Consider the following 115343-nt stretch of genomic DNA (forward strand, 5'->3'; position numbering starts at 1 on the left):
CGCCGATCTGCAGGCGGCGCGCTGGATCATGCGCGAGCCGGGATCGGGCACCCGTTCCGCGCTCGAAGAAATGCTGGTGGAGCAGGGTGCCGACCTGGCCGCGCTGCAGGTCGCGTTGACGCTGCCGTCCAACGAAGCCGTGCGCGCGGCCGTCATGAGCGGAAGCGATGTGGCCGGATTATCCGAACTGGTCGCGGCCCCGTACATCGCGGCCGGGCTGCTGGCCAAGGTCCGCATGCATCTGCCGCCGCGCGACTTCTTCCTGCTGCGTCACCGCGAGCGTTACCGCAGCCGCGCATCCCAGGCGTTCGAGCAACTGGTGCGCTCCGTGCCCGCTGCCTGATCCTCGCAAGATCGGCAGGATCGGGCAATCCTTCGTCAGTATCCTGCTACCGCCGGGTGCGTCCGGGCTCCTATGATGGATTCATCGTTTACGAGGAGTCCAGCCATGAAAACTATCGACACGATCTATATCGACGGCCAGTTCGTCGCCCCGCACGGACGCGAGCCGCTCGTCCTGCTCGACCCGGCCACGGAGCGCGAAACGACCGCCGTGATCCTGGCCGACGAAGTCGACACGCAGCGCGCGGTCACCGCGGCGAAGGCGGCCTATCCGGCCGTGTCCCGCACGACGCGCGACGAGCGCATGGCGTGGCTGCAGCGCCTGCACGACGCCGTCGCCGCCGCCGAACAGGACATCATCGATGTCATGGTCGCGGAATACGGCGGCACGATGGCGATGGCGACGGGCACCGCGCGCCGCGCCGCCGCGTCGTTCGCGATCGCGCGTCGGCTGCTGGCCGAGTACCCGTTCGAGCGCGAAGTCGGCGGGGCGCGGGTGACGATGGTGCCGCACGGTGTCGTCGGCATGATCACGCCATGGAATGCGAGCATCGGCTTCATCGCGAGCAAATTGTCGATGGCGATCGCCGCGGGCAGCACGGCCGTCATCAAGCCCAGCGAACTGAGTGCCGCGCAGACGGCACTCATCACGCGGGTGATGCGCAGCGCGGGACTGCCGCCGGGCGTCTTCAATATCGTCACGGGCCGCGGCGAGGTGGTCGGTGCGGAGATCACGCGCCATCCCGACATCGCCAAGATCTCGTTCACCGGATCGACCGCCGTCGGCAAGGCGATCGCGCGCGGTGCCGTCGACACGATGAAGCGGGTGACGCTGGAACTCGGCGGCAAGTCGCCGACGGTGCTCCTCGACGATGCGGGCTTCACCAAGGCGATGCCGCTGGCGGCGATGGCCGCGGTGATGAACAGCGGCCAGGCGTGCATCGCCGGAACGCGTCTGCTGGTGCCTTTGAACCGCGTCGACGAAGCGCACGAGTTGGCGGTCCGCGCCTTCCGCGATCTCGTCGTCGGTCCGACGGTCGACCCGCGCGTGAACGTGGGGCCGATGGTCACGCGCAAGCAGTACGAGCGGGTGCAGGACTATATCCGCAAAGGGATCGAGGAAGGCGCTACGCTGCTGACGGGCGGTCTGGGCCGGCCGGCGGGGCTGGAGCGCGGCTACTTCGTGCGGCCGACCGTGTTCGGCGACGTCCGCAACGACATGACCATCGCACGCGACGAGATCTTCGGGCCGGTCCTGTCCATCATCCCGTATCGAGACGACGACGATGCCATCGCTATCGCCAACGACACGCCCTACGGCCTACACGCCTATGTGTTCGGCGCGGACCTGGCGCGCGCGAACCGCGTCGCAGCAAGCATCCAGGCCGGGCGCGTGTTCGTGAATGGCTTGTATGATGCACCGGAGGCGCCGTTCGGCGGCTTCAAGCAATCGGGCATTGGGCGCGAGTTCGGCGTCTTCGGCCTGGAAACCTATCTCGAACCCAAAGCGACCATGGGCCATGACAAAGGACTCTGAGTTGACTCTTCTCGGCCAGTTGCGCGGACTGGTCGAAAAAGCGATGCGCGGAGCCGGCGCGGGTGTCCTCGACCTGGCCACCGATCTGCCCTGGCTTTGGCTCGTGCGCCGGCCCGCGCCGACGCCGGCCGGGCGTGGGATCCTGTCGCCGTCCGTGTGCCTGCTCGTGCAGGGCGAGAAGGAGATGCTCGTCGGCCAGCGCGTGCTGCGCTACGGCCCCGGGTGCTATGTACAGGCGGGCGTGGCGATGCCGGTGTCCGGCCAGGTGACGCGTGCCAGCGCAGAGGCGCCGTATTACGGCATCCGCGTCGAGATCGATCCCAAGGAAGTCGCGGCCTTCGTGCTGGAGATGCGGCTGCAGCTGCCGATCGAGGAGGCGGACCCGCCCGCGATCACGGTCGAGCGCGCGGACGAGGCCATGCTGGACGTCTTCGTGCGCCTTCTGCGCCGGCTCGGCCGGCCGCGCGACTTGCCCGTGCTGGGCCGCCTGCTCAAGCAGGAACTGCTCTATCACCTCGTGACGGCGCCAGGCGGCGCGACGTTGAGCCACGGCGTGGTCGGCGGACAGCGTGAGCGCGCCGTCGGCGAGGCCACTCAGTGGATTCGCACGCATTACAACGAACCGCTGAGCATCGACGCGCTGGCGCGCACAGTGCACATGAGTCCATCCGTGCTGCACCGCCGCTTCAAGGCGGCGACCGTGATGAGCCCCCTGCAGTACCAGAAGCAGGTGCGCCTGCTCGAGGCGCGCAAGTCGCTGATGAGCGGCGACATCGAGGCGGCCAGCGTCGCGTATGAAGTCGGCTACGAAAGTCCGTCGCAATTCAGCCGGGAATATCGCCGGTTGTTCGGTGCGCCGCCATTGAAAGATGCGGAGCAGTTGCGGCGGCAACCGGCGGCTGGGCAGCCCTGATGAAGGTGAACGCGATGATCGAAGCAGACCTGGTCCTGGATGATGGGCGTACGCTGCACGTCTACGATCGAGGGCCGACCGATGCAGGACCCGCGGTCTTCTGGCTGCATGGCACGCCCAACGTCGGCGCGCCACCGGAACCGTTGTTTGCCGACGCCGCCCGGCTCGGCCTGCGTTGGATTGGCTACGATCGCCCCGGTTATGGGGGCTCGACATCCCGCGCGGGCCGCGACGTGGCCTCGGCTGCCGACGATATTGTCCGTATCGCCGACCGGTTCGGCATCGAGCGGTTTGCAGTGGTGGGACATTCCGGCGGCGGTCCGCACGCGCTGGCCTGCGCGGCGCTTCTGCCTGGACGTGTGCTGGCGGCTGTCAGCATCGCCGGTCTGGCACCGTATGGCGCCGAGAACCTCGACTGGTTTGCCGGCATGCGGCCGTCCGGCCAGGCGGGACTGCGTGCGGCGCTCGCGGGGCGGGCGGCCAAAGCCGCGCACGAGGCATCGCAGCCGGAGTTCGACCGTGCGCTGTTCACGGAGCGCGACTGGGCTGCCTTGTCGGGGCAGTGGGCCTGGTTCGACAGCGTCGTCGGCCCGGCGCTGGCCAATGGCCCCGGGGGATTGATCGACGACGACATCGCCTACGTGACGCCTTGGGGTTTCGATTGCGCACAGATATCCCGGCCGCTGCTCCTGTTACATGGCGATCAGGATCGCATGGTGCCCAAGGGGCATGGCGAATGGCTGGCGCGGCACTGTCCTGCGGCGGAGCTGTGGTTGCAACCAGGGGATGGGCATATCTCCGTGCTGAGTGCCGCGCCCTGTGCTTTGGAATGGCTGAGGAAACAGGCGTGAACTGGGGCTTGCGGAGCGTGGCGGCGATTGCTATACTGCGCGTCCGCTTCACGACACGTTGAAATCCAAGGAAATCGACGCGACGAAGCGAAAAAAAGAAGTTGACGATCATCGCGAAACACTGCATAATCTCGCTTCTCTGCTGCTGACGAACAAAACGATTCGCAGGCGCAGCAAGGCAGTACCGAACACGAAGTTCTTTAACAATCAACAGTCGATAAGTGTGGGCGTTTGATGAGGTGCCAGTATCGCTTCGGCGATACTGAATGCTTAAATTATCAAATGTTCACGCAAAAGAAATACGTTGCTCAGCAATGAGTGACGGTCAGTATTTTGAGTGAGCGACATGACACGAAAGTGTCAAAACAGAGATTAAACTGAAGAGTTTGATCCTGGCTCAGATTGAACGCTGGCGGCATGCTTTACACATGCAAGTCGAACGGCAGCGCGGGGCAACCTGGCGGCGAGTGGCGAACGGGTGAGTAATATATCGGAACGTACCCAAGAGTGGGGGATAACGTAGCGAAAGTTACGCTAATACCGCATACGATCTACGGATGAAAGTGGGGGATCTTCGGACCTCATGCTCCTGGAGCGGCCGATATCTGATTAGCTAGTTGGTGAGGTAAAGGCTCACCAAGGCGACGATCAGTAGCTGGTCTGAGAGGACGACCAGCCACACTGGGACTGAGACACGGCCCAGACTCCTACGGGAGGCAGCAGTGGGGAATTTTGGACAATGGGCGCAAGCCTGATCCAGCAATGCCGCGTGAGTGAAGAAGGCCTTCGGGTTGTAAAGCTCTTTTGTCAGGGAAGAAACGGGGTTGGCTAATATCCGACTCTAATGACGGTACCTGAAGAATAAGCACCGGCTAACTACGTGCCAGCAGCCGCGGTAATACGTAGGGTGCAAGCGTTAATCGGAATTACTGGGCGTAAAGCGTGCGCAGGCGGTTTTGTAAGTCTGACGTGAAATCCCCGGGCTTAACCTGGGAATTGCGTTGGAGACTGCAAGGCTGGAGTCTGGCAGAGGGGGGTAGAATTCCACGTGTAGCAGTGAAATGCGTAGAGATGTGGAGGAACACCGATGGCGAAGGCAGCCCCCTGGGTCAAGACTGACGCTCATGCACGAAAGCGTGGGGAGCAAACAGGATTAGATACCCTGGTAGTCCACGCCCTAAACGATGTCTACTAGTTGTCGGGTCTTAATTGACTTGGTAACGCAGCTAACGCGTGAAGTAGACCGCCTGGGGAGTACGGTCGCAAGATTAAAACTCAAAGGAATTGACGGGGACCCGCACAAGCGGTGGATGATGTGGATTAATTCGATGCAACGCGAAAAACCTTACCTACCCTTGACATGTCAGGAACCTCCGAGAGATTGGAGGGTGCCCGAAAGGGAGCCTGAACACAGGTGCTGCATGGCTGTCGTCAGCTCGTGTCGTGAGATGTTGGGTTAAGTCCCGCAACGAGCGCAACCCTTGTCATTAGTTGCTACGAAAGGGCACTCTAATGAGACTGCCGGTGACAAACCGGAGGAAGGTGGGGATGACGTCAAGTCCTCATGGCCCTTATGGGTAGGGCTTCACACGTCATACAATGGTACATACAGAGGGCCGCCAACCCGCGAGGGGGAGCTAATCCCAGAAAGTGTATCGTAGTCCGGATCGCAGTCTGCAACTCGACTGCGTGAAGTTGGAATCGCTAGTAATCGCGGATCAGCATGCCGCGGTGAATACGTTCCCGGGTCTTGTACACACCGCCCGTCACACCATGGGAGCGGGTTTTACCAGAAGTAGGTAGCTTAACCGCAAGGAGGGCGCTTACCACGGTAGGATTCGTGACTGGGGTGAAGTCGTAACAAGGTAGCCGTATCGGAAGGTGCGGCTGGATCACCTCCTTTCTAGAGTGGCACCGCGAGCGCAAGCTCGGTCATCAAGCGCCTACGCTTATCGGCTGTTATAAAGTTAAACGAGAACAGTTCGGGTCTGTAGCTCAGTCGGTTAGAGCACCGTGTTGATAACGCGGGGGTCGTTGGTTCGAATCCAACCAGACCCACCAGTTACCAAAATGGGGGATTAGCTCAGCTGGGAGAGCACCTGCTTTGCAAGCAGGGGGTCGTCGGTTCGATCCCGTCATCCTCCACCAACTCTCTGTTCACTGCATTTATCCAAGCTTGGCAACACTGAGTTTCGATAAGTGTAGTTCTCGTTCTTTAACAATCTGGAAGAAGTAAAGTTTTCTTTAAGCGTGTAGCTAACGAAAGTTAGATGCACACTTAGGGTAGTAATCTGTATGTATCAACAAACAAAGTAAGCTGAATCCTTGTCGATATGACGTTCCCTGACACTCATGCAGGGGCCAACGTTATAGGGACAAGCGAATAAGTGCACATGGTGGATGCCTTGGCGATTACAGGCGATGAAGGACGTAGTAGCTTGCGATAAGCTGCGGGGAGTGAGCAAACACACTTTGATCCGCAGATTTCCGAATGGGGAAACCCGGCCTTTTAGGTCATCGCATACTGAATACATAGGTATGCGAAGCGAACGCGGCGAACTGAAACATCTAAGTAGCTGCAGGAAAAGAAATCAACCGAGATTCCCAAAGTAGTGGCGAGCGAAATGGGATGAGCCTTGTACGTGATAGTCGATCGGATAGTGGAAGTCTTTGGAAACAGACGCCATAGCGGGTGATAGCCCCGTACACGAAATCCGAACGGTGGTACTAAGCGTACGACAAGTAGGGCGGGACACGAGAAATCCTGTCTGAAGATGGGGGGACCATCCTCCAAGGCTAAATACTCGTAATCGACCGATAGTGAACCAGTACCGTGAGGGAAAGGCGAAAAGAACCCCGGGAGGGGAGTGAAATAGATCCTGAAACCGTGTGCATACAAACAGTCGGAGCCTCTTCGTGGGGTGACGGCGTACCTTTTGTATAATGGGTCAGCGACTTACATTCAGTGGCGAGGTTAACCGAATAGGGGAGCCGTAGAGAAATCGAGTCCGAACAGGGCGACAGTCGCTGGGTGTAGACCCGAAACCAGGTGATCTACCCATGGCCAGGATGAAGGTGCGGTAACACGCCCTGGAGGTCCGAACCCACTAATGTTGAAAAATTAGGGGATGAGCTGTGGGTAGGGGTGAAAGGCTAAACAAACCTGGAAATAGCTGGTTCTCTCCGAAAACTATTTAGGTAGTGCCTCAAGTATCACCATCGGGGGTAGAGCACTGTTATGGCTAGGGGGTCATTGCGACTTACCAAACCATTGCAAACTCCGAATACCGATGAGTGCGAGCTTGGGAGACAGACGTCGGGTGCTAACGTCCGGCGTCAAGAGGGAAACAACCCAGACCGCCAGCTAAGGTCCCAAAGATTGGCTAAGTGGAAAACGAAGTGGGAAGGCTAAAACAGTCAGGATGTTGGCTTAGAAGCAGCCATCATTTAAAGAAAGCGTAATAGCTCACTGATCGAGTCGTCCTGCGCGGAAGATGTAACGGGGCTAAGCCAGTCACCGAAGCTGCGGATATGTTTCTTAGTATTTATACTTTGATCCATATGGTAGGAGAGCGTTCCGTAAGCCTGAGAAGGTGTCTTGTAAAGGATGCTGGAGGTATCGGAAGTGCGAATGCTGACATGAGTAGCGATAAAGAGGGTGAAAAGCCCTCTCGCCGAAAGCCCAAGGTTTCCTGTTCAACGTTCATCGGAGCAGGGTGAGTCGGCCCCTAAGGCGAGGCAGAGATGCGTAGCTGATGGGAAGCAGGTTAATATTCCTGCACCGTCGTATGATGCGATGGGGGGACGGATCGCGGAAGGTTGTCCAGCTGTTGGAATAGCTGGTTTTTGACTCATAGAAGGCGCTTAGGCAAATCCGGGCGCGTAATTCAAGGGGTCGAGACGGGTGTCCTTGCGACACGAAGCAATCGGAAGTGGTTCCAAGAAAAGCCTCTAAGCTTCAGTCATACGAGACCGTACCGCAAACCGACACAGGTGGGCGAGATGAGTATTCTAAGGCGCTTGAGAGAACTCGGGAGAAGGAACTCGGCAAATTGGTACCGTAACTTCGGGATAAGGTACGCCCCGGTAGCTTGAATGGTTTACTCCATGAGGGTGAAAGGGTTGCAATAAACTGGTGGCTGCGACTGTTTAATAAAAACACAGCACTCTGCAAACACGAAAGTGGACGTATAGGGTGTGACGCCTGCCCGGTGCTGGAAGATTAAATGATGGGGTGCAAGCTCTTGATTGAAGTCCCAGTAAACGGCGGCCGTAACTATAACGGTCCTAAGGTAGCGAAATTCCTTGTCGGGTAAGTTCCGACCTGCACGAATGGCGTAACGATGGCCACACTGTCTCCTCCCGAGACTCAGCGAAGTTGAAATGTTTGTGATGATGCAATCTACCCGCGGCTAGACGGAAAGACCCCATGAACCTTTACTGTAGCTTTGCATTGGACTTTGAACCAATCTGTGTAGGATAGGTGGGAGGCTTTGAAGCGGGGACGCCAGTTCTCGTGGAGCCAACCTTGAAATACCACCCTGGTTCGTTTGAGGTTCTAACCTTGGCCCGTGATCCGGGTCGGGGACAGTGCATGGTAGGCAGTTTGACTGGGGCGGTCTCCTCCTAAAGTGTAACGGAGGAGTTCGAAGGTACGCTAGGTACGGTCGGACATCGTGCTAATAGTGCAATGGCATAAGCGTGCTTAACTGCGAGACCGACAAGTCGAGCAGGTACGAAAGTAGGACATAGTGATCCGGTGGTTCTGTATGGAAGGGCCATCGCTCAACGGATAAAAGGTACTCTGGGGATAACAGGCTGATTCCTCCCAAGAGTTCATATCGACGGGGGAGTTTGGCACCTCGATGTCGGCTCATCACATCCTGGGGCTGTAGCCGGTCCCAAGGGTATGGCTGTTCGCCATTTAAAGTGGTACGTGAGCTGGGTTTAAAACGTCGTGAGACAGTTTGGTCCCTATCTGCCGTGGGCGTTGGAAATTTGAAGGGGGCTGCTCCTAGTACGAGAGGACCGGAGTGGACGAACCTCTGGTGTACCGGTTGTCACGCCAGTGGCATTGCCGGGTAGCTAAGTTCGGAAGAGATAACCGCTGAAAGCATCTAAGCGGGAAACTCGCCTTGAGATGAGATTTCCCGGAGCCTTGAGCTCCTTGAAGGGTCGTTCGAGACCAGGACGTTGATAGGTCGGGTGTGGAAGTGCAGTAATGCATTAAGCTAACCGATACTAATTGCCCGTACGGCTTGTCCCTATAACCTTGGCAGTCATTGCCAATGCAAGGGTTCGGCTGTTTGTTGACACAACAGATTAAAACCACTTCTTCCAGATTCAGAGTGACGCATGCATTCAAGCTGCGGCACTCGTACAAGTTATGCCTGATGACCATAGCAAGTCGGTACCACCCCTTCCCATCCCGAACAGGACCGTGAAACGACTTTGCGCCGATGATAGTGCTGCAACCAGTGTGAAAGTAGGTTATCGTCAGGCTAGTTATTCCGCAGAAGCCCGCTCAGTTCAGTCTGAGCGGGCTTTTTGCTTTTGGTAACACGAAGCCCGCCCGGCCGGATCGGCACCGCCCATCCTCGCCTGAGCGGGCTTTGTGCTTTTGTAGCTCAATAAAAATATTTCTGTAACGCCACGCGTATGTACGGTAGCATTCCGGTCTTTATGTTTACGCAAACCGTATGAGCGCCTCCAGACCTTTCCGGCTCGCGGCATTGATCGTGTCGTTTGCCTGCCTGACGGTGGCGATCACGGCGTTTCTGCAACTGAGCCTCGTTGATCACTTCGCCATCCGCCACGCGTCGGAAGAAGCCGCATTACGACTGGAACAGCTGTCCTGGCAGATGCGCGATTCCCTCGACCGGACACTGGACCAGACGGTCCACGACGTGTCTTTTTTGTCGACCTCGTCGGACGTCCGCGCCGCCCGCGACCCGGCAGCAGCCAGGCAAGTGCTCGAGAATTTCCAGCGTAATTTCCCCGACTATGCGTGGATCGGCATCGCGAAACCGGACGGCAGGGTGCTGGCGGCGACCGGCGGCTTGCTGGAGAACCGCGACGTCAAGGCGCGTCCCTGGTTCCACGCAGGGCAGCTGACGGTCACCGCGGAGGACTATCACCCGGCCGCCATGCTGGGCAGCCTGTTGCCACGCGCGACAGACCCGTGGCGTTTCGTCGACGTGGCGGGACCGATCCGCGAGGCCGACGGCACAATGCGCGGCGTTCTTGCCATTCACCTGAGCTGGCAGTGGGCGCGTACGCTGGCGGAGGACCTGCTGACGCCGGCGCTGCGGGCGTACGGGGCTGAAATCATCGTCGTCCGTAGCGATGGCGTCGTGCTGCTCGGGCCGGGAGACATCCTGGAAAAGCCCATCGCGACTGAGAGCCTGCGCCACGCCCTCCAAGGCGGGACGGGGACCGTCATGGAACGGTGGCCCGATGGCCGGACGTATATGACCGGTTACAGCCTGACAGGACGCGACCGTGACCGCGCCGGCCTGCGCTGGGCCGTGCTCGCGCGCCAGACGGAAGCCGCGGCGCTCGCGTCCGCACATGAATTCGAACATCGTGTGCAGTGGTTATGCCTCGGACTGGGCCTCGTCCTCGCAGCCGCGGCGGCCCTGCTGGCGCGGCGCATCGTCGCGCCGCTCAAGGTGCTCAGCAGCGCGATCGAAGAGCTCGCTCACGCGCCCGCGCAGGGAATGCCGGCGCGGATTCCGCATATAAACAGTTTTCATGAGGCGCAGGTGCTGTCGGACGCGATGCGCAATCTCGTCGCCAGCGAACGCGCGCACCGCGACGCCCTGGAGAGGATGAATGCGCAACTCGAGGTGACGGTAGCGGCGCGCACGGCCGAGCTGCAGGAATTGCTGATGCGCGACATGCTGACCGGCTTGCCGAACCGGCGCGCGCTGATGCAGGCGTTGCCGGAGGCGATGGCGCGGGCGGGGCGTGTGGGCCGCCCGTGTGCGGTGCTGTTCCTCGATATGGACGGCTTCAAACAGGTCAACGATACGCGCGGCCACGAAGAGGGCGACGAATTGCTGCGACAGTTCGGCATGCGTCTGCTGAACGGCATCCGCGAGACCGATATGGCCGCGCGGCTGGCCGGCGACGAGTTCGTGGTCGTGCTCGAGCTGTTGACCGATGCGCAGGACGCCGAGAACAAGGCGCATGTGCTGCTGGACCAGCTGTCCCGTCCCTATATGTTGGCCGGCGGCAGCGTGCAGGTGGGCGTGAGCATCGGCGTGGCCTTGCAGCTGCCGCAAGAGCCGCAAGAGCCGGCCCGCCTGCTGGCCCGCGCCGACCAGGCGATGTATGACGCCAAACGTCGTGGCAAGGGCCGCGTCGCGTTGACGGCAGCCGAGCCCGAGCGGGAAACGTCCTAGCCGCTCAGACGCCCCAGAGCACGTCGGTGTGCTGGTCGCGCGCGGCGCGCAGCATTTCCAGCAGCGGGAAGGCGCGGGTGGAGAACGTCACGGTCTCGATCGCCTCGTGTTCGGTATCCTCTTCGTCATGATGGGCCTTGACGTCCTGCTCCATCTCGTCCGTGGCCTGGTGCTTGCGGCTTTCCTCGATCTCGTTTTCCAGCAGCTTGACCGCCCGGGGCGCTTCTTCGGCGGTGATGACGCCCAGTTCACTGTCCTTGTGCAGCAGGTCGAGAATCCGCTTGGCGTGATCCTGGTACATCATGACGTTGGGGTAGGCTTTGGATTTAAAGGTAATTAACATAGCTGTCTCATTCTATTGTGAGTGACTAAACGATAACACGAGTGGGACTTTCAGGTCAGTGCGCTCTCTCTCACATGGGGCTGCGCCGGAGCGATCGGGCGAGCAGTAATACGCCCAGTCCCGCTGCCAGCACCGCGGCGGACGCGAACACCATCCAGGTCGCGCCGTCCGTGGTCAGGGCGACGAGCAGCCAGCCGAGTCCCGCCCAGCAGAGGCTGCTGGTCAGTTCCAGCATCGTGCTCAGGAAATTTCCTTTGGCACGTGTTTTAAAATCACTGCGGGGCGCGGCACGCCCCGTCCACAACACGATCAGGCCGGCGCTCAGTACGGCCGCGCTGATCGTGAACGCGAAGAGCAGGCCGGCCAGCGGTGCGCGCACGATCAGCCACAGCAGCGGCAGCGCGACGACCAGCAGCGCCGGCATCGTGGCGGCGGCCAGCTTGGCCAACTGCACGGTGCGCCGCGGCGCCGGTGCCGCCAGCAGCAGGTCGGGCGCGTCCTCGGCCGAGATCACGATCCAGGTCAGGCTGCCTGTCAGCGAACTGCACAGCAGCGTGAGGCCGGCGCCCAGCGCGGGACCGGTCGTGTCGCCGCGCAAGATCGGCAGCAGCATGGGCACGAGATAAATCAGCTGCAGCAGCACCTGTGCGATCAGGTGCGGGTCGCGCGCGATCAAGCGCCATTCCTTGATGACGATGGTGTCGAACAGGCTGCGGCGGAAACGGAAGCGCGGGGCGTCCGCCGGACGGGCGCGCACGCGGCCGATGCCGGCCGCCTGCTGCAGTCCGTGGACGAAGAAGCGATGCGTGCGGTTCACCGTCAGCGCGAACGCGAGCGCCGCCAGCAGCGCCGCGGCTAGCAGCGGCAGAGGCGCGCCAAGGATGGCCCGGCCGGGCAGCCACAGCGCACTCCCCGGGGCGAACAGGTGCCGGTTGGCGAATATGCCGAGGAGTTGCGGGCCGGCGCTGCCGTCGTGGCGCGTGAAGTTATACGCCTGCGACAACAGGAACACGAACGCCCCGGCGATGGCGGCCACGACCTGGGCCACGACGCGCGTGCGGCGGGCGCCGAGGATGCGCACGAGGGCCAGCGTCAGCAGCATGCCGGCGCAGGCCATGAGCATGGCGCAGGCGCAGATGATCACGTACAGGCCGAGCCAGCCCGGATGCCCCAGCACCAGGGCGATGTTGGCGAAGGGGCCGCCCAGGAACAGATACGGGGTCGCGGTGGCGGCGGCGATGCCGAGCAGGCGCACGGCGAAGACGCTGCGCGATGGAAGCGGAGAAGAGAGCAACAGGTCCAGGTCGCCGCGCTCGAACATCGCCATCACGCAGCCCGACAGCGCGCTCGACAGCATGAAGGTCGCGCACACGAGCAGCATGGCGGTGAGCGGAATGGCCAGGAATACCTCGTCCATGCCGTCGCGGTCCAGCGCACGCAGCATCGCGAACGCGACCAGGTGCAGCAGGGCCGACGCGACGATCCCGACGATCATGCCGACGTTTCCCCGGCCGCGCTTGCCGTTCTTGTTCAGCCCGGTGCCATACCAGGCCATGCGCAATTCGTAGCCCAGCAGCCAGAGGATGCTTCCCGGTGCGGCATTCATCCCGGCTGCCCTTCCGTCAGTTGCAGGAACACGTCTTCCAGGCTGCCGCCTTGCGTGCGTGCGCGCAGCTCGGCCAGCGTGCCCTCGGCGATGAGGCGGCCCTGGCGAATGATGCCGATGCGTTGCGCCAGGCGTTCCGCCACCTCGAGGATGTGCGTCGTCAGGATCACGGTGCCGCCTTGCTCGACGTGCGACACGAGCAGGTCCTTCACCTGACGTGCGGCGGCGGCGTCCAGGCCGGTCAGCGGTTCGTCCAGGATCAGCAGCTCCGGATCGTGGATCAGCGCGCCGGCCAGCGCCAGCTTCTGCTTCATCCCGCGCGAAAAACCCTCGGTCAGTTCGTGCGCGTGTTTCGTCAGGTCGAGCCAGTCGAGCAGGCGGCGCGCGCGCGGTTCGGCGTCTTGCGCACGGATGCCCCACAGGCCGGCGACGAATTCCAGGTATTCCGTCGGCTTGAGTTTCCCATACAGCAGCGGATCGTCCGGCAGGTAAGCCATGCCGCGCTTGGCGCCCGCCGGATCGCGCGCGAGGTCGATGCCGAGCACCTCGACGCTGCCTTCATCGGGCGCCAGCAGGCCCGTGACCATGCGCAGCGTCGTCGTCTTGCCGGCACCGTTGGGGCCCAGCAGCGCATACAGTTCGCCGCGCCGTACCGTCAGGTCGAGACCGTCGACGGCTGGGCGGCCGAAGGATTTGCGCAACGCGGACAGGCGCAGGGCGGGAGACGCTGTAGTCATGTCAGGGCAGTTTGAAGGACGTGAGGAATTGTTCGACCTGCTCGGCCGGCAGCGCTTGTGTCTTGCCGAGCACGATCACCTGATAGAAGCGCTTGCCGCGCGATTCGAAATGGCCGACAAGGCGCATCGGCACGCCCTGGCTGGTTCCGCTGGCATCGACGTCGCGCGTGGCGCGGTCGAGGTCCGCCGTCGCCTTCTCGCTGGTGACGGTGGCGCCGATGTTGCGCACCAGCGCGACCTGCATCGCTTCCAGCGCGGCCTGGGCGCGCGCCGCATCCGGCGCCTCGGCCGCGCCGACGGCGAACGTGGCGCCGTCGATCTCGGCCGCCGTCATCGTCATGGCGACCCGCATGCCGTCCAGGTCGATGTTGCGGGTGAAGGTGCTCGGCTTGGCCGGGAACATGACGCGGTACGGGGCGTCTGGACTGGCATAGTCGCGCCAATTGTATTTGGGAGAGCAGGCCGCCAGCAGGCACAGGGCGGCCATGCGCACTACGAAGAGTCGTCTTGTCATGACGACATGGTAACAGGGCTTGCCCTGTGGCGAAACTGGGTCGCCCGTGAGTTCGATGGATATTCTCCAGTGGGCTGCAGAGGAGAGAAGTTGTCTTCCAGGATCTATGTTCACGCAAACATATTTGTCCTGAATACCAAGTAACCCTTAAATCAGGATGGTTGGTGTGTACACACCACAAATTCTTCTCCTATCTACCTTGTCAGTTGTTTTTGGCTGGGGCTAAGCTGGTGTCGTATGATTATCATCATGCACTGCAGCAGACGCTGTGATCCGGTCCATCCGGCAAGCCTAATATCACTGAGGACAACATGAAACGCAGAATCGGACTCTTGCTGCCCCCCGGCTTCCAGGCTCTGGACTTGATGGCAACGACGGTTTATGAATTCGCCAACGCCCTGTCCGACGAACCTTGTTACGAAGTCACGATCCTGTCCGAGCACGGCGGCTCGATGACCAGCTCGTCGGGCATCAACGTGCTGACGGAGGCCGTCATGCGTTACGATTACGACACCCTGCTGGTGGCAGGGCAGATGGTGCCGCGCCGTCCGTCGTCGCCGGGCTTCATCGAGATCTTGCGCCAGGCCAGCGTGCACTCGCGCCGCGTGGGCAGCATCTGCACGGGGGCGTTCCTGCTGGCCGAAGCGGGCCTGTTGGATGGCAAGCGCGCCACCACGCACTGGGCGCTGGCGCGCGACCTGCAGCGCATGTATCCGAAAGTGCGCGTCGAGGAAGACCGCATCTTCATCAATGAGGGCAATATCTGGACGTCCGCCGGTATGACCGCGTGCGTCGATCTGTGCCTGGCCCTCGTCGAAAGCGACCATGGCATCGAGCTGTCGCGCAACATCGCCCGCAAGCTGGTGGTCTACCACCGCCGCAGCGGCGGCCAGTCGCAGTTCTCGGCCCTGCTGGAACTGGAGCCGAAATCCGACCGCATCCAGCAGGCATTGGCCTACGCCAAGACCCATTTGCGCAAGCCGCTGTCCGTGGACGAGTTGGCCGAAGCGGCCAACCTGAGCACGCGCCAGTTCAGCCGCACCTTCCGCATCGAGACGGGCCAGTCGCCCGCGCGCGCGATCGAGGTGCTGCGCGTGGAAGCGGCACGCGCCATGATCGAGGGCAGCAACCACTCGATCGACGTGGTGGCGCGCGAGACCGGCTTCTCCGATCCCGAGCGCATGCGCCGCGCCTTCCTGCGCGCCTTCGGCCAGCCGCCCCAGGCCATCAAGCGCGCGGCACGCGAGCAGGCATCGGCCGGGCTCGCCTGATTCCCCGTATCAGCGATCGCGTAAGCCGCGCCGGTACTGGATCGCCTCGGCCACGTGGGCGGGCTTCACCGTCTCGGATTCCGCCAGGTCGGCGACCGTGCGCGCCACCTTGAGCACGCGGTGGTAGGCGCGCGCCGACCAGTGCAGGTGCTGCATAGCGTCGCCCAGCAGCCGCTCGGCGGCGTCGTCGAGGCGGCAGTGGGTGTCGATCTCGCGCGTCGTCAGCTTTTGATTGGCCTTGCCCTGGCGCGCCAGCTGGCGCGCATGCGCGCACGCGACTCTTTCCGCGATGGCCGCGCTCGGCTCCCCGTCGGCCAGTTGGGCCATCGTGTCCGGCGCCATCGCCGTCATGGGCACCTGGATGTCGATGCGGTCGAGGAGGGGGCCGGAAATGCGGTCCTGGTAGCGCTGGACGGCGTCCGGCGTGCAGCGGCATTTATTTGATGGATGGCCCAGCCAGCCGCACGGGCACGGATTCATCGCCGCGATCAATTGAAAGTTCGCGGGGAAGTCGGCCTGGCGGGCAGCGCGCGAGATCGTGATGGCGCCCGTTTCCAGCGGTTCGCGCAGTACTTCCAGCACCTTGCGGTCGAATTCCGGGAGCTCGTCCAGGAACAGGACGCCGTGATGGGCCAGCGAAATTTCTCCGGGCCGCGGCACTTGTCCCCCGCCGACGAGGGCCACGCCGGAACTCGTGTGGTGCGGATTGCGGAACGGCCGCCGTCGCCAACGTTCGATGGCGAAGCTGCCGGCCAGCGACTGGAGCGCGGCCGTCTCCAGCGCTTCGTCCTCGCACATCGGCGGCAGCAGGCCGGGGAAGCGGGACGCCAGCATGCTCTTGCCGGCGCCCGGCGGTCCGATCAGCAGCACGGAGTGAAGGCCCGCGGCCGCCACCTCGAGCGCGCGCTTGACCTGCTGCTGGCCCTTGACGTCGGCGAAGTCCGGGTACACGGGCGCATCATCGGACGACGCGGGCCGGTAGCGCTGCAAGCGCGCGTCGTCGGCCTTGGCGGCGAAGTGCGCACACACCTCCAGCAACGAGCGGGCGGGATAGATGGCGGCGTCCGTCACGAGCGCCGCTTCGTCCGCGTTCGCCCAGGGCAGCACGAAGGCGCGCGCCGGCGCGTCGCCATCGGTGTGCCGGCGCAGCATCGCGAAACTCATCGCCAGCGCGCCACGCACGGGGCGCAGTTCTCCCGACAGCGACAGTTCGCCGGCGAATTCATAGCCGTCCAGCGCCGCGGCCGGGATCTGTTCGGACGCGGCCAGGATGCCCAGCGCGATGGGCAAGTCGAACCGGCCCGATTCCTTGGGCAGTTCGGCCGGCGCGAGGTTGATCGTGATGCGCCGGCTCGGGACCTCGAAGCCCGAGTTCTGCAGCGCGGCGCGTACGCGGTCCTTCGACTCGCGCACCTCGGCGTCGGCAAGACCCACGATATTCATGGCCGGCAGCCCGTTGGCCAGGTGGACTTCCACGCTGACGGCGGGCGCTTCCATGCCGGCGAGGGCGCGGCTCCTGAGGACGGCGAGGCTCAATCGGGTTCCTTCAGCGGTGGACGAGGCCTCATCTTAGGCAAGCGGAACGGATGCCTGTTGAGAGGGGACAGGCATGGACACCGAACTTTTTTCGCGTGCGCTCTGGTAATGTAGCGGGCCCGGCCGCCTGGCCGGCCTTGATCCTATCGACGCATGCCCAGACTGATTCTTGCCCTGCTTGCCCTCGCGCTCCTGTTCTGCCTGCTGTGCGGGCCTGTGACGTGGGTGGCGCTGCGCCTGTGGCGGCGCGGGGATCCGGGCGCGTTCCGGCCGCTGCGGGCCGTATGGATCGCGCAAGTGGCGCTGGCGTGTGCGTTGGTCTTTGCAGCGGACAGCGCCGGGTTGACCAATCCGGTGGGCTGGATGGTGGCGATCGTGCTCGCGGTCAGCCTGGGCGGCGCGGCCTTGTTCGCGGCGTGGCGGTTGATGGTGCGGTTCGCGAGGTGAGGGCGGCGCAAGGCCGCCCGTAGGGCTCAAGCCTTGGTATCGGCGGCCGCCAGCTTTGCTTCCAGTTCGGCCACGCGCAGTTCGAGCGCGTCGAGCTTGGCGCGCGTCTTCGCCAGCACCTGGGCCTGGATGTCGAACTCTTCGCGCGTCACGAGGTCGAGCTTCGAAAAACCCTGGGTCATCATCGCCTTGACGTTGCGTTCGATGTCCTTGGCGGGCGAGTTCTCGAAGACTTCGTTGAGCTTGCCCTGCAAATCATTAAAAAAATTGTTCATTTCACACTATTCCTTGAGTCGGCGCGCCGCACCAATGTGGTGCGCATGGTCCTGAATTGGTGCGTGCACCGTGACGGCGCACGCGTCCTGGTCTCGTTTGTTTTTTGAAACCAAAAAAGTGGGGGCATAAGGCGCGAAAAACAAGCGAGTACCGGGGCCGACAAGGGGTGGCACGCATCCTGCTAATCAACCATAAACCATAACGAGGTCGCGATCCCGGATTGTAAACCGCAACTCAAGAATATGTTCAACTACAAGGGAGTGTGTATGAAGCGTCGTAACAGCAATTGGCCCCACGTTGCAGTATTGGCCGTCAGCCTGTGGAGCCTTGGCATCGGGCTGGCCGGCGCCGAGGAGCAGAAGCCGGACAATGAGGTGAGCTTCAATGCGGCGCTGACGAGCGATTATCGCTACCGCGGCATTTCCCAATCGCGTCTGGACCCCGCGCTGCAGGGCGGCGCCGACTACACCCACAACCCGACCGGCCTGTACGCGGGCACCTGGCTGTCCACCATCAAGTGGACCAAGGATGCGGGCGGCAGCGGCGACGTCGAATGGGATTTCTACGGCGGCAAGCGCGGCAACATCACCAGCGACATCACCTATGACGTGGGCGGCCTGTACTACTTCTACCCGAGCAACGGCCTGCATCCGAATGCCAACACCTTCGAACTGTACGGGCAGCTCGGTTTCGGCCCGGCCTACGTCAAGTACTCGCATTCGCTGACGAACCTGTTCGGCACGGCCGACAGCAAGGGCAGCGGCTACCTGGACATCGGCGCCAACGTCGACGTCGGCAGCGGCTTCACGCTGAACCTGCATGCCGGCCGCCAGAACGTGCGTCATAACGGTTCGCTTTCCTACATTGACTACAAGCTCGGCGTGACCAAGGACCTGGGCGTCTGCTCGGTGGCCCTGGCGTGGATCAAGGCCGACACCAGTGCCTACCGGAGCCCGTCCGCGGAAAACCTGGGCAAGTCCGCGGCCCTGCTCACTGTTTCAAAAACTTTCTGAAGAGGCAATCGTATGAAAATGATTACCGCCATCATCAAACCCTTCAAGCTCGACGAGGTGCGTGAAGCCCTCTCGGAAATCAACGTCCAGGGTATCACCGTGACCGAAGTGAAGGGTTTCGGCCGCCAGAAGGGCCATACCGAGCTCTACCGCGGCGCGGAATACGTCGTCGATTTCCTGCCGAAGACCAAGATCGAGGCAGCGGTCGACGACGCCATCGTCGACCAGGTGATCGATACGATCCAGAGCGCCGCGCGCACCGGCAAGATCGGTGACGGCAAAATTTTCGTCTCCAACCTGGAGCAGGTAGTCCGTATCCGTACCGGTGAAACCGGCAACGAAGCGCTGTAAGGGGAATCCGATGATCCACACCATCACAAAACTGATCGCAGGCGTATCCGTCGCCATGGCGCTGGCCGCATCCGCCCCGGCCCTGGCCCAGGATGCCGCCAAACCGGCAGCAATCGCCGCTGCCGCACCGGCCGCCAGCGCACCGGCCGCCCCGGCGGCCGCGGCACCGGCAGCATCGGCGCCTGTCGCTGCGGCCGCTGCCGCCCCGGCCGCCCCGGCCGCCGCCGCCGCACCGACCCCGCAGAAGGGCGACACCGCCTGGATGATGGTCGCCACCCTGCTGGTGATCATGATGACGATCCCGGGCCTGGCCCTGTTCTACGGCGGCCTGGTCCGCTCCAAGAACATGCTGTCCGTGCTGCTGCAGGTCTTCATGATCTTCGCCGTCATCATCGTGCTGTGGTGCCTGTACGGCTACTCGCTGGCGTTCACGGAGAACACCGCGTTCATCGGCGGCTTCGACCGTCTGTTCCTGAACGGCATCTGGGATCCGGCCAAGGCCACGTTCGCGACGGCGGCCACCTTCAGCAAGGGCGTCGTCATCCCCGAGTTCGTCTACGTGGCGTTCCAGGGCACGTTCGCGGCCATTACCTGCGGCCTGATCATCGGCGCCTTCGCCGAGCGCGCCCGCTTCTCGGCCGTGCTGCTGTTCGTCGTGCTGTGGTTCACGTTCGGCTACCTGCCGGTCGCCCACATGGTCTGGTTCTGGACCGGTCCGGACGCCATCACCGCCGCCACCCTCGACGCCGAGACCGCCAAGGCCGGCTGGCTGTTCCAGAAGGGCGCCCTCGACTTCGCGGGCGGCACCGTGGTGCACATCAACGCCGCTATCGCCGGCCTCGTCGGTGCAGTCCTGATCGGCAAGCGCGTCGGCTACGGCCGTGAATCGATGGCGCCGCACTCGCTGACGATGACCATGATCGGCGCCTCGCTGCTGTGGGTGGGCTGGTTCGGCTTCAATGCCGGTTCGGCCCTGGAAGCGGGCGACGTCGCCGCGCTGGCCTTCATCAACACCCTGCTGGCCACCGCCGCCGCCACCGTGTCGTGGGTCTTCGGCGAGTGGATCACCAAGGGCAAGCCGTCGATGCTGGGCGGCGCCTCGGGTGCCGTCGCCGGCCTCGTCGCCATCACCCCGGCCTGCGGCTACGTCGGTCCGATGGGCGCACTGATCATCGGCCTCGTCGCCGGCATCGTCTGCCTGTGGGGCGTGAACGGCCTGAAGCGCATGATCGGCGCCGACGACTCGCTGGACGTGTTCGGCGTGCACGGCGTGGGCGGTATCCTGGGCGCGCTGCTGACCGGCGTGTTCGCGGCACCGCAACTGGGCGGCCAGGGCATCTTCGACTACGTCACCAACAAGATGTCCGCCGATCCGTACTCGATCGCCCACCAGGTGCTGGTGCAGGCGGAAGCCGTCGGCACCACCATCGTGTGGTCGGCCGTCGTCTCGTTCATTGCCTACAAGATCGTCGACGTCGTGGTCGGCCTGCGTGTCCCCGAGGACGAGGAGCGCGAAGGCCTGGACATCACGAGCCACGGCGAGCAGGCTTATCACTCCTGATTGTCAATCCGTTAATTCGGTTCAAAAAAGCGCCTTTCGGGGCGCTTTTTTATTTCCTGAACGAATAAGGGACTTTAAAAAACGTTCGTCAGCCCCAATCTCGGCTTACCATATCGCCAAGAAGCCCGAAGGACGTCATTTTTATGGTTCCCCACCTCGCCACTGCCCTGACCGGTCCCCTGCTGGACCTGGAAAAGAAAATCCTCGAAGCCACGCCTGCCATCGAACGCTGGTTCCGCCTCGAGTGGCAGGAGCACACGCCGCCGTTCTATTGCTCGGTGGACCTGCGCAATGCCGGCTACAAGCTGGCGCCGGTGGACACGAACCTGTTCCCGGGCGGCTTCAACAACCTGTCGACCGAGATGCTGCCGCTGACGGTGCAGGCCGCCATGGCCGCGATCGACAAGTATTGCCCGGACGCCCGCAACCTGCTCTTGATCCCGGAAAGCCATACGCGCAATCCGTATTACCTGCAGAACGTGCAGCGGCTGATGCAGATTTTCCGCCAGACCGGCTTGCACGTGCGCCTGGGCTCGCTGTCGCCCGAGGTGACGGAACCGACGCCGCTTGCGCTCCCGGACGGGAATATGCTCGTCGTCGAACCGCTCGTGCGCTCGCCCAACGGCCGCCGCGTGGGCCTGGCCGACTTCGACCCGTGCACGATCCTGCTGAATAACGATCTGTCCGCCGGCATCCCGAGCATCCTGGAAAACGTCCACGAACAGTCGCTGCTGCCGCCGCTGCACGCCGGCTGGGCCGTGCGCCGCAAGAGCAACCACTTCAAGGCGTTCGACGAGGTCGCGAAGAAGTTCGGCAAGCTGATCGACATCGACCCATGGCTCGTGAACCCGCTGCACAGCAAATGTGGTGAGGTCGACTTCCAGGAAGGCGTCGGCATGGAATGCCTGGCCGACAACGTGTCGGCGCTGCTGTCGAAGATCAAGAAGAAGTACAAGGAATACGGGATGAAGGATCAAAAACCCTTCGTCATCGTCAAGCCGGATGCCGGCACGTACGGCATGGGCATCATGACCGTCAAGGATGCGAGCGAGGTCAAGGACCTGAACCGCAAGCAGCGCAACAAGATGTCGGTCATCAAGGATGGCGTCACCGTCACGGACGTGATGATCCAGGAAGGCGTGCCCACGTTCGAGTCGATCAACGACGCGGTGGCGGAGCCGGTCGTGTACATGATCGACCGCTACGTCGTCGGCGGCTTCTACCGCGTGCATGCGGAGCGCGGCGTCGACCAGAACCTGAATGCGCCGGGCTCGCAATACGTGCCGCTCGCGTTCGCGCAGCAGCATGCCGTGCCGGACCTGAAGGCTAAGCCGGGCACGGCCGCGCCAAACCGGTTCTATGTGTACGGCGTCGTGGCGCGTCTCGCGCTGCTGGCGGCGTCGCTGGAGCTGGAACGGACCGATCCGGATCCGGAGATTTATTAAAGGCACGTCGAAAAACCCGCTGCGCGTTGCATATCTGGTCTGCGATGCGCCGCTACGGCGGACCGGCTGTACTCCGCGTACAGCTGCGCTTCTCGACCAACTCTGCTGCCGCGCGCGACGGTTTTTCGAGGTGCCCTGAAGTTCATTCCGCCCGGTCGGTCTCGGGCTTGCGCGCCATGTAGATGAAGTGGGAGCGCAGCGGCGGCAGCAAGGTCGCCAGCGTTTCCGGGATCAGCCAGGGCAGGGCGGCAAAGGTGCGGCCCAGCTGCGGGATGAGCACCAGCGTGCGGTAGTGCCGGCTGGCGGCGGGCCAGAAGCGCAGCAGCTCGACGTCCGTCACCTTGCGCACGTGGGTGTTGCGCGGGCTGCTGTAGCGGAAGTCGAACAACAGCGTCCAGCCGCCGGGACGCAGCACGCGCCACATCTCGGCGGCCAGGCCGCGCCGCAGGTCCTCGTCGAGGATCGAGGAAAACACGGTGTGCGCGCTCACGAGATCCATGCTGGCGTCGGGAAAGGCGTCGAGCTGCCCCAGGTGCCAGCGCACGCCGGGCGCCGTGCGGGCCCTGGCCTGGTCCAGGCGGTCTTGCTGGAGTTCCGTGCCCGCCAGGTGGGCAGGCGTGGCGCCCCAGTCGATCAGCTGGCGCAGGAAACTGCCGCTGCCGCAGCCGACGTCGAGCGCGCGCACGGCGGACAGGTCGCGTCCCACCGTCAGCGGCAGCAGCTCGGCCAGCACGCGCGACCGCGCCGCCGTCTGGCGCACGATGTCGGGCCGGTGCCAGGCATATTTCGCCAGCGCGGCGCCACCATGCCATTGGCGATAGACCTGATTGATGCGTTCCTGCTCGGCTCGGTCGCTCATCGTGTCCTCCTGGGACGCATCTTCCCAAGCGGGCCGGTGGCACGTTTGACGGTTCGCAAATGCAGGTTGAATAGATGACTTTTTGCTAATGGGAAGCTGCCTCGGTAACTCGTCCGGCGGCCGCGGCCGCCTTTCCGCGAACATCCGCGTTTCCGGCTAAAATCGAGGCATTGTCTTCATTGGGACCATCATGAAAATCGCTTTTCTCGCCGATCCGTTGTCCGGCTTCAAAATCTACAAGGACTCGACGTTCGCGATGATGCGCGAAGCGGCGCGGCGCGGTCACCGGATCTATGTCTTCGAACAGCGCCACATGGTGCTGGAAGAGGGCGTCGTGACGGCCGAGGCCACGGAGATTGCGCTGACCGGCGACGCCGACGACTGGTACCGCGAGGGCGACACCGATACGGTGCCCCTGTCCGAATTCGACGCCGTCATCCAGCGCAAGGATCCGCCGTTCGACATGGAATACGTGTACGGCACCTATCTGCTGGAACAGGCCGAGCGCCAGGGCGCGCGCGTGTTCAACAAACCGCAAGCGATCCGCGACCACAACGAAAAGCTGTCCATCGCCCAGTTCAGCCAGTTCACGTCGCCCACGCTCGTCTCGTCGTCCGGCACGCGCCTGCGCGCCTTCCACGCCGAGCATGGCGACGTGATCTTCAAGCCGCTGGACGGCATGGGCGGCGCCGGCATCTTCCGCGTCAAGGACGACGGCCTGAACCTCGGTTCGATCATCGAGACGCTGACGGAAAACGGCGCGCGCACGATCATGGCCCAGAAATACATCCCCGCCATCGTCAAGGGCGACAAGCGCGTGCTCGTCATCGACGGCAAGCCGGTCCCGTTCTCGCTGGCGCGCATTCCGCAGGCCGGTGAAGTCCGCGGCAACCTGGCGGCCGGCGGCACGGGCGTCGCGCAGCCGCTGTCCGAGCGCGACCGCGAGATCGCGGAAACGCTCGGCCCCGAACTGGCCGCGCGTGGTCTGTTGCTGGTAGGATTGGATGTGATCGGCGATTTCCTGACCGAGGTGAATGTCACCAGCCCCACCTGTTTCCAGGAAATTACCGACCAGACCGGTTTCGACGTCGCTTCGATGTTCGTCGACGCCGTCGAAAAACGAGTCACGAGCAACTGAGCAGGAAACTGAAAACATGGTAGGCATTCTGCTGATGACCCACGCTCCGCTGGGCCAGGCATTCATCGCCGCGGTCGCGCACGTGTTCCGCGGTCCCACCGAGCGCTTCGAAGCGATCGACGTGACGGCGGACCAGGACACGAACGAGATCAACGCCCTGGCCAAGAGCGCGATCCAGCGCCTGGACGAAGGCGACGGCGTGCTGGTCATCACCGACATCAAGGGCGGCACGCCGTCGAACTGCTGCAATTGCCTGGCCGAGCCGGGGCGCGTGGAAATCATCGCGGGCATCAGCCTGCCGATGCTGCTGCGCGCGATCACGTACCGGCGCGACACGCTGGACGTCGTGGTCGAGATGGCACTGGCCGGCGCGCAGAACGGCGCCGTCAGGGTGGACAACAGGATCCGGCTCGGCACCTGACCGGGGGCCGTATCTCACGAGAAAACGACAACTAGAATATGATTCAACAGGAACTCGAGATCATCAACAAGCTGGGCCTGCACGCCCGCGCTTCCGCCAAATTCACCCAACTGGCCGCCAAGTTCCAGAGCGACGTCTGGCTGACCCGCAACGGGCGCCGCATCAACGCCAAGTCGATCATGGGCGTCATGATGCTGGCCGCCGGCAAGGGCGCCAAGGTGACGCTGGAAGCGGACGGCGCCGACGAACAGGACTGCATCGCCGCGCTCACCGGCCTCATCAACGATAAATTCGGCGAAGGCGAGTAATGCCGGATAGCCGAGCTGGCCGTCACCCGGGACCTTCCATGGCATCGTTCACATTGCACGGCATTCCGGTCTCGCGCGGGATCTCGATCGGGCGCGCGCACCTGCTCACGCCGGCCGCGCTCGACGTCAAGCACTACCTGGTGCCGGAAGAGCAGGTCGAGGCGGAAGTGAAGCGCCTGCAGGACGCGATCGCCGAAGTGCACCGCAACCTGCAGGAGCTGTGGACCGAGCTGCCGAAGGAAGCCCCGACGGAACTGGGCGCGTTCATCGACGTGCACGTGCTGATCCTGTCCGATCCCATGATCTCGGAGGCGCCGCTCGACATCATCCGCAGCCGCCACTACAACGCGGAATGGGCGCTCGTCACGCAGATCGACGAGCTCTCGGCGCAGTTCGACGAGATCGAGGACGAGTACCTGCGCGAGCGCAAGCAGGACATCCAGCAGGTGGCCGAGCGCGTGCTCAAGGTGCTGATGGGCACCGCGCTGTCGGCGCCGCCCGCGCCGCCCGGGGAAGATCACTTCCAGCCGCAGATGATCGTCGTCGCGCACGACATCTCGCCGGCCGACATGCTCGCGTTCCGCGACCGCTCGTTCGTCGGCTTCGTGACGGACGTGGGCGGCCAGAACTCGCACACGGCGATCGTCGCGCGCAGCCTGGACATCCCGGCCGCCGTCGGCATGAGCCAGGCGTCGCGCCTGATCGAGCAGGACGACTGGGTGATCGTCGACGGCGATGCCGGCGTCGTCATCTGCAATCCGAGCGCGCTCGTGATGGAGCAGTACCGCGCGCGCCAGGCCAACCTGATGAAGGCGCGCAAGCGCCTGCTCAAGCTGAAAAAGACGCCGGCCGTCACGAAGGACGGCACGCCGATCACGCTGCTCGCGAACATCGAGCTGCCGGACGACTGCGGCCCGGCGCTGGAGGCGGGCGCCGTCGGCGTCGGCCTGTTCCGCTCCGAATTCCTGTTCATGGGCCGCGGCGCGCAAGGCCTGAAGGTGCCGGGCGAGGACGAGCAGTTCGAGCAGTACCGCAACGCCGTGCTGGCGATGAAGGGCCGCCCGGTCACGATCCGCACGCTCGACGTGGGCGCCGACAAGCCGCTCGACCAGACCGAGCACACGGCGCTGAATCCGGCGCTGGGCCTGCGCGCGATCCGCTATTGCCTGGCCGAGCCGCAGATGTTCCTCACCCAGCTGCGCGCGATTTTGCGGGCGTCCGCGTTCGGCAAGGTGCGCATCCTGATCCCGATGCTGGCGCACGCGTTCGAGATCGACCAGACCCTCAGCATGATCGAACAGGCCAAGGCCCAGCTGCGCGAGCAGCACGTCAAGTTCGACGACAGCGTGGAGGTCGGCGCCATGATCGAGATCCCGGCCGCCGCGCTGGCGCTGCCGATGTTCGTCAAACGCCTGGACTTCCTGTCGATCGGCACCAATGACCTGATCCAGTACACGCTGGCCATCGACCGCGTCGACTACGAGGTGGCGCACCTGTACAATCCGCTGCACCCGGCGGTCTTGAACCTGATCGCGATGACGATCGAGGCCGGGCACAAGGCCGGCATCGACGTGGCCGTGTGCGGCGAGATGGCGGGCGACGTCAAGCTCACCCGCCTGCTGCTGGGCATGGGCCTGCGCGAGTTCTCGATGCACCCGGCCCAGCTGCTGGCCGTCAAGCAGGAAATCCTGTCGAGCGACCTGACGCGGCTCGTGCCGCGCACGAAGCGCATCCTGCGCGCGATGGAGCCGGCGGCCATCGCCGAAGCCGTGGAGCAGCTGCAGTCTATCTAGCCATTCAAGGTGCCGCGCGCGGAGCGCGGCGCTCACAATTTAAGAGTCTTCATGGGATCGATCGGAATAGTCTCCCCCCAGGCGATGCAGTTCGCCGAACCACTACGCCTGCGCAGCGGCGCGGCCATCGGCGATTACACGCTGATGTATGAAACGTACGGCACGCTGAACGCCGACAAATCGAACGCGGTACTGATCTGCCATGCGCTGAACGCGTCGCACCACGTGGCCGGCCACTACGCCGACCAGCCCAAGAGCACCGGCTGGTGGGACAATATGGTGGGCCCGGGCAAGCCGGTCGACACCGACCGCTTCTTCGTCATCGGCGTCAACAACCTCGGTTCCTGCTTCGGTTCCACGGGCCCGATGCACACGAATCCGGCCACCGGCAAGCCGTACGGCGCCGCCTTCCCCGTCGTGACGGTGGAGGACTGGGTCGCCGCGCAGGCGCGCCTGGCCGACCGCCTCGGCATCGAACAATTCGCGGCCGTGATGGGCGGTTCGCTGGGCGGCATGCAGGCCCTCGCGTGGAGCATCATGTTCCCCGAACGCCTGCGCCACTGCATCGTGATCGCGTCCACGCCGAAGCTGTCCGCGCAAAACATCGCGTTCAACGACGTGGCGCGCCAGGCGATTCTGACCGATCCGGATTACCGCGGCGGCGATTTCTACGAATACGGCGTCGTGCCCAGGAACGGCCTGAAAGTCGCGCGCATGGTCGGCCACATCACGTATTTGTCGAACGACGACATGGCGGAAAAATTCGGCCGCAAGCTGCGCAACGCGGCCGAGCGCAACGAGTACAAATTCGACTTCGGCGTCGATTTCGAGATCGAATCGTACCTGCGCTACCAGGGCGACAAGTTCTCGGAATACTTCGACGCCAACACCTACCTCCTGATCACGAAGGCGCTCGACTACTTCGATCCCGCGCGCGAGCATGGCGGCAATCTGGCCAAGGCGCTGGAGAATACGAGCGCTCAATACCTGGTCGCCTCGTTCAGCACCGACTGGCGCTTTTCGCCGGAGCGCAGCCGCGAGATCGTCGAGGCGCTGCTGGCCAACCGCCGCAAGGTGACGTATGCCGAGATCGACGCGCCGCACGGCCACGACGCCTTCCTGCTGGAGGATGCGCGCTACATGAGCATCGTGCGCGCCTACTTCGAGCGCATCGCCGGCGAGAAGAAGGAGACCGCATGAAATTCGAAGACCTGAGCACCCTGCGTCCCGACCTGGCATTCATCGCGCACTGGGTGGGCGACCGCGCGCACGTGCTGGACGTCGGCTGCGGCGACGGCGCGATGCTGCGCTACCTGGAGCAGGCCAAGCGCTGCACGGGTTATGGCGTCGAGATCGCCGACGACAAGGTCCTGGAAAGCACGCAGCGCGGCATCAGCGTGATCCAGCACGACATGGAGCAGGGCCTCGACCTGTTCGCGGACGACGCCTTCGACATGGTCCTGTGCCTGTCGTCGCTGCAGATGATGCAGCACGTGGAGGCGCGCCTGCGCGACATCGTCCGCGTGGGCAAGGAGGCGATCGTGTCGTTCCCGAACTTCGCCTACTGGCCGCACCGCGCCGCGCTGCTCAAGGGCCGCATGCCGGTGTCGCGTTCCCTGCCTTACCAGTGGTTCGACACGCCGAACCTGCGCTACGCGACGATCTACGATTTCAAGGAGCTGGCCGAGAAATGCGGCCTGGAAGTGCTGGAATACGTCGCGCTGGCGGAGGGCAAGCCGGTGTCGTTCCTGCCGAACCTGCGCGGCAGCCTGGCGGTGTTCCGCCTGCGCAAGCGCGATCTCGTGAGCCAGGCCTGACGCGTTTCGCGCCCGCATGCCCGCGTATCGTGTTGTACGTACGCGCCAGTCGCGGGCATGATGTCGTCAGAACCCAGCAGGAGAAAACCATGAACCCATTTTTCAAGCGCAGCGCGGCCGTCATGTTTGCCGTTTGCGCCGCCACGCAGGGCGCGTACGCCGCGCCGCGCCAGGACGAGCGCCCGAACCAGGACCAGGTCGTGCAGGACGGCATCGCCGTCAAGCCGCTCAACCGCAACCGCATCGGCAGCGTATGGCGCGACATCGCCGCCCCCGAGGAAGCGGTCAACGAGCAGGCGGCCCAGCAATACCTGGCGCTGATGAGCAAGGCGAAGCAGGAAGGCGCGCTCGTGCCGGAATCCGATCCGCAGGTACAGCGCCTGCGCGCCATCGCCCGGCGCATCATCCCGAACACCATCCGCTGGAACCAGGACGCCCAGCAGTGGAAGTGGCAGGTCAACCTGCTGAAGTCCGACGAAGTGAATGCCTTCTGCATGCCGGGCGGGCGCATTGCCTTCTATACCGGCATCATCGATAAGCTCAGGCTCACGGACGACGAGATTGCGGCCGTGATGGGCCACGAGATCGCGCACGCGCTGCGCGAGCACGGGCGCGACCGCCAGAGCAAGGCGACGGCGACGGGCCTCGCGAGCCAGCTGGGCGGCGCCGCGCTGTCGGCCTGGCTCGGCGTGGACGTGCGCGGCGCGACCAATGCGGCCGGCCAGCTCCTCGTGCTGAAATTCTCGCGCGACGAAGAGCGCGAGGCCGACCTCGTGGGCCTCGACATCGCCGCGCGCTCCGGCTTCGACCCGCGCGCCGGCATCGCGCTGTGGAACAAGATGGCGGTGCTGAACCAGAGCGGCGCGCCGATCGAACTGCTGTCCACGCACCCGGGCGGCAGCGAACGCATCGAGCAGATCGAGAACCACATGAACGTGCTGTTGCCGCTGTACGCGCGCAGCAAGGGCGTGCCGGTCGACCGCCTGCCGCCTTACCGCAGCAACGTCGCCCAGCGCTGATGAGGAAATAAGGGACCGATGGCACGTTTCGTCAGGAAGGGCCACCAGGCCGCCGCCAATGCCGTCGTGCCGCTGCCCGTGCGTGACGGCGTGGCGCCCAGCTATCTGTGGATCACGGAAACCCGCGCCGGCGGCATGCTGGCCTTCCTGGAAGCGCGTTTTCCCGACATCGCCGGCCCGTCCTGGGCCGCGCGCCTTGCGAAAGGCGACGTCGTCGACGCGCAGGGCGAGCGTCTGGGCCCCGACAGCCACGTGCGCCAGGGCATGCGCATCTGGTACTACCGCGAGCTGGAACACGAGACGACCATCCCCTTCGAGGAACGGATCATCTTCCAGGACGAGCACCTGCTCGTCGTCGACAAGCCGCACTTCCTGCCGATGATCCCGACGGGACGCTTCCTGCGCGAGACCCTGCTCGTGCGGCTGAAACAGACATTCGACCTGCCGCACCTGACCCCGATCCACCGCCTCGACCGCGAGACGGCCGGCGTCGTCATCTTCTCGCACAACCTGGCCACGCGCGGGACCTACCAGTCGATGTTCCAGAAGCGCAGCATCCGCAAGGTGTACGAGGCGCTGGCGCCCGTGCTGCGGGGGCGGGAATTCCCGTTCACCTACAAGAGCCGCATGGTCGACGGCGACAAGTTCTTCGTGATGCGGGAAGAAGAGGGCGAGCCGAACTCTGAAACGTTCGTCGAGCTGCTGGAAACGCGCGGCGACGTGGCGCGCTACCGCCTGCACCCGCACACGGGCCGCAAGCACCAGCTGCGGCTGCACATGGCGTCGCTGGGCGTGCCGATCCTGAACGATGCGTTTTATCCCGTCGCGCTGCCGTGCAAGGGCGACGATTTCTCCGCGCCGCTGCAACTGCTGGCGCGCTCGATCAGCTTCGCCGATCCCCTCTCGGGCGAGGCGCGCACCTTCGAAAGCAGCCGCGCGCTGGACTGGCCTGCCGCTTGACGATGCGTCAGAGCGACGGGCCGACGTAGAAGTCCGAACTGCCGATGATGGCGATGTTGCCCGCCACGTCCTGGACCGCGTTGCTGTTCTCGATCATGTGATAGAAGCCGACGAGCGTGCCCAGGTTGAGCTCCAGGGTGTTCTGCACACCCTGCGCGTTCGTCGTGATGTCCCAGTTGGTCATCGCGTTCCACGCGTGATGCGATTTGCCGTTGTTGGAGCTGTCCAGCACGTCGATCGTGCCGTTGGTGGCGAACACGATCTTTTCGCTGAATTCGAGGCTGTGCCAGTTGGCCGACGACTTGGTATACGACTTGTCCAGCGTGACCGTCGGCGCGGCCGTGTCGATCGTGATGGCGAGCGACGCGGAGGGAGCGCTGCGGTTGCCCGCGGCATCCACCTGGCGCACGGTCAGCGTGTGCACGCCGTCCGCGAACGCCTTCGCGTCGTCGAGGGTGAACGTCCAGGCGAGGTCGGTGCCGACGTTCGCGCTGCCCAGCAGCGTGTCGCCTTCGTAGACTTCGATCTTGCCCCCGGCTTCCGCCGCCGTGCCCGTGAGGGTCGGCGTCTTGTCCATCGTGATGCCGTCCGTGGCCGAGACACCCGTGTCGCTGCTTGCGTCCAGTACCGGCTTGCCCGGCGCGCCCGGCGCGTGGGCATCGACGTTGATCGTGACAGGGTAGCCGAGGGTGTTCCCCAGGTAACCGAAGGTGATGTGCTCCGCGTCGAGCAGATGGCCGGCGCCGTCGGTGAAGTGGCCGACCAGGCCGCTCTTGTCGGTTATGTTGAGACCGGCGATGTCCTGGTCGCCGGCGGCCACCGTGTAGGCGAATACGGCCGTGCGGTGATCGTCGCTGAGGTTCTGGAAGGTCGCCTTGGCGCCATTGTTGAGGAGCAGGACGGGTGCGCCGACCACGTTGACCGCTTCGCTGAACGCCACGCGCATCTCGACGGTCGCGCCGATGCCGACATACCCGGCGGCGACAGGCGTGGTCAGGGCCGTCGCGCTGGGCGGCGTCACGTCCACGTAGGGGCCGGCCGTGTGGAAACCGATGCTGCGTTCCGCCACCATATTGCCGGCCAGGTCGGTCAGCGAGGAGGACAAGGTGAGGGTATAGCCGTTGCCGGTGCCGAGGTGCAGTTCGGCGGGAGTGAGCGTGACGGTCTTGTGGTCGCTCGAGAAGTCGCCGTCGGCGAGGTTGACGTACGTGGTGCCACCGTCATCGTTGTGGAACTGCAGGCCGTAGTACTTGTTGTCGGTGTTTTTCCAGTAGACGGCCTTGTCGAACGTGAGGACGAGGTTGCCCGTCGTGTCGAACGCGGTGGCGCCGTTGGGCGACCCGGTCAGGTGCGGTGCCGTCATGTCGATCGTGAACTGTTTCGACACCGTGACGCTGGCGTGGCCGGTGTCGTCGACGATGCTCGCGGCGTACGTGTGGGTACCCGCGGACAGGTAGCCTTCGCTGCCGTAAGTCCAGGCTGTCAGGCTGCCGACCGGCGTGCCGAAGGTCGTGCCGGTCGCGTTGACCGGCTGGCCGTCGAGCGTGACCTGCAGGTGCTGGCTCGTGGTCAGCGTGCCGAAGAAGTAGCCCGCGGCGGTTGGGTTGCCGATGTTCGTGATGCCGTCGTGATCGTACGGACCGTTGTCGCTGCCCTCGCTGATCCCGATCTCGGAGACATACGCCGCCACCGTCGTGTCGAACGTGTAGTTGCCCGAGCTGGCCGTGCCGCTGCCCGCATTGCCGAGCGTGTCGTGGACCTTGGTCAGGTCCACGCTGACGGCGTTGGTGCCGGCGAGGGTTCCCGCATCGGCCGCGGACAAGGTCGCGTACCATGTCAGGTTGTCGTCCGAATGGTGCAGGTCGCCGAGCGTGGCGTGCGGCGTGTTGAGGACGCCGGCATCCAGTGTCGTCACCGGTGCCGAGAACCGGATCGTGACGCCGACGGTGCCGCCGCTGACCAGCGCGGTGCCGTCCAGGCTGACAGAGGCGGTCAGCGCATCCGTGTTCACGTCGTAGTGCGACAGCGAGGTCGCCGTGCCCGCGCCCGCGTTACCGGCCGCGTCGTGCACCTGCGTCAGGTCCACGCCCAGCACGTTGTTCTTGCTGCTCGTCGCGCCATCCGCGACCGTCAGGATGCCGGTCCAGGTCTTGCCGCCGTCGATCGTCGCGAGTCCGCTCACCTTCGCGTGCGGGGCCTGCAGCGCGGCCGTCGTCAGGCCGGTTACGCTTTCCGAGAACGTGATCGTGAAGGCGACGCTGTGGGTCGGGCCGAGCGTCGTGCCGTCGAACAGGATGTCGGCCACGGTGGGGGGCGTGGTGTCGGCCGGCGCCGCGGCGCCGGCCGTGATCGTGCCGCTGCCCGCGTTGCCGAAGGCGTCGTGCACCTTCGCGAGGTCGAGGCTGACGGCATTGCCGCCGCTGGCGGTAAGCGGCGTCAACGTCGCCGTCCATGTCAGGTAGTCGGCCGAGTGCTGCAGGTTGGCGAGCGTCGCGTTCGGTGCCTGCAGCGCGGCCGCCGTCAGGTCCGTCACGGCTTCGTTGAACTGGACCGTCAGGCCGCTGCCGTTCAGTGCCAGCGTGGCGCCCGGGCCCTGCGTATCGACGGCGTACATGGCACTCATGGCGGATCCGCTGCCCGTGTTGCCGGCCAGGTCCGCTACCCTCGTCAGGTCGACGCCGACGGCATTGCCGGTCCAGGTGCCGCTGCCGTCCGCCGTGAGCGTCGCCGTCCAGGTCTTGCCGCCATCCTGCGTCGCGATGCCGGCGACGTGCGCATGCGGGGCGCTGATCGCGGCCAGCGGAAGATCGCGCACGCTTTCGGCGAACGTGAACGTGGCGTGGATGCTGTTGCCGCCGCCGAGCGCGGCGCCGTCGAGGGCGATCGTGACCGCGCTCGGGCCCTGCGTGTCGACGGCGTAGTTGCCGGAGAACGCGCTGCCGGTGCCGGCATTGCCCGCCGCGTCGTGCACCTTCGTGAGGTCGAGGCTGATGGTGTTGCTGGTGACGGTCACGCCGGCCTGCGGGGTGAGCGTGGCCGTCCACGTCAGGTAATCGGCCGAGTGCTGCAGGTTGGCGAGCGCCGCGTTCGGGGCCTGCAGCGCGGCCGCCGTCAGGTCGGTCACGGCTTCGCTGAAATGCAGCGTCAGTCCCAGGCTGCTGCCCGTGTGCATGGCGGCGCCGCCCAGTGCCACCGTCGCGGTCGGGCCCTGCGTGTCGACCGTGTACGGCGCGCTGACGATCGATCCGCTGCCGGCATTGCCGGCCAGGTCCACCACCTTCGTCAGGTCGACGCCGATGGCGTTGCCGGTCCAGGTGCCGCTGCCGTCCGGCGTCAAGGTCGCCGTCCACGTCTTGCCGCCGTCGCCGGTGGCGATGCCGGACACCAGCGCATGTGGCGTGTTGAGCGCGGCCAGCGGCAGGTCTTTCACTGCTTCCGCGAACGTGAACGTGGCGTGCAGCGCCTTGGCGTTCGCGAGCATGGCGCCGTCGAGGGCGATCGTCACCGTGGATGGCCCCTGGGTGTCGACCGTGTAGGCGGCCGACGCCGCGCTGCCGCTGCCGGCATTGCCGGCCAGGTCGCGCACCTGGCCCAGGTCGACGGCGAGGACGTTGCCGCCTGCGGTCGTGGCGCCATTGCCGCTCAGGGTCGCGAGCCAGGTCGTGCCGCCGTCCGTCGTGTACAGGTTCGAGACCGTCGCGTGCCCGGCGCTCAGGGCGGCGGCGGTGAACCCCGTGACGGCTTCGGAAAACCGGATGGTCGCGACGGCATCATGCCCCGTCGCGAGCAGCGTGGCGTCCAGCGCGACGGTGGCGGTGGGCGCCTGGGTGTCGACCGCGTAGCTGGCCAGGTTGCTGATGCCGCTGCCGTGGTTGCCGGCCGCATCGAGCACTTTGCCCATGTCCAGGCCGAGCACGTTGCCGGCCGCCGTCGTGGCATCCGCGGGCGCCTTCAGGGTCGCATGCCAGGTAAGGCCGCCGTCGTTCGTCGTCACGCCGGAGATGCTCGCATGCGGCGCGCTCAGGGCGTCCGCCGTCAGGTTCGCCACGGCTTTCGAGAACGTCAATGTGACGGCGATGCTGCCGCCCGCCTTGAGGACGGCGCCGTTCGTATCGACCGAGACGAGCGCCGGGCCCTTGGTATCGGGCGCGGCCGGCGTGGTGAACGTCAGCTGCGACGTGGACCGCAGGCCGCCAAACGCCACGTGGCCGCTCGACTGCAACACGTCCGCGCCCATCACCACGCTGTACGTGTGGCCGGCCAGCAGGCCCGTGACGTCCAGCTTGACGTGAGTCCCTTCGATGACGAGGCTGGAAGCGGACAGCGTGTGGGTATCGGTCGCGCCGACCACGCGCACGGTGGGCTGGCCCGTTTCGCGGTCGATCACGGTCTGCACGGCACCGTCCGTGACGATGATGGTGCCGTTGGCGGCCGCCATTGCCGTGTTGAAGTCCAGGGCGATGCTCATGTCGCTCGCCGTGCCGGTCGGCGTGGCGCTCAGCAGGATCGGAGGGACGACACTTGCGGCGGTGTCGGTCGTGGCAGGGGCGGTGGTCTGGGTGGGCATGATCGTTCGCGACGTTTTCTTGATGCCGTGGAAAAAAGATTCCACAAGGAAAGCCTAGTGAACGATCATATCAACAAACCACCTTCTTGACTTTGGGAAAGTGGCTAAGTTGATGTTTTTACGACATTCTAGGTATCAACTCCCCCAAGAAAGGGGGAATCCTGCCGGGCGGGATTCCAAGAGCGAAGCGATTGATCAGGCTGCGTAATCGATGATCAGCGGCGCATGATCCGAAAACCGCTCGTCCTTGTAGATCGAGACGGCGTGCGCCTTGGCGGCGATGCCCGGGGTGGCGACGTGGTAATCGATGCGCCACCCGACGTTCTTCGCCCATGCCTGGCCGCGGTTGCTCCACCACGTGTACTGCTCGGGGCGCTGGTCGATGCCACGATGCACGTCCACGAGGCCCAGCTCGTCGAAGATGCGCGTCATCCAGGCGCGCTCCTCCGGCAGGAAGCCCGAATTCTTCTGGTTGCCCTTCCAGTTTTTCAGGTCGATTTCCTTGTGCGCGATGTTCCAGTCGCCGCAGATGACGATCTCGCGGCCTTCCGCTTGCAATTCCTGCAGGTGGGGCAGGAACACTTCCATGAAGCGGAATTTGGCTTCCTGGCGCTCCGGCGACGACGAGCCGGACGGGCAGTACACGGAAATGACGGTCAGGTTGCCCACGTCGGCGCGGGTGTAGCGGCCTTCGTTGTCGAATTCGACGCAGCCGAAGCCCGTCCTGACGGCATCCGGCTTCGTGCGGCTGTAGACGCCCGTGCCCGAGTAACCCTTCTTCTCGGCATAGTGGAAGTGGCCGTGGTAGCCGTGCGGCGCAAGGAATTCCTCGGTCATGTCCGCCTGCTGGGCCTTCAACTCCTGAACGCAGATGAAATCGGCGTTCTGGTTGGCCATCCAGCTAAAAAAACCTTTTTTGTGGGCGGAACGGATGCCGTTCAAATTCGCGGAGATGATTCTTGGCATAATCGAAAGCGGTTGGGGATGGAACGAGGGCGATAGTGTAGCGTGTTTTGACTTGCGTCAACACATTCATAATTGTTAAGCGCTAACGCAGAACATGTTAAACTTTTAGGCTGTGCCCGATGTGCGGGCGCTTTCACTCATGCACAAGGAGTCAGCGTGCTGATCAGATCCGATGACCTCCTGTCAGGTAAATACGGCAGGAGCGGGCATTTCGTAAGGTTTTACGACGACGGCGACGTCATGCTGGACGAAGTCGCGAGCTTTCTCGGCCAAGCCGTGCGGTCGGACGGTAAAGGTATCGTGATCGCCACGCAGGACCACGTCGACGTGCTGCGCCGGCGCCTCGGCCGGGCGGCCGTGCGGGTCGCCTGGATGGATGCCGAGGCCGTGCTGGCGCAGTTCATGGTCGAGGGCTGGCCGGATCCGGCACGCTTCGAGGCCGCGGTCGGCACCGCGGTGGCCGCCGCCTGCGCCGGCGGCGCCACCCTGCACGCCTTCGGCGAAATGGTGGCGCTGTTGTGTGCGCGCGGCTGCCACGACGCCGCGCTCGAACTCGAGGCGCTGTGGAACGGACTGGCGGCGCGGTACGACTTCTCGCTGTTCTGTGCCTATCCCTGGGACGCGTTCCCGACGCCGGACCTCGCGCACGCCTTCCGCCACGTGTGCGCCCAACATGATCACGCCTGCGCCGACCAGGCACTGGACCTGCCGGCCGAAGGCGACGCCGACATCGGCCGCATCCGGCTCGAGCAGGAAGTGCGGGCGCTGCGCGCCGACGTGGCGCGGCACAAGGAGAACGAGCAGACACTGCGTCTCAGTGAACGGGAACTCGCGGACTTCGTCGAGAACGCGGTCGAGGGCCTGCACCGCGTCGGCGCCGACGGCACCATCCTGTGGGCGAACCGCGCGGAACTGCAGATGCTCGGCTACACCTGGGAAGAATACGTCGGCCACAACATCGCCGAGTTCCACGCCGACACGCCGGTCATCGGCGACATCATCTCGCGGCTGGTGCGCGGCGAAACGCTGTACGACTATCCTGCGCGGCTGCGCTGCAAGGACGGTTCGATCCGCCACGTGCTGATCCACTCGAACGGCAGCTTCGAAGATGGCCAGCTGCGCTTCACCCGTTGCTTCACGCGCGACGCCACCGAGCGGCGCGAGCGCGACATCGCGCTCCGGCAGCGCGACCGCATGCTGCTCGACGCCCCGGTGGCGGCGGCCCTGCTGACGGGGCCGGACTTCGTCTTCCGCCTGGCCAACCGCCGCTACTGCGAGCTGGTCGGCCGCGGCGGCATCGAAGGACAGCCCTTGCTGCAAGCCTTTCCGGAATTGCGCGGCAGCGAGATCCACCATCTGCTGGAACAAGTCCACGCCACCGGCCAGGCGGCACGCGTGGAAGAGTTGCACGTGCACGAACGCTTCCTCAAGTTCAGCGTCGAGCCGCTGGCGGTGGAAGAGGGCGAGGAGCGCGGCATGATCGTCGTTGCCGTCGACGTCACCGAACAGGTACGCATCCGCCAGGAGATCGAGCATGCCCACGCCGAGCGCGAAGAACTGCTGGCCGAACTGACGACCGCCAACCGCGCCAAGGACGAATTCCTGGCCATGCTCGGCCACGAACTGCGCAACCCGCTGTCGCCGATCGTCAGCGCGCTGGAGCTGATCCGCATGCGCGGCGAGACCGGCTCGCTGCGCGAGCGCGAGGTCATCGAGCGCCAGGTGCAGCACCTGGTGCGGCTGGTGGACGACCTGCTGGACGTGTCGCGCGTCACCCGCGGCAAGGTGGAGCTCAAGTGCGAGCGCGTCGAGATCGCCCAGCCCCTGGGCAAGGCCATCGAGATGGCCCGGCCGCTGCTGGAACAGCACCGTCACCGGCTCGACGTCGACATCGAACCGGCACTCGTCTGGGAAGGCGATCCGATGCGCCTGGCCCAGGTGGTGGCCAACCTGTTGACCAACGCGGCGCGCTACACGCCGGCCGGCGGCCATGTCATGGTGCGCGCGCGCGGCGCGGACGGCGAACAGGTGCGCATCGACGTGACGGACACCGGCATCGGCATGACGCCCGAACTGCGCGCCCAGGTGTTCGACCTGTTCTTCCAGGGGAAGCGCAACATCGACCGCGCCGAGGGCGGCCTGGGCATCGGGCTGGCCCTCGTCAAGAACATCGTCGAACTGCACGGTGGCCGCGTGGAAGCGCACAGCGACGGGCCGGGCAAGGGCAGCGCGTTCGTCGTGCTGCTGCCCCGGCGCACGCCGGCCGCCGGCGCGGTGGAGGACGTGCCGCGCGTGCCGTCCGCCCCGGCGGCGGCACGGTGCCGCGTGATGCTGGTGGACGACAACGTCGACGGCGCCGACACGCTGGCGCGCCTGCTCGCCGCGCACGGCCACGAGGTACGCGTCTTCCACGAACCGGTGGCCGCGCTGGCCGCCGTGCCGGGCTTCCTGCCCGACCTGGCCGTGCTCGACATCGGCCTGCCCGTCCTCGACGGCTATGAAGTGGCGCGCCGCCTGCGCGTGCTGCTGGATGGCCATCCGTGCCGTCTCGTCTCGTCGCGTTGACCGGCTATGGCCTGGACGCGGACCGCGAGCGCAGCGCCCGGGCTGGGTTCGACGCGCACCTCGTCAAACCGGTCAATCCCGATCTCGTCGTGCGGTTGGCAGCGGGTACCGAAAGCGGCGTGTGTTGATCTAAATCAACGCGACGGCGACATGTCCGAATGTTGTGGTTTTCCTAGTTAGAATGACATCTTTGAAGATGTTTTCTGCGCGACATCAACGTTATTTCGGATAAGGACCCATGTGCTGATCAAGACCGACGACCTGTTGTCCGGCAAACACGGCAAGACCGGGCATTTCGTCCGTTTCTACGATGACAGCGACACGCTGCTCGACGAGGTCGCATCCTTCCTCGAGCGGGCATTGCGGGCGCGGGGCCGGGGCGTCGTGATCGCCACTGGCGCGCACGTCGACGCGCTGCGGCGGCGCCTGGACGAGCTGGCGCGCCCCGAAGGGCGGGCGCCGCCGTCGTCGTGGGACGTCACGTGGCTCGACGCTGAAACGACGCTGGCGAGCTTCATGGTCGACGGCTGGCCCGACCGGACGCGCTTCGCGGCCGAGGTCGGCCGTGTTGTGGCCGCAGCCGGCGCCGGCGGCGCGACCGTGCATGCGTTCGGCGAGATGGTGGCGCTGCTGTGCGCGCGCGGCCGCTACGATGCGGCCCTGCATCTGGAGCGGCTGTGGAACGACCTCGGGCGCAAGCACGATTTTTCGCTGTTCTGTGCCTATCCCTGGTCCCTGTTTCCGTCGGCCGACGTGGCGCACGTGTTCCGGCAGGTGTGCGGCGAACACGACCATGCCTGCGCGGACGCCGCCGCTTCTCTGCCGCCCGGACAGCCCGTCGACATCAACCTGGTCCGGCTGGAACAGAAGGTCCATGCGCTGCAGGCGGAGGCGGCGCGGCGGCGCCAGGCGGAAAAGGATTTGCTGCGGCGCGAGCGCGAGTTGGCCGATATCGCCGAGAATGCGGCGGAAGGCCTGCACCAGGTCGGCGCCGACGGCACCATCCTGTGGGCCAACAAGGCCGAGCTGCAGATGCTCGGCTACCGCTGGGAAGAATACGTCGGGCACCACGTCGCCCGCTTCCACGCCGATGCGGACGTCATCGACGCGATGATGGCCAAGGTGGCGGCTGGGGAGACGGTGGTCGACCAGCCGGCGCGCCTGCGCTGCAAGGACGGCACGATCCGGCACGTGATCATCCGCTCGAACGCCTGTTTCGAGGACGGCCGCCTGCGCTATACCCGCTGCTTCACGCGCGACACGACCGAGCATGTGCGCAACCTGGACGAGATCGCGCGCACCCACGCGCGCCACGCGGCGCTGGCCGCCGCGCTGGAGGACGCCCGCCGTGCCGAGGACGCGTTCCTCGCGATGCTCGGCCGCGCGCTGCGTGCCCCGCGCACCGAACGGCGGCTGCAGCGGCTTGCGCGGCTGGTGGAGAACCGGCTTCGCGGGCGCGCGCGGGGCGGATTACAATACCGGTTTTCACAGTTCGAGGGTCGTGTCGTGGACAATCTGCGCCAACAGTTCATTGCGTTTTCAGTCGAAGCCGAAGTCTTGAAGTTCGGCCAATTCATCACCAAGGCGGGCCGCCAGTCGCCGTACTTCTTCAACGCGGGCCTGTTCCACGACGGTGCCACGCTCGGCAAGCTGGCCGATTTCTACGCCCAGACGCTGCTCGATTCCGGCCTCGAATTCGACATGCTGTTCGGCCCCGCCTACAAGGGCATCACCCTGGCATCGAGCACCGCGGTGGCGCTGGCGGCGAAAGGCCGCAATACGTCGTTCGCCTACAACCGCAAGGAAGCCAAGGACCACGGCGAAGGCGGCACCATCGTCGGCGCCAAGCTGGCCGGCCGCGTCGTCATCATCGACGACGTGATCTCGGCGGGAACGTCCGTGCGCGAATCCGTCGCGATGATCCGTGCCGCCGGCGCCGAACCGGCCGCCGTGCTGATCGCGCTCGACCGCATGGAGCGCGGCGGCAAGGACGGCGTGCTGTCGCCGCTGTCGGCCGTGCAGGAAGTCAGCCAGAACTACGGCATCCCCGTCATCTCGATCGCCAGCCTGGCCGACCTGTTCGGCTACCTGGAAACCGATCCGTCGCTGGCGCAGCACAAGGACGCCGTCGCGGCGTACCGTCACCAATACGGCGTGGCCTGAGCCCCTGGATTGTGATGTAATGGCGGCAACCATTCCGGAGCTGCCATGAACAACATCGCCCGCGGCATCCTGACCGTCATCCTGTGCGTGGTGCTCGTGGGCTTTGGCGTCTGCGGCGCCATGGGCGCGTTCGGCGGCCTGGCCGGCCTGGCCCGCGGTTCCGGCGACGGCAGGAGCTTCGCGCCCATGCTGATCGGCCTGGGCCTCGTCGGGCTCGGCATCGCCTGGGTCTGCGGCATGGCGGTCGTACGCCTGTGGCGCAAGCGCCCGCCTGCCGGCGAATGAATCGCAAATGAGCGGCCCCGTGCTTCCCGCCGCGGCGGCGCAACCGGTTCACCTCGTGTTCGAATGGCTGGCGCTGGCCGGTGGCGTGCAGCTGTACCGCTGGCAGCGCCGGCGCGCGCATCAGCCCGCGCTGCTGCAGCCGGGCTCCTTCGCCATCGTCGTCGGCTGCATCCTCGGCGCCGCCATCGGCAACAAGCTCGTGTTCTGGATCGAGATGCCGCACCTGTGGCGCGGCGCCATGCCGGACTGGCGCCTGATCGCGTCGGGCCAGTCGATCGTCGGCGGACTGCTGGGCGGCCTGCTCGGCGTGGAGGTCGCCAAGAAGCTCACGGGCATCCGCCGCTCGACGGGCGACCAGTTCATCCTGCCCCTGGTCGCCGGCACGGTCGTCGGCCGCATCGGTTGCTTCCTGGCCGGCCTGCACGACGGCACCTATGGCGTGCCCACGCGCCTGCCGTGGGGCGTCGACTTCGGCGACGGCGTCCCGCGCCATCCGACCCAGGTCTACGACATGCTATTCGTGCTGGCCGTGGGCGCCTTGCTGTGGCGTTGGCATGCACCGCTCGCGCGCCGTCCGGGCCTCGCGTTCAAGCTGTACCTCGCGTCCTATCTCGCCTGGCGCCTGCTCGTGGACGGCATCAAGCCGGTGCCGTATGCCTATGCGTTCGGGCTGTCCGGCATCCAGTGGGTGTGCATGGTGGCGCTGGCGTGCTATCTGCCGCTCGTCATCGCACAACTTCGCAGGGAGACCGCATGACCCGCAAATCCCGCCCCTACCTGTTCTACGACACGACGACGTCCGTGTGCTCGCGCTGCCTGCATCCGGTCGAGGCGAAGATCGTGTTCAAGGACGACAAGGTCTACATGGACAAGTGGTGCGGCGCGCACGGCTTTGAACGCGTGCTCGTCAGCGACGACGTCGCGTACTACCGCCTGTGCCGCGAAGTCTTCGTCAAGCATCCGGAGATGCCGCGGCAGTTCAACACGACGATGGCATACGGCTGCCCGTACGACTGCGGCCTGTGCCCGGACCACATGCAGCACTCGTGCCTGTCGGTCGTCGAGATCACGGACAACTGCAACCTGAACTGCCCCGTGTGCTATGCGGAGAGTGGCACGCACCGCGAACGCCACCGCCCGCTGGAGGACGTGATCCGCATGCTCGACGCCATCGTCGCCAACGAAGGCGAGGCCGACGTGATGCAGCTGTCCGGCGGCGAGCCGACCCTGCATCCGCAGTTCTGGGACATCCTCGACGCCGCGAAGGCGCGGCCCATCAGGCACGTGATGATCAACACGAACGGCATCGTGCTCGCGCAGGACAAGGATGTCGTACGACGCCTGGCCGGCTACGCGCCCGGCGTCGAAGTCTACCTGCAGTTCGATTCGCTGCGTGCCGAGGTCCATCGCGCGTTGCGCGGCGCGGACCTCACGCGCATCCGCCGCCAGGCGCTCGACAACCTGAACGAGGCCGGCCTGTCGACGACGCTCGTCGTCACGCTCAAGAAAGGCTTGAACGACGGCGAGATCGGCGCCATCATCGACTTCGCGCTGCAACAGCCCTGCGTGCGCGGCGTGACCGTGCAGCCGATCCAGGACGCCGGCCGCGTGGAAGACTACGACCCGCGCCTGCACCGCCTGACGGTATCCGAGATCCGCCGCCGCATCGCCGAACAAAGCCGCCTGTTCACGCTGGAAGACGTGGTGCCGGTGCCCTGCAACCCGGACACGCTGGCGATGGCGTACGCGATCAAGACGGAACAGGGCGCCGTGCCGCTGACGCGCTGGCTCGATCCGCAGACGCTCGTCGAAGGCGGCGGCAACACGATCGTGTTCGAACGCGACCCGAGCCTGCACGGCCTCGTGAAGGACCGGATCTTCGAACTGTTCGCGACGAACCACTCGCCGGAATCGCAGGCCAACTGCCTGTCGGAGCTGATGTGCTGCCTGCCGCTGGTCAGCGCGCCGTCCGCGCTCCGCTACGACAACGTGTTCCGCGTGCTGATCGTGCAGTTCATGGATGCGTATGCGCTCGACGTGCGGGCGCTGAAGAAGTCGTGCATCCATTTCGCGCTGCCGGACGGCCGCCTGGTCCCGTTCGAAAGCTACAACCTGCTGTACCGCGACGGACGCCGGCTGGAACACATCCGCGCCGGCATCGCGAACGATTTCGCGCGCCGGCGCGAGCGGACTACGATACCGCTGGTGCCGGCGCCGCCATCTGCTGCTTGACGGCCATCGCCAGGAACGCGTCCAGCGCGGTGCCGCGGCCGTCGCTTGATCCCACCTGGATCGACGGCACGAGCGCCACGTGGCCGCGCTCGATCGCCTCGGCGAAGCGCAGCAGGACGGTCTGCTGGAACTGCAGTTCCGGGCCGCCGTAGGCCGCCACGTTCAATTCCGTCGCCTTGGCCTGCGCCTGGCCGACCGCTTCCAGCTGGAAGGCTTCCGCCTCGGCCAGGCGGCGCTTGGCGTCGGCCGCGCCGGCCGCGTTCTGGCGCGCTTCCTCGGCCGCCTTGATCGCCTTCTGCACGGCGGCGCTGCCCTGGTTTTCGGCGATGCGCACGGCGAGTTCCGATTCCGTGATCGACGTCTGCTGCTTGGCGCGCGCCTCCGCCTCGCGCAGGATGCGTTCCTGCTGCGCGGCCGCTTCCTTGGTGCGGTAGGTCTCCAGCTGCTCGCGCGAGACCTGGCGTTCGCGCAGCTGGCGCAGGATCGTCTCGATCTGCGTGTCGCCTTCCTTCGCGCGCGGCGTGCCGATCAGGACTTCGTTCAGCGTGAGGTTATAGCCTTCGAAATTGCGGCGCATTTCCGCCATCGCCCGTTCCTGGATATCCGAGCGTTCCTGCAGCAGTTCGATGAGTGTCTTGCGCTGGCCGACGTTCTTGAAATACGCGGCCACCATCGGATCGAGCGTCTGCTCGACCAGCCTGCGGATGTCGCCGAAGCGCTGGATCACGAGCGGCGCCATCTTGTAGTCGATGTTGACCACGACCGACAGCGGCAGGTCCGGCTCGAACGCGTCCTTCGTGATCAGCGACACTTCCGACAGATGCTTGTCCAGCTCATGCGAGCCGATCGCGCCCGCCTGCCATTTCAGGATGAAGTTCGTGGTCGGCACCTCGATCACGCGTTTCGCGTACGGATTCAGCGCATATTTCCCCGGCAGCAGGGGCGTCGCCTGCACGCCCTTTTCGTCGGTGCCGACCAGTTCCCCGTGGCGGTACGCGTCGCCCGTGATGTCCGTGCCGGCCTTGCCCGTGTACGACACGACCACGCCGACGAAGCCCACCGGCACCTCGGTCTTCGGCACGATTTCCCACGACGCGAAGCGCGCGTTCAGGTAGTACGTGCCTTCGACGAGCACCTGCAGCTGACGGCCCTTGTAGCCGCCGGCGTCGATGAACGTTTCCGGATTCTGGTAATCGTGGTGGTAGCGCGCCGCGTCGGCCGGGTCGGCGCCGACGATGGGCGCGACGATCGTCCCTTCCGGCAGCGACAGGCCTTCGTGCGTCGTGACGACGGCCAGCTTGTCGTCGCGGATCACGAGCGGACGGAAACCGCCGCGCGCGACGAGGTCGTCGTGGACGGCCGCGAGGATGCCGCCGATGCCGCCCTTCGCATCGACGTCGGCGTCGCCCGGCAGCGGCAGGGCGTACACGCGGTCTTCGGCCAGCACGACGAATTGCGCAAGGTTGATGGCGTAGGTGCCCTCGCGCAGGATCTTGCGCTGCAGGCCTTTCTGGCCGCCTTGCGCGAGGAACGCGGCGACGTCGGTGAAATCGTTGGCGACCTTGTTGCAACCGAGGTTCTGGCTCGGTGCCATCGGCAGGCCGTCGCGCGCGAACACGTAGGCGAGGGTGCCCTGCTGGATGGTCACGAGGTTCTCGCGGTGCACGCGGTACTGGAACGGCGGGAAGAAGTGAAAGCCGCCGCGCAGCACGGCCGGCTGGAACCCGGCCTCGCCCTGCAGCGCGATGAAGCCGGCGTGCACCGACCCGCGCCCCGACCATTTCTTTTCCACGATCCCGATCTTGTCGTTGGGGATGTAGACCACGCAGCTGCGCACGAAGACCAGGATGGCGGCGGCAAGCAGGCCTGCGGCCGCGACGGCGATAATCTCGAACATACGGCGTCCTTTCGACGATGATGACGAGACCAGCGTAGCCGCGAAGCGCGTAAACGCGGTGTATAAAGATCGGGGCCGGTTGCAACGGCCCCGTAAAAACTCAAGCGGCGGCAACCTCCGCCGCGTACTGCGCCACCTGGGCCGCCAGCGCCTTGCGGTAGGCGGGGCGCGCCGTGCAGCGGTCGCGCCAGGCCGTCAGGCGCTCGAAGCGCTCGACATAGCCCATGCCGTCGAGCAGGCGCACGACGGTCGTCATGAGGATGTCGGCCGCGCTGAAATCGCCGGCCAGGTACTCCCGGCCTTCCAGCCAGTCGTCCACCTGGCCCAGGCGCTTGAGCGCGATCTGTTCCAGCACGGGGCGCTGCGCGGCGGCCCACGGTTCGTTCATCGAGAACGCGACGAGGTTGGCGAGGTTGCCGACATAGGGCTCGACCGAATTCAACGCGGCGAACATCCACATCGTGACGTGCGCACGGCCGTCCGGATCACGCGGCAGCAGGACGGGATGACGCTCGCCCAGGTGCAGCAGGATCGCGCCGCTTTCGAACAGCGTCAGGTCGCCGTCCTGCAGTACGGGTACCTGGCTGAACGGCTGCTCGCGGCGGTAGGCGGCCGACTCTTTCTCCTCGAAGCCGATCAGGCGCAGGTCGTACGGTTGGCCGGCTTCCTCGAGGGCCCAGCGCACACGCAGGTCGCGCACGTGGCCGACGGCAAACGAAGGAACGGAACGGAAGGTGGTCAGGGTAGGCATCGGTCGTCTCCTTGGGGTGAATGTCGGGAAGCTTACGCCGGTCCAAAATATGTTCAAGAACATAATGTGGATACGCGCATAATGCCGCTCTCGAAAGGAGACCCGTGATGCCCTACAGTAGCGAACACAAGGCCCAGACCCGCGAACGCATCGTCCATGCGGCGCGCAGGCTGTTCAACCGCCATGGCTTCGAACAGGTGTCGATCGACCGCGTGATGTCCGAGGCCGGCCTGACCCGTGGCGGCTTTTATCACCATTTCGACAGCAAGGACGACCTGTACGCGGCGGCCGTCGCCAGCTTCAGCACGTGCAATCCGTTCAAGCCCGATTTCAAGGACACGCCGCCGCCCGCGCCGCGCGAGCTGGCGCGCATGCTGGTCGATATCTACCTGAGCGACGAGGTGTTCGACAATATCGAGGCGCACTGTCCGCTGTACGCGCTGCCGGGCGACGTGGCGCGCGCGGGGCTGTCGCCGCAGAAGGCGTACACGCAGCTGATCCGCAATCTCGTGCACGTGTACGCGGGCGCGCTCGCGCACGAACCCGACGGCGAGCAGCGGGCGCAGGCCATCGTGGCGCTGTGCGTGGGCGGCATGGTGCTGGCGCGCACGACGGACGATGCGGCGCTGCGCGCATCGTTGCGGGCGGCCGCGCGCGAACAGGCATTGGCGTTGCTCGAGACGATGTAAACGCCGTGTATAAAGTTGGGCGCCGCTTGCAACGGCGGCGTAAACAGAAAGCGCGGTTCCAGAGTGAAGACGCGGTTTACCAGGCGGCGCGTCATGACAATTGGTGAGTTTTTTCGTGGCATAAACATCTAGACTACCGGCTGTCGTGCAGCAGGTGCTGCCCTACGACAAACACTAGGGAGTCAATCACATGGCCACGCAGGCACTTTTCGATATCGGTAACGTCATCCTGGAACCTTCGCCCACTTTTACGCGCCTGAAGGACAAGCCGCGCGCCTGGGTGCCGCTGCTGGTGCTCGTGCTGCTGACGCTGGGCGTCACCTTCTGGTATGTCTCGACGCTCGATTTCGCCTGGTTCCGCGAGCACATGCTGGCCACGCAAGGGCACGTCAAGCCGGAAGAGCGGGCCGCGCTGGAGCACTTCCTGACGCCGAAGACGATGATGTGGAGTTCCGGTGCGGGCGCCGTGCTGGGCACGCCGCTCGTGTGCGCGCTGGTGGCGCTGTACTACCTGTTGGCGGGGAAGGTGATGGGCACCGGCATCGGCTACGGCAAGTGGTTCGGCTTCGTCGTCTGGACCAGCATTCCGCGCCTGCTGGCGCTGCCGCTGTCGGCGCTGCAGATCGTGACGTCGGGCGGCCGCCTGGCGCCGGAAGACATGAACATGGTGTCGCTCAACTACCTGTTGCTGCACCTGCCCATGTCCAGCCCTTGGTTCGGCTTCGCCACCAACCTCGACCTGACGTCGCTGTGGGCCATCGCGCTGGCCGTGATTGGCCTGAAGGCCTGGACCGGACGCTCGACCGGCGCCTGCGTGACGGTCGCCGTCCTGCCGTATGCGCTCATCTACGGCATCTGGGCCGCGAAGATCGCCTTCCTCGGGTAAGCGCATGAAAAAGAAAGCGATAGGCGCGGCCGTCGTCGCGGCGTTCCTGCTCGTCCCGGTGGCGATCAAGTTCGCGGGCAAGCCGACGCGCCGCGAAGCCGAGCTGGCGGCCGTGCAGAAGCTGGCGATCCACCCGTCCATCCTCGCCACCGGCAACCTCGTGTTCCGCCAGGAGGTGCAGTTGTCGGCGGAGGTGATCGGCAAGGTGGCCGGCGTGCTGGTCAAGGAGGGCGACCAGGTGACGCGCGGCCAGATCCTGCTGCGGCTCGATCCGACCGTGTACCAGGCCGAGGTGGCGCAGCAGGAAGCCAGCCGGCGCAACGCCGCGATCGCCATCGAGCGCGCCCAGATCAATCTCGCTAACCAGCAGCGCAACCTGGACCGCACGGGCCAGCTGTACAAGGCGAAGTACATCGACATCTCGAAGTACGACGATGCCGTGCACCAGGTGGACCTGGCGAAGGTCGAACTGCGCGCCAGCCGCGAGTCGCTCGAGCAGGCCAGCGCGCTGTTGTCGCAGTCGCGCGAGCACCTGGCCAAGACCGAGGTGCGCGCACCGATCGACGGCACCGTCACGGCCGTGCCGATCAAGATCGGCGAGACCGCCGTCGCCAGCGCGACCGGCATCGCGGGATCGTCCCTGATGACGATCGCCGACGTCGGTTCCATCATGGCCGAGGTGAACGTCGACGAAGCGGACATCGCGCGCGTGGCCGTCGGCCAGCAGGCCAAGGTCTTCCCCGCCGCGTTCCCCGACCAGCCGGTGACGGGCCGCGTGGAAAGCGTGGCGATGGCGCCGAAGACCACGCTCGGCGCGCAGGCGCAGGGCCGCAGCTACGTCGTCAAGCTGCGCCTCACGGATGCCAAGCTCGCGCTACGCTCCGGCATGACGTGCCGCGTCGAGATCGTCGTCGGCAACGGCGCGGCGCGGGCCGCGGTGCCGATCCAGGCCGTGCTGAGCGAGGAAATCCCGGGCGCGAAGGACAAGGTGAAAAACGCCAGCTATGTGTTCGTCGTGCAGGACGGGAAAGTCAAGAAGACCAGCGTGGAACTGGGCCTGTCCGACGACGCCAACCAGGAAGTGACGAAGGGCGTGACGGTCGGCCAGACCATCGCCGTGGGCCCGGCGCGCCTGCTGCGCGAACTGCACGATGGCGATGCCGTCACGGCGAAGAAGGCCGACGTGAAGGTCGCCGACCTCAAGCCCGCTGACGGAGGGCGCCCGTGATCCGGCTCGAAGGCGTGACGCGGCAGTACCAGATGGGCGACCAGACCGTGCACGCGCTGCAGGGTGTCGATCTGCACATCCGCGCCAATGAATTTGTCGCGTTCATCGGCGCGTCCGGTTCGGGCAAGTCGACCATGATGAATATCGTCGGGTGCCTCGACCGGCCCAGCAGTGGCGCGTACTGGCTCAACGGACGCGAGGTCGCGACGATGTCCGGCGACGAACTGGCGCGCGTGCGCAACCAGGAGATCGGCTTCATCTTCCAGAGCTTTCACCTGCTGCCGCGCGCGAGCGCGCTCGACAACGTGGCGCAGCCGCTGATCTACCGCGGCATACCGCTGCGCGAGCGTCTCGCGCTGGCGGAACGGGCCTTGCAGCGCGTGGGCCTGGGCGGGCGCGTGCACCACCGGCCGAACGAGCTGTCGGGCGGCCAGCGCCAGCGGGTGGCGATCGCCCGCGCGCTCGTGGGCAAGCCGTCGATCCTGCTGGCCGACGAGCCGACGGGGAACCTCGATTCGGCCACCAGCCAGGAGATCCTGGAACTGATCCGCGAACTGCACGCCGGCGGGCAGACGGTCGTCATGGTGACCCACGAACCCGAGATCGCCGAACAATGCCGCCGCATCGTGCGCCTGCGCGACGGGCGGATCGTGTCGGACACGAGGAACGATGCGGAGAACGCGGCATGAACCTGTTCCTCGAAAGCCTGCGCTCGGCGCTGGCGTCGATCCGCGCGCACCGGCTGCGCAGCTTCCTCACGTCGCTGGGCATCGTCATCGGCGTGGCGTCCGTGATTACCGTGATCTCGCTGATCCAGGGCCTGTCCAAGAGCGTCAGCGACCAGTTCGAGGGCCTGGGCGGCAACGGCCTGACGATCCGGCCGCACAACGAATTCAAGGACGTCATGCGCGGCAAGGTGAACTACCTGAATTTCGAGGACGTGGCGCAGCTGCACCTGCGCGTGGACGGCATCCGCAACCTGAGCCCGGTCTTCACGCCCGGCTTTTCCGAGGTGCGCTTCACGGGCATGTCCGCCACGGCCCAGGTATTCGCCACGTCGGCCAGCTACCAGGAGGTGAACGGACGCTATGCGCGCCTGGGCCGGTTCCTCAGCGATTCCGACGACGCCGGCGCGCGCCGCGTGGCCGTGATCGGCGAGAAGCTGATCGACGACCTGCACCTGCCGCCCAACCCGGTCGGGCAATTCGTCCTGTACGCGAACGAGTGGTTCAAGATCGTCGGCGTGATGGAAAAGCGCGGCGAGATCTTCGGCATGTCCCAGGATAACTACATGATCATCCCGTTCAAGACCGGGAGAAGCATCATCGGCAACAACACGCGACCGCAGCTGCAGATCACGGTCGCGGTGCGCGATCTGGGCCGGCTGGATGCGACGCGCAGCCACATTCGCATGGTCATGCGCCAGGCCCATCGCCTCAAGGCGGAGGACTCGGACGATTTCGAGATCGAATCGGCCGACCAGATCGCGAAGTCGTTCGACAAGTTGAGCAGCACCGTCACGCTCGTCATGAGCGGCGTGGTCGGCATCGCGCTGCTGGTGGGCGGGATCGGCATCATGAACATCATGCTGGTGTCGGTGAAGGAGCGTACCCGCGAGATCGGCATCTGCAAGGCGATTGGCGCGCGCAGCCGCGACATCCTGCTGCAATTCCTGATCGAAGCCGTCACGCTGTCGCTGCTGGGCGGCCTGCTGGGCCTCGCGATCGGCTACGCGCTGGGCGTGGCGATCGCCGCCATGATCCCCGACTTTCCGCCGGCCGTCGTGCCGTGGTGGGCGGTCGCGCTGTCCGTGCTGTTTTCGGGCTCGGTGGGCGTCGTGTTCGGCGTCGTGCCGGCCAGCCAGGCGGCGCGGCTCGATCCGATCGACGCGCTCCGCTATGAATGACACCGGGGTCAGAGCCCGTTTTTTGGCACGATCTCAGGGGTAATAGCTCAAAACCGGGCTCTGACCCCGGTTTTGGGCAATTGGCGGGCGAAAAAAAACCGGAGCGCGCTCCGGTTTTTCGTGGGCGTGACCGGGTCAGGCCGCGAGCTTCTTCTTCAGCAGCTCCGTGACCTGCGCCGGATTCGCCTTGCCTTTCGACGCCTTCATGCACTGGCCGATCAGCGCATTGATGGCGGCTTCCTTGCCGGCGCGGTACTGCTCGACCGATTTCGCATTGCCCGCCAGGACCTCGTCGACGATCGCTTCCAGCGCGCCCGTGTCCGAGATCTGCTTGAGGCCTTCGCGCTCGATGATGGCGTCGGCCAGGTGCTCGTCTTCCGATTTCGCTTCCCACATCAGGCTGAAGACCTTCTTGCCGGCGTTGTTCGAGATCGTCCCGTCGGCGATGCGCTTCAAGAGCAGCGCGAGTTGCGACGCTTCGACCGGTGAATCCTCGATGGCGACGTCGGCACGGTTCAGCGCGGACGACACGTCGCCCATCAGCCAGTTGGCGGCCGCCTTGGCGTTCTCCTTGCCGGCCTTGGCGACGACGGCTTCGTAATACGTGGCCATCGCCTGCGACGACGTCAGGATCAGGGAGTCGTACTCGGGCAGGCCGTAGTCGCGGATGAAGCGCTCGCGCATCGCGGCCGGCAGTTCCGGCATGTCGGCCTTCACGCGGTCGATCCAGTCCTGCGAGATCATGAGCGGCGGCAGGTCGGGGTCGGGGAAGTAGCGGTAGTCCTGCGCGTCTTCCTTGCTGCGCATCTGGCGCGTTTCCTTGCGGTCCGGGTCCCACAGGCGCGTGGCCTGCACGACCTTGCCGCCGTCCTCGATCAGCTCGATCTGGCGGCGCACCTCGTAATTGACCGCTTCTTCGATGAAGCGGAAGGAGTTCAGGTTCTTGATCTCGCAGCGGGTGCCGAATTCCTTCTGGCCGACGGGGCGCACGGACACGTTGACGTCGCAGCGGAACGAGCCCTCCTGCATATTGCCGTCGCAGACCCCCAGCCACATCACGAGGCCGTGCAGCGCCTTGGCGTACGCGACGGCTTCGGCCGCGCTGCGGATTTCCGGTTCGGAGACGATCTCCAGCAGCGGCGTGCCGGCGCGGTTCAGGTCGATGCCGCTCATGCCGTGGTAGTCCTCGTGCAGCGACTTGCCGGCGTCTTCCTCGAGGTGGGCGCGGGTCAGGTTGACGGTCTTCGTTTCCAGCTTGCCGTCCTTCTCGAACGCGAACGTGAGGCTGCCGCCTTGCACGACCGGGTCTTCGAACTGGCTGATCTGGTAGCCCTTCGGCAGGTCGGGATAAAAGTAGTTCTTGCGCGCGAAGACGGACTGCGGCGCGATCTTGGCGCCGACCGCGAGGCCGAAGCGGATGGCGCGTTCGACGGCGCCCTTGTTCATCACGGGCAGCACGCCCGGCAGCGCCAGGTCGACGGGGCTGGCCTGCGTGTTCGGCTCGGCGCCGAACTTGATCGAGCTGCCGCTGAAGATTTTGGAGTTGGTCGTGAGCTGGACGTGGTTCTCAAGACCGATGACGACTTCCCATTGCATAGTGTTCTCTCTTATCAAACGCCTTCGGGCGCGCGCGTATGCCAATCGGTGGCTTGCTGGTACTGGTGCGCGATGTTCAGCAGCTTCGCCTCGGCAAAGTAATTGCCGATGATTTGCAGGCCCACCGGACGGTTCGCATTTTTCTCGCCCTGGCCGAAGCCGACCGGGATCGACATGCCGGGCAGGCCCGCCAGGCTGGTCGACAGCGTGAAGATGTCGGCCAGGTAGTTCGCCACCGGGTCGTTCGCCTTCGAGCCCAGGTCCCATGCGACGCTCGGGGCCACCGGCCCCATGATCACGTCGCACTGGTCGCGGAACGCGGCCTGGAAGTCGTCGGCGATCAGGCGGCGGATCTTCTGCGCCTGCACGTAATAGGCATCGTAGTAGCCGTGGCACAGCACGTAGGTGCCGACCATGATGCGGCGCTGGACTTCCTTGCCGAAGCCTTGCGCCCGCGTTTTCTTGTACATGTCCTGCAAGTCGGTGTACTCGGGGGCGCGGTAGCCGTAGCGCACGCCGTCGAAGCGCGACAGGTTCGACGAGGCTTCCGCCGGCGCGATGATGTAGTACACGGGAATCGACAGCGACGTCTTCGGCAGCGAGATCTCGACCAGGGTCGCGCCCAGCTTCACGAATTCGTCCAGCGCGGCGCGCACGGCCTGCTCGACGTCGCTTGCCAGGCCTTCGCCGAAGTATTCCTTCGGCACGCCGATGCGCAGGCCGGTCAAGGGCGCGTTCAGGTCGCGCGTGAAGTCCTCGCGGGCATTGCCCTGCTCCGGCGTGAGGCTCGTCGAGTCGCGCTCGTCGAAGCCGACCATCTCGTTCAGCAGCAAGGCGCAGTCCTCGGCCGTGCGGGCCATCGGGCCGCCCTGGTCGAGCGACGACGCGAACGCGATCATGCCGAAGCGCGACACGCGGCCGTACGTCGGCTTGATGCCGGTGATGCCGCAGAACGCGGCCGGCTGGCGGATCGAGCCGCCCGTGTCGGTGCCGGTCGCGGCCGGCGCCAGGCGTGCGGCGACCGCTGCGGCCGAGCCGCCCGACGAGCCGCCCGGCACGGCCAGCGCATCCCACGGATTCTTGACGGCGCCGAACGCCGAGTTCTCGTTCGACGAGCCCATCGCGAATTCGTCGCAGTTGAGCTTGCCCAGCGTGACCATGCCGGCGTCCGCGAACTTCGTCACGACGGTCGCGTCGAACGGGCTCACGTAATTGCCGAGCATCTTCGAGGCCGCGGTCGAGCGCCAGCCTTGCGTGACGAAAATGTCCTTGTGGGCGATGGGGATGCCCGTCAGCGGGCCGGCGTTGCCTTCCGCGATGCGCGCGTCGGCGGCCTTGGCTTGCGCCAGCGACAGGTCCGGATTCACGTCCAGGAACGCGTTGTGCCGGCTCGCGGCGATGCGGTCGAGGTAGTGCTGCGTCAGCTCCGTCGCCGAGACTTGTTTCGAGTGCAGGAGCGCGGACAGCTCCTTGATGGTTTTTTGATGCATCATGATGGTCGACGTTCGCTGCGGGTTATTCGATGACTTTCGGCACGAGGTACAGGCCGTCCTGGGTGATCGGGGCGGGGGCCTGGTAGTCGTCGCGGTGGTTTTCTTCCGTGACCACGTCCTCGCGCAGGCGCAGGGGGAGGGCGAGCACGGCTGCCAGGGGTTGCGACAACGGCGCAACACCCGTGGTGTCGACGGCTTGCATCTGCTCGGCCAGGGCGAAGATCCCGTTCAGCTCGTTCAAGGCGATCTCGGCGTGGGCTTCATCCATATCGAGCTGGGCCAGGTTGGCGATCCGTTTTACGTCTGAAAGTGTCAGGGACATGGCAAAAGGCGCGGTTCGGCACCGCGTTCAAAAGATGAGTGTGTAGACAATGAAATTTGGACAACGGCGCGTTAAAGCGGATAAAAGCTTTCTAATACCGTCGATCTCGCAGGCTGATATGGGCATGAAACCACCCGTTTTTCAGCGTTTAATCGGCAAATTATAAGGTAGAATGGCGGGCTAATGCGTTCTCCGGGCGAAACCGCCCCTTCACCTACGCATGAAAAGCCCGCGATGCGGATTCGGCAGTCGCGGCAAGGATTCCCCGATTAATGTTAAGGCGCACTGGGCTGCGCGCATCAGGACACACATGTTTGGTTTTTTACGTAGCTATTTCTCGAACGACCTGGCCATCGACCTGGGTACCGCCAACACGCTGATCTACGTGCGTGGCCTGGGCATCGTGCTGGACGAGCCTTCGGTTGTCGCGATCCGCCAGGAAGGCGGCCCGAACGGCAAGAAGACGATCCAGGCGGTCGGCAAGGAAGCCAAGCAGATGCTCGGCAAGGTTCCCGGCAACATCGAGGCGATCCGCCCGATGAAGGATGGCGTGATCGCCGACTTCACCGTCACCGAGCAGATGCTCAAGCAGTTCATCCGCATGGTGCACGACTCGAAGTTCTTCCGTCCCTCGCCGCGCATCATCATCTGCGTGCCGTGCGGCTCGACCCAGGTCGAGCGCCGCGCGATCCGTGAATCGGCGCTGGGCGCCGGCGCGTCGCAGGTCTACCTGATCGAAGAGCCGATGGCGGCCGCGATCGGCGCCGGCCTGCCGGTGTCGGAGGCAACCGGTTCGATGGTCGTCGACATCGGCGGCGGCACCACCGAGGTCGGCATCATCTCGCTGGGCGGCATGGTCTACAAGGGTTCCGTGCGCGTGGGCGGCGACAAGTTCGACGAAGCCATCGTCAACTACATCCGCCGCAACTACGGCATGCTGATCGGCGAGCAGACCGCCGAGTCGATCAAGAAGGCCATCGGTTCCGCGTTCCCGGGCTCCGAAGTCAAGGAGATGGAAGTCAAGGGCCGCAACCTGTCGGAAGGCATCCCGCGTTCCTTCACCATCTCGTCCAACGAGATCCTGGAAGCGCTGACCGACCCGCTCAACAACATCGTCTCGGCCGTCAAGAACGCCCTCGAGCAGACCCCGCCGGAACTGGGCGCGGACATCGCCGAGAAGGGCATGATGCTGACCGGCGGCGGCGCGCTGCTGCGCGACCTCGATCGCCTGCTGATGGAAGAAACCGGCCTGCCGGTGCTGGTGGCCGAAGATCCGCTGACCTGCGTGGTGCGCGGCTCCGGCATGGCGCTCGAGCGCATGGACAAGCTGGGCTCGATCTTCTCGTACGAGTAACCCGGCAGTGGCAACGCGGACATGGCGTGTGATGGTCCCGGCGATCCCGTGGCCCCACGCGCCGTTTGCGTTTTTTGCATTCAGCGCTGGCGACGCTCGGCGACCGCATCCCGGCACCAAGCGTCCACATTGACGCGGGCCCACTGCGCCCGCATTATTGGAAGTCATGCAATACAGTCCTCCGCCGCTTTTCAAGCAGGGCGCCCCCGCAAGGGTCAAGGTGACCGTGTTCGCCCTGCTCTCGATCGCGCTGCTCGTGGTCGACGCCCGCCTGCATGCGCTCACCGCCGTGCGCCAGGTGGCGGCAACGGTCCTGTACCCGTTCCAGATGGCGGCCCTAATGCCGCGCGACGCGCTGGCCAATATGGGCACGTATTTTTCCTCGATCTCCGCGCTGCAGAAGGAAGTGCGCGACCTCAAGAGCCAGCAGGTCGCCATGGCCCAGGCCATGCAGCAGGCCCAGCTCCAGATGGCCGAGAACGCCCAGCTGCGCCGCCTGATGGACGCGCGCGAGCACCTGCCCGTGCGTTCGCAGATGAGCGAGATCTTGTATGACGCGCGCGACCCGTCCACGCGGCGCGTCGTGCTCGACCGCGGCACCCGCAACGGCGTCAAGCTCGGCCTGCCCGTGATCGACAACGCCGGCGTCGTCGGCCAGGTCACGCGCGTGTTCCCGTTCACGTCCGAAGTCACGCTGCTGACCGACAAGGAGCAGGCGATTCCCGTGCAGGTGCTGCGCAACGGTTTACGCAGCGTGGCGTACGGCCGCGGCCAGTCCGGCTTGCTGGACCTGCGCTTCGTCGCGCCGAACGCGGACATCCAGGTCGGCGACGTGCTCGTGACGTCGGGCCTGGACGGCATCTATCCGGCCGGGCTCGCGGTCGCGAAGGTGATCCAGGTCGAGAACGTGGCGCAGGGCGCCTTCGGCCGCGTCGTGTGCCAGCCGCTGGCCGGCATCGACCGCCACCGCCAGCTGTTGATCGTGATGTCCGACCAGCCGCTGCCGCCACGCCCGCCCGCGGAGCCGGCCAAGGCCGCCGCGACCATGGCGTCGAAGAAGAATCTGCCGCGCATGGAGCCGGTGCCGCCACCGCCGCTGCCGCCGCAGCCGCTGGCGCCCGCCGTCGCGCCGGCCGCGGGTGCCGCGGGTGCCGCGAACGGGGCCCGCGTGCCCGCGCGCGCGACCGCGGGCGTGGCGGCGGCGCAGGTGCCCGCCGCCGCTGCCGTCCACGCCCCGGCGGCCGGAGCGCCGGTCGCAACCACCGGCACCGCCGCGCGCCAGCCGGCCGCCGTCGCGCCGGCGCCCGCGGCTGCCAACGGCGCGCCCCGGCCGAAGGAGGGTAACTGATGCCGGCGACGAACCGTCCGCACTACATCCTGCTGCCGGTCAGCCCGCTGTTCATCGCCTTCAGCCTGGTCTGCGCCTTCATGCTCAACCTGCTGCCCTGGGGCCGCTGGGTGGGCGCGCCGGACTTCGTCGCACTGGTCCTCGTGTTCTGGGGGATCCACCAGCCGCGCAAGGTCGGCATCGGCATCGCATTCTGCATGGGCCTGCTGATGGACGTGCACGACGCGACGCTGCTGGGCGAGAACGCCCTCGCATACACGCTGCTGTCGTACCTGGCGATCATGATCCACCGCCGCGTGCTATGGTTCCCGCTTGTCACGCAGGCGATGCACGTGTTTCCCCTGCTGCTGCTGACGCAGGCCATCCAGGTGATGGTGCGCTTCTTCGTCACGGGCCGCTTTCCCGGCGCGCTCGTGTTCATCGAAAGCGTCATCGCCGTCGCGCTGTGGCCCGTGATCACGTGGCTGCTGCTGGCGCCGCAGCGCCGCGCGGTCGACAAGGACCACACGCGTCCGATCTGATCCGAAGAATACTCCCGTAACATAAGCCGAATGACCGAGATTAAAGACAGCGATCGCGAGATCCACCTGTTCCGCATGCGCCTGACGGCGATCGCGCTGTTCGTGTTCATCTGCTTCGGCCTGCTCGTCGCGCGCTTCGTCTGGCTGCAGGTCGTCAAGCACAGCCAGTACATGGCGCAGGCCGAGGACAACCGCATCGCGCTCGTCCCCATCGTCCCGAACCGCGGCCTGATCGTGGACCGCAACGGCGTCGTCCTGGCCAGTAACTACTCGGCCTACACGCTCGAGATCACGCCGTCGAAGCTGGAAGCGAACCTGGATTCCGTCATCGACGAGCTGGCGAAGCTCGTCACGATCGAACCGAAAGACAGGAAGCGCTTCAAGCGCCTGATGGAAGAGTCGAAGAATTTTTCCAGCGTCCCGATCCGCACCCGCCTGACGGACGACGAGGTCGCGCGCTTCACCGCGCAGCGTTTCCGCTTCCCCGGCGTGGAAGTGCAGGCGCGCCTGTTCCGCCAGTATCCGCTGGGCGAGGTGGCGTCGCACGTGCTGGGCTATATCGGCCGCATCAACCAGGCCGAGGCCAAGGTCATCGAGGCCGGCGACGATGCCGCCAACTACACGGGCACGGACCACATCGGCAAGGAAGGCCTGGAAAAGAGCTATGAACGGCAGCTGCACGGCCAGACAGGCTACGAGGAAGTGGAGCGCTCGGCCGGCGGCCGCGCGATCCGGACCTTGTCGCGCACGCCGCCGACGCCGGGCAACAACCTGATCCTGTCGATCGACATCGAGCTGCAGAAGGTCGTCGAGCAGGCGTTCGGCGATTACCGCGGCGCGCTGGTCGCCATCGAACCGTCGACGGGCGACGTGCTCGCCTACGTGTCGCGTCCCGGCTTCGACCCGAACCTGTTCGTCGACGGCATCGACTCGCAGAGCTGGACGGAGCTGAACACGTCGCTCGACAAGCCGCTGATGAACCGTCCGCTGTCCGGCACGTATCCGCCCGGCTCGACGTTCAAGCCCTACATGGCGCTGGCCGCGCTCGAGTACGGCCTGCGCCGTCCCGAGTACGGCATCAGCGACCCGGGCTTCTTCGTGCTGGGCGGGCACCGCTTCAACGACGACAAGAAGGGCGGCCACGGCTACATGGACATGTACCGCTCGATCGTGATGTCGTGCGACACGTATTACTACCAGCTCGGCAACGAGATGGGCATCGACCGCATCCACGATTTCATGCAGCCGTTCGGCTTCGGCGAAAAGACCGGCATCGACCTCGAACATGAGAAGACCGGCGTGCTGCCGTCGCAGGCGTGGAAACGCGAGCGCTTCAAGCGCAGCCGCGCGGCGCAGAAGTGGGTGGGCGGCGACACGATCTCGATCTCCATCGGCAACGGCTTCAACAGCTACACGCCGCTGCAGATGGCGCACGCGGTGGCCACGCTGGCCAACGACGGCGTCATCATGAAGCCGCACCTCGTCAAGCTGCTCGAGGACGGCGGCAATCACGCGCGCACGCCGACGGTGCCGAAGGAATCCGGCCGCATCCCGATCAAGCAGCAGAACATCGACGTCATCAAGCGCGCGATGGCCGGCGTGACGTCGGACCAGAGCGGCACGGCATTCATCCCGTTCCGCGGCGTACAATACACGGTGGCCGGCAAGACGGGTACGGCGCAGGTCGTGGGCCTCAAGGGCCAGAAATACAATGCCGCCGCGACGCCGGAACGCCTGCGCGACAACGCGTTGTTCATCGCGTTCGCACCGGCCGACCATCCGCGCATCGCGCTCGCGCTCGTCGTGGAAAACGCCGGCTTCGGCGCGGCCGTGGCGGCGCCGATCGCGCGCAAGGCGCTCGATTACTACCTGCTCGGCAAGCGCCCGGGCGACGCCGACAAGCCGGCGCCGAAGGCCGTCGATCCGGTGCCGGCGGACGAAGACCAGGTGGCGCCCACGGCCGGCGCCGACTTCAGGCCGGGCGGCGAGACCCCCGGCAACAAGGACTGAACCATGGCGCATTTTCCCGAACGCCGCTCGCTCAGCCGGCGCCTCAAACCGTATTTCACCGTCTTCGACCCGGCGCTGTCGCTGATCCTGTTCCTGCTGCTGTGCGTGGGACTGGTCACGCTGTCCTCGGCCGGCCACGACTTCCCGGGCCGCCTGGAAGGCCAGATGCGCAACATCCTCGCGGCCTTCGTGTTCATGTGGCTTGCTGCCATCGTGCCGCCGCAGACGCTGCTGCGGCTGGCGGTGCCCGTGTACACGTTCGGCGTCGCGCTGCTGCTGGCCGTGGCGGTCGCCGGCACCATCAAGAAGGGCGCGCGGCGCTGGCTGCACGTGGGCGTCGACATCCAGCCGTCCGAGATCATGAAGATCGCCACGCCGCTGATGCTGGCCTGGTATTTCCAGACGCGTGCCGGCGCCCTCAAGTGGAAGTCGTTCGTGGTGGCGGCACTGTTGCTCGGGGTGCCGTTCGGCCTCATCGCCAAGCAGCCCGACCTGGGCACGGCGCTGCTGGTGGGCGGATCGGGCTTCTACGTGATCTTCCTGGCCGGCTTGTCGTGGAAGGCGCTGGCCGCGTTGTTCGTGGCCGGCTGCGGCGCATTGCCCGTGGCCTGGTCGATGATGCACGACTACCAGCGCGAGCGGGTGATGACCCTCATCGATCCGACGTCCGACCCGCTCGGCAAGGGTTTTCACATCATCCAGTCGACCATCGCGATCGGCTCGGGCGGCGTGTCCGGCAAGGGGTATATGAAGGGCACACAGGCGTATCTCGAGTTCATTCCCGAGCGCACCACCGACTTCATCTTTTCGGTATATTCCGAGGAATTCGGTCTGATCGGTAACCTGGTGCTGCTGTTCCTGTACCTGCTGCTGATCGGACGCGCGATGATGATCGCGGCCAATGCGCCGAACCTGTTCACGCGCCTGCTGGCGGGCGCGGTCGCGATGATGTTTTTTACGTATGCTTTCGTCAACATGGGCATGGTCAGCGGCATCCTGCCCGTGGTCGGAGTTCCGCTTCCTTTCATGAGCTATGGCGGTACCGCGTTGATTACTTTGGGCCTCTGCAGTGGTATATTGATGAGTATTCAACGACACCGCAAACTGGTGCAGACCTGATATGCAAGAGAACGCGATGGCCGTTCCGAGGTTACTCCCAGCGGTCATTGCGTTGTTGGCAATGATGGCGGGCTGCAGTACCACGGACCAGAACGGCGAACACAAAAGCCTGATTCCCCTGCCTTGGAAGCACAAGGTGACCCGCGTGGACCCGACGCTTCCCAACCTCCCGGCGGCCGGCTCCGGCCGCGGCGGCTACTACCAGGACGATGGCCCCGGCGCGAACCCGCCGCCCGGCCTGCTCGACACGCCCGATGCCGTCGTCAAGTACGAACCCTACGCCAAGTTCGCCAACAAGCCGTACGCCGTGTTCGGCCAGACGTACACCCCGCTCATCAACGACGAACCGTTCACCCAGCGCGGCGTCGCCAGCTGGTATGGCGTGAAGTTCCACGGCCAGCGCACGTCGTCGGGCGAGGCCTACGACATGTACAAGATGACGGCCGCGCATCCGACTCTGCCCATTCCCTCGTATGCGCGCATCACGAGCCTGGAAAGCGGCAAGTCGGTCGTCGTGCGCATCAACGACCGCGGCCCGTTCCACTCCGACCGCATCGTCGACGTCTCGTACACGGCGGCCCTCAAGCTCGGCCTGCTGGGGAAGGGCAGCCACGAAGTGCAGATCGAGCGCCTGTTCCCGGGCGACGTGGTGCAGCTCGCGTCCGCGCGCCGCGCCGCCGCATCCGAGGCACAGGCGATGTCGGCGCCGCCCGCCATCGCCGCGCTGATGCTGGAAGACCGCGTCGACATGGACAGCGCCGCCGTCGCGCGCGCACAGACCGCCCCCGCCGCCGCGTTGACGCCGGGCTTCTATCTGCAGCTGGGTGCCTACGGGCGCGCAGGCAAGGCCGAGGAAATGGGCGAAAAGCTCAGGCAGGCCGGCATCGACCTGGATGTCGCGGTCGTGCGCTCCGGCAGCGTCAACCGCCTGTACGGCGGCCCGTTCGAAACCCGTGCGCTGGCGCAGGAAGCGGCGCGCACGCTGCCGGCAGGGCTTGGCCTGAAACCCATCGTCGTACGGCGCTGAGCCGTTTGCTGCGCTTCAGCTCGCATAGACATCTGATGTCTGATCAATATTCCGCCGAATTGCGCCCGATAGTTGCCGATTTCCCACAATGGATGCCGATTTTGACCGGCCGCGTGTCCTAAAAGTAGGTTTCCTTAGGGTTCATCATCGGATGTCAGACATCTGCAACGATTTTTTCTTTGCTACACGCTACCATTTTTTTGCCAGGAAAATGGCCAGTATTCCGAATATTAAAAGGGTCACTGCGTTAAAAACCAGAATAAACACATAGGCTGAATCGATGTTTGCGCATAACATTCTTGTTTGCGCGTTTGACACCATTAACATTGTGCTCCTAAACTGGTTTTGCCAACGATAAAGACGGCCCATCGTCACATCCTTGGCACAGAAAAACACAGGAGACAGCAATGATCGAGAAGTCCGTACAGCGGCGCCGCCAGCGCCGGCAAGTCGTGCTTGGCCTGAGCGTACTCGCCGGCCTCATCCAGCAAGCCTATGCGCAGGAAACCGCGGCCCCGGCCCAGGACGCACCAGCCCAGGTCGCGCCGGCCGTGCAGGCCGATACCGCCGTCGTCAAAGTGACCGGCTACCGCGCCAGTCTGCTGTCGTCGGCCAAGGACAAGAAGGAAGCCGTCGGCTTCCAGGACACCATCAGCGCCGAAGACATCGGTAAATTCCCCGACAAGAACATCGCCGAATCGCTGAGCCGCGTGCCGGGCGTGCAGATCGCCCGCGACGTGACGGGCGAGGGCATGAACATCCAGATCCGCGGCCTCGGTTCGAGCTTCACCAAGATCCTGCTGAACAATGCGCAAATCGCCGTGGCGTCGTCCGGGCCGATCGACGGCGCGAGCACCAACCGCGAAGTCGACCTCGACCTGCTGCCGACCGACCTGTTCACCAAACTGACGGTCAGCAAGAGCCCGACGGCCGACCTCATCGAAGGGGGCGCCGCCGGCGTCGTCAATATGCGCAGCGCGCGCCCGTTCGACAATCCGGGCACGCACGTCTCGTACAGCGGCACCGCGCAGAAGCAGCAGATCGCCGACGGCGTCGGCGGCCGCGGTTCCCTCGTCGCCAGCAAGACCTGGGGCGACACGTTCGGCATCCTGGCCGGCATCGCCGTCAACCGCCAGAAGCTGCGCACGACCGGTTATGAGACCGTGGGCCTGACGAACCCGAACCTGACGGCCGCCCAGAGCTCGTCGCCGACCCGCAACAGCACCGGTGGCGGCAACTGGACGATCCCGGCCACCGTCCCGGCCGGGGCCGGCGCGGGCCTCGTGGCGGGCACGCCGATCAATCAGGCCTTCCTGCTGGCGAACAACCCGGGGCTGACGATCGACCAGATCGACAACGCCCTCGTGCCGCGCTTGGGCCGCTTCATGGATTACTTCGGTACCCGCGACAAGAGTTCGGCCATCCTCAGCGCCGAATGGCGTCCGCTGGAGAACCTACACTTCTACGTCGACACGCTGTACAGCAAGAAGGACGACGACATGCAGCGCATCGCCTACACCTGGGCGGTCCGCAACAACGCGGCGATTCCGCTGAACATGCAGGTCGACAAGAGCGACTGCAGCAAGGGCTGCACGGTCACCTCGGGCACGTATGCCAATTCGACGTATTTCATCGAATTCGGCCCGCGCCGCGACCGCACCGACCTCAAGGGCATCAATCCGGGCATGGAGTGGAAGATCACCCCGACCCTGAAACTGGAGGCCCAGGCCAACGCCACCAAGTCGACGTTCTCGCACGAGGCGCCGACCGTCATGCCGATCACGGCGGCCGGCAGCGGCCTCGTCACCACCTTCCAGAACAACGGCGGCGTGCCGAGCATCACGTTCAACAAGGACGTCAACGATCCGGCCAACTTCGTCTGGGCCGGCGGCCGCGTCAACATCCAGAACGAGCTGCGCGAGACGAGCACGAAGGGCTTCCACACCGACCTGACCTGGGGCGATTCCAAGCTGAGCCTGAAAGCCGGTCTCGCCTACGACGACATCGACCGCCGCATCCGCGGCCAGGACAACTCGGCCGCATGGCAGGCCGCCGTGTGCGGCAACAATCCGAGCGTCTTCCTGCAGGGCCCGAACGGCGCCCCGCCGTGCGACGGCGCCAGCACGCCGGGCGCCAGCGCGGCCGCCCTGTACCCGGGCTACGGTACCGGCTACACGGCCGGCCAGACGACGCCGCTCACGTACCAGGGGTCGCTGATCCCGCTGAACAAGCTGTCCAGCTACCTGGTGCAGGGCCCGTACGGCCGCCTGGTCGTCGACTGGGACCGCTTCCGCAAGGATTCGAACTACGACGCCTACAATTCGAGCGCGCCGGATTCCACGAGCTCGTCGACGGGCGCCAGCTCGGGCTATGTGCGTGAAAAGGCCACCGGCTTCTATACCGAGATCAACGGCGAGACGGCGCTGGCCGGCTTCCCGGTCCGCTACAACGCCGGCGTGCGCTATGTCCGCACCAAGCAGGAAGTCGGTTCCCTGAACTCGTTCAGCGATCCGCGCAACGCCAGCCTGACGTTGAACGGCTCGAAGTATCCGAACCGGACCGAGTGGGTCTACCAGGACACCACCTACAACAACACGCTGCCGTCGGCCACCGCGGCCATCACGCTGCGCCAGGACATCGTGGCCCGCATCGCGGCGTCGAAGACGATGACCCGTGCGAATCCGAACTCGCTGCGTCCGGGCATCAACTTCAGCGGCACGTCGGCGGACGTAGGCACCATCGGCAGCCCGGAACTCAAGCCCTACCTGTCGAACAACATCGACCTGGGTATCGACTGGTACACCGGGCGTGAGGGCTACGTGAGCCTGACCGTGTTCCAGAAGAAGGTGAAGGGCTTCACCGTCATCGACAACCTGACGATGCCGTTCAGCGCCCTGGCCGCCTACGGCATCACCTACAACAACCTGATCCCGACCCAGCAGGTGGCGATCAACTCGCGCGGCGGTCCGGACGTGGCCATCGTGGTGATGAGCCAGGAACGCAACGCCGGCGGCATCCTGACCGTGCGCGGCCTGGAGATCGGCTGGGTCCAGCCGCTCGACAAGCTGCTGCCGGTCAAGGGCTTCGGCTTCAGCGAGACGGCCACGCTGATCAACCAGAGCGCCAGCGGCGAGGGCACCAACGGCTTCGTCGCCCTGAACGTGCCGAAGAAGAGCAACAACTTCGGCTTCTACTACGAGAACCACGGCTACATGGCGCGCATCTCGCACCAGTACCAGCAGGGCAGCCAGAGCGCCAACGCGAACCAGAGCGGCGTGACGCTGGCGGCGCTGTACGGCCGCTCGTACAAGCAGGCCGACTTCTCGTCCAGCGTGGACCTGGAAGAAGTGCTGGGCCGCGACAAATGGCCGACGCTCACGTTCGACATCGTCAACCTGAACAAGGCCCGCCGCGAAGGCTACTTCCAGTTCCCGAACGCGCAGTTCACGTCGTACGATCCGGGCCGCACCTTCCAGCTGGGCGTCCGCGGCAAGTTCTGATCGCATCGTCCTCCCTTTACGTCCCCTGTCCCCGCTTTCGACCGGCATGCGTCGCGCCGGTTGCGAGCGGGGCTTTTTCTTTTGCGGTAGCTCACACCGCTTCCATTTCCCCTTCGAGATCCGGAACTGCCGACCTGGCGCCCTGTCGAACCGCATACCAACGTAACGACGGGACAGGAGGCGAGGCATGGGCATACGACTCGCGGAGCTGGTCGAACGCTTCGGCGGCAGGCTGCAAGGCGATCCGGACATCGAAGTCACGCGCGTCGCCCCGCTCGACCGCGCGGGCGCCACGGACATCAGCTTCCTCAGCAGCAGCCGGTTGCGGGCCGCGGCCTCGCACAGCCGGGCGGCAGCGCTGATCCTGTCGCCGCTCGACGAACCGCACGTCGCCGCCGCATACGACGGCGCGCGCATCGTCACGGACAATCCGTACGCCTATTACGCGCGCACCGCGCAATACCTGTGTGCGCCCGCCGACGCGCCGGCGCCAGGCATCCATCCATCGGCCGTCGTGCACGCGCGCGCGCGCGTGGACCCGACCGCCAGCATCGGCCCGCATGTCACGGTGGGGGCGGGCGCGATCATCGGGCCCGGTGCCGTGATCGATGCCGGCTGCTACATCGGTCCGGAAGCCTCGGTGGGGGAGGGCACGCACTTCTTGCCCAACGTGACCTTCCACGCCCGCTGCGTCATCGGCGCGCGCGGCATCGTCCACTCCGGCGCCGTGATCGGCGGCGACGGCTTCGGCTTCGCGGTGGATGGCGGCGTCTACATCAAGATCCCGCAGACGGGACGCGTGGTGATCGGGGACGACGTCGACATCGGCACGAACACGGCGATCGACCGCGGCGCGCTGGACGACACCGTCATCGAGGACGGCGTGAAACTCGACAACCTGATCCAGATCGGCCACAACTGCCGTATCGGCGCACACACGGCGATGGCCGGCTGCGTGGGCGTGGCGGGCAGCGCCAACATCGGCCGACACTGCACGTTCGGCGGCGCCGCGATGATCAACGGCCACATCGACATCGCCGACAACGTCCACGTCACGGCCGGCACGCTGGTGCCGAATTCGATCACGGAACCGGGCCGCTACACGGGCTTTTATCCGATCGCGCCGAACGCGGAATGGGAGCGCAACGCGGCGCTGCTGCGTAACCTGTCGGGGATGCGGGAAAAGATCAAGGCGCTCGAGCGGGCGGTCAGAGTGCTGGGTGGCGAGCAGGCGGCACGGGCGGGGGCGCAGTCGGTGAAGTAGTTTTGCGGTCAGTTTTTGCGTTCGCTCGCGCTCAGCCGCAAGCCTTGACCTCGGCCCCATCGTAGCGCTCGGCAAACCCTGCAATGCGCTTGCGCGTCGCGGCGTCGAGGTTGCGCACGCGGTAGACGTAGTGCGTCGTCTGCGGTCCACGCGGCGCGATGCGCGCCGTGTGCACGCCTTGCTTGACCAGTTGGGCGAGCATGGCCTGGGCGCCGCTCTCGGTCTTGAACACGCCCAGCGAGATCCCGTACTTGAGCGGGGAATCGCCCTGCATGATGTAGAAATTCGTCAAGCCCAGGTTGCGCAGTTCCGCGGCCTTCTTGTCGGCGGCTTCCTTGCTGCCTTGCGGCGGGATGTGCACGAGCCAGCTGGTCACGTCCTGGGCCTGGACGCTCTGGCGCGACTGGCGGTCGCCGAGGTCGAGCGTGGCCAGCCGCGCCTCGAAGCGGCGGGCGTCGCCTGCATCGAATGGGCCGATCTCCGTGCACGCGAAGGCGGGCGCGGGCGCCGGCGCTGCCGCTGCCGCGCCGGTATTGTTCGCCGGCGCAGGGGCCGGTGCGGCAACGGATGCGGGCGCGCTTGCCGCAGCACTTGGCGATGCTGCGCCGCCAGCCGGAGCGCCGGCCGCCGGAACGCTGGCCGCTGGAGCGCCGGCCGCCGCAGCGCCGGCCGCCGGAACGGCCGCCTCATCGCCACCGGCCGGGGGCGTAGCCGCCTTCGCGGCGGCCTCGGCCTGGTCGCGCGTCAGCAGCGTCATCTTGGCCGTATTGAACTGGCGCTTGAGACGCGCCGGTTCGTGTTCATTGCTCTTGCCCGTGCCCAACAGGCCCTGGGCATAGGCGAACAGGGCGGCGTTCAGGAACAGCAGGGACCAGAAGGCGAGTCGTAGCACGAGCATGTCCTCAAGCGGATGCGGAGTCGGGATCGGAAGCGAGCAGCGGTGCGGCCGCATGCAGGCCCACCAGCACGATATTATCCAGCATCCAGTGCGGAACGGACAGCAGCGGCGCCACGCTGGCCGCCGCGCCGCCGGAGACGATGCACAGGTCGGCCGGCAGGGCGGCGCAGGCGCGTTCGATGGCGCCCGCCTGCGCGGCCAGGCAGCCGGACAGGATGGCGTCGCTCGTGTGGTCGGCGAACACGGGCGGCGCGGCGTAGCGCTCGCCCGGCGCCACCTGCGGCAGCTGGGCCGTGCCGCGCGCCAGCGCGCCCAGCATCAGGCCCAGGCCCGGCAGGATCATCCCGCCGAGGAATTCGCCGGCGGCCGTCACCGCGTCGACCGTCGTCGCGGTGCCGCATGTCGCCACGACGAGGGCTTTGCCCGGTGCGAGGCAGCGTGCGCCGAGCGCGGCGGCGAAGCGGTCGCTGCCCAGTTGCGCGGGATGGCGGTAGCGGTTGCGCAGGCCGCCCAATTCGGCGCGCGACACGAACCAGTGCGGCGCGGCCGGCAGCAGCGGGGCGAGCAGGGCCGTCAGCGCCGCCTGCATCGCGTGGCCGGCCACGTTCGAGACGATCGCGCGCGTGAGTCCTTGGCCGGCCCAGGCGGCCTGCAGGCGGTCCAGTTCCGCGTGCGGCACGGCGCCGTGCGCGGTCCAGTCGCCGGGTGCCGCGTCGGGTGCCGCGATCGCCCATTTGATTCTCGTGTTTCCTGCATCGACGAGTAGCACCATGGTGTCTCCCTCCAGGTCAATCGCGCGTGCGCAGCGACACGTCGCCGGCGACGATCGTGATGCGGCCGGCCGCCGTGTCGAGCAGCATGCGGCCCGTGTCGTCCACGCCGGCGGCCAGGCCCTCGTGCCGGATCTCGCCGCGGTCGAGCAGGACGACGGGCCGGCCGGCCCAGGCGTGCAGCATGTTCCAGCGCGCCGCGAACGCGGTAAAGCCCTGCTGCTCGAACAGGGACAGCGCGTCGGCCAGGCCGTCGAGCAGCGCGGCCATCAGCTCGTCGCGGTCCATGCGCGCGAGCCACGGCATCGCGGCGGCGCTGCGCCCGATCTTTTCTTCGAGTGCGTCCGGCATCACGAGGTTCAAGCCGATGCCGACGATGGTCCAGGCCGCGCCGGAAGGCAACACCTGCGTTTCGACGAGGATGCCGGCCAGCTTGTCGCCATCCTTGAGCACGTCGTTCGGCCATTTCAGTTGCACGGGCTGGCCGAGCTTGCCGAGCGTCTCCGCCAGCGCGACGCCGATCGCGAGCGGCAGGCCGGCCAGGGCGCGCAGGCCGTCGGCGAAGCGCCAGGCCAGCGAGAACGTCAGCGAGTTGCCCGGCTCGGACAGCCAGCTGCGGCCCGCGCGTCCGCGCCCGGCCGTCTGGTGTTCCGCGACCAGCAGCACCGGCGCCGTCAGCCCCGGTGCACGCGCCAGCAGGTCGGCGTTCGTCGAGCCGGTCCGTGCGACCACCTCGACGGCGACGCCGGCCCGGGACAGGCTCAGAATGCGCTCGGCGTTCATGGCGCCGCCTTTCCCGCCTTCGTCGGCGCGTGCACGAACAGCGCGTCGAACAGGACGTTGGGCAGCAGGCGCAGGAGCTTGGCGACGATGCCCATCGGCCAAGGGATCACGCGGTAGCTTCGGCCGGCGTCGATGGCGCGCGCGGCGGCCGCCGCGAAGCGGTCGGCGGGCATCAGGAAGGGCATGGGAAAGCGGTTGTGACGGGTCATCGGAGTGTCGATGTAGCCGGGCGCGATGGTCACGACCCGGATACCGTGGGGTTGCAATTCGAGGCGGAGCGATTCCGCATAGGTGTGCACGGCCGACTTCGACGCGCAATAGGCGCCGGCGCCCTTCATGCCGCGGATGCCGGCGACGCTGCCGATCGCGACCAGGCGGCGCGGGCCGGTGCCGTGCTTCATCGTTTCGATAAACGGTGCGAAGGTGGCCACGAGGGCCGTGACGTTGACGGCGAGGATCTCGGCGAACCGGGACAGGTCGCCCGGCCGTTCCGTCAGCGTGCCGGCCGAGACGCCGGCGCTGGCGATGACGATGTCGGCGCCGCCTTCGCGCGCGATGAAGTCGGCCGCGGCCGCGGCCAGCGCGGCGTGGTCCGTCACGTCGACGGCGTAGATGTGGTGGTCGCTGGAGGCCGGCAGGGAGGCGGCCAGCGAGTGCAAGGCGTCCGCGCGGCGGCCGAGCAGGCCGAGGACGGCGCCGCGCGCGGCGTATTCCCGAGCCAGGGAGGCGCCGATGCCGCTGGATGCGCCGGTGACGAACACGCGCAGCCGACGGCCCTGCGCCGCGGTCATCGCTTGTCCGCTTTCGCTTTCGTGACGAGGAAGTCCATCGCCTGCAAGGCCGTCTGCTGTTGCTGGGCTTCGGTCGTGCCCTCGGGCGCGCCCGCGCCCGCGTGCGACGGCGACGTGATGAAGCGGCCGTCGATCACGACGAGCGGCCAGCGGTCCACGCCGTACGCCTCCATCATCGCGCTTGCTCTGCGCAGCTTCGCCTGGATGCCGAACGAGCGGTAGGTGTCGATGAATTTCGCGCGGTCGATGCCGTTTTGCGCCACCCAGTCGAACACCTGCTCGTCGCTGGACAGGCGCAGGTGCTGCTGGTGCATCGCGTCGAACACCTTCTGGTGGTACTGGCTCAACAGGCCCATCGCGTCCAGCGTGTAGAACAGGCGCTGCTGCGGCAGCACGCTGGCGTCGCGCGGGACGTGCACGCGCTTGAACACGATGTTGTCGCCTTGCTTCTTGACCCAGGCCTCAAGCGCCGGTTCGAAGGCGTAGCAGTGCGGGCAGTAATAGGCGAAGAATTCGATGACTTCGACTTTTTTGCCGGTGTCGGTCGGCTGCGGCACGGGCAGGACGACGTATTGCGCGCCCGCTTGCGGATCGGCCGCCAGCGCCGACGCGGCGTTGAAGCCGGCCGCGAGGCCGAGGAGGGCGGTGCAGAACAGGCGGCGCGGCAGGCGCATGCGGATTCCTTAACGTTGGTTGCGTACGATGGCGACGTCGACGCCGCTGTCGAGCAGTTTCGCGCGCGCCTTGTTCATGGCTTCGACCTGGTTGTACGGACCGAGGCGCACGCGGTGCAGCACGCCGCTGTCGCTCGTGCGGTCGCTGATCGCCGCCTCGAAGCCGAGCAGCGCGAGCTTGGCGCGCGTGGCTTCGGCATCGGACAGGTCGCGGAACGCGCCGGCCTGCAGGTAATAAATGTAGTCGCCGGCGGCGCTTGCCGCGGCCGGCGCCGCCGGTGCGGGTGCCGGTGCGGGCGCCGCGGACGCGACGCGCGTCTCCGGCTTCGGTTCGGCCTTGGCCGGCGCCGTGTCCTTCATCGCGGCGATCGCCTGGCCCAGCGGATCGGCATCGGCGGGCTTGGCGGCGGCGGGAACGTCGGTGCCGGCGCCATTGGTGCGCGCGGCCGCCTTTTCCGCGATCTCCTTGTTCGCTTCGCGCGCGGCGTCGCGGTTGGGGTACATCGGCTTGTTCGGATCCTGGGCCTGGCCCGGCGCCGGATCGGCCGGGCGACCGGCCTTGACCGTCTTGTCGGTGAACGGCGAGGCGCCCTTGGTGATCGTCAGCGCCACCGCGACCGCGATACCCAGGCCGACGATCAGGCCGATGATGAGGCCAGTGAGCGTACTGCCCCGCTGGCGCGAGAAGGAACGAAGCTTATGGTGACGGGAAACGGCGATCATGTAGTACAAGGGGTTGTCGTTGGAACGCTTACATCTTCTCCGGCGCCGAGACGCCGATCAGGGCCAGGCCGTTGCGCAGCACCTGGCGGATGGCGGCCGCCAGCGCGAGGCGCGCGAGCTTGGTCGGCTCGTCGTCGTCGAGCAGCCATTTGTGCGCGAAGTAGTAGCTGTGCAGTTCGCCGGCCAGTTCGCGCAGGTAGAACGCGACCTGGTGCGGGCCCAGCTCGACGAGCGCGCGCTGCAGCATCTCCGGGTACGTCGACAGCTTCGCCAGCAGACCGGATTCGTGCGAGTTGGTCAGCGGCGACAGGTCGACGTTCGCCAGCTGGGCGACGTCGCCGCCCCAGTTCGCGAGGGCCGAGCAGATGCGCGCGTGGGCGTACTGGACGTAGTACACGGGGTTCTCGTCGTTGGTCGCGAGGGCGACGTCGACGTCGAACACGAACTCCGTGTCGGCCTTGCGCGAGATGAGGAAGAAGCGCACGGCGTCGCGGCCGCGGGTCACGTCGCCGTTGCCCGACCATTCGATCAGGTCGCGCACCGTCACGTAGGAACCGGCGCGCTTGGAGATCTTGACCTCTTCGCCGTTCTTCATGACGGTGACCATCTTGTGCAGCACGTAGTCGGGATAGCCCTGCGGGATGCCGATGTTCACGGCCTGCAGGCCGGCGCGCACGCGGGCGATGGTGCCGTGGTGGTCGCTGCCCTGGATATTGATGGCCTGGTCGAAGCCGCGCTTGAATTTCTGGATGTGGTAGGCGACGTCCGGCACGAAATAGGTGTAGGTGCCGTCGGACTTGCGCATCACGCGGTCCTTGTCGTCGCCGTATTCCGTCGTCCTGAGCCACAGCGCGCCGTCCTGCTCGTAGGTCTTGCCGGCGTCGATGAGGGCCTGCACGGCCGCGTCGACCTTGCCGTCCGTGTACAGCGAGGACTCGAGATAGTAATTGTCGAACTTGACGCCGAACGCCTGCAGGTCCTGGTCCTGCTCGTTGCGCAGGTACGTCACGGCGAAGCGGCGGATCGATTCGATGTCGTCGACGTCGCCGCTGGCGGTGGCCGGCTGGCCGTCGCTGGCCGACACGGTTTTCTTCGCTAGGAAGTCGGCGGCGATGTCGGCGATGTAGTCGCCGTTGTATGCCGATTCCGGCCACTCGGCGTCGCCCGGCTTGAAGCCGCGCGCGCGCGCCTGGACGGACGTGGCCAGGGTGGCGATCTGCACGCCGGCGTCGTTGTAATAGAACTCGCGGGTGACCTGGTGGCCCTGCGATTCGAACAGCGACGACAGCGCGTCGCCCAGCGCCGCCTGGCGGCCGTGGCCCACGTGCAGGGGGCCGGTCGGGTTGGCCGACACGAATTCGATGATCACGTGGTGGTCATGCCCCGACTCGCCGCGGCCGAAGGCGTCGCCCTGCTGCAGGACGGTTTTCACGACGGACTGCTTGGCGCTGGCCGCCACGCGCAGGTTGATGAAGCCGGGGCCGGCCACGTCGGCCGATTCGACGAGGCCCGCTGCCAGCGGGTCGGCCAGCAGCGCGGCGACGAGGCGGGTGGCCAGTTCGCGCGGGTTGGTCTTCAGCGGCTTGGCCAGCTGCATGGCGATGTTGCAGGCGATGTCGCCGTGGCTGGGATCGCGTGGGCGTTCAAGGACAACTTTCGGATTAACGTCAGTGGGCGCGAGATCGCTGCCCGCGACAATGGGGGCCAGCGCGGCCTGGAACAGGGCAACGATCTCTTGTTTTTGTTGGGCGAGCATGAGCTGTGGTCGAAAATATAATGGTCGGTGCGGCGCGGTGGCAGGGCCACGGGCAGGCTAAGCAATCATTATACTGGTTTGACGCAACGCGCCACCATCCCGGGACGGCGGAACAAGTCTCGCTTAAGCCTGCGCAACGCGTAACCGTTACAATGTGCGTCTTTATGCATTGATCGATTGCCATGACCGAAAAGCGTCCGACGCTCACCCTCAAACCCAAGGCCGGCGGCCGCAACGGCGGCAAAAAGGCCGGCCCGGCCCGGCCGGGTGGCGCGCCCGGCAAGGGGCAGACCGCCCCGCGCGGCCCCGGCGGCACGCCGCCGCGCGGCAAGGAGAGCAGCACGCAGCGTATCGAGCCGGCCCAGCGCGACGCCGGCCATGCGCCGTCCCGTCCGAAGGAAGAGGGCCCGCGCCTGCGTCAAAGCTACGAGGTCAAGGCCCACGTCCAGCTCGATTACAGTCCCGACCTGCGCACCGATTCCCTCGCGTTCGCCCTGCTGGGCGCGGCGAGCAGCCTCGCGCGCGTGCGCGCCGGCATGGCGCTGCCCCAGGCGCTGGCCGAGGTGTTCCAGGCCTATGATGCGCCGCCGCACGCGCGCGGCGCGATGCAGGACATCGCCTACCGCACCATGCGCCAGCTGGGGCGCAGCGGGGTGTTGTTGGGCCTGATGACGAGCAAGGCGCCCGAGCCCGCCATGCTGGCCGGCCTGCTGGAATGCGCGCTGGCGCTGCTCGACCCGCCCGAGGGCCTCGATCCGCCCTACGACGCCTTCACGGTCGTCGACCAGGCCGTCTTTGCTGCCGGCGCCCACCCGGATTTCGCCCATGCGAAGGCGATGGTGAACGCCGTGCTGCGCCGCTTCCTGCGCGAGCGCGAGCAACTGGTGGCGACCGCCGTGCGCGACTCTGTCGCCCAGTGGAATTATCCGCAATGGTGGATCGATGCCGTGCGCGCCGCGTACCCGGCCGACTGGCAGGGCATCCTCCTGGCCGGCAACCGCCAGCCGCCGCTGACCCTGCGCGTGAACCGCCGCAAGACCGATGTCGACACCTACCTGAAAACGCTGGCGGCCGCCGGCATGCAGGCGGAACAGGTGGGCCCGAGCGCCGTGCGCCTGGCACAGGCCGTGGGCGTGACGCAGATCCCGGGCTTTGCCGACGGCCTCGTCTCCGTGCAGGATGCGGGCGCCCAGCTGGCCGCGCCGCTGCTCGACCTCCGTGACGGCATGCGCGTGCTGGATGCCTGCGCGGCCCCGGGCGGCAAAAGCGGCCACATCCTGGAAACGGCGGACGTCGACCTGACGGCGCTGGACGCGGACGCGCGCCGCCTCGTCCGCGTCGACCAGAATCTGCAGCGCCTGGGCCTGGCCGCGACCGTCAAGGCGGGCGCGGCCGAAGCCACGGATTGGTGGGATGGTCGTCAATACGATCGTATCCTCGCCGACGTGCCGTGCACGGCGTCCGGCATCGTGCGCCGCCACCCGGACATCCGCTGGTTGCGCCGCAAGAGTGACGCCCACCAACTTGCAACACTTTCCAGCAAAATACTCGACAACCTTTGGCAGATGCTCCGGCCCGATGGTAAATTGCTGTTCGTGACATGTTCGCTCTGGCCGCAGGAATCGGAAGCGCAGGCCGCCGCCTTCGCGGCGCGCCACGGTGCGGTCCGTCTCGATGCGCCGGGCCAACTGCTTCCTCGAAGTGGCGCCGGGCAGGATCATGACGGTCTGTTCTACGCCCTGTTCCACAAGGCCCGAGCGTGAGACACCCCGACAACGCTTTTTAAGGCTCTGGCCCTAGTGACTGTACGATTTTTCCTCCTCCTCGCCTGCCAGCTGCTGCTGGCATTGACATGCGCCACGGCGCAGGCGGCCGAAGGGATCGAAATCACCCGCGCCAGCATCGAATCCTCCGACGACGGCTATCGTCTGTCGGCCGCTTATGCGTTCGACCTGACGCCCGGCCTCGAGCAGGCCATCCAGCACGGGGTGCCGCTGTCGTTCACCACCGAGATCGATCTGACCCGGCCGCGCTGGTGGTGGACCGACGACCACGCCGTGACCTCGCGCCGCACGCTCAAGCTGAACTACGATGTGCTGTTCCGCGTCTATCACGTTTCCGCCCCCGGCAGCATCCAGCAGAATTTCGACACGCTCGATGAAGCGCTGCTGGCGATCCGGCGCCCGGCGCGCTGGCTGATCGCCCACAAGGGGGACCTCAAACCGGGTGAGACGTACAACGTCACCGTGCGCATGTTCATGGACCGCGAATACCTGTTGAAGCCGCTTCAGGTCGATGCCTTCAATAATTCCGACTGGCGATTGGCCTCGCACAAAAAGACCTTCACCTACCGTGCGGAGTAAGCCGTGATCAAGGCCTTGCGCTACGCCCTGGTGATCGGCAGCGCGATCGCGTCGATCCTGCTGTTCCTGCTCGCGTCCGCGTCCAGCAACACGGGTTTCTTCGCCCACGACTTCACCTGGCTGCTGGGCCTGATCCTCGGCGTGGCCGGGGCCTTGTTCATCCTGGTGCTGGTCGCGTTCTGGCGCCTGTATTCGCGCTACAAGGCGGGCAAGTTCGGCTCGCGCCTGATGGTCCGGCTGATGATGCTGTTCGGCGGTATCGGCATTCTTCCCGGGCTCGTCGTCTTCATGGTCTCCGTGCAGTTCGTCTCGCACTCGATCGAATCGTGGTTCGACGTCAAGATCGAAGCCGCGCTCGATTCCGGCCTGAACCTGTCGCGCGCCGCGCTCGACGAAGCCGTGGCCGACCTGAACGCCAACGCGGGCACGGTCGCCGCCACGCTGGCGGGGCAGGGCGAACGGGATGCCCAGACCATCCTCGCGCGCGCGCTCGACGACGGCAACGGCATGCAGAGCGCGCTGCTGCTGGACGCCACCGGCAAGCTGGTGGCGAGCGCCACCGAGGACCGCCACGCCGTCCTGGCCGCCGACCTGCCCACGCCGCAGATGCTCAAGCAGGCCGCGATGCCGGGCGGTTACGCGCGTCCGGAAGGCGGCATCGACGACGATTTCCGCGAGGCGCGCGGCGACCAGCCCACCGCCCTCGACGCCGCCACCGGCCTGCGCCTGCGCGTGGTGGTGGCCGTGCCGGAGCCGCCCGGCATGGCGCCGCGCTACCTGCAGCTGACGCAGGCCGTGCCCGTCAACCTGGCGTCGAACGCCGCCGTGCTGAGTACCGCCTACCGCGAATACCAGGAGCGCTTCGCCGCGCGCACGGGCCTGCGCAAGATGTACATCGGCACGCTCACGCTGACGCTGCTGCTGGCGATCTTTTCCGCCATCGGCGCCGCATTCCTCATCGCCGGCAACCTGGCCCAGCCCCTGCTCGTGCTGGCCGAGGGCACGCGCGCCGTGGCCGAGGGCGACCTGTCGCCGCGTCCGATCGTCGAGACCAACGACGAACTGGGCACGCTCACCCAATCGTTCAACGCGATGACGGGCCAGCTGTTCGAGGCCCGCTCCGCCGTCGAACGCAACCGCGCCGCGCTGGAAAGCGCCAAGGCCCACCTGGAATCGGTGCTCGCGAATATGTCGGCCGGCGTGATCGTGATGGATGCCGACGGCGTCGTCGTCAACGCCAACGATGCCGTGCACCGCATCCTGCAGGTCGACGTGGCGTCGCTGGCCGGCCGTCCGCTCGACGAGATCGAGGGGCTGGAAGTCTTCGCCGGCGCCGTCACGCGCGCCTTTTCCGCCCAGAGCGCGCAGTCGGCCGCGGGCCGCGGCCGCGGGCGCTCGCACTGGCAGCAGCAGATCGAAATCCCGCGCCGTCCCGGCACCGGCGACGACCACGACATCACCCTGCTCGCGCGCGGCTCGCGCCTGCCGGTGGGGGCGGGCAGCGGTTTCATCGTCGTGTTCGACGATATCTCCGACGTGATCTCGGCCCAGCGTTCCGTGGCCTGGGGCGAGGTCGCGCGCCGCCTCGCGCACGAGATCAAGAACCCGCTCACGCCGATCCAGCTGTCGGCCGAGCGCCTGCAAATGAAACTGGCCGACCGCGTCGACCCGGACGCCGCCGCGCTCCTCAACAAGGCCACCGACACCATCGTCAGCCAGGTGGCCGCGATGAAGCGCATGGTCGACGACTTCCGCGACTACGCGCGCACGCCCCCGGCCGTGCTGTCGCCCCTGGACCTGAACGATTTGATTGACGAGATCCTGCACCTGTATTTATCCGAGGACGGTTCGGACGTGATCCATCCGTCCCTGCAGCCGGGCCTGCCGCGCGTGATGGGCGACACGACCCAGCTGCGCCAGGTGATCCACAACCTGCTGCAGAACGCGCAGGACGCGCTGGCCGACCGCACGAACCACGACGAGCCGCCGCGTATCGACGTCATTACGGAGACCATCCACTACGTCGGCGCGGACGGCTGCACGGGCACCGCGGTGCGCCTGGCGATCGTCGACAACGGACCCGGTTTCGCGCCCAAGATCCTGTCGCGCGCATTCGAACCGTACGTGACGTCGAAGGCGCGCGGTACGGGCCTGGGCCTGCCGATGGTCAAGAAGATCATCGACGAACATGGCGGCCGGATCGACGTTGCCAACCGCGCCGACGGAACTGGCGCTTCGGTATCGATTTTGCTGTTAAAGTTAGCGCCAGAGGCGAACTTGGCCGAAGCGTGAATCGCGCATAGAATCTTGGCTGTATAAGAGGCCTCCCGGAGAGATAGGCCGGCGCCTCCAAAGAGAGAGTCAGATCAAAAAAGGCATAACAAGATGGCGAACATACTCGTAGTTGACGATGAAATGGGCATCCGCGAGCTGCTCTCGGAAATCCTTGGCGACGAGGGACATGCGGTCCAGCTGGCGGAAAACGCGCAGCAGGCCCGCCAGGCGCGCCAGCAGGGCGCCCCCGACCTGGTGCTGCTCGACATCTGGATGCCCGATACCGACGGCGTCACGCTGCTGAAGGAATGGCAGCGCGACGGTCTGTTGACGATGCCGGTCATCATGATGTCGGGCCACGCCACCATCGACACCGCCGTGGAAGCGACCCGCATCGGCGCCCTGAACTTCCTGGAAAAACCGATCGCCCTGCAAAAGCTGCTGAAAGCCGTGCAACAAGGCCTGCAGCGTGGCCAGGAAGTGGCGCGCGCGCCTGCCATCGCGCCGCGTCCGATGGCCACCGCGGCGTCCGTCGCGGCCCCCGTGCCGGAACCCAGCGCCGCCGTGCAACCCATGTACGCGCCGCAGCCGCAGGGCGGGTCAATGGGCGCGTCGATGGGCATGGCCCGTCCCGTCAGCAATGGCGAGGCGCACGCGCACGGCTACACGCTGTCGTTCGACCTGCCGCTGCGCGAGGCGCGCGACGCGTTCGAACGCATGTACTTCGAGCACCACCTCGGCCGCGAAGGCGGTTCGATGACGCGCGTGGCCGAAAAGACGGGCCTGGAACGTACCCACCTGTACCGCAAGCTCAAGCAGCTCGGCGTCGAGCCGGGCAAGCTGGGCAAGAAGAGTGCACAGTAATCCCGACGGTGCGGCAAACGATGCGCGTACCGTCCTGACCCTCGTTACCGGCGCGGCTGCCTCCACGCGCGAAGCGGCGATCGCCGCTCAGCTTTCCGATCTGCATGAAGACGACACGCAGGCCATCATCCTCGAAGGCCTAGCGTCCGGAAATTCCCCCCTCGATGACCTGCCGCCGACACAAACCGTTGCGCGGATCGCGCCCGGTTGCCTGTGCTGCACCGGCAATCTGGTTTTGCGTGTAACATTGAATCGCCTGCTGCGCCGACGTCCCCGCCGAATCTTCATCGGGGTCGCCGACAGCGAGCATCTTGATCAGTTGCGATCGTGGTTGCAGTCCGAGCCATACGATCAGCTGTTACGGCTGACTTCCGACCTGAATGCGTGAGTCCCTGCAGCGTGTTGATGGTGCATTCGTAACAAGTTGTAGAGATTTCTTGAATTCGGTTCCAGTGGCCCCACTTCATAGTTGAAGTGGAAAGAACGAGGAAAGTAAGCCGTCCGCCGCCGGGCGGCAGCCTTGCACCCATCTGATCGAGTGAAGGAGTCATCATGAACATGATCTATAACAGCGAGCAGTACAGCGTTGTCGAATTTGGCGTCGATCACAACCTCGAAGCCCTGCGCTTCGGCGGTTACGAGATCGTCGACAAGTCCGGTCGGCGCGAAGCTTTCATCGGCGGCAAACTGGCGCAAGCGTTCCGGCGTGATGTCAACAACCTGATCGCGAGCGAACCGACCATGGAGGAAATCGACGATTTCCTGGGTTCGTACGACACCCTCATGAGCCAGCCGGTCGTGCTGCACTGAAGTCTTCCGGCCGGAGATCGCACTCCGGCCACCCGCGCCTGCGTGACGCAGCTCTGTTTGGGCCGGCGACGCAGGAGCCATCGTCTCCCGCATTTTCAAGCAGTTTTTCTCCATATCGGCTTTGCGTCCGCGCATGGTAAGCTTGACCCATGTGTCAACTTCTTGCCATGAATTGCAATGTCCCTACCGACATTGTTTTCAGTTTCACCGGCTTCGCCCATCGGGGCGGACGCACGGACACGCATCATGACGGCTGGGGCATCGCTTTTTTCGAAGGCGCCGGTGTGCGCCATTTCGTCGATCACCAGGCCGCCATCGAGTCGCCCATCGCCGAACTGATCAAGCATTACCCGATCAAGTCGCTGAACGTCATCGCCCACATCCGCAAGGCCACGCAAGGCCAGGTGGCGCTGGAAAACTGTCATCCGTTCGTGCGCGAGATGTGGGGCCGCTACTGGGTGTTCGCCCACAACGGCGACCTCAAGGGCTTCGACCCGATCCTCGACGGGCCCTACCGTCCAGTCGGCAATACCGACAGCGAACGCGCCTTCTGCTTCCTGCTGCAGCAATTGCGCGACCGCTTCGGCGACACGCCGCCCGCGCTGCCCGTGCTGCGCGCGGCCATCGCCGACCTCGTCGCCGTCATCGCGCGCCACGGCACGTTCAACATGATGCTGTCCGACGGCACGGCGCTGTTCGCGCACTGCTCGACGAAGCTGTGCTACGTCGTGCGCCAATATCCGTTCGCGGCCGCTTGCCTGGCCGACGAAGACCTGTCCGTCGACTTTTCCCAGGTGACGACCCCGAACGACCGCGTCGCCATCATCGTCACCACGCCATTGACGACCAACGAGACATGGGCGGACTTCGCGCCCGGCGAACTGAAGGTGTTCGTGGACGGCCTGCCGCAACCGTGATCGTATTGACAAAATTTTTACAGGAAATCATTTTCGAATAGTCACCACGTGGCGGAATGCGTTAAAGTAAGCGTGTTCCATTGCTACAAGAGTCCGTGATGACCGATACCGCCGCGAGCCTGGACCACGCCAACTACCCCTTGCGCGTGCGTGACTTCTACCTGGGGCGCCAGCCTGTGCTCGACCGCAACCAGGCCCTGTTCGGCTACGAGCTCCTGTTCCGCAGCGCGCGCCAGGGCGAGGCCGACGAGACCGGCCTGTCCGCGACGGCCGCCGTGATCGCCCACGCGGCCCAGCTGGGACTTACGCGCGCGATCGGCGACGCAGCCTGCTTCCTGAACGTGGATGCCGAAGTCCTCGCGAGCGACATCTTCGCCTTCCTGCCGCGCGAGCGCACGGTGCTCGAGATCGTGTCGTCCGTCGTGCCGGACGACGCCCTGCTGGCGCGCATGCGCGAACTCGCGGGCCACGGTTTCCGCTTCGCGCTGGACGGCATCGAGGGCGACAGCCTGCGCCTGCAACGCCTGCTGCCGCTGGCCGGCTTCGTCAAGCTGGACCTGCGCAGCGTGCCCCCGAACGCCTTGCCGAACCTCGTGCGCCGCCTGCACGGCATGGAAAAAACCGTGGTCGCGGAAAAGGTCGAGACGGAGGACGCCTACCGCGCCGCCATGGACCTCGGCTTCGATTACTTCCAGGGTTTTTATTTCGCGCACCCGTCCGTGCTGGGCGGCCGCAAGCTGTCGCCGTCGCAGCTCGCGGTGGTCGAGCTCATGAACCTCGTGATGTCAGACGCGGACAATGCGGTCATCGAAAAGACCGTCAAGCGCGACGTGACGCTCGCCCTGAACCTGCTGCGCCTCGTGAACACGCCGGCCGTGGGCGCAGCGCAGCGCATCGATTCCGTCAGCCAGGCATTGCTCGTGCTGGGCCGGCGCCAGCTGCAGCGCTGGCTGCAGATCATGCTGTATGCCGAACCGGCCACGCGCGGCCACAACCAGACGCCGTTGCTGATGCTGGCCACGACGCGCGGCCGCCTGATGGAGCTGCTGGCCCAGCGCCTGCGCCCCGGCCAGCGCTTTGTTGCGGACGTCGCTTTCACGGTCGGCATCATGTCGCTGATGGATGCCCTGTTCGGCATTCCGATGGCCGACATCGTCGAGCAGATCCCCGTCAGCGACGACGTGCGCCAGGCCCTCATCGGCCGTGCAGGCTTCTTCGGCGAGCTGCTCAAGCTGTCCGAGAGCATCGAGCAGGCCGATGACAACACGGAGCTCGTGCTGCCCACGCTGAAGGAGTTGCAGATCTCCGGCGACGACATGATCGAGCTCGAGATGTCCGCGTTCCAGTGGTCCGACTCCGTCGTCCGCTACGCCATCTGAAGGGGGCTCGCCTGACCAGCTGCGCGTTGCAGCTTGCGCCTGCGATGCTCCGCTACGGCGGACCGGCCGTGCCGTAAGTACGGCTGCGCTTCTCGACCGCATCTGCCGCCGCTCGCTACGGTCATGCGATGCCCCCGATACGTTCCATGTCTTCAAGGATTAGGAGGTGTCATGTCGGTGTTATTGCGTGTTGAAGGTCTCGTGAAATCATACGGTACCCGCCGCGCCGTGGACGGCGTGTCGTTCCAGGTGCTGGCGGGCCAGACCGTCGGCCTGCTGGGGCCGAACGGGGCGGGCAAGTCGACCACCGTCTCCATGCTGTGCGGGCTGCTCAAGCCCGATGCCGGCCAGGTGCTGCTGGACGGCCAGTCCGTCACGACGGGCGCAGCAAGCATCAAGCGCCGCATCGGCCTCGTGCCGCAAGACCTCGCGCTGTACGAGGACCTGTCGGCGCACGAGAACCTGCGCCTGTTCGGCGCCTTGTACGGCTTGAGGAGCAAGCCTCTGGACGAGCGCATCGCGCGCGTGCTGGGTCTCGTGAACCTGCTTGAGCGCGCGCACGACAAGCCGGCCACGTTCTCCGGCGGGATGAAGCGCCGGCTGAACATCGCGGCCGCGCTGCTGCACGATCCCGACTTGCTGATCCTCGACGAGCCCACGGTCGGCGTCGACCCGCAGAGCCGCAACGCCATCTTCGACACGCTGGAAGCGCTGCAGTCGCAGGGCCGCGCGCTGATCTACACGAGCCACTACATGGAGGAGGTGGAGCGGCTGGCCGACCACATCGTCATCATCGACCACGGTAAAGTCCTGGCCGACGACAGCCCGGCCGCGCTGCACCGCAAGCTCGCGTCGAAGGCGCTGCTGCGCGTGGAACTGGCGGAACCGGTGGGCCCAAGCCTGCTCGATGCGCTGCGGTCCCAGGCCGGCGTGACCACATTGGCGAGCGAGGGCGCGGCCCTCGACATCGGCCTCACGGACAACGCCGACGCCGTGCCGCTGCTCGGCTGGCTGCAAGGACAGGGCCAGCGTCCGGTGCACTTCGCCACCGCGCGCGCGAGCCTCGAAGACATCTTCCTCGACCTGACCGGACGCACGCTGCGCGACTGACATGACAGCCTTTTTCGCCCTGGTCCGCAAGGACCTCATCCTCTACGTCTCCGACAAGCGCGCGCTGCTGATGCACCTCGTGCTGCCCATCGTGATCGCGGCGTTCTTCGGTTCCGTGTTCGGCGGCGGCAGCGCAAAGGGCGGCGGCATCGACGTGGTCCTCGTCCAGCAGGACACGAGCGACGCCGGCAACCGCATCGCGGCGGGCCTCAAGGCCGATCCGAACCTGCACGTCACACCCATGGACCTGGCGCACGCCCGGGATGCCGTGCGCAAGGGCGCCCAGGCCGTCGCCATCGTGCTGCCGGCCGGCTTTGCGGAAGCGGCCGGCACCGCCATGTTCTCGAACCAGGCCAAGCCGGCCATCGGCCTGCTGTACGACCCGTCGCAGCCGGCCGTGCTGGCGATGGTGAAGGGCATGCTGACGCAGCAGGTGATGCAGGTCGTGAGCGCCGAGATGTTCGGCGGACCGCTGGGCAAAAAGCTCACGGCGCGCAGCCTGCAGCAGCTCGACGAGAACAAGGTGCAGGACGCCGCGCTGCGCGACATGCTCGTCGCCGTGCGCAAGTTCGAGGACCGGCCGCGCGAGGAGGGCGCCGGCGACGGCGCGCCGCGCGGCCTGGCCATGCCGTTCACGACGCACGACGAGGGCCTCACGAGCGGCCCCGTCGCGCAGGGCTACAACCCGTACGCGCACTCGTTCTCGGGGATGGGCGTGCAATTCATCCTGTTCATGGGCGTGAACATGGGGATCGGCATGCTGCTGACGCGCCGCAGCGGCGTGTGGGACCGCCTGCTCGCCGCGCCCGTCACGCTGACCCAGGTGGTGCTGGCGCGCGGCGTCTCGGCCGCCATCATCGCGTCCTGCCTGCTGTGCACGATCTTCATCGTGGCGGCGCTGGCGTTCCACGTGCAGGTGAGCAGCGTGCCCGGCTTCCTCGCCGTGGCGATCGGGTTCGGCGCGCTCACGGCCGGTTTCGGCCTGCTCATCGCGGCGTTCGGCAAGACCCCGGAAGCGGCGCGCGGCATCGCGATGTTCGCGACGCTGATCCTCGTGATGCTGGGCGGCGCGTGGGTGCCGTCGTTCATGTTCCCCGCGTGGGTCCAGCAGCTGACGCTCGTCGTGCCCACGCGCTGGGCCATCGCCGGCCTGGATGCCGTCACGTGGCGCGGCCTCGGCGCGCCGGCCGCCGCGCCGGCCGTGGCCGTGCTGTTCGGGTTTGCGCTGCTGTTCACGGTCGCCGCCGTGTGGCGCTTTCGGAGAGAGCAGGCGTAGGGTGGACGGCTTCGCCGTCCACGAGTCCAACGGGAACAAGCGTTCCGGCGGTGCTACCGATTGTTGAACGCGTGGCGTCATTGAGTCCGGGGGACTCAATGACGAGCTGTCCACCTACGGCTAGACGTTCGATCAGAGGTTGGGCGCCAGGTAGCGCTCCACCTCGTCCTTCGGCAAGCCGCGGCGCTTGGCCATGTCCTCGAGCTGGTCCTGGCCGATCTTGCCGACCACGAAGTACTTCGATTCCGGGTGCGCGAAGTAGAAGCCCGATACCGCGGCGCCCGGATACATCGCGAACGACTCCGTCAATTGCATGCCGATCTCCTCGGCCTGCAGCGTCTTGAACAGGTCGGCCTTGACGGTGTGTTCCGGGCATGCCGGATAGCCCGGCGCCGGACGGATGCCGACGTATTCTTCCTTGATCAGCGCCTCGTTCGACAGCTTCTCGTCCGCGACATAACCCCACAGGTCCGTGCGCACGCGCTCGTGCATGTACTCGGCGAACGCTTCGGCCAGGCGGTCGGCCAGGGCCTTCACCATGATCGACGAATAGTCGTCGCCCGCGGCTTCGAAGCGCTTCTCGATCTTCTCGGCGCCGATGCCCGCCGTGACGGCGAACATGCCGATGTAGTCCGCGATGCCCGAGCTCTTCGGCGCGATGAAGTCGGCCAGGCACTGGTTCGGACGCTGGATGCCGTCGACCACTGGCTTGACGCCCTGCTGGCGCAGGCCGTAATACGTGAACGCGACTTCGCTGCGGGTGTCGTCCGTATAGATCTCGATGTCGTCGTCGTTGACGCTGTTCGCGGGCAGCAGCGCGATGGCGCCGTTCGCGGTCAGCCAGCGGCCGTCGATGATTTTCTTCAGCATCGCCTGGCCTTCCTCGAACACCTTCGTCGCCGCTTCGCCCACGACTTCGTCGGTCAGGATCGCGGGATACGGGCCGGCCAGGTCCCACGTCTGGAAGAACGGACCCCAGTCGATGTAGCGGGAAAGCAGGGCCAGGTCGACGTTCTTGAAGACGCGGCGGCCGATGAACTTCGGCTTCACGGGCGCGAAGGACAGCTGTGCCTTGTTCGCGCGCGCCTGCTCCAGGCTCACCATCGGCAGCGCTTTTTTATTGGCGTGCTGTTCGCGGATGCGTTCGTAGTCCTCGGCGATCTCGGCGACGTAGCCGTCGCGCGTCTCCGCCGTCACGAGCGACTGGCCGACGGAGACGGACCGCGACGCGTCCGGCACGTACACGACCGGGCCTTCGTAATGCGGTGCGATCTTGACGGCCGTGTGCGCGCGGCTCGTCGTCGCGCCGCCGATCAAGAGGGGAATGCGGCGGTCGCGGAACCACGGGTCGCGCTGCATCTCGCGCGCGACGTGGGCCATCTCTTCGAGCGACGGCGTGATCAGGCCCGACAGGCCGATGATGTCCGCGTTCTCTGCCTTGGCCTTCGCGAGGATCTCGGATGCGGGCACCATCACCCCCATGTTGACGATCTCGAAGTTATTACATTGCAGGACCACGGAGACGATGTTCTTGCCGATGTCGTGCACGTCGCCTTTCACGGTGGCGATGACCATCTTGCCCTTCGGTTTCGCGACGATGCCCGTGCGCGCTTCCTCCGCCGCCTTTTCTTCCTCGATGAACGGGATCAGGTGGGCGACGGCCTGCTTCATCACGCGCGCCGATTTCACCACCTGCGGCAGGAACATCTTGCCCTGGCCGAACAGGTCGCCGACGACGTTCATGCCGTCCATCAGCGGGCCTTCGATCACCTGGATCGGACGGCCGCCTTCGTTGGCGATCTGCTGGCGCGCTTCCTCGGTGTCCTCGACGATCCACTGCGTGATGCCGTGCACCAGCGCGTGCGCGAGGCGCTTGCCGACCGGGGCACTCCGCCACTCGAGGTTCTGTTCCTGCTTGGCGCCGCCGGCCTTCAGGGTGCCGGCGAATTCGATCATGCGCTCGGTGGCGTCCGGGCGGCGGTTCAGCACGACGTCTTCCACGCGCTCGCGCAGCTCCGGATCGAGGTCGTCGTACACGCCCACCATGCCCGCGTTGACGATGCCCATCGTCATGCCGGCCTTGATGGCGTGGTACAGGAACACGGTGTGGATCGCCTCGCGGGCCGGGTCGTTGCCGCGGAACGAGAACGACACGTTCGATACGCCGCCCGACACCTTCGCGTACGGCAGGTGCTCGCGGATCCAGCGCGTGGCGTTGATGAAGTCGACGGCGTAGTTGTCGTGTTCCTCGATGCCGGTGGCGATGGCGAAGATGTTCGGGTCGAAGATGATGTCCTCGGGCGGGAATCCGACCTTCTGCACGAGCGTGTCGTACGCGCGCTTGCAGATCTCGATCTTGCGCTCGAACGTGTCGGCCTGGCCCTTCTCGTCGAAGGCCATCACGATCACGGCCGCGCCGTAGCGGCGGCACAGCGTGGCCTGGCGCAGGAATTCCTCTTCGCCTTCCTTCATCGAGATCGAGTTGACGATGGCCTTGCCCTGCACGCATTTCAGGCCCGCCTCGATCACGCTCCATTTGGAGGAGTCGATCATGATCGGCACGCGCGAGATGTCCGGTTCCGAGGCGATCAGGTTCAGGAAGCGCGTCATCGCGGCCTGCGAATCGAGCATCGCCTCGTCCATATTGATGTCGATGACCTGGGCGCCGTTCTCGACCTGCTGGCGCGCGACGGACAGCGCTTCGTCGAACTGCTCGTTCAGGATCATGCGCGCGAACGCCTTCGAACCCGTGACGTTGGTGCGCTCGCCGACGTTGACGAACAGGGACGTGTCGTCGACGACGAACGGCTCCAGGCCGGACAGGCGCAGCGCGACGGGGATCTCCGGCACGGTGCGCGGCGGGCAGTCGGCCAGCAGTTCGCCGATCGCCTGGATGTGTTCCGGCGTCGTGCCGCAGCAGCCGCCGGCGATGTTGACGAAGCCGGCGTCGGCGAACTCGCGCAGCAGGGCGGACGTGTCGGACGGCAGTTCGTCGAAGCCCGTGTCGCTCATCGGGTTGGGCAGGCCGGCGTTCGGGTAGATGCAGACGAACGTGTCGGCGATTTGGGACAGCTCTTCCGCGTACGGGCGCATCAGGGCGGCGCCCAGCGCGCAATTCAGGCCGATCGTCAGCGGTTTCGCGTGGCGCACGGAGTTCCAGAAGGCCGAGACGGTCTGGCCGGACAGGATGCGGCCGGATGCGTCGGTGACGGTACCGGAGATCATCAGCGGCAGGCGCGGCGTCCCGGGATGCTCGGTGAAATACTGGTCGATGGCGAACAGGGCCGCCTTGCAGTTCAGCGTATCGAAGATGGTCTCGACGAGCAGCAGGTCGACGCCGCCCTCGACGAGCGCGTCGACCTGCTCGTAATACGCCGTCACGAGCTGGTCGAACGTGACGTTGCGGGCGGCCGGGTCGTTCACGTCCGGGGAGATGGACGCGGTCTTCGGCGTCGGGCCGAGGGCGCCGGCGGCGTAGCGGGGCTTGTCCGGCGTCGAATATTTCACGCAGGCGGCGCGCGCGAGCTTCGCGGCTTCCACGTTCATCTCGCGCACGAGATGCGCCATGTGGTAGTCGTCCTGGGCGACGCTGGTGGCGCCGAACGTGTTCGTCTCGATGATGTCGGCGCCGGCGGCCAGGTAGCGTTCGTGGATTTCCTGGATGATCTGCGGCTGCGTCAGGTTCAGCAATTCGTTGTTGCCCTTGACGAACAGTTCGCGCGCGCCGCTATCGGCCGGCGCCGTGAAACCGATGAAGCGGCCGTTCGGACCGCCGCGGTAGGCCTGCTCGTCCAGCTTGTATTGTTGGATGATCGTGCCCATCGCGCCGTCCAGAATCATGATGCGGCGTGCGAGGATGTCGCGCAGCTGGGCTTCGACGGGGGAGGGGGCGTGGACGGCGGTGATCATCGTTGGCTTTCCTGAGGTCTGCTGGAGATAAATATGAGGCGGGTCTGTGATTATACCGTTACTGGCCGAGTTTGTTCCCGGTGCGGCCGGGGGCTTACGGTTCGCTCAAAAAAGGACGCCGCTGTAAAGACGCTTGTAACATAATGTATCAAATCGCGGATTGTTACATTGGGATACAAATTGCAGCTTATTAGCAATTTCCCGGATACATACAGAGGTGACAATTAACTTCATGGAACCGCCGCTGGCGCGGTTTCAGGATCAGGTCTAGTCCAATCAACGGAACGTGCGGACCGTCGCTCCGCCGCCAAATGGGAAGAATTGCAATGAACAAAGAATACGTACATGAGTGGGATCAGCCGGCTACTCGCAACGACGAGAGCGACACCGCCCCGGTCAAGACCCACGCTGTCGCCGGCGTCAAACAAATCGTCACGATCCGCTTGGATGTGGACATGCTGGAATGGTTCAAGTCGGCTGGTCCGGGCTACCAGACCCGCATCAACCAGGTGCTGCGTGAATACATGGAAGCGAATCGCGTGCGTGCTCAAGGCGAGCAGCACTAATTCCTTGCAAATAATGGATGGTCGGGGCACAGCGCTCCGCGGGCCTGGTGGTCAGGCCTGATGCCCGGAACGGGATGCCATCGGGAGTATGTGAGGCCGGGGCCTCACTACGAAGTCCCAATGAATAGATGTACAGAAAACAGAAGGGCATCACCCGGCGCGAACCGGCTGATGCCCTTCTTTATTGCGGCCCGTCTTTTAGGCGAACGCGAGGCCGTCGAACGAAAAACCTTTCAGGAATTCGGCCGCCGCCAGGCGCTTGCCTCCCGGCTTTTGCAATTCCGTCAAGCGCAGCGCACCCGTGCCGCAGGCCACGACGATGCCCTGGGCATCGGCCTGCAACACCTGGCCCGGTTGGCCGCGGCCATCGGCCGGTTGCGCGTTCCAGATCTTGACCGTTGTCGCGCCCGCCTGGCCATGCGCGCCCGGGAACGGGTTGAAGGCGCGCACCTTGCGCGCCAGCAGGGTGGCCGGCAGCGACCAGTCCAGCTTCGCCTCTTCCTTGCCGATCTTGGCGGCATACGTGACGCCGTCCTCCGGCTGGGGCACGGCTTCCAATTGGCCGTGCTCCATCTTGCGCAGAGCGTCGACGATCATGCGGCCGCCCAGGGCCGCCAGCTTGTCGTGCAGGCTGCCGGTCGTGTCCGTGTCCTCGATGGCGATGCGCTCGATCAGCAGCATCGGGCCCGTGTCCAGGCCTTCTTCCATCTCCATGATCGTGACGCCCGTTTCCGCATCGCCCGCTTCGATCGCGCGGTGGATGGGCGCGGCGCCACGCCAGCGGGGCAGGATGGAGCCGTGGATATTGATGCAAGGCTTGATGTCGAGCGTGGAGCGGGGGAGGATCAGGCCGTAGGCGGCCACGACCATCACATCGTAGTCCGTCGCGAGCAGGCGCGCGTGCGCGGCCTGCGCTTCGCTCGCACGCTGAGGATCTTTCGCGTCCATGCGCAGCGACAGCGGCTGCAACACCTCGATACCGTGCGCGACGGCAACCTGTTTCACGCTTGAGGCCTGCAGCTGCATGCCGCGGCCGGCCGGACGGTCCGGCTGGGTCAGCACGAGCGGCACCTCGAAACCGGCGTCCAGCAGGGCGCGCAGCGCGACGGCGGCGAATTCCGGCGTGCCGGCGAAGACGACCCTCATTTTCTCCTTGCTCATGCGCGGCGGGCGGCCGAGCGCTGCATGTCGCGCTCTTCCTTCTGCAGTTTCGTCTTGATACGGTTGCGCTTCAGCGGCGACAGGTATTCCACGAAGACCTTGCCCATCAAATGGTCCATCTCGTGCTGGATGCAGACGGCCAGCAGACCGTCGGCTTCGAGCTCGAACGGCTTGTTGTGCTGGTCGACGGCGCGCACCTTGACGCGCGCCGGGCGCTCGACGCCGTCATAAATGCCCGGCACCGACAGGCAGCCTTCGTCGTAGACTTGCTTTTCCGGGCTGGCCCAGACGATTTCCGGGTTGATGAAGACCAGCAGATTGTCCTTGGTCTCGGTCACGTCGATGACGACGACGCGCTCGTGCACGTCGACCTGCGTGGCGGCCAGGCCCACACCCGGGGCGTCGTACATGGTTTCGGCCATGTCCGCCACCAGCTTGTGGAGGCGGTCGCCGAATTCGGTGACCGGCTTGGCGACCTTGTGCAGGCGCGGGTCGGGGTAGCGGAGGATGTTCAGTAAGGCCATGGCTGTGTATTCGAAGTCAATCGGTAATCGGTATATTGGGCTGCGCAGGCATAAACGCAACACGCCGCCCCCGCTCCCGGGTGCGGTTTATCTTGCTAGTTCAGGGATTTCTCGGCAGAATTTGATTCAGTAAGGCAACTATTGCGACCCTTCATGATCCGCTGCGCGGTCGAAGAGCCGTCTGGTTCCTGCGTTGTTGCCGGCCGAGGTGGCGTAGCACCCGTGTCGATACGGCACTTTACGGACTCTCCAATGAAAAATTTTAGCACAGGCGCAGCCCGGTCGCTCGCGATCCGCGCCGCCGCCACGGCCGCGTTCGCCCTCCTCGCGACCATTCCGGCCCAGGCCGCCATTACCTGTTCGTTCCGCCCGAACGCGCCCGACCAGCACGTCGTCGTCAAGGGCGATACCCTATGGGATATTTCCGGCGCCTTCCTCGAGCACCCGTGGTGCTGGCCCCAGGTCTGGGGCATGAACCGCGACGAGATCCGCAATCCGCACTGGATCTATCCGGGCCAGATCGTCTATTTCGACCGGGCCCATGGCCGTCTCACGCTGAACAAGCCGGGCACCGGATCGGCCGCCGGGGAGCCGCCCGTCGTGCGTCTGTCCCCGCAGCTGCGTACGGAAAGCATGGACGAGACCAATGCCGTGCCCGCCATCCCCGCCGGCGCGATCGAACCGTTCCTGACCCAGCCGCTCGTCGTCGAGGCCAAAGCGCTGGCCGGCGCGGCCCGCATCGTCGCGGCGCAGGAAGACCGGCTGTACCTCGGTGAAGGCGACCGCATCTATGTGCGCGGTGCGCTCGACGGGGCGGCCAGCTTCCAGGTCTTCCGTCCGGGCAAGGAACTGGTCGATCCGGAGTCGAACAAGGTCATCGCCCACGAGGCGGCCTATATCGGCACGGCACGCCTCGTGAAGGAAGCGGGGCCGGGCACGGACGTCCACACCTTCGTCGTCACCCGTTCCGTGAAGGAAATGGGCATCGGCGACCGCCTGTTGCCGACGCCGCCCACGCCGCTGCGCAACTACGTGCCGCACGTGCCGGCGAAGCCGGTGGCGGCGCGCGTGATGGCGCTCGCGTCCGAATCGAATTACGCGTCGCAGAACCAGGTCGTGACTGTCAATCGGGGCACGCTTGACGGACTCGATGTCGGCGCCGTGCTGCAGCTTTATCATCTCGGGCAGACCATGACGGACCCGGAAAGCAAAGGCTTCCTCGGGTTCGGCAAGGCCAAACTGAGGCTCCCGGACGAGCAATACGGCGAACTGTTCATCTTCCGGGTTTTCGGCCACGTCGCGTACGGCCTGGTCATGGAGGTGACGGCACCGGTGCAGATCGGCGACGTCGCGAAATCACCGGAGTAATTCCACCGTGCAGGACACGGACCTCACCGCAGTGCCTGCACGATCCTCCTCCCTGGCAGCCTGGCTCCGCCTGGAGCGTGCCGCCGGCATCGGTCCGCGCACGGCCGTCACGCTGCTGGACGCCTTCGGCAGCCCGGACGCCGTGTTCGGCGCCGACTTCCCCGCGCTCGCTGCCCACGTGAGCCCGGCCCAGGCGCACGCGCTGCTGCAACCGCCTCCCGAGGCCACGCGCCGCCTGCTCGACGCCACGCTCGACTGGCTCGACCAGCCCGGCCACCACGTCCTCGCGCTGGGCGAGCCCGGCTATCCCGAACTGCTGGCCCGGATCCCCGACCCGCCGTTGCTTCTTTATATTAGAGGGCATGCGCAGCTGCTGGCCGGACCGTGTCTCGCCATCGTCGGCAGCCGCAATGCCAGCGTGCAGGGCAGGGCGAACGCGCAGGCGTTCGCGGAGGCGTTGTCCGGAGCCGGGCTGTGCATCGTGTCCGGCCTCGCGCTCGGCATCGACGCCGCCGCGCACGAGGGCGCGCTGCGCCGCTGCGGCGGGACCGTCGCCGTCGTCGGCACCGGCCCCGACCTGGTCTATCCCGCCCGCAACCGCGCCCTGTGCGAACGCATCGCCCATGCGGGCTGCGTCGTCAGCGAATACCCCGTCGGCACGCCGCCCGTTCCCGGCAATTTTCCCAAGCGCAACCGGATCATCAGCGGTCTGTCGGCCGGCGTGCTCGTCGTCGAGGCGGCCGCGCAGTCGGGCTCGCTGATCACGGCGCGCCAGGCGGCCGAGCAGGGACGTGACGTGTTCGCGATTCCGGGCTCGATCCATGCGGCGCTGGCCAAGGGCTGCCACATGCTGATCCGCGAGGGCGCCAAGCTCGTCGACACGGCGCGCGACGTGCTGGAAGCGCTCGCGCTGTCGCCGTTGCTGGCGCTGCAGGCGGCCCGGTTATCCACGCCAGATATTTCGTTAACAGATATCAAGATCGATAACAGCGCGGAAAGCGGTTCCGGCATGCAGGCCGAATCGGCGCTGCTGGACGCCCTCGGCCACGACCCCGTCGAACCGGATGCGCTGCTCGCCCGGCTCGGCTGGTCCATAGGAGAAATGTCTGCATGCCTGCTCGTGTTGGAAATGGCGGGACGTGTCGAACGGCTGCCGGGCGGCCTCGTGCAGCGCGTATTTAAGCGATAATGGGCGGAAATTAAGCTGAAGAATCCGATAAGGCCGATAAACAACGCTGATGTTTCCGGACGGCAGTGGCGCACGTGACGCACTTGTGCCGCCGGGAGTTTAGCTGCTACAGTAGCGTCACCATGTTCGACATCCTAGTCTACCTCTACGAGACGTACTACCGTCCCGATGCCTGCCCCGAGCCGGAGGCCCTGGCACGTAAACTGTCCGCCGTCGGCTTCGACGATATCGAAATTTCCGAGGCGCTGGACTGGCTGAACGGTTTGAGGGAAATGGCCGGGACCACCAATCCAGCCCTCGAATCGAGCGGCACGCGCTTCTACATCGCCCAGGAAACCGACACGCTCGGCAGCGCCGCCGTCGGCTTCATCCAGTTCCTCGAACTGGCCGGTCTGTTGACGGCGTCGCAACGCGAGATCGTCATCGAACGCGCGCTGGCGCTGGACGAGTCGCCCGTCACCCTGGGCAAGCTCAAGATCATCGTCCTGATGCTCCTGTGGAGCCAGGGCAAGGAGCCGGATGCGCTGATGTTCGACGACCTGTTCGGGTCGGACGAGGAAGACGCGGCGCCGCGCCTCCTGCATTGACTGCAGTGCAATCTTGAATACGAAAACGGGGCTTCGGCCCCGTTTTTTCTTGCGGTAAAGCAAGATCCAGCGTATTTTTCGGAGCAGCCTGGCCGGGTTGCCGCAAGACGCACACAGGCACAGTCTACTTGCGGATTGCGCGGCAACCCGCTTATCATTGGCCGCTACCTGCCAGTTGTTACCAAGAAGCTATCAAATGGCCGGCTTACCGAGCCGACCGCGTCCAAGGCTCATGTATGATGCGCGAGCCAAGCCAAGAACAAGTACGAGAAATCATATATGACCAAAGCCCTCATCATTGCCGAAAAACCCTCCGTGGCGAACGACATCGCCAAGGCGCTCGGCGGCTTTACGAAGCACGATGAGTATTTCGAATCCGACGAATACGTCCTGTCGTCCGCCGTCGGCCACCTGCTCGAGATCGCGGTGCCCGAGGAGTACGACGTCAAGCGCGGCAAATGGAGTTTCACGCACCTGCCGATGATTCCACCGTACTTCGCGCTGAACCCCATCGCGAAGACCGAGTCGCGCCTCAAAGTGCTGAACAAGCTGATCAAGCGCAAGGATGTCGACACCCTGATCAACGCATGCGACGCGGGCCGCGAAGGTGAACTGATCTTCCGCCTGATCGCCCAGAACGCCAAGGCCAAGCAGACCGTCAAGCGCCTGTGGCTGCAGTCGATGACGCCGAACGCCATCCGCGACGGCTTCGCCCACCTGCGCAGCGACAAGGAAATGCTGCCGCTGGCCGACGCCGCGCGCTGCCGCTCGGAAGCGGACTGGCTGATCGGCATCAACGGCACCCGCGCGATGACCGCCTTCAACTCGAAGGAAGGCGGCTTTTATCTGACGACCGTCGGCCGCGTGCAGACGCCGACCCTGTCGATCGTCGTCGAGCGCGAAGAGAAGATCAAGAAATTCGTGCCACGCGACTACTGGGAAGTGCGCGCGGAATTCCGCTGCGCCGCCGGCATGTACGAAGGCCGCTGGCTCGACACGAATTTCAAGAAGGACGAGAACGATCCCGAGAAGCGCGCCGAGCGGCTGTGGTCGAAGGCCGCCGCCGAGGCCATCGTCGCCGCGTGCACGGGTAAGCAGGGCAAGGTCACTGAGGAATCGAAACCGACGACGTCGATGGCGCCCGCGCTGTTTGACCTGACGTCGCTGCAACGCGAAGCCAACGGCCGCTTCGGCTTCTCGGCCAAGAACACGCTGGGCCTGGCCCAGGCGCTGTACGAAAAGCACAAGGTGCTGACCTATCCCCGTACGGATTCGCGCGCGCTGCCGGAAGACTACCTGAGCACGGTCAAGTCCACGCTGGAAGTGTTGAAGGGCAATTCGAACTATCTGCCGTTCGCCAAGCAGATCCTGGACAAGGGCTGGGTCAAGCCGAACAAGCGCATCTTCGACAACAGCAAGATCTCGGACCACTTCGCGATCATCCCGACGGGCGTCGTGCCGAAGAACCTGTCCGAGCCGGAACAGAAGCTGTACGACCTCGTCACGCGCCGCTTCATGGCCGTCTTCTTCCCGGCCGCGGAATTCCTCGTCACCACGCGCTTCACGGAAGTGCAGGGTCACCAGTTCAAGACCGAGGGCAAGGTGATGACCAACCCCGGCTGGCTGGCCGTGTACGGCAAGGACACGACGGGCGACGACAAGGATGGCGCCAGCCTGGTGCCGGTGGCGAAGGGCGAGCAGGTGCTGGCCGAGAAGGTCAATGCCAACGGCCTCGTCACCAAGCCGCCCGCACGCTACAACGAAGCGACCCTGCTGTCGGCGATGGAAGGCGCGGGCAAGCTGGTCGATTCCGACGAGCTGCGCGACGCCATGGCCGGCAAGGGCCTCGGCACGCCGGCAACGCGCGCCGCGATCATCGAAGGTCTGCTGACGGAAAAATACCTGCTGCGCGAAGGGCGCGAGCTGATCCCGACCGCCAAGGCGTTCCAGCTGATGACGCTGCTGCGCGGCCTGGGGGTGAACGAATTGACGGCGCCGGAGCTGACGGGCGAGTGGGAATACAAGCTGTCGCAGATGGAAAAAGGCCAGATTTCGCGCGAAGAGTTCATGCGCGAGATCGCCCAGATGACCGAGATCATCGTCAAGCGCGCCAAGGAATACAACAACGACACGATCCCGGGCGAGTACGCCACGTTGCGCACGCCGTGCCCGAACTGCGGCGGCGTCGTCAAGGAAAACTACCGCCGCTTCGCTTGCACCAAGTGCGATTTCTCGATGAGCAAGGTGCCGGGCGGGCGCCAGTTCGAGATCGAGGAAGTCGAGGAGTTGCTGGAGAAACGCACGATCGGCCCGCTCCAGGGCTTCCGCTCGAAGATGGGCCGGCCGTTCGCCGCGATCCTGCGCATCGTGCGCGACGAGGACATCCACAACTACAAGCTGGAATTCGACTTCGGCCAGGACCAGGACGAGGGCGAAGACGGCGAGGGCGTCGACTTCACCGGCCAGACGCCGCTCGGCCCTTGCCCGAAATGCAACGGCAACGTCTACGAGATGGGCCTCGCCTATGTCTGCGAACATACCGTGGCCAAGCCCAAGACCTGCGATTTCCGCAGCAGCCGCATCATTCTGCAGCAGGAAATCCTGCCCGAGCAGATGGCCAAGCTGCTGAACGAAGGCAAGACCGATCTGTTGCCGGGCTTCGTGTCGCAGCGCACGCGCCGGTCGTTCAAGGCCTTCCTCGTGCGCGGCAAGGACGGCAAGATCAGCTTCGAGTTCGAGGAGCGCAAGGCCAAGCCGGGCGCCGCCAAGGGCAAGGATGCGGCCGACGAGGCCGACAGCGGCGCGGAAGCGGCGGCCGCCGTCAAGCCGGCCGCGCGCAAGGCCGCGGCGACGAAGACCGCCGCGAAACCTGCGGCGAAGGCGGCAACCAAGACGGCCGCGGCCAAAAAAGCGCCGGCCAAGCGCGCCACGGCGACCAAGAAGGCGGTCGCCGGCGAATAAACATTGCCGGTCGTATCAAAGCCGCGGCGCGTCCGCGGCTTTTTTTCGCCCGTATGCGGCGGAAAACATGTCGGCAAGGGCAAGCAGTCGATGGACGCGATGCGCAAGCTCGTGGCCGACATCAAGGCCGAGGAAGCGGGCCTGATGAGCGAACGCGCCAGGACGACGGCCGAGCTGGCGTCAACCATGTCGATGACGCTGAGCGGCGGCGGCATCGTGGCCGTCGTGCTGGCGGCCGTGCTGGTGCTGTGGCTGGCCCGGAACATCACGGCGCCGCTGGCCTATGCCGTGCACGTCGCCAAGCGGGTGGCCAGGGGCGACCTGACGGCGCGCGTCGAGGTGCGTTCGAAGGACGGGACCGGAGAGCTGATCGGCGCGCTCAAGGACATGAACGACTCGCTGCTGGACATCGTGACGCGCGTGCGCGCCGGCACCGACGCCATCGCCATCGTGTCCGGCGAAATCAATTCCGGCAACCAGGGCCTGTCCGCGCGCACCGAGCAGCAGGCCGGCTCGCTGGAAGAGACGGCGTCGTCGATGGAAGAACTGACCAGCCCACCGGGTGTTCCCCCATGCTGCAGCAACGAATTCGAAGAGGGCGCTTTATTGTGAATTTACCGGGTTCCGGGACTCGGTATGGAGGAATGGTGCCGGGAACACTCTTCCCGCTTACGCGGGAATGACGCGTATATATAAAAAAAACCGCGACCCTTTGGCATCGCGGTTTTTTTATATGTTCGCCAACTGCACTATTCGCGCCAATCCTCCTGCAGCGCGCGGATGGCCGCTTCGCCGTTGCGGATCGCCTTCACACGGCGCACGATTTCGTTGCGCCAGGCTTCGTCGGCATCCTGGTCGCCGTCGTCACTGTCCACCATGAGCAGTCGTAGCAGTTCATGCCTGTCTTCGGGAGACAGTTGCTGGATCTGGGCGGCCAATTCGGCGACCTGGGCGTTGGACATGGGGTTCTCCTAGCAGAGTATTGTGACCAGATCATAACGTGAAGTTCAGTGCATGTCGACAGGCTGCATATTGTCTGTCGGCTTCCTGTCAATAAGCTTGTTGTCGGGGTCGATGCCGGCCCGCGCCGGACGGCCGTCGACCACCAGCACGACGCGCTGGTCGGCCTGCGTCACGAGCCGGCGCTCGCGCGCGAGCGGATTGCCGTCCTGGTCGTCGACGCCGAATTCGATGTAGTCGTGCAGGGGCTGGGCCTTTTCCTCGCCCTGGTCGCCGGCGCGCACCTTGCCGGCCGTGGCGCGGATCTCGACCTCGTATTTGCCGTCCGGCCGGCGGTGCGCCGTCGCGCTGTCGGCGTGGTTCTCGTACAGGACGATGGACTCGAACAGGTCGTCGATCAGGTAGGCCTTGTCCGGCGGCGTGATGCCCCGCAGGCGCTCGACCAGCGTCGACACGGTCGGATACGGCGGCCCCTTGAACGCGTACTCAAGCAGCAGGCCGTGCAGCACGCCGTTGACGGCATCCTCTCCCACCATGTCCTGCAGCAGATACATCGCGAGGCTGCCCTTGTGGTAGTGGATGTAGCTCTGGTTCTCGTTCTGCGCGAGCGGCAGCTCCTTCTTGTTCTCGCGCGCGCGGCCCATCAGGTATTCCTCGAGGTCGTAGCGCAGGAAGCGCCGCATCTTGCCGGAGCCGAGCGTGTTCTTCATCGTCATCAGCGCCGTGTATTCGGCCAGGCTTTCCGACAGCACGGTCGCGCCGCGCACGTCGGCGCCGACGATCTGGTGCGCCCACCACTGGTGGCCCACCTCGTGCGCGCTGACGTAGTACGGATAATCGATGTCCTTGCGCGAGTCCGGATCGACCTTGGCGATGAAGCCGACGCTTTCCGAGAACGGAATCGTGCCCGGCGCCGCCTGCGCGTACGACGCGTAGCGGGGGAACTCCGCGATGCGCAGCTCGCGGTTCTGGTAGGGGCTGAAGTGCTTGGTGCCGTATTCGAGGGCCGCCTTGGCGCCGCGGATCATGCGGTCGACATTGAACTCGTGGCCCGGATGGTAATACACGTCGATCGTCACGTCCTGCCAGCGGTCGTGGCGCACTTCGTAGCGGGCCGACTGGAACGTGTACATATTCAGCACGGGCTTGTCGGCCTTGTAATGGAACCAGCGCCGGCCGCCGCTCATCCACTCCTGTTCCAGCGTGCCCGGCGCGACGACCGTCTGGTCCGGGCTCGTGCTGACGACGGCGTCGAAGCGGACCCAGTCGGCGTCGTTGGCGATGTAGTTGTTCGCGCGCGCCGCCTCGTCCTCGCGCGCGGCCATGCGTTCGCGCGGCGCGAGGCCGTGGCGCTTGCGGTCGCGGTCGTCCTCCAGCTCGTACGTGGGCTGGTAGCCGACGTGCGGCAGGATCTCATTGGTGAAAAAGGTGCCGTTGCCGACGACGGCCGTGTCGCGGCCCAGCCCCAGCACGCCGCCGGGGGCGTCCAGCAGGTCGAATTCCAGCGCCACGCGCGCGCCCGGCTGCAGCGGGGACGCCAGCAGGTAGTGATAAAAGCCGTGCTGCGGATCGGCGCGCAGTAGCCGCGCCGCCTGCGAGAAGCGGGGACGCAGTGCCGGTCCGGGCTTCTGGAACAGGACGACGTCGCGGATCGGGGCGCCCGTGCGGTTTTCCAGCTGGTAGAAGCCGTGCACCTTGAGCGTGCGGGCGGCGGGATGGATATCGACCTGCAGGCCGACGTCCGTGACGCGCGGCTGCGGCAGTTTGGCGTAGCGCTTGTAGCGCAATTCGTAGTCGGCGCGCACCTGTTCCTTGTGCCAGGCCGTCTGGTAGGCGCCCAGGTGCACGAGGTTGTACCACAGCAGGCCGCCGCTGGCGGCGAAGATCAGGATGCCGGCCGCGAACCCGCTTAGCACGCCGGGCGTCAGGCGGCGGCGCGCCAGTTGCAGGCGTTCGGCGAAGGTGTCGCTCACGCCGCGCGGCCACAGCACGAGCGCCAGGGTGAACAGGACGATGGCGGCGCCGCCCCAGTAGACTTGCAGCGCGCGCTGCAGCGACAGGTAGTGGCCGAAGCCGTTCATGGCCGAATAGGTCACGTCCGGCAGCGCGCCGTACACGAGCATCGGGTGGTCGAGGCCGAAACCGCCGAGGAACAGCGTGATGACGTAATACGTCACCAGCGCGAAGTAGGCGAGGTATTTGTGGTTCAGGATGGCCTGGGCGGCGATCGCCAGCACGGCCAGCAGCACGTAGCGGGGCAGCAGGATGCCGAACAGCGTGGTGAGATACAGGCCGGGCTCCAGCGTCAGGTAGCCGCGCGCCAGCTGGATGCCCATCCCGCATACCATCGCAGCCAGCAGCAGCAGCGCCTGCAGGCCGACGAGGGCGATGGTCTTGGCCGCCAGCGGCAGCCAGCTGGGCACCGGCAGCGCGTCCAGCATCTGCGCCATGCGCGCCTCGCGCTCGCGCCACACCATTTCGCCCGCATAGAACGTCGTGACGACCAGCAGGAACAGCGCGAACACGTCGCGGATCAGTTCCAGCACCAAGTACGTCACGGGGTACGTCTTCGTGCCGTAGATCGCGCCCAGGTCGAGCGAGCTGACGACGAGGGTCAGCATGCCGGCCAGGACGATCACGGCGAAGTAGACGTTCTTGACGGATTCCCGGAACGCGAGCCAGCCCGATTTCGCCAGCAGCACGGCGAGGCTGCGCGCGGCGAAGTCGGGCGTCTCGTGCATATCGGCCATGCTGGACGGCGCTTGCGGTGCCGCTTCCGGTTCGGGCCGCGCCTGGCCGCGTTTGCCGGCGGGCGTCGATACGAAGCTGAAGCGCCAGTAGCCGAGCAGCAGGACGACGAGCGAGAACGCCGACCAGAGCGCGCGGTTGATCAGGTAGACACCGGCGAACGGGACCTGCAACGTGTTGCGTTCCGTGAGGCTCCAGTATTCGGTGAGGCGGATCAGCGCCGTCGTGCCGAACGGGTCGATCAGCGCCGCGAGCGTCTTGTAATCGAGGTCGCGCGCCAGCGACGGCGCGACGATGTAACCGATCAGCATGACGACGCTGGCGACGTACACGGCCAGCATGCGCCGCGTGAGCGCCGCGAGCACGAAGAAGATGGCGCCGAAGATGAACAGGTTCGGCAGCAGCGTGAGGAAGTAGGGAAGCAGATAGCCCGCCACCGAATAGGGCCCGACGCGGGCGGGATCGATGCCGGGCAGCGCGGCCCCCAGCAGGGTGCCGAACAGGATCGAGGAGAACACGGCGGCCAGCGTGGCGAGCGCGCCGAGGAAGCGGCCGAACACGTAGGCGTATTTCGGGATCGGCGCGCTGAAGAAGAAGTGGTGCGTCTCGTACTCGAAGTCCTGTTGCACCGAGCGGCCCGTCATCGCGGCGACCACGATCACGCCGAGGGAGCCGAGGAAGGCCACGCTCAGCGCGATCTGGCGCGGCGCGTTGATCAGGACGCGGCCGCCGAACGAGACGAAGGCTTCCTTGAACACGCCGCCCGCGGCGGCCATCCACAGCAGGGCCAGCGCGAAGAAGGCGAAGAAATACACCCAGGTCGACAGCAGCTTCAGGCGCTGCCTGGCCTCGAAGCCGGCGATGGCGAAGAGCGCGCCCATGAATCAGCAGTTCCCTGCGAGGTCGTTGTGGCGGCCGGCGATGGTGGCGAAGTAGACGTCCTCCAGGGTCGGATGGATCGGCTCGAAGTCGTCGCCGGGATAGCGGTCGGCGTACACGTGGATCAAGGTGCGTCCGGACAGCAGACGCGTGGAGATGACGGTGTGGCGCTTCTGGAAGGCGGGCAGGTCCGATTTGCTCACGACGCGCGCCCAGATCTTGCCTTCGATGCCTTCGATGAGGCGGACCGGTTCGCCGCACAGCAGCACGTGGCCCTTGTTGATGATCGCCATGTTGGCGCACAGGTCGGCCACGTCGGACACGATGTGCGTGGACAGGATCACGGTCTTGTCTTCGCCGATGTCGGACAGCAGGTTGTGGAAGCGTACCCGTTCCTGCGGGTCGAGGCCGGCCGTCGGCTCGTCGACGATGATCAGCCGCGGGTCGCCGAGCAGGGCCTGGGCGATGCCGAAGCGTTGGCGCATGCCGCCGGAAAAGGTGCCCATCTTCTGGTTGCGCACCTCGAACAGATTGGTCTGCTGCAGCAGGGCGTCGACGACTTCGCGCCGGCGGTGGCGCTGCGACAGGCCTTTCAATTGCGCGAAATGGTCGAGCAGTTCGTACGCGGTCACTTTCGGGTACACGCCGAAGTCCTGCGGCAGATAGCCCAGCAGGCGGCGCACCTCGTCCTTTTCGTCGAGCACGTCGATGTCGTCCAGGAAGACGGAGCCGCTGTCGCACTCTTGCAGGGTGGCGAGGATCCGCATCAGGGTCGACTTGCCGGCGCCGTTCGGCCCCAGCAGGCCGAACATCCCCGGCGGGATGCTCAGCGTGACCTTGTCCAGTGCGACCACGCCATTGGCATAGGTCTTGGACAGGTTGCGGATTTGTAATTCCATGGACACTCCCGTTGCACGTGACAATGCACGCATTTCATGACTGTTGCATTGTATTAAAAACGAGCTGATGCGGCAGCAGCCGTGCGATACACGGCGTTTTCACAAGTCCAGAGTGCAGAAAAGCGGGAGCAGGATGCAGGCCAGCATACGGTACGGCATGCTTTCTGTCTACTTTGGCAACATTGCCCGTGATATCGTGACGGGCGCATAATGGCTCCATGGATACCCTCATCAAGGACAAGATCCTGGCCGTCACGCGCCAGGGCCGCACCCGGGCCGAGTCGACGGACTGGTTCCGCGTCACCGTCGGCCTGTACTACCTGGCCGGGCTGATGACGAAAGAAGCCATCGATTTCAAGACCGTCGACCGCGACTTCAACCGGTTCATCTACCACACGATCGGCGGCGGCCACACGATCACCAGCATCCTGCAATTCATGAGCGGACAGCGGGTACTGCCGATCGTGCAGTCCGAGCGCTACATGGCAGCCTTCACGTCCACCTGCACCGACGTGCCGGCCGATTCGATCCCGTTCCTGCTGGAGTTGAATCTGGGCGTGGCGAAGAATATTTCGAAGCTGGACGTGGCCGGGCCGCTGCACGACTGGCTCGAAGCGCAGAAGCTTGCGCAGAAGACACGTGACGGAGGGGCAGCCGCGGAGGGCATATAATTCGGCTTATCGAAAACCTGAGCTGAATAAGGCGATCCATGGCAACCGCAACCCGAAACATCACCCCCCTCGACCACCTGATCGCCGGTTTCGACAAGGCGTTGCGCGTGGTGGGCGGCGTCGCTAAGGCCGCGCGTCCGAATCCGGGCGTGTCGGCGCCGGACTGCGAACTGAATGCGCAGGAACAGCGCCACAGCGCGGGGCTGATGCGCGTGAACCACGTGGGCGAAGTGTGCGCGCAAGCGTTGTACGATGCCCAGGGCCGCCGTGCCTCCACGAACGCCATGCGCGCGCAGTTCGCGCAATCCGGACGCGAGGAAGAAGACCACCTGGCCTGGACGGCCGAGCGCCTGGCCGAGCTGGGCTCGCAGCCTAGCCTGCTGAATCCGCTGTGGTATGCCGCCGCCTACGCGCTGGGATTGGCCGCGTCGCGCCTGGGCGACGCCGTCAGCCTCGGCTTCGTCGTGGAGACCGAGCGCCAGGTGGAGGCCCACCTGAACAGCCACCTCGAGCAACTGCCGCCGCACGACGCGAAGTCGCGCGCGATCGTCACCCAGATGCGCGACGACGAGATCGCGCACGGCGCCAAGGCCGAGGCGATGGGCGCCGCCGAGATGCCGTTGCCGGTCAAGGCGGCGATGCGCGCCATGTCCAAGGTGATGACGACGACGGCGTATTACATCTGATAATTTGATTGGCTGGCTGCACCCGACGGCGTGAACGATCGGCGACGTTGCCGCCGGCCACGCGTTCACGCGACATTTTCATGCCGTGGTAGAAAACCGGCGCCGTGAGCGTTTTCGACGGATTGAGCGGTACGTATCACCGCGTGGAGTCATTGAGTCCGCGGGACTCAATGACGAGCCGTCCACCCTACGGCGTCATCGTCCGTTCGGACGATCACGCCTCGACGATCTCGAACGAATGCGTGATCTCGGCCGTCTTGGCCAGCATGATCGACGCCGAGCAGTACTTGTCGTGTGACAGGTTGACGGCGCGTTCGACGGTCGCCGGCTTGAGGTTGCGGCCCGTGACGATGAAGTGGAAGTGGATCTTCGTGAACACCTTCGGGTCGGTCTCGGCACGCTCGGCCGTCAACGTGACGTCGCAGCCGCGCACGTCCTCGCGGCTGCGCTTGAGGATCAGCACGACGTCGTAGGCGGTGCAGCCACCCGTGCCGAGCAGCACCATTTCCATCGGGCGCGGCGCCAGGTTGTGGCCGCCGCCTTCGGGGGCGCCATCCATGTTGACCAGGTGGCCGGAGCCGGTCTCGGCCCGGAAACTCATCCCGGACGGTCCGTTCCAGCTGACTTTGACTTCCATCGATTTCTCCGCTTTGGTAGATGTGTGAAGACATCCATTCTAAGCCAGCGCGGCGCGCCGTGCTGACGCGAGGGTCATTCCCTTTCAGACGGCCAGCACGTAGCGCTCGCTCTTCATGCGCCACGCGGCGAACGCGACGGCCGCCCACGCCGCCAGTGCCGAGCACAGGAACGTCAGCACGAACGGCAGCAGGCCGATGTCGCCGCCCTTGGCCGTTTCGCGCAACAGGGTCTGGTTCGACAGCATCGGCACGAGGTACATCCACGACGCCGTTTTGAGTTCCAGCATCGACACGGCGAGCCCCGGCAGCATCGGCACCAGCATCACGATCGACAGCACGCTCTGCGCTTCCTTGAACGAGCGTGCGTTCATCGCCACCGCGATCTGCATGCCGGCCGCGAACAGCGACAGCGGCACGGACGCCAGGCAGACGAGCAGCAGCCGCCCCCAGCTCACGCGCCAGGTCATGCCGATTTCTTCCAGCGGCATCCACGACAGGATCGCATGCGCCAGCATCAGTTCCAGCGTGATGCCGATGACGGCCAGCGCCGCCGCGGCCAGCCATTTGCCGGCGACGAGTTCCCACGTGCGCACGGGCTGCGCCATCAGCACCTCGAGCGAGCGGCGTTCGCGTTCGCCCGCCGTGGAATCGACCGCCGCCGACAGGCCGCAGATGAACGCGGGGAAGAACAGGAAGCCGAGGATGCCGCCGATGACGCCGGCCGAACGCGCGGCCGTCGTGCCCGTGTCGTAGCGCTGCACCTGCACGGGCGACAGCGCCGCCGGCGACACGCCGTGCGCCAGCAGGCGCGCGCTGGCGACGTTGGCGCCGTAGGCGTTCAGCACGTCCTCGACGTCGCGCCGGCCATCCTGCTCCGTCGACGAATCGAACCACAGCTCGATGCGCGCCGGCCGCATCGCTTCGTAGTCGCTCGCGTACTTGCCGGGCAGGCGCAGCACGGCGGCGGCCTTGCGGGCGCGCAGCAGCTCGCCGATCGCGGCTTCGTCCAGCGGCGGCGTGTCGTGGATGGTGACGTTCTTTTGCTTCAACTGGGCCATCAGCGTGGGCGCCTGCGCGCCGCCGATCACGGCCAGCACGATGCCTTCGCGCTCGGGCTTCGTCGCGCGGTCGATCCATTGGTGCAGCAGGACGCCCAGCAGCATCGGGTACATCAGGGTGAACAAGGCCAGGAGGCCCAGCGAGCGCTTGTCGCGCAGCGATTCCCTGAACTCTTTTTTGAACACGACGAAGAACTTGAGTTGTCGATGCGGGGCGGTCATGAGACGATCCCCTCGTCGGTGCCGACCAGGCGCACGAACGCGTCTTCCAGGTTGGCGATGCCGGTACGCCGGCACAGGTCCGCCGGCGTGCCCTGCGCCACGGTATGGCCCTTGGCGATGACGATCACGTCGTCGCACAGGTGACTGACTTCCTGCATCACGTGCGTGGCCATCACCACGCAGCAGCCCTCGGCACGCAGGGTGGACAGCGCATGGCGCACGGCGCGCGTGCTCATCACGTCCAGGCCGCGGGTGGGCTCGTCCAGCAGCAGATGGCGCGGGCGGTGCAGCATGGCGCGCGCCAGGGCCACCTTGATGCGCTGGCCCTGCGAAAAGCCCTTGCTGCGGCGTTCCAGGATGTCGTCCATCGCGAGCATCTCCGCGACCTCGTCGATGCGCCGGCGCAGCGTGGCGTCTTCCATGCCGTTCAGCTCACCGAAATACGTGAGGTATTCGCGCGTGGACAGGCGCTCGTACAGCCCGAACTGGTCGGTCAGAAAGCCGATGTTGGCGCGCACCGCGAGCGGATCGCGTTCCGGGTCGACGCCGTCCACCAGAATGGTGCCGTGGTCGCGTTTCAGCATGCCGACGAGGGTGCGCAGCAAGGTCGTCTTGCCGGCGCCGTTGGGACCCAGCAGGGCCGTGATCTGGCCGTCGCGCGCCGTGAAGCTGACGCCTCCCAATGCCTGGACGGCGCCAAACTGTTTGCGGACTTCGTGTGCTTCGATCATATGGGACCCATGTTCAGGGTTGCGGTCCGGCGCTGCCGAGCTGGAAGGTCGGGGCCGGGATCTCGTTCAGGCAGGCGCCGTCGACTTTTGCGTCGGGGCGGTCGAGGAAGGCGCGCAGCAGGCGCGGCGCGCAGCCCAGCTGCGACACGCCGTGGCCGACGTTGGGCGCCGTCAGCAGCTGGGCTTTAGCCATGTAGCGGGCCGCCTCCCGGGCGCGGCGCGGCGGCGTGACGGGGTCCAGTGCGCCGGACAGCAGCAGCGCGGGCGCGTCGATGCGCGCGGGCGCAACGTACGGCACGGGCGGCACGTTCATCGTGCGGCACAGCCCGCGCAGGCGGTCGCCCAGGGTGCGCGTCAGCGGGCTCGCATCAAGCGCCGCCAGCGCGGGCGTAAAACGCGGCATGTCCTCGGCGCAGACGACGGCCAGGTGCAGCAAGGTGGCCGGCGAGTCCTCGGGGAAAAGTCGGCGGCCAGGTTGCGGCGCGCGACGAACGGTTGCCAGCGGCCTTGGCTGGCGCTGTGCACGAGGAAGGGCAGGCGGCGCGCGTCGGCCGGCGAATACAGCATGTTGCGCACGGTGTCGAGCAGGCGCGCGCTCGTCATCGTGACGTCGACCTGGCGCGCCGTGCGCGGATCCGGCAGGTTCAGTGTCAGGGGCGCCGCATCGAGCTTGCCGACGAGCGCGTCGAATTCGGCGCGCAGATCCGGGTAGGCGCGGGCGCAGGCGGCATCCTTGGCGCACTGCGCGAACAACTGGTCGAGCGCGGCCTGGGCGTCGCGGCCGCCGGCCGGGATCACCTGGTCGGGCGCGGCGACGGCGTCGAGCAGCAGCGTGCGCACGCCGGCCGGGTAGGCGCGCGCATACGCCTGCGCGAGGCGGGTGCCGTACGAGCCGCCCCACAGATTGATCTTTTCATAGCCCAGCGCCCGGCGCACGGCGTCGATGTCGCGCGCGGCCGCGGCCGTCGTGTAGGCGGCGAACGGGGCGCGGCTGGACGCGATGCAGCGGCGCATGGCGGCGTCGGCCTCCGGATCGCTCAACTTCGCATCTTCGTCGACGTCGGACGGGCATTCGAGCTTGCCGGACAATCCCGTGCCGCGCTGGTCGATGAACACGATGTCGCGCGTGGCGCGCACGCGCTTGAACGCGGTGGACAGCAGGGGCAATACGTCGCTGCCCGCTTCGCCGGGGCCGCCGGCCAGCACGAACAGCGGATCCGGCCGCGCGCCCTGGCGCAGCGCGGGGGCGATCGTCACGTGCAGGTTCAGGGTGGCGGGCTTGCCGGGTTCGAGCGGGACGGGCAGGGTCAGGCAGCGCAGGGCTTCCTCGACGCCGGGCAGATGGCAGCTGCGCGTGGCAGCCGCGGCCGGCGTGGATGGAGCGGCGGTCATCAGCAGTGCGCCCAGGAGCAGGATGGATTTCAACAAGCGGTCTCCTCTTCGATGCGGATCATACTAGTTTGGCATGGATTTTGCGGTCAATGAAAAGTTGCAAAATTGCATGATCCAGCGCGGATGTCTTTGCGTTGTCTCCACCCCGGTGCGCGGGCGGGGGCGGCTTGACTGTCGGGTATGGAATCGGATATAGTCGTGGGCTTTCCATTTGCTCGGGAAAAGACAATAAGGCAGAGTCCGCGAAGCAGTATCGCCCGCGGAACCACCATTCGAGCATTACTACCCTATATTAGGAAGTCAACATGAAAACTTTTTCCGCTAAGGGCCATGAAGTCCAGCGCGATTGGTACGTGATTGACGCGACGGACAAAGTCCTCGGACGTGTTGCCAGCGAAGTGGCACTCCGACTGCGCGGCAAGCACAAGCCGGAATTTACTCCGCACGTCGATACCGGTGATTTCATCGTCGTCGTCAACGCAGGCAAACTGCGCGTGACCGGCACCAAAGCCAACGACAAGAAGTACTACCGTCACTCGGGCTACCCGGGCGGTATCTACGAAACCAACTTCCTGAAAATGCAACAGCGTTTCCCGGGCCGCGCCCTGGAAAAAGCCGTCAAAGGCATGCTGCCGAAGGGCCCGCTGGGCTACGCAATGATCAAGAAGCTGAAAGTGTATGCGGAAGCCACCCACCCGCACGCTGCCCAGCAACCCAAAGCACTCGAAATCTAAGTAAGGAACTGACATGATCGGTAACTACAACTACGGCACCGGCCGTCGCAAGAGTGCAGTGGCCCGTGTGTTCATCAAAGCTGGCACCGGCCAGATCATCGTGAACGGCAAACCGGCCGCCGAATACTTCTCGCGCGAAACCGGCCTGATGGTCATCCGTCAACCGCTGGAACTGACCGGCAACGTCGAGCGTTTCGACATCAAGGTCAACGTGCATGGCGGCGGCGAGTCCGGCCAGGCAGGTGCAGTGCGCCACGGCATCACCCGCGCACTGATCGACTACGACGCAGGCCTGAAGGGCGACCTGGCACGTGCCGGTTTCGTCACCCGTGACGCCCGTGAAGTCGAGCGTAAGAAAGTTGGTCTGCGCAAAGCACGTCGCGCAAAGCAATTCTCGAAGCGTTAATTTGGATGTGCAGCGCCTTGCGCTGCTGCCGAAACGAAAAGCCGCCCGCTGCAAAGCCGGCGGCTTTTTTGTTGCCAAAAACCGGGGTCAGACCCCGGTTTTTGGCAATGGCAACTGGGAAAGAACCCAAAATCGGGCTCTGACCCCGGTTACAGTTTGCCGCTCAACGTCACGAAGAACTGGCGCGGGGCGCCCGCCAGCATCGTGGCGAACGTGCCGTTCGGGTCGCTCGTGACGAAGCCGTTCGAGCCGATCGTGCTCAGGTATTTTTTGTCGAACAGATTGCTCACGTTCGCCTGCAGCGACAAGTCCTTCAGCATGCCGACCGACTTCATGCGCCAGCCGGCCGACAGGTTCGCCAGCCAGAACGACGGCACGCCCGCGTCGTTCGTGTACGTGTAATAGCGCTTATCCGTGTACTTGCCGCCCAGGCGCGCGAACCAGGCGCTGCCTTCGTAGGCGAGCTCCGTCGCGAACATCGTGCGCGGCGTGTCCGTCACGCGCTTGCCGTCGATCTGCACCGGCTTGCCGTTGTCCGTGTAGTTCGATTTGTAGCGCGAATCGTTGTACGTGAACGAGTTGAACCACGCCAGCTCGCGCGCGAACTTCCAGACGGCAATCGCTTCCAGGCCTTTCGTCTCGACCTTGCCCACGTTGACGAACGTGCTCGGGCAGCCGACGATGCCGGCGCACGCGGCCACGCTCATCTGGCGGTCCTTGAAGTCGGCGTGGTACACGGCCACCGAGCCTTGCAGGGCATCCTGGCGGAAGCGCACGCCCAGGTCGGCCGTCGTCGACGTCTCCGGCTTCAGGTTCGGCGTGCCGAGGTCGAATGCCTGCTGCGTCTGCGAAAACGGACCCGACACGCCCGGCTGATACGCGCGCATATTGCGCGACACGGACGCGAACCCTTCCAGGTTGTCGGAGGCCTTGTAGTTCAGGCCCACCTGCGGCAGGAACGATTTCTCGGCCGTGATGGCACCCTGCGCGCGCGAGCCGACGCGATTGACGGCGTCGATGTGCACCTTCGGGCTCTTGAAGCCGGCGGAGAGCGTCAAGCGGTCCTGCAGCGCGATCGTGTCCTGGAGGTAGTATTGCGTCGTGGTGGTCGTGAAGTCCTGCTTGAAGCCGGTCGACATCGGATTGCTGAGGAACGTGTTCGTGTCGGACGGCCCGTTGACCGCATAGAAATTGCGCGTGAGCGTGTGCAGGTTGCGCTCGGCCCAGAAGCCGGCCGCCACCGTGTGGCCGTTGCCTTCCCAGCTCCAGTCTGCCAGCACGCCGTCGCGGTTGATCTTGTATTCCGTCGTGCGGATCGAGATGGGCATCGTGGGCGACGTTGCCGTGTACGGCGTGTACCAGTGGCCCTGGCCCTCGTTCTGGTGATGGTAGACCGTTGTCTTGAGGCGTGAAGACGGCGTCAGTGCGAGGTCGAGCGCGACGCCGCCCAGCCAGTCGCGGCGCAGGCCGCTGGCCTGGTAATAGGCATCGTCCATATTGTTGACGCCGCCGCTGTATTGCCCCTTGGCCGCGTTCACGGCGCGCTGCCAGTCCGGCGCGTAATTGTCCCAGTCAAAGCCGAGGCGGCGGATCATGTCCAGCGACAGGTCCTGGTAGTCGATCTCCACGCGCTTGGAATAGTTCAGGAAGCCGGACAGCGTGTTGTCGCCGAAGGCATGCACGAACTTGCCGTTGAACTGGTCCTGGTTCTGGTCGCCTTGTCCCTTCCACTTTTCCGCGCGCTGGCGCGTGCCGCTCAGATAGAACTTCGTGCCGCCGTCGAAGCGTCCGCTGTCCAGCCGGACGAACGTGCGCGACGTCGAATCGCTGCCGAACGTCTGGGCGAACGTGGCGCCCCGCGTCTCGCTCGGATCCAGCGTGAAGAACTGGACCGTGCCGCCGAGATTGCTCGTCGACGCCGTGCCGAGCGCACCCGCGCCCTGCGACACTTCGATACGGCCCAGGTTTTCCGCCGAGATCGCGCGGCTGATGTGCAGGCCGTTGTTGTTACCGTAACTCATGTCGCCCAGCGGGATGCCGTCCAGCGTGAACCCCAGCTGGCTCTGGCTGAAGCCGCGGATCGAGATGCGCGTCGACCATTCGTACGCGCCGAACGGATCGGCCGACTGGAAACTGACGCCGGGCAGCTTGTCGAGCACTTTCAGCGGACTCGTGCCGGGCACGGCCTGCGCGAGGTCGGCGCGGGTGATATTCTGGACTTGCCGGGTCTGGCCCCGTCCCGTCACTTCCACGATCTGCATCGGCGCCGGCGCACCCTCCGGGGCAGGGGCGGGCAGGTCGGGTTCCGCGGCATGGGCGCAGAAGGTGGTCAATTCCAGGGCGGCGAGGGCGATCAGCGTCAAGCGAAACGTCGTGGGCATGATTTTTCCAGAGGTTGTGATTGCAAAAGCGCAACAGTGTAAAAATGGCATGCGGATAGTAAGTAACGGTTGTGACGGCCTGATGACGCGCGGGAACAAGTCGGCCATGCGGCTACGCAGCACGCGCCGTAGCAGCCTGCTAAAATTGCAGGCTCGAACAAAACGTATCCATTTACCAAGGGGAAACAGACATGATCAAAGTTGGCATCGTTGGCGGCACCGGTTACACGGGCGTGGAATTGCTGCGCCTGCTCGCAGCCCACCCCGAGGCGCAGCTGACCGCCATCACGTCGCGCAAGGAAGACGGCCTGCCCGTCGCCGACATGTTTCCCTCGCTGCGCGGCCACGTCGACATCGCGTTCTCGAGCCCGGACAAGGCCGACCTGAAACAGTGCGACGTCGTGTTCTTCGCGACCCCGCACGGCGTCGCCATGGCCCAGGCGCCCGAGCTGATCGCCGCCGGCGTCAAGGTCATCGACCTGGCCGCGGACTTCCGCCTGAAGGACCCGGCCACGTTCGAGACGTGGTACAAGATTCCGCACAGCGCGCCCGAGCTGCTGGAAGAAGCCGTGTACGGCCTGCCGGAACTGAACCGCGACGACATCAAGAAGGCGCGCCTGATCGCGAACCCGGGCTGCTATCCGACCACGATGCAGCTGGGCTTTTATCCGCTGCTGAAGGCGGGCATCATCGACGCCGGCAACCTGATCGCCGACGCCAAGTCGGGCGTGTCCGGCGCCGGCCGCAAGGCCGAGATCGGCACGCTGTTCTCGGAATCGAGCGACAATTTCAAGGCCTACGGCGTGCACGGCCACCGCCACACGCCGGAGACGTCCGCCCAGCTGCAGCGCTACACGGACCAGAAGGTCGGCCTGATCTTTACCCCGCACCTCGTGCCGATGATCCGCGGCATGCATTCGACCTTGTACGCACGCCTCACGCAAGACATCACGAACGACGCGCTGCAAGCCCTGTTCGAAGAGCAGTACAAGGACGCGGAATTCGTCGACGTCATGCCGTTCGGCTCGCATCCGGAAACCCGCTCGACGCGCGGTTCGAACATGCTGCGCATCGCGCTACACCGTCCGGACAACGGCAACACGGTCGTCATCCTCGTCGTGCAGGACAATCTGGTGAAGGGCGCATCCGGCCAGGCCGTGCAGTGCATGAACCTGATGTTTGGCCTGCCGGAAAGCACCGGACTGAAGCAGATCGCGTTGCTGCCGTAAGCGCGGCCCCTCGGCAAGCTTTGGTCACACGATACAGATCAAGGCGGTAAGTGTTAGCGACGGTACATTGACCTTTGGACAGGGTGACGTTTGGTCACGCAACGCACAGGGGATCAATCATGTTCGGTCGTAACGCAAAAAGCGAAATCGATAGCCTGATCGGTATTTCCGCACGCATCGAAGGGGACCTCGTGTTCACCGGCGGGCTGCGCATCGACGGCGAGGTGCACGGCAACGTGGTGGCCGCGGACGGCAACGAGAGCGTGCTGATCGTTTCCGAGCACGCGCGCATCGAAGGCGAGGTGCGCTGCGCCAACCTGGTCGTCAACGGCTATATCGCGGGGACGGTGTATTCGTCCGACCTCCTTGAATTGCAGCCGAAAGGCCGCATACATGGGGATGTCCATTACCGCCTGCTGGAAATGCACGGCGGCGCCCTCGTCACCGGCAAGCTGACGCACCAGCCCGACCTGGCCGTCAGCGCCCCGGAACCGGTTTTCCACCTCGGCGTGGCGGCCGAAGGGGCTTCAGCATGACTGGCGCCAACGGTCTATAATGGACGAAATCCGAATCCAATCAGGAGTTTATCCATGAATGCAGTCGCCGAAGTGCAAAACGCACAAGACACGATCCCCTCGCCCATCAATTTCACCGACAGCGCTGCCCAGAAGGTTGCTCAACTGATCGAGGAAGAGGGCAATCCCGACCTGAAACTGCGCGTGTTCGTGCAGGGCGGCGGTTGCTCGGGCTTCCAGTACGGCTTCACCTTCGACGAGATCGTGAACGAAGACGACACGACGATGGAAAAGAACGGCGTTACCCTGCTGATCGACTCGATGAGCTACCAGTACCTGGTCGGCGCCGAGATCGACTACAAGGACGACCTCGAAGGCGCCCAGTTCGTCATCAAGAACCCGAACGCCCAGTCGACCTGCGGCTGCGGTTCGTCGTTCTCGATGTAAGCCCAACCCGTCTCGACATCGAAAACCGCCTCGGCATTGCCGGGGCGGTTTTTTTTCGTCCTCCGAAAAATGTCGGATGCTGCCGTCATTCCATTGCTAACAATGGCTAACAGGCAACTGTGCGTAGTACACTGACTGCGCCGATGGGCGTCCGCCGTGCGCGGATGTGGCGGCAAGGAGACATACAACCCCTATAAAACGAGAGAAAAACAATGTCGAGGGCCCCTCTTTTACTTGGCGGTGTTATCGCTATCATCCTTGCCTGGGCCGGTGCGGTCCAGGCGCAACCCGTATCCGCCGCCACGGCGGCCACCGACGGCGCGGGCGCCTACCGTTCCCAGCGCTATCGCAACCTGTTCGCCGAACGCCTGGGCCTCAGCCCGCAAGAAACCCATGCCCGGATCGAGCGCACCTTCCAGCAACTGTTCCACGGCGACGGCCAGGAGCAGCGCGTCTACTTCGAGACGGGCGCGAACGACAACGGCCCGCTCGCTTACATCACCGACTGGGCCAACAACGACGTCCGCACGGAGGGCATGAGCTACGGCATGATGATCGCCGTCCAGCTCGGCAAGAAGCGCGAATTCGACGCGTTGTGGAACTGGTCGAAGACATACATGCTGACGACCGACCCCGCCAATCCGTCGCGCGGCTATTTCGCGTGGTCGATGAGTACGGACGGTACACCGCGCGCCACCGGCGCCGCGCCGGACGGCGAGGAATACTATGCGATGGCCTTGTACTTCGCCGCGCGGCGCTGGGGCAACGGCAAAGGCATCTACCACTACCAGAAGGAAGCGGACACCATCCTGCGCGGCATGCGCCATCACCCAGTCGTGACGGGCACGCCGCCGTTTCGCATCCACCCGAATGATCCTCCGTTCGTCGAGCCGGATACGCCCTGGCCCAGCCCCAACAACCGCCACGAACAGGAACTGGCGCAACGAGCCGGCAAGCCGTGGCCTTTGCGCCGGCCGCATCGCGAAGCGCGTCCGGTGACGGTCGGACCGATGGTCGACGAGGCGCACGCAATGGTGCGTTTCGTACCCGAGACATTCATCCCCGGCACCGATCCGTCGTACCACCTGCCCGCGTTCTACGAGCTGTGGGCGCGCTGGGGACCACGCGAAGACCGCGCGTTCTGGGCAAGAGCGGCCGCGGTGAGCCGCGACTTTTTCGTGAAGACGGCCGATCCCGCGACGGGCCTCGGCCCCGACCGCGCCGATGTCGACGGCACGCCCTTGAAGAACTGGGACGGCAGCCCGGGTTCGTTCGGCTATGACAGCTGGCGCACGATCAGCAACTGGTCCGTCGACCGCAACTGGTGGAACAAGGACCCGCGCCAGCAGGCATTGAGCGACCGCGTCCAGCGCTTCCTGTCGTCGCAAGGCGTCGACCGCTTTGCCGACCGCTACACGCTGGACGGCAAGCCGCTGTCGGACCGCCACTCGACCGGGATGCTGGCCGCGGCCGCCGTCGGCAGCCTGGCGGCCACGCCGGGGCAGGTGTCCGACGACTTCCTGCGCGCGCTGTGGGACACGCCCGTGCCGAGCGGCGAACAGCGCTACTTCGACGGCATGTTGTATTTGATGAGCACGATGCACCTGGGCGGCGAGTTCCGCGTGATCGACGCCGCCCGCAAATAAAACCAACCACAAGGAGACAAGCATGATGAAAAAAACGACCGTCGCCGTTGTTCTCGCCTGCGCCGCGATGGGCGCGCAGGCGCAGGACCGCCCCTGGCTCGACAAATCGAAATCCGCCGACGAGCGCGCCCGCGCCGCCGTCGCCGCCATGACGCTCGACGAGAAGCTGCTGCTGATCGTCAGCTACACGGGCAAGGAAGACCTGGCCAAGCAGCCGGACGACATCGTGCCGCCCGCCGTGAAAGCCGACGTGGCGGCGCACGAGATCAAGGGCTCGGCCGGCTACGTGCCCGGTATCGCGCGCCTCGGCATCCCGCCGCAGTGGCAGACCGACGCGTCGATCGGCGTGCGCGTGAGCGGCATGGCGCGCACGGCGCTGCCGTCGTCGCTGGCGACGGCGGCCAGCTTCGATCCGGCCGTCTCCGAAGCAGGCGGCCGCATGATCGCGGACGAGGCGCACGCGTCCGGCTTCAACACCTTCCTGGCGGGCGGCGCCAACCTGGCACGTGAACCGCGCAACGGCCGCAACTTCGAATACGTGGGCGAGGATCCGCTGCTGGCCGGCCGCATGGCCGCGGGCCTCGTCAATGGGATCCAGGCGCGCCACATGGTGTCGACGATGAAGCACTTCGCCGTCAACGATCAGGAAAGCCAGCGCACGACGATCGACGTCACGATCTCGCCCGAAGCCATGCGCCAGTCGGACCTGCTCGCATTCGAGATCCTCAACGACCTGGCGAAACCGGGCTCCGTCATGTGCTCGTACAACCTCGTGAACGGCCGCTGGGCATGCGAGAACGAGTACCTGCTGAACAAGACCTTGAAACAGGACTGGAAGTTCAAGGGCTATGTGATGGCCGACTGGGGCGCCGTGCACTCGACGGCGGATGCGGCGAATTATGGCCTCGACCAGTTCACGGGCTACCCGTGCTGCAACCATCACGGCCCGTTCTATTCGGCCAGGAATTTCAAACAGGCGATGGACAAGGGCGAGGTCTCGATGCAGCGCCTGGACGACATGGCGCAGCGCATCCTGTGGCCGTTGTTCCAGACCGGCGCGTTCGACGATCCTCCGAAAGTCGGCAAGATGGATTTCGCCGCCAACGCCGCCGTGTCGCAGCGCGCCGCCGAGGAATCGCTCGTGCTGCTGAAGAACGAGAAGAACTTGCTGCCGCTCGCGCACGTGAAGTCGGTGGCCGTCATCGGCGGCCATGCCGACAAGGGCGTGCTGGCGGGCGGCGGTTCGTCCGGCGTGACGCCCGTCGGCGGCAATGCGGTGCCGGATCTGGCGCCGA

The 115343-nt window shown here is 65.6% G+C and carries 95 protein-coding genes, 2 tRNA genes, 3 rRNA genes and 2 pseudogenes (2 of these 102 cut by a window edge); 69 read left to right on the forward strand and 33 right to left on the reverse strand.

Features of this window, described 5'->3' with window-relative positions; all coding sequences use genetic code 11:
- From BVG12_RS23570 to BVG12_RS23615, 10 genes are all read left to right on the forward strand, one after another.
- Nucleotides 1–343, forward strand: partial view of a LysR family transcriptional regulator gene (locus BVG12_RS23570; RefSeq protein ID WP_075794515.1) — the 3' portion only. 548 nt of this gene lie to the left of the window's left edge; 343 of the gene's 891 nt are visible here — the last part of the coding sequence; its start codon lies beyond the left edge, outside the window; the stop codon is at nt 341–343.
- Nucleotides 344–448: 105 nt separating this feature from the next.
- Nucleotides 449–1879, forward strand: a complete 1431-nt coding sequence (locus BVG12_RS23575) for an aldehyde dehydrogenase family protein (protein ID WP_075794516.1) — start codon at nt 449–451, stop codon at nt 1877–1879.
- Nucleotides 1863–2792, forward strand: coding sequence for an AraC family transcriptional regulator (locus BVG12_RS23580; RefSeq protein ID WP_075794517.1), 930 nt, complete (start codon nt 1863–1865; stop codon nt 2790–2792). Before BVG12_RS23575 ends, BVG12_RS23580 begins: the two co-directional genes overlap by 17 nt.
- A 14-nt stretch (nt 2793–2806) precedes the next feature.
- Nucleotides 2807–3643, forward strand: a complete 837-nt coding sequence (locus tag BVG12_RS23585) for an alpha/beta fold hydrolase (protein WP_075796522.1) — start codon at nt 2807–2809, stop codon at nt 3641–3643.
- A gap of 374 nt (nt 3644–4017) precedes the next feature.
- Nucleotides 4018–5546 (forward strand): 16S ribosomal RNA (locus BVG12_RS23590).
- Between the two features lie 81 nt (nt 5547–5627).
- Nucleotides 5628–5704, forward strand: a tRNA-Ile gene (locus BVG12_RS23595).
- Between the two features lie 11 nt (nt 5705–5715).
- Nucleotides 5716–5791, forward strand: a tRNA-Ala gene (locus tag BVG12_RS23600).
- Between the two features lie 225 nt (nt 5792–6016).
- Nucleotides 6017–8909 (forward strand): 23S ribosomal RNA (locus BVG12_RS23605).
- Nucleotides 8910–9032: 123 nt separating this feature from the next.
- Nucleotides 9033–9145, forward strand: a 5S ribosomal RNA gene (gene rrf / locus BVG12_RS23610).
- The 16S, 23S and 5S rRNA genes sit together here with 2 tRNA genes alongside, the layout of an rRNA operon.
- A gap of 197 nt (nt 9146–9342) precedes the next feature.
- A complete protein-coding gene (locus tag BVG12_RS23615; protein ID WP_075794518.1) occupies nt 9343–11049 on the forward strand; it encodes a sensor domain-containing diguanylate cyclase in 1707 nt (568 codons plus the stop codon).
- Between the two features lie 4 nt (nt 11050–11053).
- Here the strand turns inward: BVG12_RS23615 and BVG12_RS23620 are convergent, their stop codons facing one another.
- From BVG12_RS23620 to BVG12_RS23635, 4 genes are all read right to left on the reverse strand, one after another.
- Nucleotides 11054–11392: a DUF1840 domain-containing protein gene (locus BVG12_RS23620; protein ID WP_075794519.1), complete on the reverse strand. Its 339-nt coding sequence runs from the start codon at nt 11390–11392 to the stop codon at nt 11054–11056.
- Nucleotides 11393–11462: 70 nt separating this feature from the next.
- Nucleotides 11463–12998: a hypothetical protein gene (locus BVG12_RS23625; RefSeq protein WP_075794520.1), complete on the reverse strand. Its 1536-nt coding sequence runs from the start codon at nt 12996–12998 to the stop codon at nt 11463–11465.
- A complete protein-coding gene (locus tag BVG12_RS23630) occupies nt 12995–13735 on the reverse strand; it encodes an ABC transporter ATP-binding protein (RefSeq protein WP_075794521.1) in 741 nt (246 codons plus the stop codon). The genes BVG12_RS23625 and BVG12_RS23630 overlap by 4 nt, the downstream gene beginning before the upstream one ends.
- Nucleotide 13736: 1 nt before the next feature.
- A complete protein-coding gene (locus tag BVG12_RS23635; protein ID WP_075794522.1) occupies nt 13737–14249 on the reverse strand; it encodes a hypothetical protein in 513 nt (170 codons plus the stop codon).
- Between the two features lie 311 nt (nt 14250–14560).
- Between BVG12_RS23635 and BVG12_RS23640 the strand changes: the two genes are divergently transcribed.
- Nucleotides 14561–15520, forward strand: coding sequence for a GlxA family transcriptional regulator (locus BVG12_RS23640; protein ID WP_075794523.1), 960 nt, complete (start codon nt 14561–14563; stop codon nt 15518–15520).
- A 9-nt stretch (nt 15521–15529) separates the two neighbouring features.
- On the opposite strand, the gene BVG12_RS23645 is transcribed toward BVG12_RS23640, so the two are convergent.
- The gene (locus BVG12_RS23645; protein ID WP_075794524.1) at nt 15530–17056 is read right to left on the reverse strand and encodes a YifB family Mg chelatase-like AAA ATPase; all 1527 of its coding nucleotides are present in this window, start codon (nt 17054–17056) and stop codon (nt 15530–15532) included.
- A 153-nt stretch (nt 17057–17209) separates the two neighbouring features.
- On the opposite strand from BVG12_RS23645, the gene BVG12_RS23650 reads away from it, so the two are divergent.
- Nucleotides 17210–17503, forward strand: a complete 294-nt coding sequence (locus BVG12_RS23650; RefSeq protein ID WP_075794525.1) for a hypothetical protein — start codon at nt 17210–17212, stop codon at nt 17501–17503.
- Nucleotides 17504–17529: 26 nt separating this feature from the next.
- Here the strand turns inward: BVG12_RS23650 and BVG12_RS23655 are convergent, their stop codons facing one another.
- The gene (locus BVG12_RS23655) at nt 17530–17778 is read right to left on the reverse strand and encodes an accessory factor UbiK family protein (RefSeq protein ID WP_075794526.1); all 249 of its coding nucleotides are present in this window, start codon (nt 17776–17778) and stop codon (nt 17530–17532) included.
- 267 nt (nt 17779–18045) lie between these two features.
- On the opposite strand from BVG12_RS23655, the gene BVG12_RS23660 reads away from it, so the two are divergent.
- The 4 genes from BVG12_RS23660 (at nt 18046) to gshA (ending at nt 22149) form a co-directional block, all read left to right on the forward strand.
- Nucleotides 18046–18792 (forward strand): TorF family putative porin, encoded by a 747-nt coding sequence (locus BVG12_RS23660; RefSeq protein ID WP_075794527.1) that lies wholly within the window; start codon nt 18046–18048, stop codon nt 18790–18792.
- 12 nt (nt 18793–18804) lie between these two features.
- Entirely contained in the window at nt 18805–19143 is a 339-nt protein-coding gene (locus BVG12_RS23665) for a P-II family nitrogen regulator (protein WP_025511601.1), read from the forward strand.
- A 10-nt stretch (nt 19144–19153) separates the two neighbouring features.
- The gene (locus tag BVG12_RS23670; protein WP_075794528.1) at nt 19154–20704 is read left to right on the forward strand and encodes an ammonium transporter; all 1551 of its coding nucleotides are present in this window, start codon (nt 19154–19156) and stop codon (nt 20702–20704) included.
- 143 nt (nt 20705–20847) lie between these two features.
- Nucleotides 20848–22149 (forward strand): glutamate--cysteine ligase, encoded by a 1302-nt coding sequence (gshA, locus tag BVG12_RS23675; protein WP_075794529.1) that lies wholly within the window; start codon nt 20848–20850, stop codon nt 22147–22149.
- Between the two features lie 142 nt (nt 22150–22291).
- Here the strand turns inward: gshA and BVG12_RS23680 are convergent, their stop codons facing one another.
- Nucleotides 22292–23008, reverse strand: a complete 717-nt coding sequence (locus tag BVG12_RS23680; protein ID WP_075794530.1) for a class I SAM-dependent methyltransferase — start codon at nt 23006–23008, stop codon at nt 22292–22294.
- 190 nt (nt 23009–23198) lie between these two features.
- Here BVG12_RS23680 and gshB point away from each other — a divergent pair, with 190 nt between their 5' ends.
- The 8 genes from gshB (at nt 23199) to BVG12_RS23720 (ending at nt 30464) form a co-directional block, all read left to right on the forward strand.
- Entirely contained in the window at nt 23199–24146 is a 948-nt protein-coding gene (gene gshB / locus BVG12_RS23685; protein ID WP_075794531.1) for a glutathione synthase, read from the forward strand.
- A 16-nt stretch (nt 24147–24162) separates the two neighbouring features.
- On the forward strand, nt 24163–24567 hold the full coding sequence (locus BVG12_RS23690; protein WP_075794532.1) for a PTS sugar transporter subunit IIA: 405 nt from the start codon (nt 24163–24165) through the stop codon (nt 24565–24567).
- Nucleotides 24568–24605: 38 nt separating this feature from the next.
- A complete protein-coding gene (locus BVG12_RS23695; protein ID WP_075794533.1) occupies nt 24606–24875 on the forward strand; it encodes an HPr family phosphocarrier protein in 270 nt (89 codons plus the stop codon).
- A gap of 38 nt (nt 24876–24913) precedes the next feature.
- Complete coding sequence (gene ptsP / locus BVG12_RS23700; RefSeq protein ID WP_075794534.1) at nt 24914–26668, forward strand: phosphoenolpyruvate--protein phosphotransferase; 1755 nt, start codon at nt 24914–24916, stop codon at nt 26666–26668.
- Between the two features lie 84 nt (nt 26669–26752).
- Nucleotides 26753–27868, forward strand: coding sequence for a homoserine O-succinyltransferase MetX (gene metX / locus BVG12_RS23705; protein WP_229503931.1), 1116 nt, complete (start codon nt 26753–26755; stop codon nt 27866–27868).
- Nucleotides 27865–28485 (forward strand): methionine biosynthesis protein MetW, encoded by a 621-nt coding sequence (gene metW / locus BVG12_RS23710; RefSeq protein ID WP_075794536.1) that lies wholly within the window; start codon nt 27865–27867, stop codon nt 28483–28485. Before metX ends, metW begins: the two co-directional genes overlap by 4 nt.
- Before the next feature lie 89 nt (nt 28486–28574).
- Nucleotides 28575–29504, forward strand: a complete 930-nt coding sequence (locus BVG12_RS23715; protein ID WP_075794537.1) for a M48 family metallopeptidase — start codon at nt 28575–28577, stop codon at nt 29502–29504.
- An 18-nt stretch (nt 29505–29522) separates the two neighbouring features.
- Entirely contained in the window at nt 29523–30464 is a 942-nt protein-coding gene (locus BVG12_RS23720; RefSeq protein ID WP_075794538.1) for an RluA family pseudouridine synthase, read from the forward strand.
- Nucleotides 30465–30471: 7 nt separating this feature from the next.
- Here BVG12_RS23720 and BVG12_RS23725 read toward each other — a convergent pair whose 3' ends face one another.
- Both BVG12_RS23725 and BVG12_RS23730 read right to left on the reverse strand, forming a co-directional pair.
- A complete protein-coding gene (locus BVG12_RS23725) occupies nt 30472–35031 on the reverse strand; it encodes a beta strand repeat-containing protein (RefSeq protein WP_156895720.1) in 4560 nt (1519 codons plus the stop codon).
- Between the two features lie 195 nt (nt 35032–35226).
- Nucleotides 35227–35997, reverse strand: a complete 771-nt coding sequence (locus BVG12_RS23730; RefSeq protein ID WP_075794540.1) for an exodeoxyribonuclease III — start codon at nt 35995–35997, stop codon at nt 35227–35229.
- Nucleotides 35998–36153: 156 nt separating this feature from the next.
- Between BVG12_RS23730 and BVG12_RS23735 the strand changes: the two genes are divergently transcribed.
- From BVG12_RS23735 to BVG12_RS23765, 7 genes and pseudogenes are all read left to right on the forward strand, one after another.
- On the forward strand, nt 36154–38562 hold the full coding sequence (locus tag BVG12_RS23735; RefSeq protein WP_075794541.1) for an ATP-binding protein: 2409 nt from the start codon (nt 36154–36156) through the stop codon (nt 38560–38562).
- Complete coding sequence (locus tag BVG12_RS35275; protein WP_229503695.1) at nt 38538–38690, forward strand: response regulator; 153 nt, start codon at nt 38538–38540, stop codon at nt 38688–38690. Before BVG12_RS23735 ends, BVG12_RS35275 begins: the two co-directional genes overlap by 25 nt.
- Before the next feature lie 112 nt (nt 38691–38802).
- Nucleotides 38803–39828 (forward strand): annotated as a pseudogene (locus BVG12_RS35280) (MEDS domain-containing protein); the annotation flags it as partial.
- Between the two features lie 240 nt (nt 39829–40068).
- Complete coding sequence (gene pyrE / locus BVG12_RS35285; RefSeq protein WP_075796523.1) at nt 40069–40725, forward strand: orotate phosphoribosyltransferase; 657 nt, start codon at nt 40069–40071, stop codon at nt 40723–40725.
- Between the two features lie 45 nt (nt 40726–40770).
- Nucleotides 40771–41010: a hypothetical protein gene (locus BVG12_RS23755; RefSeq protein ID WP_075794542.1), complete on the forward strand. Its 240-nt coding sequence runs from the start codon at nt 40771–40773 to the stop codon at nt 41008–41010.
- Nucleotides 41011–41017: 7 nt separating this feature from the next.
- Nucleotides 41018–41767 (forward strand): prolipoprotein diacylglyceryl transferase, encoded by a 750-nt coding sequence (locus tag BVG12_RS23760; RefSeq protein ID WP_075794543.1) that lies wholly within the window; start codon nt 41018–41020, stop codon nt 41765–41767.
- A complete protein-coding gene (locus tag BVG12_RS23765) occupies nt 41764–43242 on the forward strand; it encodes a radical SAM protein (protein WP_075794544.1) in 1479 nt (492 codons plus the stop codon). Before BVG12_RS23760 ends, BVG12_RS23765 begins: the two co-directional genes overlap by 4 nt.
- Here BVG12_RS23765 and BVG12_RS23770 read toward each other — a convergent pair.
- Together BVG12_RS23770 and BVG12_RS23775 are read right to left on the reverse strand one after the other, a co-directional pair.
- Nucleotides 43202–45139 (reverse strand): SPFH domain-containing protein, encoded by a 1938-nt coding sequence (locus BVG12_RS23770; protein WP_075794545.1) that lies wholly within the window; start codon nt 45137–45139, stop codon nt 43202–43204. The two genes, BVG12_RS23765 and BVG12_RS23770, sit on opposite strands and share 41 nt — an antisense overlap.
- Nucleotides 45140–45239: 100 nt before the next feature.
- Complete coding sequence (locus BVG12_RS23775) at nt 45240–45890, reverse strand: glutathione S-transferase family protein (RefSeq protein WP_075794546.1); 651 nt, start codon at nt 45888–45890, stop codon at nt 45240–45242.
- Nucleotides 45891–45997: 107 nt separating this feature from the next.
- Here BVG12_RS23775 and BVG12_RS23780 point away from each other — a divergent pair, with 107 nt between their 5' ends.
- The 5 genes from BVG12_RS23780 (at nt 45998) to BVG12_RS23800 (ending at nt 50599) form a co-directional block, all read left to right on the forward strand.
- The gene (locus tag BVG12_RS23780; RefSeq protein WP_075794547.1) at nt 45998–46579 is read left to right on the forward strand and encodes a TetR/AcrR family transcriptional regulator; all 582 of its coding nucleotides are present in this window, start codon (nt 45998–46000) and stop codon (nt 46577–46579) included.
- A gap of 190 nt (nt 46580–46769) precedes the next feature.
- Nucleotides 46770–47465 carry a YIP1 family protein gene (locus tag BVG12_RS23785; RefSeq protein ID WP_075794548.1) on the forward strand — a complete coding sequence of 232 codons (696 nt, stop codon included), beginning with the start codon at nt 46770–46772 and terminating at the stop codon, nt 47463–47465.
- A 4-nt stretch (nt 47466–47469) separates the two neighbouring features.
- On the forward strand, nt 47470–48693 hold the full coding sequence (locus BVG12_RS23790) for an efflux RND transporter periplasmic adaptor subunit (protein WP_075794549.1): 1224 nt from the start codon (nt 47470–47472) through the stop codon (nt 48691–48693).
- Complete coding sequence (locus BVG12_RS23795; protein ID WP_179966239.1) at nt 48690–49382, forward strand: ABC transporter ATP-binding protein; 693 nt, start codon at nt 48690–48692, stop codon at nt 49380–49382. The genes BVG12_RS23790 and BVG12_RS23795 overlap by 4 nt, the downstream gene beginning before the upstream one ends.
- A complete protein-coding gene (locus BVG12_RS23800; RefSeq protein ID WP_075794550.1) occupies nt 49379–50599 on the forward strand; it encodes an ABC transporter permease in 1221 nt (406 codons plus the stop codon). Before BVG12_RS23795 ends, BVG12_RS23800 begins: the two co-directional genes overlap by 4 nt.
- Nucleotides 50600–50734: 135 nt before the next feature.
- On the opposite strand, the gene gatB is transcribed toward BVG12_RS23800, so the two are convergent.
- The 3 genes from gatB to gatC are packed head-to-tail and all read right to left on the reverse strand — an operon-like array spanning nt 50735 to nt 54010.
- Nucleotides 50735–52195: an Asp-tRNA(Asn)/Glu-tRNA(Gln) amidotransferase subunit GatB gene (gene gatB / locus BVG12_RS23805; protein ID WP_075794551.1), complete on the reverse strand. Its 1461-nt coding sequence runs from the start codon at nt 52193–52195 to the stop codon at nt 50735–50737.
- Between the two features lie 14 nt (nt 52196–52209).
- Nucleotides 52210–53685 carry an Asp-tRNA(Asn)/Glu-tRNA(Gln) amidotransferase subunit GatA gene (gene gatA, locus BVG12_RS23810; protein ID WP_075796525.1) on the reverse strand — a complete coding sequence of 492 codons (1476 nt, stop codon included), beginning with the start codon at nt 53683–53685 and terminating at the stop codon, nt 52210–52212.
- 25 nt (nt 53686–53710) lie between these two features.
- The gene (gene gatC / locus BVG12_RS23815) at nt 53711–54010 is read right to left on the reverse strand and encodes an Asp-tRNA(Asn)/Glu-tRNA(Gln) amidotransferase subunit GatC (protein WP_075794552.1); all 300 of its coding nucleotides are present in this window, start codon (nt 54008–54010) and stop codon (nt 53711–53713) included.
- A gap of 310 nt (nt 54011–54320) precedes the next feature.
- Here gatC and BVG12_RS23820 point away from each other — a divergent pair, with 310 nt between their 5' ends.
- From BVG12_RS23820 to lpxD, 8 genes are all read left to right on the forward strand, one after another.
- On the forward strand, nt 54321–55364 hold the full coding sequence (locus BVG12_RS23820) for a rod shape-determining protein (RefSeq protein ID WP_025511657.1): 1044 nt from the start codon (nt 54321–54323) through the stop codon (nt 55362–55364).
- Between the two features lie 166 nt (nt 55365–55530).
- Nucleotides 55531–56712: a rod shape-determining protein MreC gene (mreC, locus tag BVG12_RS23825; RefSeq protein WP_075794553.1), complete on the forward strand. Its 1182-nt coding sequence runs from the start codon at nt 55531–55533 to the stop codon at nt 56710–56712.
- Nucleotides 56712–57233, forward strand: coding sequence for a rod shape-determining protein MreD (mreD, locus tag BVG12_RS23830; RefSeq protein WP_036235319.1), 522 nt, complete (start codon nt 56712–56714; stop codon nt 57231–57233). Before mreC ends, mreD begins: the two co-directional genes overlap by 1 nt.
- 30 nt (nt 57234–57263) lie before the next feature.
- Nucleotides 57264–59243, forward strand: coding sequence for a penicillin-binding protein 2 (gene mrdA / locus BVG12_RS23835; RefSeq protein ID WP_075794554.1), 1980 nt, complete (start codon nt 57264–57266; stop codon nt 59241–59243).
- 3 nt (nt 59244–59246) lie between these two features.
- Complete coding sequence (gene rodA, locus BVG12_RS23840; protein WP_075794555.1) at nt 59247–60362, forward strand: rod shape-determining protein RodA; 1116 nt, start codon at nt 59247–59249, stop codon at nt 60360–60362.
- Nucleotides 60363–60507: 145 nt separating this feature from the next.
- Entirely contained in the window at nt 60508–61389 is an 882-nt protein-coding gene (locus BVG12_RS23845; protein ID WP_229503696.1) for a septal ring lytic transglycosylase RlpA family protein, read from the forward strand.
- Between the two features lie 407 nt (nt 61390–61796).
- Nucleotides 61797–64889, forward strand: a complete 3093-nt coding sequence (locus BVG12_RS23850; RefSeq protein ID WP_075794556.1) for a TonB-dependent receptor — start codon at nt 61797–61799, stop codon at nt 64887–64889.
- A 187-nt stretch (nt 64890–65076) separates the two neighbouring features.
- Nucleotides 65077–66153 carry a UDP-3-O-(3-hydroxymyristoyl)glucosamine N-acyltransferase gene (gene lpxD, locus BVG12_RS23855; protein WP_075794557.1) on the forward strand — a complete coding sequence of 359 codons (1077 nt, stop codon included), beginning with the start codon at nt 65077–65079 and terminating at the stop codon, nt 66151–66153.
- Between the two features lie 31 nt (nt 66154–66184).
- Here the strand turns inward: lpxD and BVG12_RS23860 are convergent, their stop codons facing one another.
- Genes BVG12_RS23860 through argS form a run of 7 tightly spaced genes read right to left on the reverse strand, consistent with a single transcriptional unit; the run spans nt 66185 to nt 72548 of the window.
- Entirely contained in the window at nt 66185–67045 is an 861-nt protein-coding gene (locus BVG12_RS23860) for an SPOR domain-containing protein (protein WP_075796527.1), read from the reverse strand.
- Between the two features lie 10 nt (nt 67046–67055).
- On the reverse strand, nt 67056–67823 hold the full coding sequence (locus BVG12_RS23865) for a type III pantothenate kinase (RefSeq protein ID WP_075794558.1): 768 nt from the start codon (nt 67821–67823) through the stop codon (nt 67056–67058).
- A 16-nt stretch (nt 67824–67839) separates the two neighbouring features.
- Entirely contained in the window at nt 67840–68604 is a 765-nt protein-coding gene (locus tag BVG12_RS23870) for a biotin--[acetyl-CoA-carboxylase] ligase (protein WP_075794559.1), read from the reverse strand.
- Nucleotides 68601–69395: an SDR family oxidoreductase gene (locus BVG12_RS23875; RefSeq protein ID WP_075794560.1), complete on the reverse strand. Its 795-nt coding sequence runs from the start codon at nt 69393–69395 to the stop codon at nt 68601–68603. Before BVG12_RS23875 ends, BVG12_RS23870 begins: the two co-directional genes overlap by 4 nt.
- Entirely contained in the window at nt 69392–70069 is a 678-nt protein-coding gene (locus BVG12_RS23880; RefSeq protein WP_075794561.1) for a thiol:disulfide interchange protein DsbA/DsbL, read from the reverse strand. Before BVG12_RS23880 ends, BVG12_RS23875 begins: the two co-directional genes overlap by 4 nt.
- Before the next feature lie 9 nt (nt 70070–70078).
- A complete protein-coding gene (locus BVG12_RS23885) occupies nt 70079–70792 on the reverse strand; it encodes an SPOR domain-containing protein (RefSeq protein WP_075796528.1) in 714 nt (237 codons plus the stop codon).
- Between the two features lie 28 nt (nt 70793–70820).
- Complete coding sequence (argS, locus tag BVG12_RS23890; RefSeq protein ID WP_075794562.1) at nt 70821–72548, reverse strand: arginine--tRNA ligase; 1728 nt, start codon at nt 72546–72548, stop codon at nt 70821–70823.
- A 182-nt stretch (nt 72549–72730) separates the two neighbouring features.
- Between argS and rsmB the strand changes: the two genes are divergently transcribed.
- From rsmB to BVG12_RS23940, 10 genes are all read left to right on the forward strand, one after another.
- Nucleotides 72731–74311 carry a 16S rRNA (cytosine(967)-C(5))-methyltransferase RsmB gene (gene rsmB / locus BVG12_RS23895; protein WP_083685353.1) on the forward strand — a complete coding sequence of 527 codons (1581 nt, stop codon included), beginning with the start codon at nt 72731–72733 and terminating at the stop codon, nt 74309–74311.
- Between the two features lie 36 nt (nt 74312–74347).
- The gene (locus BVG12_RS23900) at nt 74348–74911 is read left to right on the forward strand and encodes a DUF4390 domain-containing protein (protein WP_075794563.1); all 564 of its coding nucleotides are present in this window, start codon (nt 74348–74350) and stop codon (nt 74909–74911) included.
- 3 nt (nt 74912–74914) lie between these two features.
- Nucleotides 74915–77203, forward strand: a complete 2289-nt coding sequence (locus BVG12_RS23905) for a sensor histidine kinase (protein ID WP_075794564.1) — start codon at nt 74915–74917, stop codon at nt 77201–77203.
- A gap of 93 nt (nt 77204–77296) precedes the next feature.
- Nucleotides 77297–78049 carry a response regulator gene (locus BVG12_RS23910; RefSeq protein ID WP_075794565.1) on the forward strand — a complete coding sequence of 251 codons (753 nt, stop codon included), beginning with the start codon at nt 77297–77299 and terminating at the stop codon, nt 78047–78049.
- Complete coding sequence (locus BVG12_RS23915; RefSeq protein ID WP_075794566.1) at nt 78039–78437, forward strand: hypothetical protein; 399 nt, start codon at nt 78039–78041, stop codon at nt 78435–78437. Before BVG12_RS23910 ends, BVG12_RS23915 begins: the two co-directional genes overlap by 11 nt.
- A gap of 164 nt (nt 78438–78601) precedes the next feature.
- Nucleotides 78602–78859, forward strand: coding sequence for a BTH_I0359 family protein (locus BVG12_RS23920; RefSeq protein WP_036235350.1), 258 nt, complete (start codon nt 78602–78604; stop codon nt 78857–78859).
- 149 nt (nt 78860–79008) lie between these two features.
- Entirely contained in the window at nt 79009–79776 is a 768-nt protein-coding gene (locus BVG12_RS23925; RefSeq protein ID WP_075794567.1) for a class II glutamine amidotransferase, read from the forward strand.
- A 98-nt stretch (nt 79777–79874) separates the two neighbouring features.
- Nucleotides 79875–81155 carry an EAL and HDOD domain-containing protein gene (locus BVG12_RS23930; protein ID WP_075794568.1) on the forward strand — a complete coding sequence of 427 codons (1281 nt, stop codon included), beginning with the start codon at nt 79875–79877 and terminating at the stop codon, nt 81153–81155.
- Nucleotides 81156–81356: 201 nt separating this feature from the next.
- Nucleotides 81357–82265, forward strand: a complete 909-nt coding sequence (locus BVG12_RS23935) for an ABC transporter ATP-binding protein (protein ID WP_229503697.1) — start codon at nt 81357–81359, stop codon at nt 82263–82265.
- A gap of 1 nt (nt 82266) precedes the next feature.
- The gene (locus tag BVG12_RS23940; protein WP_075794570.1) at nt 82267–83541 is read left to right on the forward strand and encodes an ABC transporter permease; all 1275 of its coding nucleotides are present in this window, start codon (nt 82267–82269) and stop codon (nt 83539–83541) included.
- Between the two features lie 132 nt (nt 83542–83673).
- Here the strand turns inward: BVG12_RS23940 and metH are convergent, their stop codons facing one another.
- Nucleotides 83674–87450 carry a methionine synthase gene (gene metH / locus BVG12_RS23945; RefSeq protein WP_075794571.1) on the reverse strand — a complete coding sequence of 1259 codons (3777 nt, stop codon included), beginning with the start codon at nt 87448–87450 and terminating at the stop codon, nt 83674–83676.
- 326 nt (nt 87451–87776) lie between these two features.
- On the opposite strand from metH, the gene BVG12_RS23950 reads away from it, so the two are divergent.
- Complete coding sequence (locus tag BVG12_RS23950) at nt 87777–88016, forward strand: BrnA antitoxin family protein (protein WP_075794572.1); 240 nt, start codon at nt 87777–87779, stop codon at nt 88014–88016.
- A gap of 198 nt (nt 88017–88214) precedes the next feature.
- Here the strand turns inward: BVG12_RS23950 and fmt are convergent, their stop codons facing one another.
- Together fmt and def are read right to left on the reverse strand one after the other, a co-directional pair.
- On the reverse strand, nt 88215–89162 hold the full coding sequence (fmt, locus tag BVG12_RS23955) for a methionyl-tRNA formyltransferase (RefSeq protein ID WP_075794573.1): 948 nt from the start codon (nt 89160–89162) through the stop codon (nt 88215–88217).
- 11 nt (nt 89163–89173) lie between these two features.
- Entirely contained in the window at nt 89174–89701 is a 528-nt protein-coding gene (gene def, locus BVG12_RS23960) for a peptide deformylase (RefSeq protein ID WP_075794574.1), read from the reverse strand.
- Nucleotides 89702–89953: 252 nt separating this feature from the next.
- Here def and BVG12_RS23965 point away from each other — a divergent pair, with 252 nt between their 5' ends.
- The 5 genes and pseudogenes from BVG12_RS23965 to BVG12_RS23985 all read left to right on the forward strand — a co-directional run.
- Nucleotides 89954–91069: a LysM peptidoglycan-binding domain-containing protein gene (locus tag BVG12_RS23965; RefSeq protein WP_075794575.1), complete on the forward strand. Its 1116-nt coding sequence runs from the start codon at nt 89954–89956 to the stop codon at nt 91067–91069.
- Nucleotides 91070–91100: 31 nt separating this feature from the next.
- Nucleotides 91101–92258, forward strand: coding sequence for a DNA-processing protein DprA (dprA, locus tag BVG12_RS23970; protein WP_229503698.1), 1158 nt, complete (start codon nt 91101–91103; stop codon nt 92256–92258).
- A 122-nt stretch (nt 92259–92380) separates the two neighbouring features.
- The gene (locus BVG12_RS23975; protein WP_075794577.1) at nt 92381–92845 is read left to right on the forward strand and encodes a Smg family protein; all 465 of its coding nucleotides are present in this window, start codon (nt 92381–92383) and stop codon (nt 92843–92845) included.
- 279 nt (nt 92846–93124) lie between these two features.
- Complete coding sequence (locus BVG12_RS23980; protein WP_075794578.1) at nt 93125–95806, forward strand: DNA topoisomerase III; 2682 nt, start codon at nt 93125–93127, stop codon at nt 95804–95806.
- A gap of 198 nt (nt 95807–96004) precedes the next feature.
- Nucleotides 96005–96361, forward strand: a pseudogene (locus BVG12_RS23985) (HAMP domain-containing protein); the annotation flags it as partial.
- Nucleotides 96362–96555: 194 nt separating this feature from the next.
- Here the strand turns inward: BVG12_RS23985 and BVG12_RS23990 are convergent.
- Genes BVG12_RS23990 through BVG12_RS24000 form a run of 3 tightly spaced genes read right to left on the reverse strand, consistent with a single transcriptional unit; the run spans nt 96556 to nt 101292 of the window.
- On the reverse strand, nt 96556–96768 hold the full coding sequence (locus tag BVG12_RS23990; protein ID WP_075794580.1) for an addiction module protein: 213 nt from the start codon (nt 96766–96768) through the stop codon (nt 96556–96558).
- 45 nt (nt 96769–96813) lie between these two features.
- Nucleotides 96814–100395: a M1 family aminopeptidase gene (locus tag BVG12_RS23995; protein ID WP_075794581.1), complete on the reverse strand. Its 3582-nt coding sequence runs from the start codon at nt 100393–100395 to the stop codon at nt 96814–96816.
- Nucleotides 100396–100398: 3 nt separating this feature from the next.
- A complete protein-coding gene (locus BVG12_RS24000) occupies nt 100399–101292 on the reverse strand; it encodes an ABC transporter ATP-binding protein (RefSeq protein WP_075794582.1) in 894 nt (297 codons plus the stop codon).
- 218 nt (nt 101293–101510) lie between these two features.
- On the opposite strand from BVG12_RS24000, the gene BVG12_RS24005 reads away from it, so the two are divergent.
- Together BVG12_RS24005 and coq7 are read left to right on the forward strand one after the other, a co-directional pair.
- Nucleotides 101511–101963, forward strand: a complete 453-nt coding sequence (locus BVG12_RS24005; protein WP_075794583.1) for a hypothetical protein — start codon at nt 101511–101513, stop codon at nt 101961–101963.
- Between the two features lie 38 nt (nt 101964–102001).
- Nucleotides 102002–102649, forward strand: coding sequence for a 2-polyprenyl-3-methyl-6-methoxy-1,4-benzoquinone monooxygenase (coq7, locus tag BVG12_RS24010; protein ID WP_075794584.1), 648 nt, complete (start codon nt 102002–102004; stop codon nt 102647–102649).
- Nucleotides 102650–102863: 214 nt separating this feature from the next.
- On the opposite strand, the gene BVG12_RS24015 is transcribed toward coq7, so the two are convergent.
- The 5 genes from BVG12_RS24015 to BVG12_RS24030 form a co-directional block, all read right to left on the reverse strand.
- Nucleotides 102864–103286 carry an OsmC family protein gene (locus tag BVG12_RS24015; RefSeq protein ID WP_075794585.1) on the reverse strand — a complete coding sequence of 141 codons (423 nt, stop codon included), beginning with the start codon at nt 103284–103286 and terminating at the stop codon, nt 102864–102866.
- Nucleotides 103287–103370: 84 nt separating this feature from the next.
- Nucleotides 103371–104567, reverse strand: a complete 1197-nt coding sequence (locus BVG12_RS24020) for an ABC transporter permease (RefSeq protein WP_075794586.1) — start codon at nt 104565–104567, stop codon at nt 103371–103373.
- Nucleotides 104564–105298, reverse strand: a complete 735-nt coding sequence (locus tag BVG12_RS24025) for an ABC transporter ATP-binding protein (RefSeq protein WP_075794587.1) — start codon at nt 105296–105298, stop codon at nt 104564–104566. Before BVG12_RS24025 ends, BVG12_RS24020 begins: the two co-directional genes overlap by 4 nt.
- 13 nt (nt 105299–105311) lie before the next feature.
- Nucleotides 105312–105701, reverse strand: coding sequence for an alpha/beta hydrolase (locus BVG12_RS35290; protein ID WP_229503699.1), 390 nt, complete (start codon nt 105699–105701; stop codon nt 105312–105314).
- Nucleotides 105653–106726, reverse strand: a complete 1074-nt coding sequence (locus tag BVG12_RS24030) for an alpha/beta fold hydrolase (protein ID WP_229503700.1) — start codon at nt 106724–106726, stop codon at nt 105653–105655. Before BVG12_RS24030 ends, BVG12_RS35290 begins: the two co-directional genes overlap by 49 nt.
- A gap of 269 nt (nt 106727–106995) precedes the next feature.
- Between BVG12_RS24030 and rplM the strand changes: the two genes are divergently transcribed.
- Together rplM and rpsI are read left to right on the forward strand one after the other, a co-directional pair.
- On the forward strand, nt 106996–107424 hold the full coding sequence (rplM, locus tag BVG12_RS24035) for a 50S ribosomal protein L13 (protein ID WP_036235400.1): 429 nt from the start codon (nt 106996–106998) through the stop codon (nt 107422–107424).
- Between the two features lie 13 nt (nt 107425–107437).
- A complete protein-coding gene (gene rpsI / locus BVG12_RS24040; protein WP_028102305.1) occupies nt 107438–107830 on the forward strand; it encodes a 30S ribosomal protein S9 in 393 nt (130 codons plus the stop codon).
- Nucleotides 107831–107979: 149 nt separating this feature from the next.
- Here the strand turns inward: rpsI and BVG12_RS24045 are convergent, their stop codons facing one another.
- Nucleotides 107980–110211, reverse strand: a complete 2232-nt coding sequence (locus BVG12_RS24045; protein ID WP_075794588.1) for a TonB-dependent receptor — start codon at nt 110209–110211, stop codon at nt 107980–107982.
- A 191-nt stretch (nt 110212–110402) separates the two neighbouring features.
- Here BVG12_RS24045 and argC point away from each other — a divergent pair, with 191 nt between their 5' ends.
- The 5 genes from argC to BVG12_RS24070 all read left to right on the forward strand — a co-directional run.
- Entirely contained in the window at nt 110403–111440 is a 1038-nt protein-coding gene (argC, locus tag BVG12_RS24050) for an N-acetyl-gamma-glutamyl-phosphate reductase (protein WP_075794589.1), read from the forward strand.
- Between the two features lie 119 nt (nt 111441–111559).
- Complete coding sequence (locus BVG12_RS24055; protein ID WP_075794590.1) at nt 111560–111976, forward strand: bactofilin family protein; 417 nt, start codon at nt 111560–111562, stop codon at nt 111974–111976.
- Nucleotides 111977–112030: 54 nt separating this feature from the next.
- Nucleotides 112031–112402: an iron-sulfur cluster insertion protein ErpA gene (gene erpA, locus BVG12_RS24060; protein ID WP_075794591.1), complete on the forward strand. Its 372-nt coding sequence runs from the start codon at nt 112031–112033 to the stop codon at nt 112400–112402.
- A gap of 212 nt (nt 112403–112614) precedes the next feature.
- The gene (locus tag BVG12_RS24065; protein WP_075794592.1) at nt 112615–114048 is read left to right on the forward strand and encodes a family 8 glycosyl hydrolase; all 1434 of its coding nucleotides are present in this window, start codon (nt 112615–112617) and stop codon (nt 114046–114048) included.
- A gap of 22 nt (nt 114049–114070) precedes the next feature.
- Nucleotides 114071–115343 carry the 5' portion of a beta-glucosidase gene (locus BVG12_RS24070; RefSeq protein WP_075794593.1) on the forward strand. The gene runs 959 nt beyond the window's last position, so the window shows 1273 of its 2232 coding nt (coding positions 1–1273); the start codon lies at nt 114071–114073; the stop codon falls past the right edge of the window.

The organism is Massilia putida, assembly GCF_001941825.1.
GTDB classification, from domain to species: domain Bacteria; phylum Pseudomonadota; class Gammaproteobacteria; order Burkholderiales; family Burkholderiaceae_D; genus Telluria; species Telluria putida.

Excerpts from the sequence above, each read along its gene's own strand:
- BVG12_RS23575 (WP_075794516.1), top strand. The coding sequence starts at position 449 with ATGAAAACTATCGACACGATCTATATCGACGGCCAGTTCGTCGCCCCG.
- BVG12_RS23580 (WP_075794517.1), top strand. The coding sequence starts at position 1,863 with ATGACAAAGGACTCTGAGTTGACTCTTCTCGGCCAGTTGCGCGGACTG.
- BVG12_RS23585 (WP_075796522.1), top strand. The coding sequence starts at position 2,807 with ATGATCGAAGCAGACCTGGTCCTGGATGATGGGCGTACGCTGCACGTC.
- BVG12_RS23615 (WP_075794518.1), top strand. The coding sequence starts at position 9,343 with ATGAGCGCCTCCAGACCTTTCCGGCTCGCGGCATTGATCGTGTCGTTT.
- BVG12_RS23620 (WP_075794519.1), bottom strand. The coding sequence starts at position 11,392 with ATGTTAATTACCTTTAAATCCAAAGCCTACCCCAACGTCATGATGTAC.
- BVG12_RS23625 (WP_075794520.1), bottom strand. The coding sequence starts at position 12,998 with ATGAATGCCGCACCGGGAAGCATCCTCTGGCTGCTGGGCTACGAATTG.
- BVG12_RS23630 (WP_075794521.1), bottom strand. The coding sequence starts at position 13,735 with ATGACTACAGCGTCTCCCGCCCTGCGCCTGTCCGCGTTGCGCAAATCC.
- BVG12_RS23635 (WP_075794522.1), bottom strand. The coding sequence starts at position 14,249 with ATGACAAGACGACTCTTCGTAGTGCGCATGGCCGCCCTGTGCCTGCTG.
- BVG12_RS23640 (WP_075794523.1), top strand. The coding sequence starts at position 14,561 with ATGAAACGCAGAATCGGACTCTTGCTGCCCCCCGGCTTCCAGGCTCTG.
- BVG12_RS23650 (WP_075794525.1), top strand. The coding sequence starts at position 17,210 with ATGCCCAGACTGATTCTTGCCCTGCTTGCCCTCGCGCTCCTGTTCTGC.
- BVG12_RS23655 (WP_075794526.1), bottom strand. The coding sequence starts at position 17,778 with ATGAACAATTTTTTTAATGATTTGCAGGGCAAGCTCAACGAAGTCTTC.
- BVG12_RS23660 (WP_075794527.1), top strand. The coding sequence starts at position 18,046 with ATGAAGCGTCGTAACAGCAATTGGCCCCACGTTGCAGTATTGGCCGTC.
- BVG12_RS23665 (WP_025511601.1), top strand. The coding sequence starts at position 18,805 with ATGAAAATGATTACCGCCATCATCAAACCCTTCAAGCTCGACGAGGTG.
- BVG12_RS23670 (WP_075794528.1), top strand. The coding sequence starts at position 19,154 with ATGATCCACACCATCACAAAACTGATCGCAGGCGTATCCGTCGCCATG.
- gshA (WP_075794529.1), top strand. The coding sequence starts at position 20,848 with ATGGTTCCCCACCTCGCCACTGCCCTGACCGGTCCCCTGCTGGACCTG.
- BVG12_RS23680 (WP_075794530.1), bottom strand. The coding sequence starts at position 23,008 with ATGAGCGACCGAGCCGAGCAGGAACGCATCAATCAGGTCTATCGCCAA.
- gshB (WP_075794531.1), top strand. The coding sequence starts at position 23,199 with ATGAAAATCGCTTTTCTCGCCGATCCGTTGTCCGGCTTCAAAATCTAC.
- BVG12_RS23690 (WP_075794532.1), top strand. The coding sequence starts at position 24,163 with ATGGTAGGCATTCTGCTGATGACCCACGCTCCGCTGGGCCAGGCATTC.
- BVG12_RS23695 (WP_075794533.1), top strand. The coding sequence starts at position 24,606 with ATGATTCAACAGGAACTCGAGATCATCAACAAGCTGGGCCTGCACGCC.
- ptsP (WP_075794534.1), top strand. The coding sequence starts at position 24,914 with ATGGCATCGTTCACATTGCACGGCATTCCGGTCTCGCGCGGGATCTCG.
- metX (WP_229503931.1), top strand. The coding sequence starts at position 26,753 with ATGCAGTTCGCCGAACCACTACGCCTGCGCAGCGGCGCGGCCATCGGC.
- metW (WP_075794536.1), top strand. The coding sequence starts at position 27,865 with ATGAAATTCGAAGACCTGAGCACCCTGCGTCCCGACCTGGCATTCATC.
- BVG12_RS23715 (WP_075794537.1), top strand. The coding sequence starts at position 28,575 with ATGAACCCATTTTTCAAGCGCAGCGCGGCCGTCATGTTTGCCGTTTGC.
- BVG12_RS23720 (WP_075794538.1), top strand. The coding sequence starts at position 29,523 with ATGGCACGTTTCGTCAGGAAGGGCCACCAGGCCGCCGCCAATGCCGTC.
- BVG12_RS23725 (WP_156895720.1), bottom strand. The coding sequence starts at position 35,031 with ATGCCCACCCAGACCACCGCCCCTGCCACGACCGACACCGCCGCAAGT.
- BVG12_RS23730 (WP_075794540.1), bottom strand. The coding sequence starts at position 35,997 with ATGCCAAGAATCATCTCCGCGAATTTGAACGGCATCCGTTCCGCCCAC.
- BVG12_RS23755 (WP_075794542.1), top strand. The coding sequence starts at position 40,771 with ATGAACAACATCGCCCGCGGCATCCTGACCGTCATCCTGTGCGTGGTG.
- BVG12_RS23760 (WP_075794543.1), top strand. The coding sequence starts at position 41,018 with ATGAGCGGCCCCGTGCTTCCCGCCGCGGCGGCGCAACCGGTTCACCTC.
- BVG12_RS23765 (WP_075794544.1), top strand. The coding sequence starts at position 41,764 with ATGACCCGCAAATCCCGCCCCTACCTGTTCTACGACACGACGACGTCC.
- BVG12_RS23770 (WP_075794545.1), bottom strand. The coding sequence starts at position 45,139 with ATGTTCGAGATTATCGCCGTCGCGGCCGCAGGCCTGCTTGCCGCCGCC.
- BVG12_RS23775 (WP_075794546.1), bottom strand. The coding sequence starts at position 45,890 with ATGCCTACCCTGACCACCTTCCGTTCCGTTCCTTCGTTTGCCGTCGGC.
- BVG12_RS23780 (WP_075794547.1), top strand. The coding sequence starts at position 45,998 with ATGCCCTACAGTAGCGAACACAAGGCCCAGACCCGCGAACGCATCGTC.
- BVG12_RS23785 (WP_075794548.1), top strand. The coding sequence starts at position 46,770 with ATGGCCACGCAGGCACTTTTCGATATCGGTAACGTCATCCTGGAACCT.
- BVG12_RS23790 (WP_075794549.1), top strand. The coding sequence starts at position 47,470 with ATGAAAAAGAAAGCGATAGGCGCGGCCGTCGTCGCGGCGTTCCTGCTC.
- BVG12_RS23800 (WP_075794550.1), top strand. The coding sequence starts at position 49,379 with ATGAACCTGTTCCTCGAAAGCCTGCGCTCGGCGCTGGCGTCGATCCGC.
- gatB (WP_075794551.1), bottom strand. The coding sequence starts at position 52,195 with ATGCAATGGGAAGTCGTCATCGGTCTTGAGAACCACGTCCAGCTCACG.
- gatA (WP_075796525.1), bottom strand. The coding sequence starts at position 53,685 with ATGCATCAAAAAACCATCAAGGAGCTGTCCGCGCTCCTGCACTCGAAA.
- gatC (WP_075794552.1), bottom strand. The coding sequence starts at position 54,010 with ATGTCCCTGACACTTTCAGACGTAAAACGGATCGCCAACCTGGCCCAG.
- BVG12_RS23820 (WP_025511657.1), top strand. The coding sequence starts at position 54,321 with ATGTTTGGTTTTTTACGTAGCTATTTCTCGAACGACCTGGCCATCGAC.
- mreC (WP_075794553.1), top strand. The coding sequence starts at position 55,531 with ATGCAATACAGTCCTCCGCCGCTTTTCAAGCAGGGCGCCCCCGCAAGG.
- mreD (WP_036235319.1), top strand. The coding sequence starts at position 56,712 with ATGCCGGCGACGAACCGTCCGCACTACATCCTGCTGCCGGTCAGCCCG.
- mrdA (WP_075794554.1), top strand. The coding sequence starts at position 57,264 with ATGACCGAGATTAAAGACAGCGATCGCGAGATCCACCTGTTCCGCATG.
- rodA (WP_075794555.1), top strand. The coding sequence starts at position 59,247 with ATGGCGCATTTTCCCGAACGCCGCTCGCTCAGCCGGCGCCTCAAACCG.
- BVG12_RS23850 (WP_075794556.1), top strand. The coding sequence starts at position 61,797 with ATGATCGAGAAGTCCGTACAGCGGCGCCGCCAGCGCCGGCAAGTCGTG.
- lpxD (WP_075794557.1), top strand. The coding sequence starts at position 65,077 with ATGGGCATACGACTCGCGGAGCTGGTCGAACGCTTCGGCGGCAGGCTG.
- BVG12_RS23865 (WP_075794558.1), bottom strand. The coding sequence starts at position 67,823 with ATGGTGCTACTCGTCGATGCAGGAAACACGAGAATCAAATGGGCGATC.
- BVG12_RS23870 (WP_075794559.1), bottom strand. The coding sequence starts at position 68,604 with ATGAACGCCGAGCGCATTCTGAGCCTGTCCCGGGCCGGCGTCGCCGTC.
- BVG12_RS23875 (WP_075794560.1), bottom strand. The coding sequence starts at position 69,395 with ATGACCGCGGCGCAGGGCCGTCGGCTGCGCGTGTTCGTCACCGGCGCA.
- BVG12_RS23880 (WP_075794561.1), bottom strand. The coding sequence starts at position 70,069 with ATGCGCCTGCCGCGCCGCCTGTTCTGCACCGCCCTCCTCGGCCTCGCG.
- BVG12_RS23885 (WP_075796528.1), bottom strand. The coding sequence starts at position 70,792 with ATGATCGCCGTTTCCCGTCACCATAAGCTTCGTTCCTTCTCGCGCCAG.
- argS (WP_075794562.1), bottom strand. The coding sequence starts at position 72,548 with ATGCTCGCCCAACAAAAACAAGAGATCGTTGCCCTGTTCCAGGCCGCG.
- rsmB (WP_083685353.1), top strand. The coding sequence starts at position 72,731 with ATGACCGAAAAGCGTCCGACGCTCACCCTCAAACCCAAGGCCGGCGGC.
- BVG12_RS23910 (WP_075794565.1), top strand. The coding sequence starts at position 77,297 with ATGGCGAACATACTCGTAGTTGACGATGAAATGGGCATCCGCGAGCTG.
- BVG12_RS23920 (WP_036235350.1), top strand. The coding sequence starts at position 78,602 with ATGAACATGATCTATAACAGCGAGCAGTACAGCGTTGTCGAATTTGGC.
- BVG12_RS23925 (WP_075794567.1), top strand. The coding sequence starts at position 79,009 with ATGTGTCAACTTCTTGCCATGAATTGCAATGTCCCTACCGACATTGTT.
- BVG12_RS23930 (WP_075794568.1), top strand. The coding sequence starts at position 79,875 with ATGACCGATACCGCCGCGAGCCTGGACCACGCCAACTACCCCTTGCGC.
- BVG12_RS23940 (WP_075794570.1), top strand. The coding sequence starts at position 82,267 with ATGACAGCCTTTTTCGCCCTGGTCCGCAAGGACCTCATCCTCTACGTC.
- metH (WP_075794571.1), bottom strand. The coding sequence starts at position 87,450 with ATGATCACCGCCGTCCACGCCCCCTCCCCCGTCGAAGCCCAGCTGCGC.
- BVG12_RS23950 (WP_075794572.1), top strand. The coding sequence starts at position 87,777 with ATGAACAAAGAATACGTACATGAGTGGGATCAGCCGGCTACTCGCAAC.
- fmt (WP_075794573.1), bottom strand. The coding sequence starts at position 89,162 with ATGAGGGTCGTCTTCGCCGGCACGCCGGAATTCGCCGCCGTCGCGCTG.
- def (WP_075794574.1), bottom strand. The coding sequence starts at position 89,701 with ATGGCCTTACTGAACATCCTCCGCTACCCCGACCCGCGCCTGCACAAG.
- BVG12_RS23965 (WP_075794575.1), top strand. The coding sequence starts at position 89,954 with ATGAAAAATTTTAGCACAGGCGCAGCCCGGTCGCTCGCGATCCGCGCC.
- BVG12_RS23975 (WP_075794577.1), top strand. The coding sequence starts at position 92,381 with ATGTTCGACATCCTAGTCTACCTCTACGAGACGTACTACCGTCCCGAT.
- BVG12_RS23980 (WP_075794578.1), top strand. The coding sequence starts at position 93,125 with ATGACCAAAGCCCTCATCATTGCCGAAAAACCCTCCGTGGCGAACGAC.
- BVG12_RS23990 (WP_075794580.1), bottom strand. The coding sequence starts at position 96,768 with ATGTCCAACGCCCAGGTCGCCGAATTGGCCGCCCAGATCCAGCAACTG.
- BVG12_RS23995 (WP_075794581.1), bottom strand. The coding sequence starts at position 100,395 with ATGGGCGCGCTCTTCGCCATCGCCGGCTTCGAGGCCAGGCAGCGCCTG.
- BVG12_RS24000 (WP_075794582.1), bottom strand. The coding sequence starts at position 101,292 with ATGGAATTACAAATCCGCAACCTGTCCAAGACCTATGCCAATGGCGTG.
- BVG12_RS24005 (WP_075794583.1), top strand. The coding sequence starts at position 101,511 with ATGGATACCCTCATCAAGGACAAGATCCTGGCCGTCACGCGCCAGGGC.
- coq7 (WP_075794584.1), top strand. The coding sequence starts at position 102,002 with ATGGCAACCGCAACCCGAAACATCACCCCCCTCGACCACCTGATCGCC.
- BVG12_RS24015 (WP_075794585.1), bottom strand. The coding sequence starts at position 103,286 with ATGGAAGTCAAAGTCAGCTGGAACGGACCGTCCGGGATGAGTTTCCGG.
- BVG12_RS24020 (WP_075794586.1), bottom strand. The coding sequence starts at position 104,567 with ATGACCGCCCCGCATCGACAACTCAAGTTCTTCGTCGTGTTCAAAAAA.
- BVG12_RS24025 (WP_075794587.1), bottom strand. The coding sequence starts at position 105,298 with ATGATCGAAGCACACGAAGTCCGCAAACAGTTTGGCGCCGTCCAGGCA.
- BVG12_RS35290 (WP_229503699.1), bottom strand. The coding sequence starts at position 105,701 with ATGCCGCGTTTTACGCCCGCGCTGGCGGCGCTTGATGCGAGCCCGCTG.
- rplM (WP_036235400.1), top strand. The coding sequence starts at position 106,996 with ATGAAAACTTTTTCCGCTAAGGGCCATGAAGTCCAGCGCGATTGGTAC.
- rpsI (WP_028102305.1), top strand. The coding sequence starts at position 107,438 with ATGATCGGTAACTACAACTACGGCACCGGCCGTCGCAAGAGTGCAGTG.
- BVG12_RS24045 (WP_075794588.1), bottom strand. The coding sequence starts at position 110,211 with ATGCCCACGACGTTTCGCTTGACGCTGATCGCCCTCGCCGCCCTGGAA.
- argC (WP_075794589.1), top strand. The coding sequence starts at position 110,403 with ATGATCAAAGTTGGCATCGTTGGCGGCACCGGTTACACGGGCGTGGAA.
- BVG12_RS24055 (WP_075794590.1), top strand. The coding sequence starts at position 111,560 with ATGTTCGGTCGTAACGCAAAAAGCGAAATCGATAGCCTGATCGGTATT.
- erpA (WP_075794591.1), top strand. The coding sequence starts at position 112,031 with ATGAATGCAGTCGCCGAAGTGCAAAACGCACAAGACACGATCCCCTCG.
- BVG12_RS24065 (WP_075794592.1), top strand. The coding sequence starts at position 112,615 with ATGTCGAGGGCCCCTCTTTTACTTGGCGGTGTTATCGCTATCATCCTT.